Source organism: Mycoplasma sp. 527 (genome assembly GCF_053851595.1).
The window spans coordinates 1-81,941 of record NZ_JBSQAY010000003.1; the positions used below are offsets into that span (position 1 = coordinate 1).

The 81,941-nt window shown below is 27.9% G+C and carries 64 protein-coding genes, 2 tRNA genes and 2 rRNA genes; 41 read left to right on the forward strand and 27 right to left on the reverse strand.

The features are described 5' to 3' along the window. Positions 1–325 precede the first annotated feature (325 nt). Positions 326–664: a hypothetical protein gene (locus ACWXVQ_RS01900; RefSeq protein ID WP_456013406.1), complete on the reverse strand. Its 339-nt coding sequence runs from the start codon at positions 662–664 to the stop codon at positions 326–328. 173 nt (positions 665–837) lie between these two features. After that, entirely contained in the window at positions 838–1,659 is an 822-nt protein-coding gene (locus ACWXVQ_RS01905; protein ID WP_456013408.1) for a hypothetical protein, read from the reverse strand. A gap of 529 nt (positions 1,660–2,188) precedes the next feature. Between ACWXVQ_RS01905 and ACWXVQ_RS01910 the strand changes: the two genes are divergently transcribed. Next, positions 2,189–2,671 (forward strand): hypothetical protein, encoded by a 483-nt coding sequence (locus tag ACWXVQ_RS01910; RefSeq protein ID WP_456013410.1) that lies wholly within the window; start codon positions 2,189–2,191, stop codon positions 2,669–2,671. A gap of 545 nt (positions 2,672–3,216) precedes the next feature. Here ACWXVQ_RS01910 and ACWXVQ_RS01915 read toward each other — a convergent pair. Continuing rightward, on the reverse strand, positions 3,217–3,810 hold the full coding sequence (locus ACWXVQ_RS01915) for a hypothetical protein (RefSeq protein WP_456013411.1): 594 nt from the start codon (positions 3,808–3,810) through the stop codon (positions 3,217–3,219). 81 nt (positions 3,811–3,891) lie between these two features. Continuing rightward, a complete protein-coding gene (locus tag ACWXVQ_RS01920) occupies positions 3,892–5,586 on the reverse strand; it encodes a DUF262 domain-containing protein (RefSeq protein WP_456013412.1) in 1,695 nt (564 codons plus the stop codon). A gap of 605 nt (positions 5,587–6,191) precedes the next feature. Between ACWXVQ_RS01920 and ACWXVQ_RS01925 the strand changes: the two genes are divergently transcribed. Continuing rightward, the gene (locus tag ACWXVQ_RS01925) at positions 6,192–6,629 is read left to right on the forward strand and encodes a hypothetical protein (RefSeq protein ID WP_456013414.1); all 438 of its coding nucleotides are present in this window, start codon (positions 6,192–6,194) and stop codon (positions 6,627–6,629) included. A 206-nt stretch (positions 6,630–6,835) separates the two neighbouring features. Beyond that, on the forward strand, positions 6,836–7,003 hold the full coding sequence (locus ACWXVQ_RS01930) for a hypothetical protein (protein ID WP_456013416.1): 168 nt from the start codon (positions 6,836–6,838) through the stop codon (positions 7,001–7,003). A 246-nt stretch (positions 7,004–7,249) separates the two neighbouring features. Here the strand turns inward: ACWXVQ_RS01930 and gpmI are convergent, their stop codons facing one another. Beyond that, complete coding sequence (gene gpmI, locus ACWXVQ_RS01935) at positions 7,250–8,764, reverse strand: 2,3-bisphosphoglycerate-independent phosphoglycerate mutase (RefSeq protein WP_456013418.1); 1,515 nt, start codon at positions 8,762–8,764, stop codon at positions 7,250–7,252. Between the two features lie 300 nt (positions 8,765–9,064). Between gpmI and ACWXVQ_RS01940 the strand changes: the two genes are divergently transcribed. From ACWXVQ_RS01940 to recO, 6 genes are all read left to right on the forward strand, one after another. Then, positions 9,065–11,815: a DUF885 family protein gene (locus tag ACWXVQ_RS01940; RefSeq protein WP_456013419.1), complete on the forward strand. Its 2,751-nt coding sequence runs from the start codon at positions 9,065–9,067 to the stop codon at positions 11,813–11,815. Positions 11,816–12,036: 221 nt separating this feature from the next. After that, positions 12,037–14,763 carry a DUF885 family protein gene (locus tag ACWXVQ_RS01945; RefSeq protein ID WP_456013420.1) on the forward strand — a complete coding sequence of 909 codons (2,727 nt, stop codon included), beginning with the start codon at positions 12,037–12,039 and terminating at the stop codon, positions 14,761–14,763. A 311-nt stretch (positions 14,764–15,074) separates the two neighbouring features. Then, positions 15,075–15,178, forward strand: a 5S ribosomal RNA gene (rrf, locus tag ACWXVQ_RS01950). Between the two features lie 394 nt (positions 15,179–15,572). Continuing rightward, positions 15,573–18,086: a hypothetical protein gene (locus tag ACWXVQ_RS01955; protein WP_456013422.1), complete on the forward strand. Its 2,514-nt coding sequence runs from the start codon at positions 15,573–15,575 to the stop codon at positions 18,084–18,086. A 135-nt stretch (positions 18,087–18,221) separates the two neighbouring features. After that, positions 18,222–18,325 (forward strand): 5S ribosomal RNA (gene rrf, locus ACWXVQ_RS01960). 42 nt (positions 18,326–18,367) lie between these two features. Further along, positions 18,368–19,033, forward strand: coding sequence for a DNA repair protein RecO (gene recO / locus ACWXVQ_RS01965; protein WP_456013424.1), 666 nt, complete (start codon positions 18,368–18,370; stop codon positions 19,031–19,033). Between the two features lie 6 nt (positions 19,034–19,039). Here the strand turns inward: recO and ACWXVQ_RS01970 are convergent, their stop codons facing one another. Then, complete coding sequence (locus ACWXVQ_RS01970) at positions 19,040–20,887, reverse strand: ribonuclease J (RefSeq protein ID WP_456013425.1); 1,848 nt, start codon at positions 20,885–20,887, stop codon at positions 19,040–19,042. A gap of 115 nt (positions 20,888–21,002) precedes the next feature. Here ACWXVQ_RS01970 and ACWXVQ_RS01975 point away from each other — a divergent pair, with 115 nt between their 5' ends. The 4 genes from ACWXVQ_RS01975 to arcC all read left to right on the forward strand — a co-directional run bounded on the left by ACWXVQ_RS01975 (position 21,003) and on the right by arcC (position 24,149). Continuing rightward, positions 21,003–21,449, forward strand: a complete 447-nt coding sequence (locus tag ACWXVQ_RS01975; RefSeq protein ID WP_456013427.1) for a hypothetical protein — start codon at positions 21,003–21,005, stop codon at positions 21,447–21,449. Beyond that, positions 21,442–21,921, forward strand: coding sequence for a large conductance mechanosensitive channel protein MscL (locus tag ACWXVQ_RS01980; RefSeq protein WP_444704993.1), 480 nt, complete (start codon positions 21,442–21,444; stop codon positions 21,919–21,921). Before ACWXVQ_RS01975 ends, ACWXVQ_RS01980 begins: the two co-directional genes overlap by 8 nt. Positions 21,922–22,167: 246 nt before the next feature. Further along, a complete protein-coding gene (gene argF / locus ACWXVQ_RS01985; RefSeq protein ID WP_456013428.1) occupies positions 22,168–23,211 on the forward strand; it encodes an ornithine carbamoyltransferase in 1,044 nt (347 codons plus the stop codon). 2 nt (positions 23,212–23,213) lie between these two features. After that, positions 23,214–24,149 (forward strand): carbamate kinase, encoded by a 936-nt coding sequence (arcC, locus tag ACWXVQ_RS01990; RefSeq protein ID WP_438340621.1) that lies wholly within the window; start codon positions 23,214–23,216, stop codon positions 24,147–24,149. Between the two features lie 40 nt (positions 24,150–24,189). Here the strand turns inward: arcC and rlmB are convergent, their stop codons facing one another. Beyond that, on the reverse strand, positions 24,190–24,894 hold the full coding sequence (rlmB, locus tag ACWXVQ_RS01995) for a 23S rRNA (guanosine(2251)-2'-O)-methyltransferase RlmB (protein ID WP_438340622.1): 705 nt from the start codon (positions 24,892–24,894) through the stop codon (positions 24,190–24,192). Next, complete coding sequence (locus ACWXVQ_RS02000) at positions 24,894–26,102, reverse strand: class I tRNA ligase family protein (protein ID WP_456013430.1); 1,209 nt, start codon at positions 26,100–26,102, stop codon at positions 24,894–24,896. Before ACWXVQ_RS02000 ends, rlmB begins: the two co-directional genes overlap by 1 nt. A gap of 58 nt (positions 26,103–26,160) precedes the next feature. Here ACWXVQ_RS02000 and argS point away from each other — a divergent pair, with 58 nt between their 5' ends. Then, entirely contained in the window at positions 26,161–27,795 is a 1,635-nt protein-coding gene (argS, locus tag ACWXVQ_RS02005; RefSeq protein ID WP_444704995.1) for an arginine--tRNA ligase, read from the forward strand. An 84-nt stretch (positions 27,796–27,879) separates the two neighbouring features. On the opposite strand, the gene ACWXVQ_RS02010 is transcribed toward argS, so the two are convergent. The 4 genes from ACWXVQ_RS02010 to rpoE form a co-directional block, all read right to left on the reverse strand. After that, positions 27,880–27,973, reverse strand: a tRNA-Ser gene (locus ACWXVQ_RS02010). Between the two features lie 81 nt (positions 27,974–28,054). Continuing rightward, positions 28,055–29,401, reverse strand: a complete 1,347-nt coding sequence (locus tag ACWXVQ_RS02015) for a thermonuclease family protein (RefSeq protein ID WP_456013432.1) — start codon at positions 29,399–29,401, stop codon at positions 28,055–28,057. Next, the gene (locus tag ACWXVQ_RS02020; protein WP_456013433.1) at positions 29,401–30,243 is read right to left on the reverse strand and encodes a class II fructose-bisphosphate aldolase; all 843 of its coding nucleotides are present in this window, start codon (positions 30,241–30,243) and stop codon (positions 29,401–29,403) included. The genes ACWXVQ_RS02015 and ACWXVQ_RS02020 overlap by 1 nt, the downstream gene beginning before the upstream one ends. Positions 30,244–30,273: 30 nt before the next feature. Beyond that, the gene (rpoE, locus tag ACWXVQ_RS02025) at positions 30,274–30,543 is read right to left on the reverse strand and encodes a DNA-directed RNA polymerase subunit delta (RefSeq protein WP_438340627.1); all 270 of its coding nucleotides are present in this window, start codon (positions 30,541–30,543) and stop codon (positions 30,274–30,276) included. A 336-nt stretch (positions 30,544–30,879) separates the two neighbouring features. Here rpoE and arcA point away from each other — a divergent pair, with 336 nt between their 5' ends. Then, a complete protein-coding gene (gene arcA, locus ACWXVQ_RS02030) occupies positions 30,880–32,112 on the forward strand; it encodes an arginine deiminase (RefSeq protein WP_438340628.1) in 1,233 nt (410 codons plus the stop codon). Positions 32,113–32,182: 70 nt separating this feature from the next. Here the strand turns inward: arcA and ACWXVQ_RS02035 are convergent, their stop codons facing one another. Continuing rightward, positions 32,183–36,100 (reverse strand): MAG2960 family serine endopeptidase lipoprotein, encoded by a 3,918-nt coding sequence (locus ACWXVQ_RS02035; RefSeq protein ID WP_456013434.1) that lies wholly within the window; start codon positions 36,098–36,100, stop codon positions 32,183–32,185. Positions 36,101–36,548: 448 nt separating this feature from the next. Between ACWXVQ_RS02035 and rpsB the strand changes: the two genes are divergently transcribed. From rpsB to ACWXVQ_RS02055, 4 genes are all read left to right on the forward strand, one after another. Then, the gene (rpsB, locus tag ACWXVQ_RS02040; protein WP_438340630.1) at positions 36,549–37,436 is read left to right on the forward strand and encodes a 30S ribosomal protein S2; all 888 of its coding nucleotides are present in this window, start codon (positions 36,549–36,551) and stop codon (positions 37,434–37,436) included. A gap of 29 nt (positions 37,437–37,465) precedes the next feature. Next, positions 37,466–38,344: a translation elongation factor Ts gene (tsf, locus tag ACWXVQ_RS02045; protein WP_444705000.1), complete on the forward strand. Its 879-nt coding sequence runs from the start codon at positions 37,466–37,468 to the stop codon at positions 38,342–38,344. 187 nt (positions 38,345–38,531) lie between these two features. Beyond that, a complete protein-coding gene (locus tag ACWXVQ_RS02050; RefSeq protein WP_456013436.1) occupies positions 38,532–39,014 on the forward strand; it encodes a restriction endonuclease subunit S in 483 nt (160 codons plus the stop codon). Beyond that, positions 38,983–39,906, forward strand: a complete 924-nt coding sequence (locus ACWXVQ_RS02055; RefSeq protein WP_456011960.1) for a site-specific integrase — start codon at positions 38,983–38,985, stop codon at positions 39,904–39,906. Before ACWXVQ_RS02050 ends, ACWXVQ_RS02055 begins: the two co-directional genes overlap by 32 nt. Positions 39,907–39,948: 42 nt before the next feature. On the opposite strand, the gene ACWXVQ_RS02060 is transcribed toward ACWXVQ_RS02055, so the two are convergent. The 5 genes from ACWXVQ_RS02060 to ACWXVQ_RS02080 form a co-directional block, all read right to left on the reverse strand. Further along, on the reverse strand, positions 39,949–43,047 hold the full coding sequence (locus ACWXVQ_RS02060) for an HsdR family type I site-specific deoxyribonuclease (RefSeq protein ID WP_456013438.1): 3,099 nt from the start codon (positions 43,045–43,047) through the stop codon (positions 39,949–39,951). A gap of 7 nt (positions 43,048–43,054) precedes the next feature. Further along, positions 43,055–44,173 carry a restriction endonuclease subunit S gene (locus ACWXVQ_RS02065; protein ID WP_456013440.1) on the reverse strand — a complete coding sequence of 373 codons (1,119 nt, stop codon included), beginning with the start codon at positions 44,171–44,173 and terminating at the stop codon, positions 43,055–43,057. Beyond that, positions 44,160–45,290: a hypothetical protein gene (locus ACWXVQ_RS02070; RefSeq protein WP_456013441.1), complete on the reverse strand. Its 1,131-nt coding sequence runs from the start codon at positions 45,288–45,290 to the stop codon at positions 44,160–44,162. Before ACWXVQ_RS02070 ends, ACWXVQ_RS02065 begins: the two co-directional genes overlap by 14 nt. 84 nt (positions 45,291–45,374) lie before the next feature. Continuing rightward, positions 45,375–46,841 carry a type I restriction-modification system subunit M gene (locus ACWXVQ_RS02075; protein WP_456013443.1) on the reverse strand — a complete coding sequence of 489 codons (1,467 nt, stop codon included), beginning with the start codon at positions 46,839–46,841 and terminating at the stop codon, positions 45,375–45,377. Positions 46,842–47,197: 356 nt separating this feature from the next. Then, positions 47,198–47,683 carry a dUTP diphosphatase gene (locus ACWXVQ_RS02080; protein WP_456013445.1) on the reverse strand — a complete coding sequence of 162 codons (486 nt, stop codon included), beginning with the start codon at positions 47,681–47,683 and terminating at the stop codon, positions 47,198–47,200. Between the two features lie 152 nt (positions 47,684–47,835). Between ACWXVQ_RS02080 and ACWXVQ_RS02085 the strand changes: the two genes are divergently transcribed. The 5 genes from ACWXVQ_RS02085 (at position 47,836) to ACWXVQ_RS02105 (ending at position 54,144) form a co-directional block, all read left to right on the forward strand. Beyond that, positions 47,836–47,920 (forward strand) — tRNA-Leu (locus ACWXVQ_RS02085). A gap of 112 nt (positions 47,921–48,032) precedes the next feature. Continuing rightward, positions 48,033–48,869, forward strand: coding sequence for a hypothetical protein (locus ACWXVQ_RS02090; RefSeq protein WP_438340638.1), 837 nt, complete (start codon positions 48,033–48,035; stop codon positions 48,867–48,869). Between the two features lie 193 nt (positions 48,870–49,062). Continuing rightward, positions 49,063–50,241 carry an acetate/propionate family kinase gene (locus tag ACWXVQ_RS02095; RefSeq protein ID WP_456013447.1) on the forward strand — a complete coding sequence of 393 codons (1,179 nt, stop codon included), beginning with the start codon at positions 49,063–49,065 and terminating at the stop codon, positions 50,239–50,241. A gap of 146 nt (positions 50,242–50,387) precedes the next feature. Next, positions 50,388–52,256: an ABC transporter ATP-binding protein gene (locus ACWXVQ_RS02100; RefSeq protein ID WP_455993917.1), complete on the forward strand. Its 1,869-nt coding sequence runs from the start codon at positions 50,388–50,390 to the stop codon at positions 52,254–52,256. Then, positions 52,249–54,144, forward strand: a complete 1,896-nt coding sequence (locus ACWXVQ_RS02105; RefSeq protein WP_456013449.1) for an ABC transporter ATP-binding protein — start codon at positions 52,249–52,251, stop codon at positions 54,142–54,144. The genes ACWXVQ_RS02100 and ACWXVQ_RS02105 overlap by 8 nt, the downstream gene beginning before the upstream one ends. A 122-nt stretch (positions 54,145–54,266) precedes the next feature. Here ACWXVQ_RS02105 and ACWXVQ_RS02110 read toward each other — a convergent pair whose 3' ends face one another. The 9 genes from ACWXVQ_RS02110 to ACWXVQ_RS02150 all read right to left on the reverse strand — a co-directional run bounded on the left by ACWXVQ_RS02110 (position 54,267) and on the right by ACWXVQ_RS02150 (position 65,981). Further along, complete coding sequence (locus ACWXVQ_RS02110) at positions 54,267–54,983, reverse strand: pseudouridine synthase (RefSeq protein ID WP_456013450.1); 717 nt, start codon at positions 54,981–54,983, stop codon at positions 54,267–54,269. Continuing rightward, positions 54,983–56,290 carry a M20/M25/M40 family metallo-hydrolase gene (locus ACWXVQ_RS02115; protein ID WP_456013451.1) on the reverse strand — a complete coding sequence of 436 codons (1,308 nt, stop codon included), beginning with the start codon at positions 56,288–56,290 and terminating at the stop codon, positions 54,983–54,985. The genes ACWXVQ_RS02110 and ACWXVQ_RS02115 overlap by 1 nt, the downstream gene beginning before the upstream one ends. A gap of 21 nt (positions 56,291–56,311) precedes the next feature. Next, the gene (locus ACWXVQ_RS02120; RefSeq protein ID WP_456013453.1) at positions 56,312–57,601 is read right to left on the reverse strand and encodes an endonuclease; all 1,290 of its coding nucleotides are present in this window, start codon (positions 57,599–57,601) and stop codon (positions 56,312–56,314) included. Between the two features lie 202 nt (positions 57,602–57,803). Continuing rightward, the gene (locus tag ACWXVQ_RS02125) at positions 57,804–57,926 is read right to left on the reverse strand and encodes a hypothetical protein (protein ID WP_438340645.1); all 123 of its coding nucleotides are present in this window, start codon (positions 57,924–57,926) and stop codon (positions 57,804–57,806) included. 59 nt (positions 57,927–57,985) lie between these two features. Beyond that, complete coding sequence (locus ACWXVQ_RS02130; protein ID WP_456013455.1) at positions 57,986–60,784, reverse strand: DNA topoisomerase (ATP-hydrolyzing); 2,799 nt, start codon at positions 60,782–60,784, stop codon at positions 57,986–57,988. Between the two features lie 14 nt (positions 60,785–60,798). Further along, the gene (locus tag ACWXVQ_RS02135; protein ID WP_456013457.1) at positions 60,799–62,721 is read right to left on the reverse strand and encodes a DNA gyrase/topoisomerase IV subunit B; all 1,923 of its coding nucleotides are present in this window, start codon (positions 62,719–62,721) and stop codon (positions 60,799–60,801) included. A gap of 69 nt (positions 62,722–62,790) precedes the next feature. Beyond that, a complete protein-coding gene (locus tag ACWXVQ_RS02140) occupies positions 62,791–63,198 on the reverse strand; it encodes a hypothetical protein (protein ID WP_456013459.1) in 408 nt (135 codons plus the stop codon). Continuing rightward, a complete protein-coding gene (thiI, locus tag ACWXVQ_RS02145) occupies positions 63,188–64,354 on the reverse strand; it encodes a tRNA uracil 4-sulfurtransferase ThiI (RefSeq protein ID WP_456013461.1) in 1,167 nt (388 codons plus the stop codon). Before thiI ends, ACWXVQ_RS02140 begins: the two co-directional genes overlap by 11 nt. A 1-nt stretch (position 64,355) precedes the next feature. Continuing rightward, entirely contained in the window at positions 64,356–65,981 is a 1,626-nt protein-coding gene (locus tag ACWXVQ_RS02150) for a hypothetical protein (RefSeq protein WP_456013462.1), read from the reverse strand. Between the two features lie 103 nt (positions 65,982–66,084). Here ACWXVQ_RS02150 and rpmG point away from each other — a divergent pair, with 103 nt between their 5' ends. From rpmG to greA, 17 genes are all read left to right on the forward strand, one after another. Beyond that, a complete protein-coding gene (gene rpmG, locus ACWXVQ_RS02155; protein ID WP_438340651.1) occupies positions 66,085–66,231 on the forward strand; it encodes a 50S ribosomal protein L33 in 147 nt (48 codons plus the stop codon). Between the two features lie 3 nt (positions 66,232–66,234). After that, complete coding sequence (secE, locus tag ACWXVQ_RS02160) at positions 66,235–66,525, forward strand: preprotein translocase subunit SecE (RefSeq protein WP_438340652.1); 291 nt, start codon at positions 66,235–66,237, stop codon at positions 66,523–66,525. A 19-nt stretch (positions 66,526–66,544) separates the two neighbouring features. Further along, positions 66,545–67,123, forward strand: a complete 579-nt coding sequence (gene nusG, locus ACWXVQ_RS02165) for a transcription termination/antitermination protein NusG (protein WP_438340653.1) — start codon at positions 66,545–66,547, stop codon at positions 67,121–67,123. A 30-nt stretch (positions 67,124–67,153) separates the two neighbouring features. Then, positions 67,154–67,729 carry a variable surface lipoprotein gene (locus ACWXVQ_RS02170; RefSeq protein ID WP_456011936.1) on the forward strand — a complete coding sequence of 192 codons (576 nt, stop codon included), beginning with the start codon at positions 67,154–67,156 and terminating at the stop codon, positions 67,727–67,729. A 67-nt stretch (positions 67,730–67,796) separates the two neighbouring features. Then, a complete protein-coding gene (gene tsaE, locus ACWXVQ_RS02175) occupies positions 67,797–68,753 on the forward strand; it encodes a tRNA (adenosine(37)-N6)-threonylcarbamoyltransferase complex ATPase subunit type 1 TsaE (RefSeq protein WP_438340655.1) in 957 nt (318 codons plus the stop codon). Next, a complete protein-coding gene (gene tsaD, locus ACWXVQ_RS02180; RefSeq protein WP_438340656.1) occupies positions 68,753–69,697 on the forward strand; it encodes a tRNA (adenosine(37)-N6)-threonylcarbamoyltransferase complex transferase subunit TsaD in 945 nt (314 codons plus the stop codon). The genes tsaE and tsaD overlap by 1 nt, the downstream gene beginning before the upstream one ends. Before the next feature lies 1 nt (position 69,698). Next, on the forward strand, positions 69,699–70,250 hold the full coding sequence (gene yihA, locus ACWXVQ_RS02185) for a ribosome biogenesis GTP-binding protein YihA/YsxC (protein ID WP_438340657.1): 552 nt from the start codon (positions 69,699–69,701) through the stop codon (positions 70,248–70,250). 112 nt (positions 70,251–70,362) lie between these two features. Next, on the forward strand, positions 70,363–72,333 hold the full coding sequence (locus ACWXVQ_RS02190) for a GGDEF domain-containing protein (protein ID WP_444705021.1): 1,971 nt from the start codon (positions 70,363–70,365) through the stop codon (positions 72,331–72,333). Further along, the gene (gene rplI, locus ACWXVQ_RS02195) at positions 72,314–72,751 is read left to right on the forward strand and encodes a 50S ribosomal protein L9 (protein WP_455966444.1); all 438 of its coding nucleotides are present in this window, start codon (positions 72,314–72,316) and stop codon (positions 72,749–72,751) included. Before ACWXVQ_RS02190 ends, rplI begins: the two co-directional genes overlap by 20 nt. A 39-nt stretch (positions 72,752–72,790) precedes the next feature. After that, entirely contained in the window at positions 72,791–74,209 is a 1,419-nt protein-coding gene (gene dnaB, locus ACWXVQ_RS02200; RefSeq protein WP_456013464.1) for a replicative DNA helicase, read from the forward strand. 3 nt (positions 74,210–74,212) lie between these two features. Then, positions 74,213–75,613 carry a YitT family protein gene (locus tag ACWXVQ_RS02205; protein WP_455993945.1) on the forward strand — a complete coding sequence of 467 codons (1,401 nt, stop codon included), beginning with the start codon at positions 74,213–74,215 and terminating at the stop codon, positions 75,611–75,613. A 107-nt stretch (positions 75,614–75,720) separates the two neighbouring features. Continuing rightward, positions 75,721–76,833 (forward strand): tRNA 2-thiouridine(34) synthase MnmA, encoded by a 1,113-nt coding sequence (gene mnmA, locus ACWXVQ_RS02210; RefSeq protein ID WP_456013466.1) that lies wholly within the window; start codon positions 75,721–75,723, stop codon positions 76,831–76,833. A gap of 32 nt (positions 76,834–76,865) precedes the next feature. Then, entirely contained in the window at positions 76,866–79,529 is a 2,664-nt protein-coding gene (alaS, locus tag ACWXVQ_RS02215; protein ID WP_456013467.1) for an alanine--tRNA ligase, read from the forward strand. Beyond that, positions 79,522–79,947 (forward strand): Holliday junction resolvase RuvX, encoded by a 426-nt coding sequence (ruvX, locus tag ACWXVQ_RS02220; RefSeq protein ID WP_456013469.1) that lies wholly within the window; start codon positions 79,522–79,524, stop codon positions 79,945–79,947. Before alaS ends, ruvX begins: the two co-directional genes overlap by 8 nt. 4 nt (positions 79,948–79,951) lie before the next feature. Continuing rightward, the gene (locus tag ACWXVQ_RS02225; protein ID WP_438340665.1) at positions 79,952–80,299 is read left to right on the forward strand and encodes a hypothetical protein; all 348 of its coding nucleotides are present in this window, start codon (positions 79,952–79,954) and stop codon (positions 80,297–80,299) included. Continuing rightward, positions 80,287–81,039 (forward strand): BC85_0335 family putative methyltransferase, encoded by a 753-nt coding sequence (locus ACWXVQ_RS02230; RefSeq protein ID WP_444705026.1) that lies wholly within the window; start codon positions 80,287–80,289, stop codon positions 81,037–81,039. The genes ACWXVQ_RS02225 and ACWXVQ_RS02230 overlap by 13 nt, the downstream gene beginning before the upstream one ends. Beyond that, on the forward strand, positions 81,029–81,499 hold the full coding sequence (gene greA, locus ACWXVQ_RS02235; RefSeq protein WP_438340667.1) for a transcription elongation factor GreA: 471 nt from the start codon (positions 81,029–81,031) through the stop codon (positions 81,497–81,499). The genes ACWXVQ_RS02230 and greA overlap by 11 nt, the downstream gene beginning before the upstream one ends. Positions 81,500–81,941: the final 442 nt, after the last annotated feature.

Consider the following 81,941-nt stretch of genomic DNA (forward strand, 5'->3'; position numbering starts at 1 on the left):
TTTTCATTAGATACTGATGTTGTTATAAATTCAGTAGCTAATTTTGTGACTGCATCATACAAAATAGCGCTAGATTCAAGACTATTATGAAAATTCATTCTATTATCGTTAATTATTACTTTCGGTATCCCGTATTTACTAATTTTCTTTTTGAGATTATGGTTGGTTTTGCAATCTTTTCTTTAGGCAAAATATTTGGTTTATAAGGTATATATTTTTTGACAAAAGTTTTTTCTTTTTATTGTATTTTTATGAGCAAAAGCACTTAGAAATCCGCTTTGTGTAAGTTTTTTTGTTAATTGGCTATATGATATTTTTACATTAGTTATTCTTTCATAAAATAAACGCTAAGACAAATATGAATTACAAGAACTATTTTTTTGTTCCAGCAATTAATTTTTTGCTTTCATATTTTTTCATAATTGATAATTAAATCATTACTGTAAATCTTTTTTCTATCGCCTCATTGATTGCCATGTGCTAAGTTAACTTCTTTTTTGCATAATTTAGCATTTCTTAATTTTTGTTTTAATCTTTTTATGGTTGATATTGAACATTTTGCCTTTAAGGATAATCGCTTATTTGTTAAATTGGAATATGTAGTTATAACATCTAATTTTTGTTTTCTATTTAATTGAAAATAGTTTAATTCTATTTCATGCATAATAAGACCACCTATAACATTTTACTATATATGTTAGGCGGCTCGTTTTTGTTGCGATTTAACGAAATTTAGCCATTATGAGTAATTATTAAATACTTTAAAAGCAACCTTTTTTAAAATTAACAAGGCTGCTTTTTTATTATTTAATTTACTTTTTTTGTGATTCAATGATTTTATTTTAATTGTTGCAATAATTCATCTGTTAGTGCCAATTCTGTATAAAGTTCTTTGATTTTTGCCTTTCAATATTCTTTTGTCTGTGAATGCGTTATTTTTTCTAGGAGCTCAGTTAGTTTTTTATATAATTCTTCCTGCTTTGCAAGAATATTAGCTAATATTTTTTTTGCTTCAGCTCTTGCTTTTTCTGAAAATTCTTCAATTAACTTATCACCTTTTTCTTTGGAAAATTCCGTTATAAGTTCTTTTATTTTTTTAAGAAGTTCTTCATCAACATCTTTATGCATATTTTTTTCTTCTTCAAGTTTCGAAAATCTGCTATTAATTTTTTCATCAATTTCATGACCCAAAATATCAAAGAAGAAAATTTCTAAGTTATCTTGAATTACTTTTTCTCTAGTTAGTAGATATATTCCTTGATGTCTAGTCATTAAATCATAATATAAAAATTTAATCTTTTCAAGTTTTTCTTGTCTCGTTTCATAATAATAGGTACGTAACTCTTCAAATTTTTTTATAATGGCATTTTTATCATTTGATATATTATCATCTTCTTTCTTTCCTTCACCGAGCTTTTGGGGATTCACTATTGAAGGAGTAGTATTATTTCCTTGATCTGGTGTCTCATGTTTATCGGGTTGTTTTTCTTTTGGCTTATTTTCAGGGTTGCCTTGATCGCCAGGCTTGTCGGGGCCTGGTTCATCAATATGTTCTGGTTTTTTGGGACCAGGGTTAGATGGGTTTGCACATGATAGAGCTATAACTGGTGTTGCCAAAACAGGCAAAAATCCTAAAAAAAGTAAATTGCTTTTTTTCATTTTTTTCCTTTCAATTTAGTATTTTTTTAATTATATAACCAAAAAAAAAAAAAAATAGCGCTTCTTTCATTAATTATGTGGATTCTCAATTATTTTGCAACATCCTATAGTTTAAAATCATTATAGGAGGTAATGTGAAATATAAAAAAATAGAAATCCAGAATTTGACAGATTTTGAGAAAAAAAAGAAAAGATATTTATACCGATATAACTAATGAAAAAAATAAAAATAAACCAAATCGCCATAGAACACGAAGTTAGCAGTTTTATAGTTTCTAAAATTAAAGATCTATAAATTTTGACGGGACATTTAATGTCTCAAACAAAAATAAAGGAAATAAAAATAGACAAAAGTTTAGCGATGATCTTGAAGATTCTAAAATTGAAAAAATTAGAGATTTTAGTTCTTTTATTTTTGATCAACCTAGAGATAGAACTAGAAATGTTACTATGGCAATTTATTATAGAACAAAAGGTTCAATAATGTCTTTAAAAACTCTTTACAGACGCACCTTTAAAAAAAGGAGCTATGCAACAGAGCACTCGCACAAAGGGGCTAGAAAAGAAGCTAAAAGAAACGTTAAAAAATATTTTAAATAACACGGTTTTAGAAACAATATTTTATTATGTAATAAATAGTAGTGTTGAAAAATCTTTTAAAACTGCTCAATCAAATTATCCTATATGCTTTAAAATAAACAATATAAAACATTGAACAGAAATTAGTAAAATTGAAGACCAATTAATAGATTACTTTAATTTTATATCTCCAAAATTAAAAAGAAATAGCAATAAAAACTGTTTTAGAAAAATAACTGAAGGCGATCCTGGTTGGTATGTTGATTATCATTTTAAAAACAAAACTCATTCAGGCGCAGACGAATATTATGCCCCAGTTGATACTAACGGCAATAGAGTTAATTTTTCAAAGAAAATAAGAGTTTTATTTCGTATGAACTCAAGTGGTGAATATTTTTTTCAAAACTCCAGAAAACCGTTACAAAGCAAGTAGTGATTTATCTAACTTTTAACTCACAAGAGATTTTTTTAATAGGTAAAAATCTTGACGTTTGAGACGATTTGGCTTATAAATTGAGTTTGATAGTTGTAACACATAAGTCAGTAGTTTCGACATTTACGGACAAGTTTAATTACCTGATTATAAATTTATAAAAATTTAAATTAAATACATCAGGTTCGAAAGAAGAAACAAATCACTTAAAAACAATGTTTAAAAACACAATTAAACAAGTGGATAATGACCTATCTGAATACTTTAAGTAGATTTTTAATTTTATTTTATTGTCCGCAAAAGCGGGTTTGAAAAAAAATGGTTTGCCAACCAATCTAAAGATGAATAAAGCTTAAAAAATAAATTTAATATCATAAGTTTAATAAACATTTTTAAACTATAAGAATGTTGCAATTTGATTAAGAATTAACAGCAATTTATAGAACTTAAAATTATGATACTTTATGGTTTTGAATTATTCGTAATTTATTAATTATCTAATGAAAAAATTACACCAGTTAAACCAATGTAATTTTTTGACCATACTATCAAACATTATTGTTTTGTCTTCTTAATTCATCATCTACTATTTTTTCGATAACTTTTAATTCTTGCTTCATTTTTGTTTCATTAAATATATTAGACCCATAAGATTTTCCTGCATCGGCTTCTAGTTTTTTTCTTAAAGATTCATCTTTTATTAATCTAATTTTTTCTTGTAACGGTTTTAATTTTTCTTTCGCTAATTTGGTGCGATTTTTGGCTGATAAATATATCGCAAAAATAAAAATACCAAAGAAAGCTATAAGCAATAGAAATAATATTGATAAAAAAGGTGTGGTGAATACAAATATTTTTGAGAGAATATATTTGTTTTTTATCTTCATCGAATCAATTTTCTTTAATTCTAATGTTAATAAAATAGCTAAGATAAATGATCCAATATTAAATAAAATTGCAAATAGTAATATTGTTATTCCTGCTCCGTCTGGATATACTTTTGGTATCAACATTGATAAAAAAGAAAAATCTACATCTTTTACCACATAATAATATCCAGTCGAAACCAAGTACAATATATATGCTAATATGGCAAAGGGTAATGATAAACCAAAATAAAGTTTTATTTTATTATTCATATTTCTCCTATTAATTATGTTTATTTTTCAATGTATTTTTCTATATTTTGTAATGTTCTTTTATAAATATCATCATTCATATTAATCCTTTGTTATTTCTTTAAATTTTTTAACTAATTCGTCATTTCTTTTCTTGATATCATTTATTGTTCAATAATCATTTTCAAGTTGTGAGATTTGTATTGCAGATCTAAATTTTGCCGCCTTTTTATATATCTCTTTTTTAGACTTAAATCAATCATCAGAAGCTCTAATATTACGCCTTTTGTCTAAAGGAATTATGTTTCCAATTTGTTCATATAATTCTTTATTTTCTTTATCGAATTGTGCATGAGATTTAGGTAAAATATGTTCTATTTCTCATTTGGCTGGCAATATATCCATCTCTTCTTGATCGTTTTGTGAATATTCAAACATTTTTATAATCATGCTTATGATTTTTACATTTGGACTTTTGATTTTTTCCATCACATCATCTGAATCTTTTTTTTCTAATTTAGAAAAATCAAACTCATGGCCTTTTATTATGCTTTTATTTAGTAACAAAATGCCGTGTTTAATATCGTTTATTGAAGGAATTACTAAATATCTTGTGACAATTCTATTTCTTAATTTTATTAATAACTCAAGATATTCACTTGTATCATCATTATCAATTTTGTCTTTATTTTTTAAGTAATATATTAAAGCTGGGTATTTACCAAAATCATTAGAGAAAGAAAAAATAATATCTAGTTGTTGTTTAATCTTCGAGTTTAAGTCTTTTTCTTCATTTAAGTTATTCACCATTTTTAGAAATGAAATAATATTTTTAATAGTTTCTATCATTTTGTTAAAAATATCATCAATGTTATTTTGTTCTAGATATTTTAATATGTATTTTCTTATTCCTGGCGTGGTACTGTCGATATCTCCTTCTTCTGCCCTTAAATAGAACATATAGTATGAAAAAATATCATTTAATGTCTTATTCATTGAAACACAATCATATTCTAATTCTTTTCATTGTTCTATGAATTTATCTTTTTCATTTTTATCTTTTAATAGGTTATATATCTTAGCTTTAAAAATATCGGCATCAGAAAGAGGAACCCCTCTATTATTAAGAGTTTCAAAAACCGTCATAGCAGATTGTTGAGATTGCGAAGATACAGTTAAGATAAGGGTTTTTTCTAATATGGTATTAAAAAAGTTAAATATCCCCTCAATTTCATTTTTTGCTTTTTCTTCAATCAACTCTATTAATTTTGCATAGTTTTTCGAATAATTACTTTTACTTTTTTTGTTATATTCACCACTTTTGATGATATTCTCAAAATCTTCTAAATTACTTTGCATTACTGAAACATTTTGAATGGACATTGAATTTCTATCAATTATTTTTTTATAATCATTTGAAATATGTCAAATACATTCTTCAATTTCTTTTGCTAAATTTTTAGTATTTTCACTATTAGTGTTCTCACATTTTTTAAGAATTGCTCTTAAAAGTAGAAAAATGGTCGTTATACGTTGTTGTCCGTCGATAATTTCTCATTTTCCATCTTCGTTTTCAAAGAAAACAATTGAACCTAAAAAATACTGTTCTTTTGAATTTGGCTCTTTAAGTATAATTTTGTAAAATTCTCATAAATCACTGAATAATTTTTCGGTTTGTTCTTCTCCTCATGAATATGGTCTTTGATATTCAGGTATTAAAAAATTATGTTCTTTAGAAGCATTTTGAAATAAATTTCTAATTGTTATACTATCTATATTTATTTTGTTTTGTGTCATATATTTGCCTTCTCCATGAAAATACGCAAAAATACACCTAATAGTTAGGTGTTAATTTATTGTTAAATTATTTATTAAGAGTCTGCTCTCTCTCTCTCTCTCTCTCTCAATCTTATTAAAAGAGGCTTAGGGAAAGAAAATGCATTTAAAGTTCTCTTTGCATTATTCATGGTAATATAATTATAATAAATTTCTTTAGATATTGACATATCTAAAACGCGTTTTGATCATGTAAATTCTCAATTATTTTGCAACATTCTATAGTTTAAAATCACTATAGGAGGTAACGAGAAATATAAAAAAATAGAAATCCAGAATTTAACAGATTTTGAGAAAAAAAGAAAAAGTATTTATATCGATATAACTAATGAAAAAATAAAAATAAACCAAATCGCCATAAAACACGAAGTTAGCCGTTTTACAGTTTCTAAAATTAAAAAATTTATAAATTTTAGTGGGATATTTAATGTCTCACACAAAAATAAAGGAAATAAATATAGACAAAAGTTTAGTGATGATCTTGTAGATTATGAAATTGAAAAAAATCAGAGATTTTAGTTCTTTTATTTTTGAACAACCTACAGATTAGAACTAGAAATGTTACTATGGCAGTTTATTATAGAACAAAAGGTTCAATAATGTCTTTAAAAACGCTTTACAGGCGCACCTTAAAAAAGGGGTTATGAAACAAGAACACTTGCACAAAGCGACTAGAAAAGAAGCTAAAAGAAATGTTAAAAAATATTTTAAATAACACAATTCCAGAAACAATATTTTATTATGCAATAAATAGTAGTGTTGAAAGGTCTTTTAAAACTGCTCAATTAAGTTATCCCATATGCTTTAAAATAAAGAATATAAAACATTGAACAGAAATTAGTAAAATTGAAGACCAATTAATAGATTACTTTAATTCTATATCTCCAAAATTAAAAAGAAATAGCAATAAAAACTGTTTTAGAAAAATAACTGAAGGCGATCCTGGTTGGATGTTGATTATCATTTTAAAAACAAAACTCATTTTGGTGCAGTTAAGTACCTAAACGAATATTATGCTCCAGTTGATACTAACGGCAATAGAGTTAATTTTTCAAAGAAAATAAAAGTTTTATTTTGTATGAACTCAAGTTGTGAATATTGTTTTAAAACTCCGGAAAATCGTTACAAAGCAAACAGTGATTAACTCACAAGAGATTTTTTAATAGGTAAAAATCTTGACATTTGAGACGATTTGGCTTATAAATTGAGTTTGATAGTCGTAACGCATAAGTCAGTAGTTTCGACATTTACGAACAAGTTTAATTACTTGATTAGAAATTTAGAAAAATTTGAATTAAATACATCAGGTTTAAAAGAAGAAATGAGCCACCTAAAATCAATGTTTAAAAGTACAATTAACCAATCCAAATATGAATAAATTTAAAAAATAAGGGCCGTAAGGTTAATTTAAAAATATATTACTATTTAATTTTTTTCAAAATATATAGATTGACAAAAAAAATAATAGCAAAGTGTCACACTTTGCTAATTTTCCTGATTACTAGTTTAAATTTTTAGGTCTTAAAAAATAAATTTGATATCATAAGTTTAATAAAAATTTTTAACTATAAAAATATTGCAATTTGATTAAGAATTAACACTTATATTACTTTTATAAAATTAATTAGAATTTTTTTAGCAATGATTGACCTGTCATTTCCTTTGGTTTCTGAATATTTAAATATTCAAGAATTGTGGGTGCAACATCACAAAGCGCCCCATTTTTTAATTCAATATTTTTATCAGTTGAAACAAATAAAACCGGACTTGTTGTATGTTTTGTTGCAGGTTTATTATTTTCATCCTCAGTTATTTCGGCATTTCCATGATCAGCAGTTATGAATCATGTTACTTTATCACGATTAGCTATCACGAATTTAAGAATTCGTTCAAATTGTTCATCTAGAAACTCAATTGCTTTTATTGTTGCTTGTAAATTTCCAGTATGACCCACCATATCTGGATTAGCATAATTCATGATAACAAAGTCATAATCATTAATTTTTTCAAGCAATTCGTCAGTTATTTCTTTAGCTGACATATGAGGATAATCAGCAAAGCTTGCAGCTTTGATACTATTTACTAAAATTCTATCTTCATTTTTATAAATAACTTCTTTTCCACCATCCATAAAGAAGGTGACATGCGCATATTTTTGAGTCTCTGCTAATCTTAATTGTTTTAGATTATTGGTGGCTAACACTTCTCCAAGCGGGTTATCTACTTGCATTTCTTTAAATGCGACTAAGGAATTAATACCCTCATATTTCATTAAAGAAGCAAAGAGATTTGGTTTTGTTTTGTTTTTAGGTTTATATTCATATAGTTTGCTATCTAAAATTAGATGACTAAGTTGTCTAGCACGATCTGGTCTAAAATTAAAGAAAAAAACATTATCATTTTCTTTTAAAAATAAGCCATTTTGGTTTTGTGCAGGGTAGAAAAACTCATCATAAATTCCTTGATTATATTGTTCGTTTATATACTTATTAATATCTTTATACTTGATGGGTGATTTACCAAGAATTGCTTCAAGTGCCAATTCATTTCTTTCGAATATTTGGTCACGGTCCATAGCATAAAAGCGCCCTGAAATGCTTGAAATCGGATAATTGAAATCTTCTGATAATTTTTTAAGTATTATCAATGAATCATTAATTGATTGTGGCTTGACATCTCGACCATCACCAAAAATATGAATTGAAACTTTTTTAAGTCCCTTGTGGTTGGCAAGTTTTATAATTTCAAATAAATGATTATCTAATGAATGTACACCGCCATTACTTAGCAAGCCCATTAAATGCAAAGTGGTATTGTTTGCTATTGAATTATCAATTAATTTATTTATTACTTCGTTTTTTTTAAAATCACCAGTCTCTATTGCTCTATTAATCAATGATAAACCAGTATATACAATTCTTCCTGCCCCGATGTTTAGATGGCCGACTTCTGAATTCCCAATTTGACCTTTTGGAAGGCCTACATATTCTCCAGATGCTTGCAAAACAGAATTAGGACACATTGCAAACAAATAATCAAATATTGGATGATAAGCCTGTGCAAAAGCATTTCCTTGTCTTACATTTCTAAGACCCAAACCATCAATTACTGTTAATATTACTTTTTTTTGATTTTCCATACATTACCTCTATAATAAAAAAATATATTTTTACTTATATAAATTTTATAATAAAACAAATGATGCTAAATCATTTTGATTGATTGAGGTGTTAAATTATAAAATATCTTAAAAAGATTGAGATTTGACTTTTTTTGGTCCATTTTTTCCTCTAATTATGTAAACTAAAGGCAAATGTAATATAATAAAAAATGTGTATCTATTGTGGACACACAAATCTTTATTTTTTAAACTTTATCAAAAGGTAAAAAATTTTATTAAATGATAAATTAATAAACTAAATTAAGGATAAGTATATATATGACTCCAAAAACAAAAAAAGCCCTAATTATTAGTGGTATTGTAGGCGGTATTGTTTTAGTACCTACAGTAGTTACGATAATTCCATATGGCGCTCAAATTTCATGATTTAAAAGAGAAACTCAAAAGAATCAAAGATATGAGAAAGAATATGTAGAAGCTAAGAAAGCAGCTGTTGAAGATGAAGCAAATAAGGCTTTAAAAGCTAAAATCGATGCTAAGGATGCTCAAATTGCAGACTTAACACAAAAAAGCCAAAAAGCTGATGAAGCAACTAAAGCAAAATTAGAACAAGAAATTAGAAATGCTGAAGCAGAACGTGCTCAACTTGACGATCAATATCAAGAAAATATTGAATCTAAAATTTTACCTATATTAGCAAAAATTGCTGAAGAAGGTGATTTGAGATACTACGAAGGTACCTTAAAAAATACAGCCGAATATGTAGTATTGTCATACAAAAAATTTCAAAGAGATTTAGCAAAACTTGCTTCTAGAGATGATTTAGATATAAATTATCCAAGCAAGGAAAATGCTCAAGAAATTATTAAGTTCTATCAAGATTGAATTAATACATTTTCGAAAATTAATTCAAGAAACCTAAACACTGCCTCAACAGCATGAGTAAGCGGATTAAAATATGAATGAGAAATAGCTAAAACAGTTTATGCATCAGAAAGCCGTTTACTTGGTGTTTGATTAGAATGAGGTCTATCTTCAGCATATCCTATCAATGCTTTTTATGACACAATTAGTTCAATTGATGAAGAGAGAGCTCCAAAGGTTCAAAAGAATCTTAAAGAAGGAATTGAATCTGATGTTGTTTTATCAAAAGTGGTTATCAAAAATAATGTAAGATCAATTTTATCTAATTTTTACCAAGATCAATTGAAAGAATTTTTAAATGGATCTGCTAATGAAATAAAAGTTACTGATCTTATTGCAAAAAATGAAGAATTAGCTAAATCAAGCCCAAAATTAGTGGAATTCCACAAATTCTATGCTAATGAATATTACAAGGCTTCTAAATCAGGTTTGGGTGAAAATCTAGCTGAATTAAAACTATATAAAACAAATGAAATCGACGAAAAAGAAAATCACGTTGAAGTATTTGATGGCAATGATGTTAAGACGGTTTATGGTGTTGGTTTAACTGAAAAAGACCTAAATGCTAAGAATGTTGGTTTAAATTCTATCGTAGGAAAACCAGGTGTAACAAATGGAGATAAGGTTTATAGTGGTATCTTAAAATTCTCTACTACTACAGATGATACAGCCCAAGACGTGTTTAATTCAGGTTATGAAACAACGACAACAGCTGCTAAAAATATGAAATTGACAGCCGCTGCAGTTGCTAAATTAATTACTGGAAAAGACAAAGGTGTATGAGCTCCAACAATTAAGTATGATGCTGATGGTCTTGGACCAAATCCAGTTGAAGAAGTTAAATTAAAAATTAGAGATGCTAATGGTGAAATCAATATTTCTGATTTCTACAAGTGATTAAACCAAGAACAATTCTTCTTTGGTCGTGAAGATGCTTCATATTACACAGAAGCTAAAAAACAAGATTTAGCAAAAGATCCTAAATTAGAGGATGCAAGACAAAATCTAAAAAGATTAGGATATGAGTTCTTAAAGACAAATAAAACCAAATATGGTTCAATTACAAATGAACAATTCTACTATGGAGCACTAGAAGCCTTCAAGGGTTACCATGAATTTAGAGATACTACAATTGATCATGGATATTCATATTTCCCTAAGAGTGTTCCAAGATACGGAATCACTTCATATGAATATAGAAGACGTGCTGAAGAAGGTGTTGGTGCATATAATGGTAATGCACAAGTTGAAAAAGATGGATTTGGTGCATTTACATTTAATGTTGATCCATACTACAGCTTACCAAAATGATCAGTAACTTCTTTTGCTAACCACGAAAGTGTTATGGGACACCACAACCAAATCTATTATGCTAAAAAGTTTTTAAAAACTATTGATGGATTAACTGTTGGAAATATCTTTGATTACACTTCATATGCAGAAGGTTGAGCTTTATTTATGGAATGATTCGGAATTGAATCAGGACTATACGGAACTCCTGACTTTGACAGCGAAGACTATTACGCTTTCCCAGTAAGTTTTAAACATTCAAATGGAATTACAAGCTTTGTTTCTTCAGCAATATCGCAAGATGAATCAGCTGTAACTGCTGCAGAAATTAAAGGAATGAAGGAATTACATGGTGGTGTATATTGAAGTTTAGTTGCATCAGAAGGCAAAAATAACTCAAGCGATGAAGAACACACTCTAAGAGCTGTTGAATTAGCTAATATGTTGCAATATTTTGGTGCTTTAAATGAAGCTCAATTACGTAACATGAGACGTGCTGTTGACCCTGCATACCATGGAAGAATTGAAGGAAAAGAAGATTTACCTGCCGGTGCATCAATTCAAGATGTTAGAAACTTCCTACATGCTAACTCAGCATTAGGAATTGGTGATATTACATCAGAATCAAAACGTTATCTAAACCTACCCGGACAAGCAACATCATATAATGCTGGTAAAGAAGCTATGTTGAAGCTATATGACAGAGTACGTCAATCAAAGGGACTTTCAAGAAAAGATTTTGTTACTGTCGAAGATAAGGCAAACATTAAAGAACTATTAAATCTAATGTTAGAAACAGGTGGATTACCTCTTGAAACTTTAAAGGAAATTGTAGAATTACATTACAAACTATAAGAGATTTAATTATTCTTTTTTAAAAAAACATCTAGCTAGTCTAGATGTTTTTAATTTTTCTTTCTTGTAGTGAAACTAAAACTCTGTATAGTATCAAAGATAAATATTTTTATGCTTTTTCATTTAAAATTAAGGTACCTGCAATTTTTGGCAGGAACTACTAAACATTGGATTTATATTTTTAAATTAGACATATAATAAAAGGATTTTAAATAATATATATGACTCAAAAAAACAAAAAAGCATTAATAATAACTTCGGTTGTTGGCACCTTAGTTGCAGCTCCTGTGATTTTTACTGTAATCCCTTTTGCTGCTCAAAATGCTTTATTTAGAAAAACAATTAATGAAAACAAGAAACTAGAAAGCGAATTAACAAATGCTGAGGCAAAGGCAGTTGAGGCAAATGTTGATACAAAAAATAATATTGAGGAAAAGAATACCAAACTAAAAGATTTAAACACAAAGTATAATGAATTGGATGATAAAAAGAGTGAACAAGCCACAAAAATTGCTAAAGAAATCGAAATGCTTGCTAGCGAAATTAGAAATCTTGAGTTAGAATACAAAGTAAACATTGATAATGCAATATTGCCTTATTTAGCTAAAATCGCCCAACATGGTGATGCTAAGTATTATGATAATAATTACAAACATACAGCTAGATATATTGTTCTTTCATATGATAAGTTTCAGAGAGAATTAGATGATTTGGCGGCAAATATTGATATATTCTATCCTGAAAAAGAAGATGTTGACAAGATTGTTAAATACTATCAAAAATGAATTGATTTATTTTCAAAAATTAACTCTAATAATCTCAATGTAACTACAACAGCCTGAGCAAGTGGATTGAAATATGATTGGGAAATCGCGCAAACCGTCTATGCTTCACAAGGGCGACTAGCAGGTGCATTTTATGAAGGTGGACCAACATCAGCTTACCCAGTTAATTCATTTTATAAAACTATTTTAAGAATAACTGGCGATAGAGCCGAAAAGATGCAAAGAAACTTAAATGAAGGAATGCAAGCTAATATTGTTTTATCAAAAGTTGTTATTAAAAACAATGTTAATATCATTTTATCAAGACATTATTCAAAGGAATTGCTAGAGTTTGCAAAAGGAACACAAGAATCAAAGTCTGTTATTGAGATAATTGATTCTAATAAAACTCTTGATGAAAAAACTAAGGCATTCCATAAATTTTATGCAACTGAATATTACAAAGCATCAACTACTGGTTTAGGCGAAAATTTAGAAGAGCTTAAGGTGTTTAAATCAAATGTAGTTAACGAATTAGAAAATACTATTGAAATTTTTGATAATTTAAGTAAAAAAGTTGTTTCAATTTACGGGCTTGGTTTAACCGAAAAAGATCTTGATGCTAAAAATGTTGGTTTATCAAGTATTCCTGGTGATGAGAAAAATACAACTGGTAAAAAGATATATGATGGTATTTTAAAATTTGCTACAACTTCAAATGATTCTGCACAGGACGTATTTAATTCGGGTTATGAAACAACAAAGACGGCTGTTAAGAACATGGAATTAACTGCAAAAGCAGTCGCTAGATTAATTACCGGAAATGAGAACGAGCCATGAACCCCAACTATTAAGTATGATTCTGATGGTGTTGGCCCACAAGAGGTTAAGGATGTTGTACTTGAAATAAGAGATGCAAATGGGAATATTAATTTGCCTGAGTTTTATAAATGATTAAACCAAGAACAGTTCTTTTTTGGTCGCGAAAATTCCTCATATTACACGCAAGAAAAGAAGAATGAATTAGAAAAAGACCCAAAATTACAAGATGCTATTAAAAATTTAAAGACTTTAGGTTATGAATTCTTAAAAGGTCAAAATTCTAAATATAGTTCAATTACAAATGACCAGTTTTATTACGGAGCTTTAGAAGCTTTTAAAGGTTATAATCAATTTAGAGACACTACTATTAACGAAGGATATTCTTATTTCCCTAAACAAGTGCCGAGATATGGAATTACTACATATGAATATTCAACTCGTTTAAGTTCAGGTGTCGGTGCATATAACGGAAGAGCTAAGGTTGAAAAAGACGGATTTGGTGCATTTACATTTAATGCGGACCCTTATTTTGGCTTGCCAAAATGGTCAGTAACTTCATTTGCTAATCACGAAAGTGTTATGGGACATCACAATCAAATATACTATGCGCAAAAATTTCTAAAAACTGTTGATGGGCTAACGATAGGAGACATTTTTAACTATACTTCATACAAGGAAGGTTGAGCTTTATTTATGGAATGATTTGGAATCGAGGCAGGTTTATATGGAACGCCTGACTTTGAAAATGAAGATTATTACGCTCTACCTGTTAGCTTCAAATCAGCAAAAGGAATTACAAGTTTTGTTAAAGCGACAAGACCACAATATGTAACTAACGAAGAAATTAAAGGAATGAAGGAACTACATGGTGGCGTGTATTGAAATTTAGTTGTTTCAAAAAACAAAATCGACGATGATAAATTGCATACTTTGAAAGCCGTTGAATTAGCTAATATGTTGCAATATTTTGGTGCTTTAAATGAAGCTCAATTGCGTAACATGAGACGTGCTGTTGATACTGCATATCATGGAGATATTAAAGGTACTGATGATTTACCAGCTGGCGCTTCAATTAATGACATAAGAAAATTCCTACATGCTAACTCAGCATTAGGAATTGGTGATATTACATCAGAATCAAAACGTTATTTAAATCTACCCGGACAAGCAACATCGTATAATTCAGGTAAAGAAGCAATGTTGAAACTATATGACAGAGTTCGTAAGTCAAAAGGCCTTTCAAGGGAAGAATTTGTATCAAATAAGGAAAACATTAAGGAATTTTTGAATTTATTATTAGAGACCGGTGCATTACCTCTCGAAACCTTGAAAGAAATTGTCGAATTACATTACAATTTATAATTTTATCTGCAAAATTAAAACTAGCCTTTTTGGCTGGTTTTTTTCTTATTAATTCTCAATCAAATCGTAACACTTTTATAGTTTAAAAATGTTTATTAAGCTTATGATATCAAATTTATTTTTAAGACTTAAAAATTAAACCAGTAATCAGGAAAAATTGGTAGTGTAGTAAATTTTGTGTAAATTTATCTCCTACTTACTTTTTGAGTAAGAGATTTGAGAATTTCAATATAGTAAAATGATTGAGAATTTACATAATGGATTTTTTTTAAAAAAAATGAATATAAAAAAAATTAGTATATAATTATATCCATAGCAACCATAACGAAGGGGCCCACCTGATTCCATTCCGAACTCAGCAGTTAAGACCTTCCGTGCCGAAAATACCATAAGGGAAGATAGGTCGTTGCTTTTTTTATTTCCTTTTTTTACTTTAAAGCATTGTAGGTAACTAAAAACTGATATTTATAAATTTATGAAATAATAATCTTCATGTTTTAAAAAAATATAAAAAAGTTATAACTAATTACTTTGGTAATTTCATTCTATTTACTATATAATATAGTTAATGATTGATTATATAAAATGTTATTTCCACATTTTAATGTAATAAAAAAGTCCTTAAAATAAGATAGATTTGAATATTTGCAATACAAATCAATCAGTTAACATGTAAATTTTAATTTAATTCTAGACTAATTTTAATTCTTAAAATAATAAATTTTTTTATAAAAAAGTTAATATTTTTCAAATTTTGTAATTAGTTATTTTTAAATAAATTTAAACATAAAATAAATGAGGTGTTTTTTATGAGGTTATTTAATTTATTGTTGAATGTGTTTTCGAGCGTTTTAATTCCAACAACCCCTGCCGTAATTAGTCGCCAGAGTGAGGATGTTCAAAATAAACAAGAGATTTTAGAAGCAAAAGATAGGACCACTGATATTCTTGATAATTCAATAATTCATAAGCCAACATCTGATGAAATCGAGAATTTGGCCGATTTAAATATTTTTTATTCTGCAATGACTTTAAAAACACAATATAACTTGTTGCATGCCTATAAAGTTTTGAAGAAATTACTCAAAATTAATGATTCTGCTGAAATTGATGAATTACCATATAAGAAATATAATGATGAATTAAATCTCGTTCCAGATAATGAACTTAATAATCAAACATCACATTATCACCCTGCATATTTAGCATATTATTGAAAAATATTTATTCCATTATTTAAACAGATATCATTTGATTATGAGGAATTTTTAAACAAACAAATAAAAAATAAAAATATTAATAGTGATGAAGCGGCAAGGAATGAACCAAAATTATTATCTATTTTTGATGAAATAGACCCTAAATATGAAGATGTTTATTTTGTTAGAGTTGTTGCTCTTGAATTTGAAGCATTTGAGTTGTTGAATAAACATAAACATAATGAAAAACTTGAAGAGCAAATAGACAAATTATTAAAAGTAGAAGATGGAACAAATCCATCTTCTCCACAGTATGTCAATACCTTAAAAAAAATTATTCCAATTATTGCCGAAATAAGAAACATCGCTGGAGAAAGTATAGCTAATAAGCTTTCAAAAGAAGTAGATAAGGAATTAATTAATGACAAGATTAGACTTGAAGCGTTAACAGCTGCCGTTAGAGCAAAAGGCTCAGATGAATATGAAAAAGATATTAAACAGCGAGCATTAAATGTTACAAAAAATACCTCAATGGAAGAATTAATTAAGCTTAGAGATGATGCTGAAAAAGTGTATGATACATTAAAAAGTAAAGCAGAAGAATCATTCCAAAAACTAAAAGAAAAAATGAAATTTCGTGAGCAAATAGATAATGCATGAAACGTTAAAGTTTTACAAAGAGTATACGGCGAGATTATTAAACAGCAAATTAGTGAGTTTAGAAAAGACGTAAAGGCAGTTGTGGAAAAAACTATTGGTTCAGATATGCATAACGATTTTGAAACGCGTTTATCAAATCAAAATTTAACTTTGGAACAATTGACTGTTATTTTTGAAGAAGCCAATAATGAATTTATTAATGAAAAAGAAAATGCTACTAGAATAGTAAATTCTATTCTTGATGAAGAAGTCAGAAGAGAAAATATTGAAAAAATAGAAAAATCAAACAATATTGCAGAATTGAAAAAAATTGCAGACGAAGCTAAGAAAATTAGAGCAAACGAAGATTTGCTAAACGCAAGAAAAAATGCTAAAGAGGCAGTTGACAAAACAGTTGGTTCATCAAAGCATGATGAATATCAAATGAGATTAGAAAAATCACAAGAGGAAATAGATAAACTTTTAGAATTAATAAAAGAAGCAAATCTTGAATATACTACTAAAAAAACAGAAGTTAACAAGATTTTGGAAAGCCTTGATGATAAAAAAGATTTTGTTGAAAAATTTAATAATGCTAACAATATAGAAAAGTTAGATGAATTGCAAAAGATTTTATTGGTTGAAAAGCAAGAACAGGATTTGATTAATTTAACTAAAAGAGCACAAAAAGCAGTTGACCAACTTGAAGGTTCTAGTCAATATGATGAATTTAAAAAAATGCTCGCTAATGCTATAGGCGATATGGCTAAACTTCTTAGTGTTGCTGAGAAAGCAGAAGCCATTTATAATGCTGAAAAGCAAAAAGTATTAGATATATATAATAAATTATTGGATAAAAAGGATTACCAAGCAAGAATTGACAGCGCAAAAAACATTGAGGCGCTAAAGCTTTTATTAAAAGAAATAACCCAAGAAAAAAAGTCGCAGGATAATGCCAAGATAAAAAAAGATGCTGTGGATGCTGTTAATAAGTTAGAAGGTTCTGATATAAAATCTCAATTTGATAAAGAATTAAAAGAAGGCCTTGATGATCCTGAAAAATTAAGTAATATTATTGAAAGAGCTAATAAAGAATTTAGCAAAGAGTTTGAAACAATTAATAAAGAATTAGATAAATTAAATGACTCAAATGTAAAGAAAAAAGAGCTAGAAAAATTAGCTAAAAAAGCTAAAAATGTAAAAGAATTAAGAAGCATAAAATTACAAATTCAAAAGGCCATTATTGAGCAAGAAAACAACAAGAAGGATGATCCAAAAAAAGATAATTCTAAAATAAATCAACCAAAAGAAGAAGAGAAAAACCCTAGTATTCCTAAAAAACCTGATATTTCTAAAAAAGATAGTAAATCTAAGGTTAATGTAGCCGCAATTGCAACCCCACTTGTGGTAATACCAACGTTGGCAGGAGCAAGCGTTGGCACTTGATATATGGTTAAACGCCATAGAAAGAATAAAAAAATGTAATTTTAATATAAAATAATGTGCAAACTTGTTTTGTAATTTCTAATTCAAAAAGCAAGTTTATCGATATAAAAATAACAATTTTAAAAAAATATTAAAAAATATTATAAAAAAATTTTTTTAATATATAATTATATTTACAGCAACCATAACGAAGGGGCCCACCTGATTCCATTCCGAACTCAGCAGTTAAGACCTTCCGTGCCGAAAATACCATAAGGGAAGATAGGTCGTTGCTTTTTTTATTTTATTTTTTTAAAAAATAGAAAGTAAAATTATATTATATGGTTAATAGAGAATTCGAGACCGAGGGAATAGTTCTAGAAATAATAAATTATGGTGATAATGATGCTATCATCCAAGCTTTGACACAATCGGGTGCTTGCTATTTTTTTGCCAAAGGAATACAAAATGTCGAATCCAAAAATAGAAGAAATTTATTATTATTAGGATTGGTAAATTTTGAATTAATAAGATCGAAATTTGTTGGTAACATGCCTAGACTAAAAAGAGCAACACTAGTTTCGTTTTTTCCATTGCAAGAAACCTTGCAAGATATATTTAATAAAGTTCATTACTTTTTAAAGCGAGCAGGTAAGCAAAACAATAATTTTTTATATGCTAGATATAGGGTTTTTTTAGAAAATGTTGAAAAAAAACCAAACCATAGTTTTATTTATATCTTATTAGCTTTTTTAGATATGTTTGGTTATAGGCAAAATTTAAGCTCATGTGTAGAGTGCGGAGATAAAGAACATATTGTAGATTTTGAATTTTATAAGGGAGGTTTTTTATGCCGAAACCACTCACAAAAAAGTAAGGATATAAATTTATTAAGAGGTTTGTATTGGATTGAAGCTGATTTTGAATATTTTAAGAGTAATATTGATGAAATTGATGTTATACAAATAATAAATATAGTTATTTCTTTTATGAAAACGATGATATAAAAACCCCTATTCTTCAAGGGGTTTTTCAACTTTTTTAGGTTTTTCTTTTTTAATTTGTTTATTTTTTTTATTTGCTGAGTTTTTTCTTATTATTTTTTTTGGTTTTGAATTTTTATTTTCAGTTTCAACTTGATTTGATTTTTTAGTATTGTTTTCTTTCTGCATCTTTTGTTTATTAATTTCAACTTGATCAACAAGAAGAATAGTAGGAATAATAACAACATTTCTTCTTTTGCTTTTATAAAAGAAAGGGTCAAGTCTATCGATAATTAATTGTTTAATTCTAGGTATCGTTCAATCTTTTTCGTTTTTAATTGTGTATAAAACCGCCCCGTGTACAAGTCTTTTTGCGTCTTCCACTAATTGCAATGAGTTTTTAACAAAAAATGCTCCTCTTGATACGATTCTTGGCTTTCCAAGAATTATATTTTTTTCTTTATTAATAGCCATTATTACATGGACAAAACCATTTTGTCCCAATTCCATTCTTTCTTTCATGATTTGTGAATTTGTTTTTGATAGAATGTTTCCATCTATAAATACAGGACCAAAATATACTTTTTCATTTGATAAAGAAATCATATGGTTTTGTAAATAATAAACGTCCCCCAACTTAGCAATAATAATGTTATTTGGTTTGATTCCTGATTCAATTGCTGTATAGCCATGAACCACACTCATTCTAAATTCACCATGATATGGCATGAAATATTTTGGTTTTGTTAATTCAAATATCTTTCGATGTTCATCACGGTATGCATGCCCTGAGGTGTGCAAGTAGCCATCAACACCATTTTCTCTTATAATTGCCCCTAGTTTATATAACCTATTAACTAATAACTCACATTTAGATCTATTTCCTGGTATTGGACTAGATGAAAAAATTATTGTGTCCTTAGGTTTGATTGATATATTTGGGTGTTTATCATATGACATCTTGGCTAGTCCCGCCATTTCTTCACCTTGGGAACCGGTTGTCAAAATTAGTAATTCATTGTCATTATATTTTGAAAGACTTTTTTTATCTATAAAGACTTCATCAGGCGCATTTATATAACCTAATCTTCTACCGATATCAATGTTATCGATCATTGATCTACCAAAAGCAATAACTTTTTTGCCTAATGAAGCACCGAGCTCAATGATTGCTTTTATTCTTGTAAGATTTGATGCAAATGCCGTAATGATGATTTTCTTTTCAGCTTCTAACATATATTTTTTTATGTCTTTTAATATATCGCTTTCTGATGGAGAATGGTTAGGGCGCATGGCGTTAGTTGAATCCGAAAATAAGACATCTAGCCCTTCTTCGCCAATCTTTTTTAGTTTTGAGAAATCGGTTAAATTGCCAATAGGTCGATAATCGAATCTAAAATCACCAGTCATCATTAATGATCCATTTGGAGTTTTGATTCTAACACCAAATGCGTCAGGAATTGAATGTTGAGCAGTTCATCAGTCAACACTACAATCACCAAAATCAGCCACAAGATCCCGGTTTATTTCAATAAACTGGACATTTACCTTAATTTTTATATCAGAAAACTTAAGTTTTAGATATTGAATAGCAATTCTTGGGGCATAAATTCTTTTTACATTTACTTGTTGAACCAAATATGGAACACCACCGATATGGTCTTCATGCCCGTGTGTTATGAAAAGTCCTTCAATTCTATCCTGGTTTTCAGCTAAATAAGTAAAATCTGGAATTGAACCGTTAATCCCGGTAACAAAACTATCGCAAAACTTAATTCCGGTATCAATAATAAAAATATGTTGGTCATATTCAATTATTAGTGTGCTTTTTCCAATTTCTTGCATTCCGCCTAAACCAAATATTTTTGTTGGTTTCATATTTTAACCCTCCAGATGAAATTATCTTGTGTACTTTATAAAAAAAGGAATTATTAAATAATACTTTATATAATTATATACATTATTAATATTTTTTAAAAATGGAGTAAAAAAAATGAAAAGTGAAGCAAAAATAAGTATAAGTTCATTTATTTTTAAGATTCTTGTTTTTATAGGTCTTATTATTTCTGGATACTTTATTTACACATCCGTGTCTAATTTTCTTGGTTCTGTTAATAACAAATTTGAGAGTTCGGATGTTAATCAGGCCTATAAAGGAATAAATGATTTTCTCAATGATATTATTAATCTACTCAAAGAAAATTTAAAATGATTTATTATTCTAGGTTTTTCCTTATTGGGTGCTATCTTAACTTGAATATTAGATGTTATTGTTCTTTCATTTGCTCCATGAAAAACTAATAAATTTGGGAAGACTATTTTGTTTTTATCAACAATTTTTCCTCTTTTTCCTATTTTTTGAATTATATCAATTATAGGGAATTTAGCAATTATGGCCAATAAGAATTCATATAAAAAGAGAGTAAAACAAAATGAATAAAAAAGAATTTGAAGAAAAAAAGAAATATGTAAAAAATGCATTCAAGGATGCTAAAAATGTTGTTAAGCGGGGAAATATGATAATGCTAGCCATAGGGTTATTATTAGGTACCTCGTTTGGCGCTGTAATATCTTCGCTAGCTAAGGATGTTATTCTTGCAGCTATTACATCTGTTTTTAATGTTAACGAGGTAAAGGACATTAAAATCGGCAATATTCTTATTGGTCAATTTCTTGCGGCACTTATTCAGTTTCTTATTGTTACAGTGGTTATATTTGTAAGCTTATTTTTAGTATATTTGATTAGGAATATCATTCAGTATCACAAGGCAAAAAAATTACCAATAGTTGAAGAAGTTGAGGAGCCAAAACCATTAACTACAGAGGAACTAATTTTAGAAGAACTTAAAAAGATTAATGTTGAACTTGCAAAAAATAAGAAGAGTGATGAAGAGAAATTAGTGCAAGAATAAAACCTAAGAATTGAATTGCGATTTACTGATTTATAGAGTATAAGCTTAATAGCTTATATTTTTTATTCTTTTTAAATTTCATTTATTTTTTACTTTAGGCTAAATAAAGCTATAACTATTTAAAAAAATAAAAAAATTGCTATAATTTTAGCGTGTTTTATATAACCAAAAAACACTTAAAAACTATAAAAAGTCTATCTAAAAATATTAAATATATAACCAAATAAACATAGGAGATTTTATAATATGCCAATGAATTTAAAAGGTCGTAGTTTAGATACAGCTCTAAACTTCACAACCGATGAAATCAATTACCTTTTAGATCTTTCTTGAGAATTAAAGAAAGCTAAAATGCAAGGGCTACATACTAACAATCGTCCTTTAACAGGAAAAAACATTGTTATTATGTTCCAAAAAGACTCAACAAGAACACGTTGTGCATTCGAAGTTGCTGCCGCTGATTTAGGGACAAGCTGTACATACATTGGACCTACAGGATCTAATTTTGGTAAAAAAGAATCAGTTGAAGATACAGCTATGGTTTTAGGCCAAATGTATGATGGTATTGAATTCCGTGGTTTTAAACAAACAGATGTTGAAGCACTTGCTAAATATTCAGGTGTTCCAGTTTGAAATGGCTTAACCGATGCTGAACACCCAACACAAATGTTAGCTGACTACTTAACATTTAAGGAATTCGTAGGTGATCTAAGAGGAAAGAAAATTGTTTTCGCAGGTGACATTAAAAACAATGTTGCTCGTTCATTAATGATTGGTGCTGCATTCTTTGGTGTTCATATTGTTTTATGTGGTCCTAAATCACAATGAGAAATTGTTAAAAGCGGACCAAACCATAAAGATGTTTATGAAGCTGTTCAAAAACTTTTTGAACGTAACGGTGGATCAGTTTCATTTTCAGATAACAAGATTGAAGCTGCTATGAATGCTGATGCTATTTATACAGACGTTTGAGTATCATTAGGTGAACCATTTGAACTATTTGAATCACGTATTCAAGAACTTGGTGCATTTCAAGTTGATATGGCTATGATGAAAGCAGCAAAAGAAAGTGTTATTTTCTTGCACTGTTTACCTGCATTCCATGATGATAAAACTTTATTCTCATCAGAAATCAAAGAAAAACTTGGACAAAAATACCCAGTTGTTGCAACCGGAGCTATGGAAGTTACTGACGAAGTATTCCAATCAAAATACAATAAATCAATTCAACAAGCTGGAAACCGTATGCACACAATTAAGGCTGTTATTCTAGCTACAATAGGATATTAATTATGAGTAGAATCGTTATTGCCTTAGGTGGGAATGCGTTAGGAAATAATCCTGCAGAACAAAAAGAATTAGTTAAAATTCCTGCGAAAAAAATTGCTGAATTAGTTAAGGCCGGCCATGAAGTTATTGTTGGCCACGGAAATGGGCCACAAGTTGGCATGATTTTCAATGGTTTTGTTAGTGCTGCATCAGTTAATCCTAAATCACCATTAGTTCCTTTACCAGAAGCTGGCGCTATGTCACAAGGATACATTGGATACCATATGGTTAATGCAATTACCAATGCATTTAAGGAAGAAGGATTAGAAGAAAAAGAAGTATTATATCTATTGACTCAAACTTTAGTAGATCCAATGGATCCTGCATTCAAAAATCCTACAAAACCTATTGGTCCTTTCTTTATGACAAGAGAAGAAGCAGAAATGGCTAATCCTAATAGTGTTATTGTCGAAGATGCTGGACGTGGTTTTAGAAAGGTTGTCGCTTCGCCAAAACCAATTAACTTTGTTGGTATTAACCAAATGAAGAACGCTATTGAAGCTGGAGCTACTGTTATCGTTGGTGGTGGTGGTGGTATCCCTACTGTTAAGGATGAAAATGGTTTTATCAATGGAGTTGATGGAGTTATTGACAAGGATTTTGCTTTAGCAAAAATGGCTGCCTTAACAAATGCAGATTACTTTATTGTTTTAACTGCAGTTGACTACGTTAAAGTAAACTACGGAAAACCAGAACAAAAAGATCTAAAACACGCAACAAAAGCTGATCTTGAAAAATACATCGAAGAAAAACAATTTGCTCCTGGAAGTATGTTACCAAAGGTGCAAGCTGCTATTAAGTTTGTTGAAGAAGGCGGAAAGGCTGCATTCATCGGAGATTTAAAAGATTTAGAAGACATTATTGCCGAAAAAATTGGTACAAAAGTTACTTTAAATTAATTTTAAATTTATATATAAAAAAGTTGGGACGCAATCCCAACTATTTTATTTTGTTATTTTTTTGATTGTACAATTCATACAAACAAATGGCGGTAGCAGCAGAAACATTTAATGACTGAACAGAATCAAAATCTTGTTGTATATAAATCACTTCATCTGCATGTTTTAGTAATGTTTTTGATACTCCGCTTTCTTCATTACCCATAATTAGGGCAACAGGAAAGCTAAAACTTGTATTTGATATTGTTTTGGCTTTTTTATCTAGTGCTGTTGCATATATTCAAAAACCATTATTTTTTAGGTTTTCAATAGCTTCAAACAAGCTAGCAACCTTGATGATTTTGATATTTTTAAATCCACCGGACGAGGTTTTTAAAACAGCCGGAGTTATGTCTACACTTCTGTTTTTAGGTATGATAATATGTCTTATTCCAAAAACATTAGCTGAACGAATTATTGCTCCGAAGTTTTGTGGATCTTGTATATGATCTAAAATTAAAATTGTCTCAGCCTTATCCTTATAAATTGAACCAAGATCATGATAATTAAAACTTTCAATTTCTGCAATATAACCTTGATGATTACCATTGACTATCTTATTCATTTCACTTGCTGGTAGATAGGTTATATTTTTGGCTTTAATTTTATTATTTTGTAATCCCTTTAATAGAAATATCTTTTTAATAGGAAAATCATTTTCAATAGCTTCAAGGACTGAATTTTTTCCATATATAAAGTTTTTCATTATATTAATTTCTTATCCTTTAATATTTTTCTTAGATTATCGGCCTGTATATATTTTTTTTCATCTAATAATTTTTGTCATTGATTATAAAGAGCGAGGTCTTTGCTACTGATTTTTTTATTTGTAAAACTAAAACCAAGAATTTTCATTATTTCTAGGAATGTATTAAAGTTTTCTTCTATTTTTGAAAGTTGTATTATTTCCTTATTTGCTTGCGCAAAATTCAATTTTGCACACAATTTAATTATTTCATCAACTTTATTTTTATTAATTTTATAAGTATTGTTTTTTAATTGGACAGTATTATTAATGACAATAAACTTATTTATAAGTTTCTGCAATGAATCAAATAATTCATCGCTAACATTTATCGGCTTAGCATAATTGGTACTTAATATCATTAGCTTATAAGTATCCGGATGGTATTTTTTTAAAAAATCATGGGGAAAAATAAGATTTCCTATTGACTTAGACATTTTTTGATTCTTATAGTTTAGTGTTCCAAAATGAATTCAGTCGTGTGAAAGAGGCTTATTGTATATCGAATAATGTTGAATATTTTCATTTTCATGGTGCGGAAAAATTAGATCAATACCTCCACCATGGATATCAATAGTTTCGCCTTTGAAATATTTTGATATGAAACAACTACATTCAGTATGCCAACCAGGACGTCCCGGGCCAAAAGGGCTTTCAAATTTTATACCAATATTAGTTTCCTTTCATAAAGCAAAGTCTTGCTTATTTTTTTTATTTAATTCATTATTATCATCATCTGATATTAAATTTTCAATTTTTTGTTTGCTAACAGAACCATAGAATTCCTTAAATTTTAAGACATCAAAAAAAACGTTGCCGCCTACTTTATATGCTGCTTTTTTATCTATCATTTTTTGTATATATTCATACATATCATTTAATGAATCAGTAACTCTAACTATTTTATTTGGCATTTCAAGATTAAACAATTTGAATAAATCAAGATAATATTCTTCATATTTTTTTGCTATTTCTAGTTCGCTTTTGTTTTCATCTATAGCCTTTTTAATAATTTTGTCATCTATATCAGTTATATTATTAAGATAAAATATTTCTTCTCCTAGAAATCTTTGGGCTCTTATAAGGATATCAAATGTAACACATGGTCTTATATTTCCAATATGAGGATAGTTATAAACTGTTGGACCACATAAATAATATTTTTTCATGAAAACATTATATATGATATATCCTTAAAATAAACAATTTATTATATAATAATAAATTATGGAAATTATGGAATCGGCAAAAGAAATTATTATATGTTCAATTAAAGAAGCATTGAACAAATTAAAGATAAATAAACCTGTAGTATTAACGGAGGCTAAAAACTACGGAGATTATTCTACCAATATTGCATTAACATTGCAAAAAGAATTAGGCAAAAAGGCAATTGAAATTGCCCAAGAGATTGTTAAAAATATTGATTTAAATAAATTTAGTCAAATTAGTGAAATTAAAATAGCAGAGCCTGGATTTATTAATTTTTGAGTATCTAATTCAGTTTTTGCAGATACAGTTAATTTAATCAATAAACTTGGAAAAAATTTTGGAAGTCTTTCTAAGGAAGGAAAAGGAAAGATTAATGTAGAATTTGTATCTGCAAATCCTACTGGCTATCTACATATTGGTCATGCTAGAAATGCCGCAATTGGAGCTACACTATGCAACATTTTAGAAAAAGCCGGACACCAAGTTATTAGGGAATATTTGGTAAATGATTATGGTAACCAAATGAATAAATTAGCAGTATCAATTTATTCAAGATATCAACAAATATTTAATCCTTCATATGAACTACCAGAAGATGCTTATCGCGGTGGTGATGTTATAGAATTTGCACAAGCATTTTATGAAATGCATAACGAAGAATATAAGGGTGTAGAATATACACCTGAAATCGAATTATTATTTAGAGATTTTGGTAGAACATTTGCTCTAAAAAATATTGAAGAAGATCTAAAGAAATTTGGTGTGTGATTTGATATATATACTTCAGAAAAAGCGCAATATGAAAATGATTTGGTTTGACCTGCTATAAGAAGATTAAAAACCACCTACGTAAAAGATGGGGCAACATGATTAAAAACCACAAGTGGTGGCAAAGATGATAAGGATAGAGTTATTATTAAAAGAAATGGTGATTCAACCTATCTTTGTGCAGATATTGCTTATCATGAACAAAAATTTAGACAACTTGAAGACTCAGAAAAAGGAATTATTATTGATGTTTGAGGAGCGGATCACTCTGGTTATGTTGAACGTGTCAAGTTTGCGTTTGAAGATCTAGGATACCGTAGAGATCAATTAGAAATTATTTTATTCCAATTAATAAGAGTTATGAAAGACGGCAAAGAAATTAAAATGTCTAAACGTCTGGGAACGTCTTTAACATTAAGAGAATTAATGAATGAAGTTGGCAAGGATGCAATTAGATTTTTCTTGATCGAAAGATCATACAATTCAAAAATTGATTTTGATATTAAAAAAGTTACAAGTACAGATGAATCCAATTCGATGTATATTATTAAATATGCTCATGCTCGTTGTGCTCAATTATTGCAAAAATTTAATTATGTTAACCCTATAGCAACCAATCTAACGGATGAATTTTCACAAAAATTAGTAGCTCAATTGAAGGAATACCCAGACTTAATTAGTACAATGGCTAAAACATACAAGGTTAATTTATTGCCACCATATTTACTAAAATTGGCTAGAGCATTTAATTCATTTTATTCAAATGTTAAGGTTATTGGATCTCAAAACGAGGAAAGCTATGTGGCTTTAGTTAAAGCTATTAAAATAGTTTTATTTGATGCGATGAAGTTAATGGATTTAGAAACTCCTGAAAAAATGTAGCTTTTGTTCTAAAATATAATTATTTAACACCACTTGATTGGTGTTTTTTTATTGCTTCTAGAGGTCAAAAGAATAAATAAAAAATGGCGGGTAAGAGAGGATTTGAACCTCCGCGGGTGCTTTATACACCCCTACAGTCTTAGCAGGACCGCCTCTTCGACCACTTGAGTACTTACCCATACCTATTTTAAGCATTGTTAATTATATACTAATATAAGTTAATTTATGTGAAATAATAAGGAAGACAAGTAAATATTTATTATTTTATTCTTTTTGGAGGATAAATTTCCTTAATATTATCTGACCATATTCCCAATTTTTTGTATCTTGCTTCTTTTTCATTATTCTTTAATCAAAAATAAAAGTTTTCATTTTTTGTGTAATATTTGCTTCTTTTATCAAGAGATATATAAGAAACTTTGCTAAAGCCGTTTTTTATGAGTTCTTTATTGATGCAAATTATTGAACCGTCGTTTTTATAAACTAAAATTATTGCGACAATTCGACCATAAGCATCAAAGAATTTCTTATTTTCATCCTTATTTTGGTCACTAATTGTTGTTTGGGGAATTACTCAAATTTTTTTTGCTTCAAGAAGATTTCTTGTTGTAAAGTTTTTTGCAATCTTACCATATTTAAATTGTAACCCAACTGTTGGTTCAAATTTTTGTCCTACTTTTTTCCATGTTTCTGGTGTATCGATACCAGAAAACCTGAATCTAAAAGTTTTATTATTTTTTATGTTTTTTAATTCAGCAGTATCACCATCATTTATCTTAAAAGCAGATACTTCGGTGGCATTGTTTTCTCTAAAATCATTAGATAGAAGGTATTCTTTGTTATTAACATAAATAGATTTACTAGTTAGGTATATTTCTTTGTCTTTGCTATCTTCTGCACTTATATCTTTTTTATCTTGACTATTCTCGTTGCTATCTATTTTGGAATTGTTATTAAAAATTTCATCAAGGTCACCATTATTTATTTTATTATCATTAATTTGGAAATCTTTAAATAAGAATTTTAATAACGATATTTCTTGTGCGCTTCATTGTGAAAGTTTTTTTGTATAAGTTTTTCTTATTTTTTTAGCTAAAATAATGAATTTTTTAATTATTGAGTCAAAGACTTCTGTATCAATAACCTTCTTAAAGGAAAGCAAAGATCTAATTTTTAAAAACGCTGTAGTTATTTGACTGTGTTCTTTCTTATTTAATAGGCTATGCTTATTGAAGATAGAAATTCAAATTTCATTTATTACTTTTAATTTATTCGCTAATTTATCAATATTTATTGGTAATGCTTGATTATTTATGGGAAATTTTTTTATGTCTTCTAGAATAATTATTAGTTGCTTTAAAAAGGTTTGATCTTTTTTTCTTGAATAGCTTTTTGAATCCTTGTTTGTAATGTCTGCAATTTCATTACATAACTTTAAATCTATGACATTTTTACTAATTGTATTTTTATATTCGGTTATTTTTCTTAATAGTTTCTGTGTATCGTTATTTTTTTCTATTGTGCATTGAACTAGCATATAGCTAGCTATCGGAAGGCTAGGAGCTATTAGACTTGATAATAAAAATCTTTTTATATTTTTTTTCATTAGTATTTGGTTAATATCTCCAATGCTTTATTGTAAATAGCCATATTACTATTTTTATAAAGTTTTCTCGGATTATAGTTTTTGTTTTCCATTATATTATTGTTTTTAAGAAAGTGTTCAAGTGCCTTTGCATTCTCTATTTGTAACTCAGTATTTATATTAATTTTTGCAATGCCATTTTGAATGCATTTTTTGATATCTGCATCACTAATTCCCGAACCGCCATGTAAGACAAGCGGCATTTGAAGAGCTTGATTTAGTTGATTTAGTAATTCGAAGTTTATACCTTTTCAATTTTTTGGATATTCCCCATGAATATTGCCAATACCAATAGCAAGCATATCAATACCCACATTTTTAAACTCAATTGCTTCTTCAATTTTTGTATATACAACGTCACTGACGATACCATCCTCCGTTCCTCCTATTCTTCCAATTTCACACTCAAGTGAAATATTTTTTTTCTGGCATATTTTATAAAGCTTTTTTGTTATATTGAGATTTTCAAGAAATGGTAATTTACTTCCGTCAAACATTATAGATGAAAAATTTGCATCGATTGCTTTAATACAATCGTTATATGTTCCGTGATCTAAATGAAGACAAACGGGAATTGTTATTTTTAAATCCTGTATTAAAGAATTCACGACACTATAGCAAACATTGTAACCGCCAAAATATTTAGCAGCAGATGAACTCACTCCCAAAATAATCGGTTTATTTGCATTGTTAGCAGCAAGTAAAACTTGCTTAGTTCATTCTAAATTGTTAATATTAATATGGAACACAACATCTTTGTTTTTATATGCTTTTTTTAATAATTCTTTTGCATTAACTATCATAAACAAAATAAAAAACCAAACAAAATAAGTTTAGTTTTTATAGTCAGGTCTAATTGTTGTTCATGTTCCATCGGCATTGTGAAAGAATCTTCCATCTACAGTTAGTAAACGGTATAATTCCCCGCGTTTTTTTAGTAAAATTTCTTCATCAGTACTAGTATCAATACTTTCACTTCTTCATCTTTCTAATAGAATTTTTTGTATTGAATTAAATAAATTATAGAAATCTAAATTTTGTTTTTCATTTAGAATTTCTTCAGTAATATCAAGTAATGTTTTATATTCTTTTTCTTCTGTCATATAACCTCTTTATTTACAATAAGTATATATTTTACCTTGTATTAAATATATTATAATTATAAATACTTATTATTTAAATTTATTAGGAATTTTAAAAATATGAAATGTTAAAAAAATTCTATTTTTTCAACTAATAATAAGGTCTAAAAACTTAAAAATTCCGGCATTGTCAAGTCTCAAATCTCTTATTTTATTTTATTATTTTTTATTTTTTAGTTTAAATTAGTATAAAAACCCAAAAAATAAAAGTGTAGTATAATTAATATTGTATAAATAGAGCATTTATTTGCACTTTTTTATACGCTAAATAACATCACTTATTTGAAAGGGAAACAAATGTCTGTATTTGACAGTAAATTTAAAGGAATTCACGTTTATTCAGAAATCGGAGAATTAGAATCGGTTTTAGTTCACGAACCAGGGCGTGAAATTGACTACATTACACCAGCTAGACTAGATGAATTATTATTCTCAGCTATCTTAGAAAGTCATGATGCAAGAAAAGAACACAAACAATTTGTATCAGAATTAAAAGCTAACGACATCAATGTTGTTGAACTAACTGACTTAGTTGCAGAAACATATGATTTAGCATCACAAGAAGCTAAAGACAAATTAATTGAAGAATTTTTAGAAGACTCAGAACCTGTTCTTTCAGAAGAACACAAAATGGTTGTAAGAAACTTCTTAAAATCAAAAATGTCATCAAGAGAATTAGTTGAAATTATGATGGCTGGAATCACCAAGTATGATTTAGGTATTGAAGCAGATCACGAATTAATCGTTGACCCAATGCCAAACCTATACTTTACCCGTGACCCATTTGCATCAGTTGGTAATGGTGTAACAATTCACTACATGCGTTACAAAGTTAGACAACGTGAAACATTATTCTCAAGGTTTGTATTTTCAAATCACCCTAAACTTGTAAACACACCATGATACTACGACCCATCTCTAAAATTATCAATCGAAGGTGGAGACGTATTCATCTACAACAACGAAACCTTAGTAGTTGGTGTTTCAGAAAGAACCGATTTACAAACAATAACCTTGTTAGCTAAGAATATTGTTGCTAATAAAGAATGTGAATTCAAACGTATTGTTGCAATCAATGTTCCTAAATGAACAAACTTGATGCACTTAGACACATGACTAACAATGTTGGACAAGGATAAATTCCTATACTCGCCTATTGCTAATGATGTATTTAAATTCTGAGACTATGATTTAGTAAATGGTGGAGAAGAACCACAACCAATGGAAAATGGTTTACCACTAGAACAATTATTAGAATCAATTATTAACAAAAAACCTATCTTAATTCCAATTGCTGGTGAAGGTGCTTCACAAATGGAAATTGAAAGAGAAACTCACTTTGATGGTACAAACTATCTAGCAATTAGACCAGGTGTTGTTATTGGTTATTCACGTAACGAAAAGACAAACGCTGCCTTAGAAGCTGCTGGAATCAAGGTTCTTCCATTCCATGGTAACCAATTATCATTAGGTATGGGTAATGCACGTTGCATGTCAATGCCTTTATCACGTAAAGATGTTATGTGATAGTAACTATCTAAAATTATTGAATTTTATATATTAAAAATCCTCAGCAATAAGCTGGGGATATTTTTTTGATTTAAATTTTAGGGTTTAGCTTAATAGTTTTAAGCTTATCTACTTCAAGTTTTGTTATGAAATCATGCTTTATATCACCTGAAAATTCTTTTGGATCATATTCACTTTCGCCTCTAAACAAGATAATTTGGTTACCCCTGTTTTCAGAATTGTCACTTTCGACAATATGAATAAAATTAATTCCAATTAAATTAAATCTTGAATCTATTACCATCGAACCGCTTGAACCGCTATCAAGTGATTCGTTCTTTTCATTGTCAAGATATAGTGTTGTCATCTGTTGGAGAATATTTTTAGGCATTCCGTGTTCAGGTGCTTTTCCAAATGGTTTTTCATAGTCCATTCATTTATTGTCTATACTATTTCAATCTTTGTTTTCTTTTTCGTTATATCTTACCCATAAGCTATTAAAGTTATCTTTGTTATTTTTATCATTATCAACAACACGGTTTTTTGTTTCAATATAGCCACCTTGTGATCTGGCAGCATTTAATTTAATTGTTCCATCGACATCTGGAAAACCGAGCACAAAATGAGTTTGGATGGGGCTCTCGTGATTCTTTTGCTTATTTGTTTCATTACCAAAACCAATATATCAATCCTTTTCGGCTGGTGTGTCTAAAATTTCATATAGGGTAGGAAATAGATCTCTTATATTATTTTTAGTGAATCTTAGTTTAAGAATTGCAAAATCAGCTCCGCCATTTTTAACTGTCCCAAGGCGGTTATTGGCATCTGTGAGTTCATCAAAGAAATTTGTGACAGCCCGATTTGCTCTTAATCCTTTCGAGCTAAATCTTGGAGTGTAGTATATCCAATCTAAATACTGACTTTTTGTATCAGTACCCTGATGTGTGTTTAGCGGTTTTTTAAAGTATTTTTGATAATCATTAATAATTTCACCATTATCCGCAGTTTCATAGTTATGCTTATTGAAATTAAAATTAGGGTCTAGTCTTCCAACAAAGTTATTAATATTTTTTTTATCTGTATTTTTGTTGTACACAATACTTTTGTCAAAGATATGAGTTAATGATGCAACGTGGGCATTGGTTGCAACTAAAAATTCATATTCTTCGCCACCATTTTTATTGGTTGTTATTTTATTATCAATTCTATCTACAATTCATGCTGTTCCAGAAGTACTTGTATAGCGCTGCGAAGGATTTCCTCCAAAGGGTGGCCGTACTGTATAAATACCTTTATAATTTAGTGAGAATGACCTATCATAGATGTATTGATAAAAATCATCATTTTTTCTTAGCAATGAATTGCTTGTGTTAAGTGTTAGATGTCTAAATTGTGTAGATTTAGTTTTAAATAATAATGTTATTTCGCCACTTAAATCATTATGTTTAGCCTTTATTTCTTCAATTTCTTGATTAAAGTCTATCATTTTTTTGATTGTATCTAAGTCGATATAATAAAGAAACTGACTTAGATTAGATGGAAGATAGCCAAAAGGGTTATTTCTTATAATTCCCTTAATTTTATTAGCAATATTCTCATCTTGTTTAATTTCGATAGAATTGTTGGGTATAGTATCAAAAGTGTCAAGGAACAAAGCTTTCATCATATGTTCTTTATTGTACCCATTAAAGAATTGACGTCATTTTTGTTCATCATTATCACCATATTCTCCATATATGCCAACTTCCTTAAGATAGTTTAAAAAACCAAGATCTAGGCGATTATTTGATAAATCTAAACCGGTGTTGTTATTCGCTGTTTTTAGATAGTTTTTAAATTCTTGAAGTTTCTTTTTATAATAAGGTGTTTGGGTGACAATAGCATTGGCATCATTGAATTTTTGTGTAGATTTATTGAATATTAAATCAAATCCTAGACTGTGCTTTGGTGAATCGGTTTTAGAATTATTAGTTGTTGAGTTTATATCGGTATTAAGTTTTTGAAGCTCATGGTTTCTAATAACCTTCTTAAATTTTTGGCTTAGATTATATAACTGTGTTTTAAATTCTTTTAGGGCATCATTTAATTCATCGATGTTATTATTGTAATCTCTTTGGCGGTCGCGATATTTTATTAAGTTTGTATATGCTATTGCAAGCTTATGGCGTTCATCGACCAATTCAGGATCATTATCTGTTTTTTCAAAGAATTCATTTACTGTTGATATTTGTTTTTGAGCTTCGGCAAGTAATGCTTGACTATCATTTATTTTTTCATAGTTAGGAGCAGGTACATCTATGCCTGGTGATGGGGTTATATCCGGCACGTTTGGAGATGGTATTTGTGGTGCTTCATTTGGATTATTATTTTGCTTGTTTATTTCATTATCAATTTTTTGTGATAACTCGCCAAAAAGATCGCGATAATCATTATTTGCGAAAGAAATTTTTTCTAGTTCATTTTTTAGTTTTTCTTGTTTATTAATGTTATGAATTGAAGATATATCATTATATAGTTTTGCTTTTGATTTATAAAAATCACTATTTTTTATATTTTTAGAAGTTTTAATTAAGGTTGATAATTTGTTTTTGATTGTTATTTCAATGTTAAGAGCATTTACATACGCAATTGCTTCTTGGTTATATTCACCAAAGATACTATTGGCATCATTGCTAATTTGTTCTAGCTCATCTTCAGTTATATTGCCTTTTTTAATTTCATTTTGGTATTCATTATATTTAGGTGATCCATCAAGCTTTTCTATGTTTTTAGCAGTTTTGTCTAAAATTTTTTGAATTTCATTATCTAACTTTTTAATGATGTTGTCAATTTCTTTTGCATTAATATTTTGTTGGTTTAGTTGGTCTGACAACTCTTTTTTTAATGGATTTTTACTAGAAAGTCTTGAAATTAATTCTAATAATTTTTGCACATCCGGTTTCATTTGATGAGCAAGAATTTTTGCTTTAATATCTAATATTTTTTCTTCATTATCAGCACTACTTAATTCGGTTTTTAATTGCTTTTTTAAATTATCATCTTGAAAGGAATCAAGCAATATTTCTACATCGGATTTTAGTTTATTTAAGTAACTATTAACTTGATTTTTAATATCATTAAAATCGTCGACGTTTGCGTCTTTATTACTAAATTTTTGTTTTAATTCTTTGTATTTTTGCTTTGTTTTAGAAAGTTTATTAAGCAAAATTAACACTTCTTGTTTTAGAGTTGCTTTGTTTATTTCTAAATCTAGCAATTTTGAAACTTCTTCGATATTTTTGTTCGTAGCTAATTTAGCTTTATTTGTTAGTTCTTCTTTATCATTGTTAGAAATATCAGATGCATTAATTTTTTCGATTAGGGCATTTATTTTATTTTTTAATAGTTGATCCTCAGTACTTATTTTTGATAGGAAATCAATAATATTTTTTTTAATTAGATTTATTTCTTCTAGTGTTTTGGCTTCACTTATTTGGATGATAAATTTTTCTTTTTTATCCTTACTTAAATCTTTTATCAAGGCATTTAGTTCTATTTTAGCTAATTCCAAACTTTTTGTTTTTTCTTGCAATATTAATTGTCTGTTAGTTTCTTCTAAAATATTTTTTAGGTTTGCAGCATTATTGTTATTTTGAAAACGATTGAGAAGATTGTTTTTTATTTCGTTGTTTTTTAATTGATTAATTTTTGATAAAACAAATGCTCTATCTTCTTCTATCTGCTTTTTTATGTTTTTTAAAATAATTTGTAGAGTAGCATAATTTTTAGGCGAATATTGTCTAAATTTAGGATCATTAATTTGTTTTAAAAAATCTCTTTTGCTATCCTCATTCACTATGTTTGCAACTAAATTTTTAGCAGCCGTGATTAAGTCTTGTGTTTCTTGCTGCTGTTTGTTGTTTTTTAAAAAAGTAGCATATCCTATTCCTGCAGCAGCCCCTATAATACCTAACATTGAAACAGTGGAAATACTTGCTATTAAAATCTTCTTCTTTTTGCTTTTTTGCATAAAAAACCTCAATATTAAATTTTTATCTTGTGTAAAAGTGTTTTTATTATACCTAATTTTTACTTCTATTAAGCTAAAAAAGAAATGTATTTTTATACAAAAAAATTTTGAATTATCATAACAAAACGCCCTATTGTTGATCAAATTCAAATTTAAATTTCTATTTTTTTATATTTGTCAATCCTTTGGTATGCACTGAATCATTTACATAATTAATCCACCATATAAATTTCAGTCTTCTAACTTATTATTTTTTTACTAAAATTGTGTTAAAATTTGAAAGTACTTTTTATAAAAGTATCGATAGATTATGAAAAAACAAAATTAATTTATCAAACACTATTGTGAATTCAATCGCATGTGCCTTTTTTGGTGTTGATTGTTAGAAACAATAGGGAGAAAAAAACAAACTTATTTTTATTTATATCTTAAAAAGGAGATTAAAAAAATGACAACAGAACAAAAACAAGTTGAACAAAAGCCAGTTGAACAAAAAACTGCAGTATCTAGCGAACCCGTTATTGTTTCAAGAGAAAAATTATTAGAAGCAGGAACATATTTTGGTCATAGAGTAAGCCGTTGAAATCCAAAGATGAAACAATACATTTATGGAAAAAGATCAGGTATACATATTATCGATATTGCTAAAACTCAAAAAACTTTAGAATATGCATACAAACTATTAAATAAAATGGCTCAAAAACCAATCTCATTTATTTGAGTTGGTACTAAAAAACAAGCTAAATCTGCTATTGAAGCAGCAGCAGCAAGAACTAATTCAGTTTATGTTACTGAACGTTGATTGGGCGGAACTTTAACAAATTCGCAAACAATTTTTAAGAGCGTTAAGGAACTTGATAGATTAGAAGCTTTGCAAAAAAATGGATATCAAGGATATACTAAAAAAGAAGGTCTTCTAAACGATAAGAAGATTGCTAAGTTACAAAAGAACCTTGGTGGTATTAGAAAACTAGCTAACAAGGCGCAGATGCCACAAGTTATGATTGTTGCTTCACCTGTTGAAGATGAAATTGCTATTAGAGAAGCAAAGAGAAAAGGTTTAAAAGTTTTTGCAATTCATGATACAAATTCAAATCCAGATTTAGTAGATTTTGTTATTCCAGCAAACGATGACTCGGCAAAATCATTAACTTTAATTATTACAATTTTAGCTGATGCTATTGCTTCTGCTAGAGGTGGTTCTCAATTATTTGCTTATAAAACTAATGAGGAAATTGTTTTACCAGAAGATCCTAGAACAAGCGAAATGAGAGAAATGAGAGAAAGAAGATTTAATAAACCAGTAGAATCTTCGAAAACACCTGAGGAAAAATAAATTATCTCAAAGTATAAGAAAGGGTATATATGTCAATCGATTTAAATAAAATTAAAGAATTAAGAGAAAGAACGAATTTAGGATTTTTAGATGTTAAAAAAGCGCTTGAGGCTAATGACAATGATGTTGAAAAATCAATCGACTGATTACAAGAAAGAGGAATTTTAAAGGCTGCTAAAAAAGCTGGAAGAATCGCAGCCGAAGGTATCGTTAGAGCTGTTGTTAAAGATAACGTTGCAGTTATATTTGAACTTAATTCTGAAACAGATTTTGTTTCTAAAAATGAATTATTTATTGAATTAGCAAATAAAATCGGTGAATCATTGTTGGTAAATGATTTTACCAGTGATGAAGAATTACAGGCAATTAAAATTGATGGTGTTTCAATCGAGGATCAAACTAGTTTATTAACAGCAAAAATTGGTGAAAAAATAACATTAAGAAGAGCGCTAAAATATGTTGCTAAGGAAGGCGAAATTGTGGCCGGTTATACCCATGCTAATAATAGAGTGGCAACGATTATTATGGGTAAGGGTATGAATGCTGAAGCATTAAGAAATGTATCGATGCATATTGCTGCTCTTAACCCATCTTATTTAACAGAACAATGTTTGTGTCCAGTTGAGTTAAAGGGTATTCATGATATGTTGGATGCATCACCTGCTCTAGCAAATAAGCCTGAAAAGATTCAACAATCTATTAAGGAAGGTTTACTAAGAAAACAATTAAACGAAAAAGGTGTTTTATTATATCAACCCTTCGTAATGGAAGATACTAAAACTGTTGGACAGTATCTAAATGATTCTCACTTGACTTTAGTTAGTGCTAAAAGATATGAGGTTGGTGAAGGAATAGAAAAGAAAACAGTTGACTTTGCCGCAGAAGTTGCCGAACAAATGGCTAAATAATAATTAAGATTAACTACCAAATTATGTGGTAGTTTTTTTATGCTAATTTAAAACTAGAAAGACAATCTATGATCAATTCTTTGAGTTCTTTTATAAACTTAGGTTTATTATCTTTAGATAAACACATTTTGGAGAACTTTAACACCTTATTTTTTATCTTTAGCATTACGCTTGAGAACAGGAAAGGTTGGGGAAAATTTCTAATTTTTCAACTGGTAAAGGTATTACTATTTCTCAATCACTAAGCAAAGGTTTTCCAATTGTCTCAGGTGGAATCGATGTTATGGGTTATTATTCTAAATATAATAGAATGGAGAATACTATTACAATAGCAAGAGCTGGCAAATGTGGATATGTATCTTTCATTTCTGAAAAATTTTATCTTAATGATAAGTGTTTTTCATTAGATCTCAAAGAAAATATTAACTCTTATTTTCTATTTAATTTGTTGAAGAAGAATGAAAAAAGAATTATGGAATTAGGCTCAAATTCGTCTATACCAACAATTACTTCAACATCTTTAAAAGCCGTTGATATTTTTCGAACAAGTTACGATGAACAAAAAGCAATCGCTATATTATTTGTTTCTATAAACTCCCTCATCACCCTTCATCAGCGTGGGCATAATTGGGGGAGAGATGAGAAAAAAATCAGAAATTTTATTTTATAAATATTTTCAAAATTGAATTTTTGTATATAAAAAAGGTTCTATAAGAAACGTTAGTTTTAAAAAATACGAGTTATCATTAGATTGAATAATTAAATTGGTGCCTGAGTTAAGATTGTGCGATATAGATAGAATGGAATACCAAAAAATATTGAATGATTATGCTACTTATCATGAAAAACAAACAACAATGGATTTTCACCACCATTTAAAAAGCGCATTATTAGATGCATTTGATGAAGGTTTAATAGATAATGATCCTACTAGAAAGGTTGTTATAAAGGGTAAACCACCTAAAAAGAAAGCGCAGAAGTTTTTAAGTCAATTTGAGCTTCAATTGCTCCTAAAAACCTTGAAATTAAACGAAAAAATTAATTGTGATTGATTGTTGCTTTTAATAGCGAAAACTGGCTTGCGGTTTTCGGAAGCTATAGCAATCACGCCGGAAGACTTTGATTTTTCAAAACAAACATTGAATATAACTAAGACATGAAATTATAAAGAAAATGGTGGTTTTTTACCTACCAAAAATAAAACTTCGGTTAGAAAAATTCCATTAGATTGAATGACTATTTCACAGTTCTCGAGTCTTGTTAAAGACTTGCCCGGTGATAAACCTATATTTATCCTTAAGAAAAAAATTTATAATTCTACTATTAATGATACACTTAGCAGAAGATGCAAAACAGCAAATGTTCCTATCATAACTATTCACGGTTTAAGACATACTCATGCATCATTATTGTTGTACGCCGGGGTATCGATTGCTTCTGTTGCTAAAAGGCTTGGTCATTCTAGTATGAACACAACTGAGAGAATATATTTGCATATTATTAACGAGTTAGAGAATAAAGATATCGATGTTGTTATGCGTTCAATATCGAGTTTAAACTAAAATATATCAATGCCCACACTAAAAAATAGAACCAAATAGGTTCTATTTTTTTTCCTTGTATTGCTTTATAAGATCAATAATTAGGGGTCTTAGCTTATATTTAGGGCCGTCCGCGGATTTAACAAGCGGTCAAATATAAGCTTCAAAATTATTGTTTTTATTAATGTCTTCTTTAATATCTATATAGCAATTATTTACGAATTCTTCAATTTTTTCTTTTTCGAGTCCATATATCGCTAATTCATCAAGATTTTTTTGTAGTTCTTCTTGTTTTTTTTGTTTTCAAAAGTCATTTAAACTAGGTTTATTATTATCGGGAAGATTACATCATTCCTTAATTCATTCGGGATTTTTAATATAATACTTGCTTAAAACATGAGGTATCGATTTGCAAGTTCTTAATTCTAATTCAAGATTTGTGAAAAAATTTTTATCATAAAGTTCTTGCTTTTTATTGTTTTGAATATCTTTTAGAATTTCAGTATTATAAAATCTAAGCTCATCATCCGAATCATTAAAAGTTGCTAATGAATTAAGATTGGTTAAAATAACATCAATTTCATATATTTTCACATCAATTCTTTCGGATATTTCTTTATCAAAGGACATCAATTTTTCATTTTCTTCTCATTTAAAACTCAATAAGTTTAATGAATTTATTAAGCGTTTAATTTCGCACAAATGATTATAAGCCTTTTTAAGATTTTTAACTTTGTTTATATCATCAGTGTCAAATGATTCAATATTTTCAAATCAGTTAATGCCTAATTCTTTGAATAATTTTTCAACTTCTTTATATTCTTCATTTGCATATTTTACTATAGATGATGTATCGGAAACTGTGATTATTGTTAAATCCTCATAAGCATATTTTCTAAATGCATCCTCAACATTTTTCTTCATGTGATATGGAAATTTGTAAAAATGTGCTCTACCAAATTCTTTATGAATATTATATTTTCTATTAGTTCGCGAAACACTTTGGACTAAATTTTGTGATTCTTGTTGTTTATCAAAATATACTGTTTGAATATATTTTGAATCAAAGCCGGTTAACATCTGATTTACTACAATTAACAAGTTTATAGTTTTTGAATCATCATCTTCATCCATATTGATTCTTTTTAGTCTTTGCGAAATGTCTTTTTTGAATAGTTCGTGTTCATCATTTTGGTTAATAATTTTAAAATCGAAGTCTTGTTCGTATTTTTTATATATTTCTTTAAATGCTTCTTCAAGCTTTTCAAGTTTTTGTGGAGACTCATCACTATCTAATGATCTTGTAAATAAAGCGGTGAATTTAAAATTACGTTTTTCATCTTTTATATCAAGATCATTTATATGTTTATTAAATATACGGAAATATTTTATTGCATCTTCAATACTTGAAGTGGCCAAAATTGAAGAAAAATTATATTTAAAACCATTAGATTTCGCCAAATTATTTCAATCGTCTAAAATGCTTTCAACTACAAGATTTTTATATAAATCGCTTTCATAAATATAGTTAATCTCATCTTCTAATTCAATTAGTTTATCCAAATTATCTGATTTTTCATTAAATTCTTCTAATTTTTTAGTAACTTCGTATGGAGCATCATTTTTTAAAGAAAGAAGCTCTTGTTTTAATGTTTCATTTTTAATGGAATTTAATTTTTCAGTACAAAATTTTTTATTATGTTCAATATTGCAATTAAATGCTCACTTATATAAATCTTCAAATATATTATATTTACAACTAAATTTTAGAACCTTTTCTTGTACTATAGCATCCCCTAGAGTATAGCTATGTAATTTTTCGCCAAAAATATCATATGTATTAGGTGTTTCATCAAAAATAGGGGTTCCAGTAAAACCGAAAATTATGGTTTTTTTCTTAAAGGTATTTTTAATTTTGCTCATCATTGAGCCGAATGTACTACGGTGGGCTTCATCAAAGATTAAGACAATTCTTTTTTTATCAAGAATATTTTTATGATCTTCATTTATACGATCTAATTTCTGAATTGAAGTTACAATGATTGGTTGATCTTCGTTTTTTCTTGTCTTATTTTGTAAATCTCTTGTACTAGAAACATCAGTAACCTTTTTATCATGTTTTACAAACTCATTATAGGTTTGATCCACTAATTCAATTCTATCAGCTACAAATATTACTAAATCAGCAAGATTATGCTCAATTATTAATGAACTAGTCTTAAAGCTAGTGAAGGTTTTTCCTGAACCTGTAGCATGTCAAATGAATCCCCCTTTAATAGGTTCATCATTTTCTGCTAAAAAAAGATCCGTTTTTCTAATTTTATCAAGAATTTTCTTAACAGCATAGTATTGGTAACTTCTTAAAATTTTTAGCTCATCGCCGTCCGGAATAGTGTAGTCACAAATTAATTCTAATGACATTGGAATAGATAAAAAGTTTTTAACGACATCAACTCAATTATTAATCTCATTTTTATTAGTCTCATCATACCAATTAATAAATTTTAATTCTCTATTTCTTGGCGAATATTCCATTTTTAGTGGATTCATTGCAACTACTATATGAATGAATTTAAAGATACCATTATAAATGCTTTTTGTTGCTTCATTATAATTTATTAATTGATTTTTTGCATTAATAATACTTTTATCTTTATCTTTTAATTCAATATGAATAAGTGGTATTCCATTTATTAATAAGAAAATATCGCTTCTTTTTTGGTCGTTATTAGCATTATTAATTGTAACTTGTCTTGCAATTTGAAAATAATTTTTACCACCGTCATTATTTAGTTGTTCCTTATGAATTAAGGTTAAAGGGATTATTTTTTGTTCTCTTTTTAATTGCAATCCTTGATTTGGTTTTATAATGTTTCTATTAACTTGAGCAATATTTTGTTGAGATTGTATTTCATTTATTAATAGATCTAATTCTTTTTCAGTGATTGGTTTACCGTCAAGTTTATCCACATTGTTATGGTTTAAGATACGCAATCAATTTAACTTTAAATCATGTTCGCTAACATTATTTAATTCATTATCAATATTTAATTGACCAAAACCTTGATTTTTTCAACCATTATCTAATAAAAGCTTTACAACATTCTCTTCGAATTCGGCTTCATTTTTGAAATTTTCATTGTTAAAATTAAGTTTTGACATATTGCTCCTATACAAACATCTTTTCTAATAAGGTTTTTTTGATATTTTCTAAGGCATTTAACTTACGCTGATGAAGGGTGATGAGGGAGTTTATTAATGAAAAAATATTACCAATCCTTTGTTGTTCATTCAAATTACATAAGAATAATTTAATTTTACAAACATCTTTAACAGATAAGGCGGGGATGCCTGTTGAAGATATCATAGATCTCATTTTAAATTCTAAATTCTTTAATAATATGTATGAGAAAAATAAATTAACCATTTTATCTTTTGTAAAATCTAACACAAATACACTATTTCCGGCTCAAAAGTTTGATTTCACATAATTAATAGTACCCGCCCCAGCACCTCTTGAGCTCATAATAACTTTAGGCCCTAAAAAATTAAATTTATTATAAAACCCTGTGTATGTAGTGCCGCCATTATAAACTGGAAATTTAAAAACTGGGCTTTGTTTCGTCTTTATAACAAAATCTCCAGATTTAATATTAGTTAAATTCTCCAGCCTTTCCTGTTCTCAAGCGTTAGTGAATTCCTTAAATCTTATTGATGGAAAAGCAGATTTTTCATCCGCAAACATCTTTTCTAATAAGGTTTTTTTGATATTTTCTAAGGCATTTAACTTACGCTGATGAAGGGTGATGAGGGTGTTTATGTTGTTAAAAATTTCTCTTATCTTTTTCATTTCATGAAAACCACATAATATAATATTTTTATTTTGAACAAAATTAATGTAGTGTCTAGCATGCCCAAAATTTTCAAGTTTTACACTTAACATAATTAAAAATAAGGAGTAAACATCAAACATTGTATTTTTATTAATTAGTATTTTAATAGCACTCGATTTAACTAAAAAAGGAAAATTAACATATTTAAAATCTTGAGTAAAATCATCAAAAATAATACATTCCTTATCAAAAGTATTTGCTTCATTTGAATAGCCTAAAATAAATGATTTATTAGCTGTTAAAACCGGATTTTTCCCAGATTCTGGTATTTCATCATATTTTGTATAAAAATTATCAGGCCTAATATAATTCAATAAATTCCCCAGCCTTTCCTGTTCTCAAGCGTTAGTAAATTCCTTAAATCTTATTGATGGAACCATATTATTTTTGCTCATTTTTATTACCGCCTAGAATTGCAATTAATTCATTAATAGCCTTTTGATCATAATCATCTGCTTTTAAATCTGCAAGGAGTTCGATTAATTCTGATTCTTTTTTACTAATTTCATTGTTTATTTCATTTAATGTGTTTTGGTATTTATTGAATAATATTTCTATTTTATTGATAAATGAGTCAATTATTTTATCAACAAGTTCAACAATATTTTCACAAATATTATTAGTTCATTTGTAAAACAAGAGATCATAAAATGTATCTTCATCTAATGAATTATATTTTTCAAGAGAATCATGTAATAGTTCGAATTCATTTGATTTTAGCTCGTCTTTTAAATTCTTAAGTTTCATATTTAAATTATGAACATGAAGAAGCTTTTTGGATAATTCGATATTATCTAAGGCATTTTCGTCTTTCTTTAAGATAGCAACTTGTTTTGATAATTCCTTATTATCAAAACCATTTTCTTTAAATACTAATAAATCTTTGTCTTCTTCATCGATTGAATCAAAGGTTTCCTTGATTTCACTTTCTATTAATTCAATGTCATATTTAAGTTTTTCATTTTTATTTAAGCTAGCAGCAAAGAACTTGTTAATGATTGATTCTTTATTTACTAAACGAGCATCCCAATTAACTAAACTACCGTTTTTATTATTTTCGACATTTTTTTCTTGAAGAATAATTTCAGAGATTGGAATATTATCATTTTGATAATTTTGAATTATTTCAATATCTTCCTTAATGATTTCGAATTTTTCTATTGCTATTTGATATATATCGTATTTTTCAATAAAAGCATTATCCTTAATGTTTAATATAAATTTTTCAAAAATGCTTTCAAAGTTATAGACATTAATACCATTGATACTTTGATATGATGGAACATTATTTTTAATAAATTCAATAATTGAAATTGCGATATTCTTATTTTCGTTAATAAATTCTTTTACATAATTATCGTTTTTTATTGTATTTATTAATTCTTCATTTCTTAAATTTAAGAGATTATACCCATCGGATCTTTTTGAAATAAGTTTTTCCTTTAAACCGATAAATTTATTTCAAAACGAATCTAAAGTTGAAATTTCTTGGTCAGATACACCGCCATACATAGTTGAATATAAATCGTGAATTTCTTCCTTATCATAATTATCAATATATCTTGAAATGTTTAAATTATAATCATTATCTTCAATTTATTTTAGTGAGACAATTCTTGAAAATCCTTCTTTTTCAATTCGGTTATTAACAACATCGGATATTTTAATAATATGTGATCTATCTAGTTTATTTTTATTTCCATCTTTTGAAAAAAGTTTAGATCCGTCAACAAACATAAAATCGTCGGTTGCTTTATTTTCTTTAAGAATCATAATTATGGTTGCAATACCTGTACCCATAAACATGTTATTAGGAAGACCAATAATAGTATCAATTTTTTGTTTCTTGATTAAAGATTTTCTGATTTCATATTCGGACCCCCCTCTAAATAAAACGCCATGAGGTAAAACGATTGCCATTATTCCGTCTTTGTCTAAGTGATATAAACTATGCAATAAGAAGGCATAATCTGCTTTTGATTTTGGTGCTATACCATAAGATTGAAATCTTGGATCATTTACCTTATTTTCGGGTTTTCAAAGGTGTGAATAAGGCGGATTAGCTACAATAGCTTTGACTTTTTTGTCACCATTACTTTCTGTTGGCCAGTCATCTTCCAATGTATCAGCTTCTCTAATATTTATTAATTGTGGTGGAATATTATGCATAATTAAGTTCATACTTAATGTTTTGAATGAGGTTGGTAGAATTTCTTGGGCAATATATTTAATTCTAATATCATGATGTAATTCATTCATATGTTTTTGGAATTTTTCAGCAACTCTAATTAATAAGGAACCAGACCCGGCGGTAGGGTCATAAATTCTAATGAGATCATTTTTATTATATGTAAACTTGCTTAGGTGAAATGAAATAATATCGGACATTAAAATTCCTGCTTCAAGTGGAGTATAAAACTCACCAGCTTTTTTACCAGCTGTTGATGCAAATTCGCCAATTAAATATTGATAAATAAAACCTAAAACATCGTAATCTTGTTTTTTGATTGGAATTTCATCAATAATTCTAATTATCTTTTTGATGCTATCTTCATTTTTCACCTTTTGAATTGAAAGATAAAACTCATCAAAGATGTTTTTGTATAATGAATTAGGTTCATTAATAACTTCGATTTCACTATTAAAATGATTGATAGACTCAATAATATAGTTTCTATCAAATTTGTTGCGAAATTCCTTTTTATTCCATGAAGAAAATAAGTATTCATATGGTATATAGTATCCTAAATTGTTTTTTAAACTGTCAACTATTTCGTCAGGATTATTGCCTTTGGTAAGGTCCTCAATATATAAACATGATTCATTGTCGTTGTCTTTCTTTTCACTTTTTTGAGCTAGTTGATAATCACCGTTTTTATCTATTAGTGTTTCAGTTTGTTTCGAAGATAGGAATTTATAAAATATTAGACCTAAAATAATTTTGTCATATTCTGTTACATCTAATTGAGATCTTAGTTCATTAGCAGCAGACCAAATTTTATTAGCAAGCTTTTGCTTGCTCATTTTAATAAAGTCTTGATTATTTTCAATATTTTTTGACATATACAGCTCCTTAAAAATAAGAATAAAATTTATACATTAAATTATAGCCTTATTTGTTAATTTGCCTTCCTCTAAGGTTGAAAAAAGATTAATACTAATTAACTAATTAATTAAATACAGAAGTTAAAGAATTTTTTTGTTGCATGTCTAAGTTAGCTTAATATAATTTAGCCTAAATTTTAGGAATATTTAAATATTGTTTTTGTGATTCAAAAATAAATGAATTAATTAAGTTAGAATCATTTTATAAATTTATATTTAGGTTAACAATGTGATGTAATTTGAGTATTTTTTGTAAAAAAAATATGGCTAGTTATGTAAAACTAACTATATTTTTTAATTGTCACTTTCCTTTATTAATATCTATTTTTGATTCTTTGATAATTCTTTTTATTTTTAGCAAGATATGAATTAACAATATCCTCTTCTTGAATATTAACCAATAAGCCTAAACCTAAATAAGCCTCATATGCCTTTAAGACCTTATTTTTGTCTTTGGTATTTAAAAGTTCGGTAAAAAGTTTGTATGTATATGCCAATTGAAGTGTAAAATTTTTGTGCTTAATGTAGGGTTTGATAATTGGACTTATACCTTTTGGATATGCAATACTAGTTATAAAATGAATTCCATCAGCAAACTCTTCTAGCATCTTTTCGCGATCTATAACTTTATTTTTTTTTCAATATTTGAAGGCCTTAACTTCGTTGGCAAATTCTCCCAATTCAACTAATAGAGCAATAACAATTTTTGTATCAAAAAAACGAAAATCCTTTTTTGAAATGGTTTCAGAAAAAGCCTTATCCAGGTCAATTTGCAACATAAAAATTTCTTTTAAATCCATAGTAATAATTATTATATTACCAATCATAAAAATAAAAACTTTTTATTTGTCAATTAGTTAATTTTACATTTTAAAATTAAAAAGAAATAATTATGATTTTTTATTTTTAACATTATTTTAAAAATATAATTTATAATTATTAATGCTTTTATGCTCCAGTGGCGGAATGGCAGACGCAGTTGACTCAAAATCAACCGGTTAAGAGCCGTGCTGGTTCAAGTCCAGTCTGGAGCACCATATAAATAATTTACCTTTCACAAATGTAGATACAGAATACTTATAATACAAATATAAGTATTTTTTTATTATAATTTATCTTAATAAATAATAAAATACCAAAGGTGGTTTAATGAATAACAGAAAACAAGAATTAAGAAAGTTAAAACGGCTTGATTTACATTCAAGTTGATATTCGATATTAACCATTGCTGTCATTATCATTGTATGAGCCTTAATTATTTATATGGTTACCATATTTGAAAATAAATATTCAAGTGATAGCACTTTTAAAATATTTAACGATATTACTGTTAGCATTATTGCTGGTTTAATTTCGGGAATATTGTCAATATTGCTAGCTTTTATTTTTCTTGATTTAATTAAAAGAGCTAAGATAAAGGATTATTATTCATATTACTGTTATCTAAAGTCGATGGCTAATAAATCAAAATTTGTTTTTTTAAAGGACCCTAGAATTCCCTTTGCCTTGTATTCCAAGAAAGAACAAGAATTGACTAAAAATGATATTATTTTGATTACCGCTGAAATATTGGGATATTCACATGAATCGCCTCATTTTAAGAACTTGGAAAAAGAAATAGAAACAGACTTTGCTATGCATTCATTTATGACTCCTGACTTTATAAAGCAAAAAAAGATTGCAATTTTGAGAATACTTATGTTTGATATTTTGATTCCATTGGCTATAATGAGTATTTTGATTGCTTCTGTTATTATCTTTTATAATAGACATCATGAAGAAAAAAACATCCCATTATCAGCAATATCAAGAATGCTAATTATAATTATTTCTAATGTTTTTTCGCTAGCTATTTCGACAACTATATATGAATTTTATATTTTAAAACAAGTCAAAAATTATCAAACATTTAATGATTTTTATCTGCTATCGTTTAATAATTTTGGGTATAAATTCTTAAATTCATCGATTGTTAGAAATTATTAAATAATCATATATTTTACAAATTGTTATTAAAAAAAGTTTAACTAGCTTTTCAGTTAGTTAAACTTTTTTAAGCTTCTGAAATCTATACTTAAAATCTTTAAAAAAATAATTAGAGCTAAATAATTATAAATAATATAGTTTTATATCTAGTCTTTATAATATAATTTAAAAAACATATTTAGGAGTATATTTTATGAAAAAAATATTAGTTATAAATGCAGGATCTAGTTCTATTAAATGAACATTGTTTAACGAGAAATTGGTTGTTGAGGCTAAGGGAATTGCTCAACGCATTAAGTTGAAACAAGGTATTCTTACATTGAAATATAAGGAAATTAATAAAGATTTTGAAATACCTCTTCCTACGTTTTTAGAAGCTGTCAAACAATTGGTAAAACAGTGAAAAGAATTCAATATCATAAAGGATTTTAATGATATTGAAAAAGTTGCATTTCGTATTGTGAATGGTGGTCCAAAATTGCAAAAAACAACCCTTATCGATGAAGAGAAAATCGAAATTTTAAAGCAATCAATAGATTTGGCACCAGTTCACAACCCTGGCGCAATTGAAGCAATTGAAGCATTTAAAGCTTTATTACCTTCTGCAAAAATGTCAATGCATTTTGATACTACATTTCATCAAACCATGCCTAGGATCTCGTATTCATATCCTATAAATAAGGATTTAGCAAAGGAATTAAATATTAGAAAGTATGGATTTCATGGATTAAATCATAATTATATTACTTTAAAGTGCCAAGAAATTTTAAATAAAAAAGACGTTAACATAGTTAGTTTACATATCGGAAATGGTGCAAGTTTATGCGCTGTGCAAAATAGTCAGTCAATTGATACGAGTATGGGTTTTACACCACTTGCTGGTATTATGATGGGTACTAGATCGGGAGATTTTGATCCATCGATTATTCCATTCATTCTAAAGCACAAAGATATTAGTGTTGAAGAACTATTTAAATTATTCAATGAGCAGTCTGGTATGTTGGGCGTTTCTGGTATTTCATCTGATCTAAGGGATATTCAAAAGGCCAAGGTAACTAATTCAGATGCGCAATTTGCTCTTGATTTATATACTCAAAGAATTGCCGATTATTTAATTACCTATTTAAATAGAATTACAGAAAAAGTTGATGCTATAGTATTTACTGCAGGCGTTGGTGAAAATGACGACTATATAAGAAGTGAAGTTATAAATAAAATAAATATTGTTAATCTTTCACTAGATAATAAGAAGAATCAATGCCGAGAATTTAGTGATTATAAGATTATTTCTGATGCATCAAGCGCTATTCCTATTTATGTAATTCGTGCCGAGGAAGAACAATTCATTGCAAATGAAGCAATAAATTTATAGTTTTAAAGTAGCCTTATAAAGCTACTTTTTTTCTAGGTATTGCAATGATTTTGAAACAATAAGCAATCATGATTAATTAATATATAATTAATAAAGATATTAAATTTTAATTAAAGGAGTTAATGTTGCTTCGATTATTTAGATACATGGACCATAAGTATAAAATTTTATCAATTATAACCATTTTGCTAACATTACTTCAAGTTATCTGTTTTTTATTTGTGCCGATTTTCATTGGAAATTTATCCAATTTAATCGCGCAAAATTCATTTTTACAATTGCATAAAGACCAAACAAGTATATTAGATTATTCTAAAATCAATATTCTTAGGTTGTTTACAATTGAAGGAACACTCTCTTATTCTATAAAGTGGTTTACCTCATATTTTGCTCTTGTGTTATTAATCGGAACAATAGTGACCTTATTAGGGTCTATGCTTGCTTCATATATTTCGACAGGTGCTGCAAAACATATTCGAAAGTCGTTATGACAGCATTTAACAATTCTTTCGGAAAAAGATATTGAGTTTTTTAGTCATTCAAAAATTTTAACAAGGTTTACTATCGATATATCTAGGATACAAATTGGAATTTCCTCTGGTTTAAGATTAAGCATTATCGGCCCTTGCAATTTAATTTTTGGGTTAGTTTTTGCTTTGCTAACTGATCTGAATCTTTCAATTACATTAGGTGCTTTTGTTCCTGCATTATTTGTTATTATGGCAATAGCAGGAATGTCTTCTATGAGATTATTTCCAAAGGAACAAAAAGCATATGATGAAATTAATAATGAAGCAAGAGAAAGTATTTTAGGTGTAAGAGTTATTAAATCATATAATCTTGAAAATGTTCAATTAGATAAGTTTCAAAATAGTAATAAAAACTGGTCGAACGTAGCTAAAAAATCTTGAATTATTTATCATATTACTTTTTCATTTATTAATTTGTTTGCAAATATTGTGACTTCATGTATATTATTAGCCACTGGCTTTATTATTAGATCAAGAATTAACCAAGGTTCTTATGGTGTGATAACTGATCTGAAAGTTTTTAAGGATTTTAGCGATGTATTATCCTTATATAAAACAAAGATATCTAATGCTACAACATTTATAAATTATGTAATGTTTATTACTATTGGGGTAGTTATGTCTTCATTTGCAGTCTTTTTAATTTCTCGTGGAAATGTTTCATCAAAAAGAGTTATTGAAATCTTAAAAAAAGAAGCAGATATAGATTTTATAAAATCTAATAAAGTTATTACTAAAGGTGAAATTGAATTAAAAAATGTTTCATTTAAGTATCATGAAGAATCCGAAAATTTTGTTATAAAAGATATTAATTTAAAAATAAATCCAGGTGAAAAAATCGGAATAATAGGGCCGACCGGATCAGGCAAGACAACGCTCGCTAGATTACTTAGCCATGAATTTAAAACTATCCACGGAAGCATTAGCATTGATGGCAATGATATTAATGAAATTGATACAACTTCTTTGCGAAAAAATATTTCATTTGTTTATCAAAAACCAATTTTGCTTTCTGGAACTATTAAGTCTAATTTATTAATGGCAAATAACAAAGCTACACAAGAAGATTTAGAATATTTTGCAAAATTAGCATTTGCTTATGATTTTATAAATGCATACAATGATGGATTTGAGCATGAGGTTCTTAAAAATGGATCAAATTTGTCGGGAGGACAAAAACAGAGAATTTCAATAGCTCAAGGCCTTTTAAAGCAACCAAAGATTTTGATATTAGATGATGCAACATCTGCTCTTGATACTAAAACTGAGAAAATGGTTAAGGATAATATTGATATGCATTTTTCTTCAAGAAAAATTGTAACTATTATTATTACACAAAAAATATCATCAATTATTGATGCTGACCGAATACTGGTAATGGAAAATGGTTTGATAAGCGATATCGGGACACATAAAGAATTATTAAAAACTTCGAAGCTATACCTAGAAATAGCAAAAACGCAGTTAGGAGGTTTAGATGTATAATTTGGATCCTCTTAAGGTGGATGATAAGCAACAAGGTTTAACAAAAACCCAAAAAAAGAATATTCAAAAGCAAAGAAGAAAAATAAAAAGAGACGCTTTCAAAAGATTAATTTGGTATTTGAATTATAGAAAAGGGAATCTTTTTTGGATAATTATCTTTTCAGTTTTTTCGGCCTTATGTTTAACTACCGGTACTTTCTTTTTAGGATATTTTATTGATAATTTTTTATCTGCTTCATTTCTTGTTGGCGAAATAAAATCTTTAGTACCAGAATATGTTGATAATTTTAATATTTCAAGCTTTGTGTGACATTTTGTTTTACTTATATTAATATTTGTTTTTCAGCAAATTTTTTCGTTAATTTCAAATGTTTTATCAGTTAGAGCCTCAATTTTGTCATGTTTAATTATGCGAGAAGATGCTTATAAGGCGATTATGAAAATGCCTGTTTCATTTTTTGACTCAGTTAAGACTGGCGAATTAATGTCTATACTAACTAGTGATATTGATAATATAAATAATGGTATGACTGGAAGCCTTAATACTATTATTATAACTTTTACAACAATCATTTCATCCTTTGGATTTATGTTTTACTATTCTGCTTATTTAACTCTTATTACTTTATTTTTAATGCCTTTAATGCTTTGTTTTGTTTTTATTGTTTTAAAGAAGGCTAATCCACAATTTAGAAAGCAACAATCACGTGTTGCTTCATTAAATGGGTTCATTGAAGAAAACCTTGCTGCACATCATTTAATTAGATCACTTGATTTTACTAAACAAATTGAAGACGAGTTTATTATTAAAAATAATAAATTATATAGTTCATCTCTTAAGGCTAATCTGTATATTGGTTTAATGTGACCTCTTGGCAATGCCGTTATTAATATATTGCAATTAATTATTGTTGTAATCGCTTCTGCATTTACGGTTGCAAATATTGGTACAGGCTCTAATTCTAATTTTACGCCCGGGGTTATTATTACATTTGTTTTATACATAAGAGTTATGGCTAATAGTATTGTTCGTGTTTTTGAGAATCTTTCGTCTATTCAAATGGCGCTAGTTTCAGCAGTTAGAGTAATGAATTTGGCTACATTCAAACCACTTGTTGATGAAACCAAATTAAGGTCAATTAATTATACAAAGGGAAATGTTTCGTTTATGAATGTTGATTTTTCCTATACAAATGATGTTAATAATCTTCAATTAAAAAATGCTTCATTTATGGCAAAAAAAGGCCAAGTATTTGCTATTGTTGGCCCTACTGGCGCTGGTAAAACTACGATTATAAATCTTTTAAGTAAGTTTTATTTACCGCTATCTGGTAACATTGAAATTGATGGAAATAATTCGCGCGATATTAAAGAACAAAGTTGAAGACAACAAATATCGATTGTTTTGCAAGATACATTTTTATTTAAAACCACAATTATGCAAAATCTTCGTTATGCTAATCCAAATGCTACTGATGATGAAATAAAGGAAGCTGCAAAAATTTCGCACGCAGATGAGTTTATAATGCGATTAGGAAATGGATATGAAGAAATTATTGAAGAAGGTGGTGCTAATTTATCGCAAGGTGAAAGACAATTAATTGCTATAACACGAGCAATCATTGCTAATCGAAATATTTTAATTCTTGATGAGGCAACTTCTAATATTGATACGAGAACCGAAAAAATAATTCAAAAAGCAATGATGAAATTAATGAAGGGTAAAACTTCGTTTATTATTGCTCACAGACTTTCGACTATTTTGAGCGCAGATAAAATTTTGGTTGTTAATAATGGCGAAATTGTTGAATCTGGTACCCATAAGGAATTATTAGCCAAAAAAGGTTTATATGAAAAAATGTATAATTCATCATTTAGGGAAGACTAGCACCTATTTGTTTGCTAACTAATAAAGCCATTTTTTATGGAGTTAAATTAAAAAATCTGGTTTAAATCCAGATTTTTTGTTAAAGCAATAATCTTTGTTATATCTTTTGAAAAAACCTAATTTTACTTTTTAAAAGTTTTACAATTCTCTAAAATTTTGCTAATTTCATCTTGACATATTTCTCTGATTTCGCCCAGATTCAAATTATTATCTAATTTTAGTGTGCCTATTGATATTCTTTTTAGGTAGGTTATTTTATAACCAAAAAAATTTAGCATTTCCTTAACTTGATGAAATTTACCTTCATAAATAGTTATATAGGCAGATTTAGAGTCTATAAAGATAAACTCATATCTTTCTACATGATAATTATTTGCAATGATAATTGGTTTGGGATAGTGATTTTTTATTTTGTCATCAAAAGGTTTATTAGTCTGGAAATAATATGTTTTAGGTATTTCAAATTTTGAGTTCATAATTCGGTGGCCTAAAAAACCATCATTACTTATTATTAATAATCCCTCTGTGTCTTTGTCAAGTCTACCATATGAAAAAAATTTATTGGGATCAAGGTCAATAATTTCGAAAATTGTTTTACTTTTTTTATCAAAATTTGCCGTTATGTATCCTGATGGTTTGTTGAAAACAAAATATTGTTTTTCTTTATATTCAACTAGCTTACCATCAATCATAATTGTATCATTATTAATATCAACACAAATTGGCTTAAGGATTAATTTATTATTTATTAGAACCCTTTTAGCTTTTATTATTTTTTTGCATTCATTTCTTGAAATGTTAAGATATCAAGAAATGATTTTTTCTATTCTTATTTTCATTATATTTCATCTTGTATTCTATTTAGAGCATTAATGTAAATTTCGAGCGATTTTTTTATTTCTTTGAATGTGAAGCATTCGTTTGGTCCATGCATTAAATGCATATATTTTGTTGAACCAAAGGCTACGCAATTATTAACTATACGTGCGTAGGTCCCTCCACCAATTGCTAATGGTAGCTCTTTGGTATTCATTGCTTCATTATATGTTTGCATTAGTAATTTTATTAATTTGCTTTCGGGTGACATAAACATAGAATTTTTAGTTCCAACTACTTCAAAATGTACATCTGAAAAATTGCATGAAAGGTATTTTTTTATAGAATTTGTAACCTCTTCAACAGAATGGGTTGCCGGGACTCGCAAATCAAAAGTTATGATATGTTTGTCAGAGGTTGTTTTGATAATACCAAGATTAGCACTAAGGCTACCCGAGAAATCATCATAGTCTGGAAAAATATTTTTTAATCTAAAATCACGAGTTTCTAAATTTTCACTAATAAATTTTATTAGATTATATCTTAACAATTGGGGATGTTTTTCTTTTAGTTCTAGGATTGATTTGATAATAGCATTATCACCTTTTTCTGGCGTTGAACCATGACCACCCTTCCCTAGTACACTGTGTAGTTCTCCGTTGTATATATATTCAGTTTTGTCTGGTATTTGATTTACAACATTTCCGGCATTTATTTCAAGATTATTAATTTTATTAAAAATAAAACTAACTTGATATATAAGTTTTTCTGCAAAAATAAGTGGCCATTCTCCGTCGGGAGTATATGAAACATATGGATGGCCAAAGTCTGCAAGATAAAATTTCATTGATTTCATAGTTGTCTCTTCGGAAATCCCAAAGATAATTCGAATAGACCATTCATCATTTACTAGACCATTGTCTTTGAGATATTTCATTGCATACATGTTAATGATTGCAGGACCCTTGTCATCAAGACTACCTCTACAAATTATTTCATTATCAGTGATTACTGGAACAAAGGCGCTAGTTTTTCATTGCTTTTCATCGCCCGCAGGAACAACATCTAAGTGAGCTAAAATACCTAGAATTTTTGCCCCATTATCAATTTGTGCATATCCATATCGATTGTGTGGATCTTTATATGTTTCAAAGCCAAAAGAATCAGCTAATTTTAGGGCATAGTTTAAGGCATTATCAGCGTTTATACCAAATGGGTATTTTCCTTCTTGCTCTATACTGATGGAAGGAATTTCGCATAAGTTTGCAATGTTTTTGATCATTTTATCAAACGCTTCTTTTTCTTGCTTAAATTGAATATATTTTTTCATTTTAAATCCTCAAAAATAAGATTAATTTTTAACTAATTTTATAGCAATCCCTTTGTTTTGAAAGACGTAATTATCGTCATGTTCAAAATAGACCTTTATTAATTCAGGATAGTCAGTAAATGGGTTACGATTTCTTTGATGTTTATAAACGCCATTGTTTCTATCGATATCAAATTGTGAAATTCCATCTAATTTATTTCATTTTAAATAAGTTTCTAAATATTTTTGTTTTATTTGATTTATGCCATTTTCTTCAAAAAATACTCTTTGTGCGGAGTGGTTGTTTGTAATATTTTTGTCTCTATAAGTTAACACAAAATAGAAGAAGACTCTTGCTATATCACCTTTAAATTCATCTATTACTTCAAAAACCTGCTCTCCATCTTCTTTTCCAATTCCTAACTTTGAACCATTGCTTGAAACTATTTTGCCATTTTGAGTTTCTCCATATGGTAAATTACCATGGATAGCATTGACTTTTTTATCTGACGGTCAAACATGGTGAGCATCATTTCTCATTGGCCCTTGTTTTGCAAATCAGGATTGTGCAATGATATGTTCACGATTCATACCTTGCCCCTCTTTATTTCCAATGTCACGATATTTGCCAAATTCAAAGTTGTATTTGTCTTTTCCCCCAATTATTTCCGTATATAGATCTAAAACTGTGCCATCTTTTTCATAATACTTATCAACAAATGCATCAACATAAGTATTGTGCAACTTTGCATAAGCAGCTCTACCGACACCTGTTTTATCTCGGTTTTGTAGTTGAATCATAAAAAGTTTGTCTCTTAATTCTTGTCCACTTAACCCATTTAGTGATTCATAAAATTTATTCGAGTTATCATATTGGATGTGAAATCCATTATTTGTGGTTGGGGCAGCGCCATTTCTTGCCAAGGTGTTATTATCTTGTCCTTGTTGTCTATTATCTTTCTCTTTCTTATCGGGAGTAATAGGATTATTCTCGCTTCCTGTTTCTGTTTTTTTATCATTTGGATTTGCTGAAGGACTTATTTCCCTTAGAGCTTCATTATTTAATATTTCAATTTCCTTAATTAATGAATCAAAGTTTTTAGAGTTTTCCTTGCTTTCTATAATCTCTAGCTTGTTTCATAGTTTATTTAATTTTTCATTATCTTTTATTTTAAGGATGTTTTTTAGAAGTTCTTCTTTTTTATTTAGATATTTTTTTTCATTTTCAGAAGTTTGCGTTTGCGTTGAACATGAGGACAAAATCAAAAATGTTGTTGGTAACGTTAGTGTTGTTAAATAAATCATTATGTTTTTTGAATAAGTTTTTTTCATATTAATAATTTCCTTAGAATAAATTGGTTAACATTTTAATTATAATACTATTTAATTTTTAGCGTTTTTATAATACTCTAATATGCCTTAAAAGAAGGTTAATACTTACGACATAGAAGTTGTGTTATTTTATATTAATAGCAATGTTCTTAACATTAAAAAAACACACCACAGTGTGCTTAAAAGGTTACAAAATATATTATTATTGTGATTTTGCTTCAGCTTTTCTTGCTTCTCTTCTTAGGTCGCGGGCTCTTTCTTTAGCTAATTTGTGAGCTCTTTTTTCAGCTTTAACCTTATTTGCTAATCTAACGTCTTTTCTCATCGCATTTCCTTTCAATATTTGCTAATTTTATTACTTTAGAAGGATAGTTAATATTATAACTATTTTTTCTTAATTTGCTCAACTTTTTGCTCGATCAAATCAAAATCAATATCATCCATTGCTTTTATTTTTTCTTCAAGTGATAATGTTTTCTTTAAATGTTCCTTATTTGATATTTTATGATTAAGTTCTTTGAAGTCATTAGCCGCATCAAAAAGGTTAATTTGATCTTCTTCATCAAAGATTTGGTTATTAATCTTTGATGAATTAGTGTAATAATTTTTTTTAAATAGTGTTGTTTCAGTTGTTTCTTCAATGCTGCTATTTTTTGTTAAATTATCTTGAAATTTCAGTTTTAGAATTTCTTTTTGTTTACTATCATCTTCAATAAGTTTGTTTATTTTTATATGCTGAATTAAGTAACCTGAATTATTTAATTCATTGCTAAATTTATTTAATTTTTCGATCTTAATTTTATCACTTTGACTGCACTTAAAATCAAGTTTTTGTGTTTCATTATTTTCATTTGTTATTAGTAATTCAAGGTTTTTAGTATTTACTTCTAGACATTTTGGAATGCAATTGATATTTTTTAAACAGTTGAATAATTTGGTCCCACGGTTTGCGCGCCCTGTATATTTTATGTCCCTCATATTTCATTGTTTATACATTCCGCCTTCAGTTATCATTGTTACTACATTTAAAGGTAAACAAGTTGTAAAAGTAGACACAAAAATTTCTTCATTTGTTTGTAATTTAGGCAATAGTTTTATGCCTTGCGCTTTGAGGGCTAGATCAGTTGAAAAAACATTTTCATTTAATAAGAAATATGAACCATTATTAAGCAGTATAAAAATATCCTTCTCATCATTTCCAATTTTTGCATCGATTAATTCATCATCATTATTTTTAAAATTTATACAAATTCTCTTCTTGTTTAATACTTTTGAATTAAAGCTAGATATTTTTACTTTTTTAGCAAAACCATATTTTGTTATTAGTATAATGTTAGCATATGATTCATATGATGTTATTTCCATTACTCGAATAATTTTTTCATTGCTATCAAGATTCACTAATGAAGATATATGCATACCCAATTCTTTTCATGAATTATCTTTTAAAATATGTGCTTCAATGATGAAAAAATTTCCCTTGTTAGTAAAGAAAATTAATTTTGAAAGAGAATTAATTTCATCATAATATTTAATTGCATCTCCTTCTTTTAGTTTATATGTAGCAAAGTCGTTAGCATTATAAATTTTTGTACTAATTTTTTTGATATAGCCTTCTTGAGAAATAAAGAAATAAAAATTTTCATTTTTAGCAAGAAGTTTATGATCAATATCTTTATTTATGCCTTCTTCTTTAATTATGGTTTTTCTATCCTGTGCATATTCAATTTTTATTTCAGTTAGTTGTTTTATTAAGAAAATATTAAATTCGTAGTTATCACTAAGTAAGGTTTTACATTGTGTAATTAAAGCTTCAAGGTTAGTTTTTTCTTGCTGAAATTCAATTTGATCCATTCTTGAGAGTTTATATAATCTTAGCTCAGCTATGGCTGTTGCCTGAATTTCACTAAAATTAAATGCCTTTATTAGTGAAAGAATTACACCTTTTTTGGAATTATCACTTTCCTTGATTAATTTGATAACTTCATCAGAAATTTCTGCTACTCTAATAAAACCCTCAACGATTTCATGGCGTAATTTATATCTTTGAAGATCGTATTTTATTCCATTGGTATTTATTTGTTTTGAATGCTCAAGAAATGCATATAATGCTTTGTAAAGCGATAATAGGCTAGGTGCATTTTTATATATAGCAAGCATATTGTAATCATAATTAACTCTTAGTTTAGTTTTGTTCATTAGATAGATCATGATTGCCTCGGCATTTGCATTTTCTTCAAGTTCAATGTATATTGACAATCCATTGCGATCAGATTGATCTCTAATTTCTTTAATTCCAGAAATTACTTTTGAAGAAATGATTGTATCAATTTCAAAAACCATTTTCGACTTAACTACACCAAAGGGAATTTCAGTAATTTCTATGCCAATAATGTTTTCTTTTTTGTCATAAACATAATTATATTTTGAGGATAGTGCAATTTTTCCTCTTCCGGTCATAAAAGCATCGTGAATTCCTTTGGTTCCGTTAATTATGCCTCCGGTCGGAAAGTCAGGGCCTTTAACATAATTCATTAATTCGCTAGTGGTGATATTTGGGTTTTTAATCATAGCAATTAAGGCATCAATTAGTTCCCCTAAATTATGGGGTGGAATTTGTGTTGCAAAGCCTGATGCAATCCCCATTGCTCCATTTACTAGCAAATTAGGAAAAAGGGTCGGTAAGACAACAGGTTCATATTCTGAATCATCAAAGTTTGGAATCATTGGTACTACTTTGCGTTCCAAATCTTTTAGCATTAGTTCTGTTATTTTTTCTAATCTTGATTCTGTGTAACGCATAGCAGCAGCAGGGTCATCATCAATGGAACCCTTATTTCCATGCATTTGCACAAGCGGATAATTGCTTTTTCATTCCTGCGCCATTCTAACCATTGCTTCATAAACTGAACTATCACCATGAGGGTGATATTTACCCAACACATCCCCAACAATCCGTGCCGATTTTTTGAATGCCTCCTTGTTTCTAAGTTTTAGATTTCACATTGAATAAAGGATACGACGTTGTACTGGTTTTAAGCCATCTCTGGCATCGGGTATTGCACGCTGTTGAATAACATATTTTGAAAAACGGGCAAAACTATCGCTCATAATGTCGACCATATTCTTATCAATAATATTTTCAATTACTTGGTCATAATTATTTTTATTTTTCTTGTCCATAAGTCGTGCCTCATTTATTTTTTATTAATTTCAAATTCATCAATACTTGAAAAGTCGATGTTATTATTGATTCAATTTTTTCTTGCCTCCGAATCATCACTCATAAAGGTAGTTATATACCTTTCTATTAATGCTTGCTGATCGATGCCTACCTTAATGATTGAACGAGTTGCAGGATTCATCGTTGTTTCTCAAAGTTGGTCAGCATTCATTTCTCCAAGCCCTTTATATCTTTGGATTTCGTAGTTTGTATATTGCGACGTTATTTCTCTTAGTTGTTCTTCGTCTCAAGCGTAGAAATATTTGTTATTTGAGTTTTTAATTGTTATTTTATATAATGGGGGCAAAGCGATATATACCATTCCTAATTCAATTAGTTTTTTCATATATCTTCAGAAAAATGTTAATAAAAGCATTTGGATATGGGCTCCATCAACATCCGCATCAGTCATAATAATAATTTTTCCATATTGTGAATTCTTGGCATCGAATTCGCTACCAATTCCAGCTCCAATCGTGTTAATAATTGTTGCAAGTTCTTCATTTGCAAGGACATCAACTAATTTGGCTTTATCAGTATTCATTACAACCCCACGTAAGGGAAGAATGGCTTGAGTCATTCGATTTCTGCCCATTTTAGCTGACCCTCCGGCTGAATCACCTTCGACTAAAAAAAGCTCTTTGATTGTTTTGTTCTTTGTTTGTGCAGGAGTTAATTTGTTTGAAAGAATTTTTTTTGAATCGAGTTTATTCTTTACCTTTCTAGCTTCATTTCTAGCATTTCTTGCCGCAATTCTTCCGTCATATGTTCGCTTAATTTTCTCGATGATTTTGTCAGCTTCTTGCTTGTTTTCATTTAAAAAAAATGTAAATTTTTCACTAAAGAAATCTTCAACAGATTCCCTTGCTTCAGGCGTTCCTAATTTATCCTTAGTTTGCCCAACAAATTCAAGAATACTTTCAGGAATTTTTAGTGATACTACAGCAATTATTCCCTCTCTAACATCTAATCCATCAAAATTAATTTTTGTTTTAGAACTTGAATTTTTTGTATACCATTCATTAATTGTTTTGGTTAATGCAGATTTAAATGCTGTTTCATGAGTTCCTCCATCCCTAGTTTTAACATTATTGACAAAGGAATATATTGATTCACTATAGTTTTCAGTATACGCTAACGATATTTCAACCTCAATATTGTTTTTTGATTTTCCTGACGCAAAGAAAATTCTACTGATAAATTTTCGGCCCTCACCAACAAAGTTGATATATTCTTTAATTCCTTCATTGGTTTGAAAAACAACATTTTCGTTAGTATTTTCATTGATATAGTTGATTTTCAAATTTGATATTAAGAAACTGGCCTCTCTTAATTTTTCTTTAACTGTTTCAGATGAAAATTTCGCTTTTTTAAATATTGAATAATTAGGTCAAAATTGAACCCTAGTTCCACGTTTTGTAGTTGGTCCTATAATTGTTGTTTTACTTGTAATTTTTTCTTGTTCAAAAGATGTGAAGTATTCTTTTTTGTCACGATAAACGCTAACTTCAACCTTAGAACTAAGAGCATTTACTACTGAGGACCCAACGCCATGAAGTCCTCCACTAGTTTTGTATGCCCCATCGCCAAATTTACCGCCAGCATGTAATTCGGTAAATACTAGTTCAACACCACTTTTTCCTGTCTCATGTTTATTGATTGGAACACCTCTTCCGTTGTCTTCAACAATAACAGACCCATCACTTTTTAATATTACCTTAATATTATTAGCATATCCGGCTAATGATTCATCAATAGCATTATCAAAAATTTCCCAAATTAGATGATGTAATCCGTTTGAATCAGTAGAACCAACATACATTCCAGGTCTTTTAATAACTGCCTCTAAACCCTTTAAAACTTTTAAATCTTTTGCTTCGTAATTAGTTGTACTCATGATAATTAATTATATATTTTTTGAATATTTAAATAAAAATTAAAAAATATAAAGACACAAATGAGTGTTTTATAGACGTTGGTTTTTATTGTTTTCTTCCAGTTCTTGGTTAATCATATGAATATCTGCATTCATAATTTTTTCACCCAAAAAGATAATAGCAATTTTGTTAATTATTTTATTTTTAGTTATTTTATATATTTTTGCAAATGTTATTTTAATAATATATCTAATTAAGAAAAAACAGGTAAGCCAGCTAATAAATAGTATGATAGTGATGGAAATTAAAACTATAAAATTATTTGATTGCATTAGAAAATGTTTTCCATTATTTAAAATAAGATAAACAATTCATGCTGTAATGAGAATGATAGGAATAATAATTGCATAAACACATAAAGCAAGAAAGAAAACGTAATTTCTTTTAAGTTTTGGATATTTTTTTAGTTTATAAAAAAAATTATTTTTATTTGTCATTTCTTAAATTAAATGTTTTTATTTCAACTTCGTTAATTATTTCATTCTCAAGTTTCTCAAGATTTTTAAGTTCTTCTTCTAATCTTTTTGCTTCCTCTCTTGTGGGTTTGGTGACTGGGAATCTTGGGGCAAAAAGTTCACATGTTTCGCAAGCTTTTTGGATCGATATTTCCATTGTGTTAATGGCTTTGGCAATTGTGATTGTTTCATTTTTATCGAAGCTTAATAATGGTCTAAAAATAGGCAAATCACAAACCTCTGATATTGCGTGGATTGATTCTAATGTTTGCGAAGCAACTTGTGCTAAATTTTCACCATTCGAAATTGCTTTTATATTATATTTTTTGGCTATTTTTTGTGCAATACGATAGAAACTGCGACGCATTAGTGTTATTTTATATTTTTGATTTGATACAAGACCTATATAATTCATTAATTTTGTGTAATTAATTTGAAAAAGAGTAGAAGATCCTTGAAATTTGGTTAATGTTTTGATAATTTGTTCGATTTTCATAGTCGTTTTTTCATCGGTATGAGGGGGTGTAATGAAGTTTAAAAATTCAATCTTTAATCCCCTTTTTTGCAATAAATGTGCAGCAACAGGAGAATCGATTCCACCACTTATTAAATGTAAAACACGTCCTGATGAACACACTGGCATTCCACCAAGGGCATAAATGTAGTCGCTAAAAATATATGTAAATTTGTCTCTTATTTCAATATATATGGATAAATCAGGATTGCTAAGGTTTACAACTTTATTTTTAAAATTATTTAATATAAAACCGCCAAAGTGCATATTGATTTCCGATGAAGTTAAATGATAATTTTTATTATGTCTTCTGGCATTTATAGCAAAAGAGTTGAATGATTTTTTCGAGGCTAGTTCAAATACTTTTTTTTCAATATCTTCAATATTGGTTGATGTCTTATGAACTATTGAATAAGATGAAATTCCAAAAATAAATTTTAGGGATTTTAAATTTTGCTCTGAATACTTACAAAAAGCTCTGTCGTATTCCATTCTTAACTCATTTTTAGGTATATATAGTTCAATATTTTTTCTTAATTGATTAATGAAATCCTTTTTATTTTCACCTTTTAGTGTTAATTCTCCGTATCTAATTAATATTTCCATTTCTTGATTAGCACACATTTTATTTCTCCTTTGACTTATTAATTAATTTTAGCGATTTATTAATTATTTCATCATATTTATTCTGATATATTAAGTTAATTAATTCAATATTTTTTTCTTGAAATTTATTTTTTGTTAGCAAGTTAAAATTATCGATTAGATGCCTTGCAACCAAATATTTTATGTTAATCACAATAATTTTTTTTTGAATGACTTGATTTATTAAGTTTAGTTCATATTCGTCATTTATATTTTGCTTTTCTAGTAATGATTCAAATTTATTTTTATAATAAGTTATTTCCTCATTTAATGGTATTTTAAAGTCATGTAATCCAAATGTCTCAATTAACATATTGGTCATTTTATCCTTGAAAGCGGTCTTATCTTTTTTGTTTCAATTATTTTTAAATTGTCTTTGAAAAAACGGGATTTTACACATTTTTTTTAGAATATTATTTAGATTATTTAATCTTTCAAAATATGAAATATTGCTTGAATTTTTTTTATTTTTTGATTTAAAATACGCCAGATTTTGGTAATAAAATTCATAAAAATTATTTATTAATAATTTATATTTTGCGTTTTGACGGTCTGATTTAAGATTTTTTCAATGTTGTATATCAAAAAGATCAATTATTTTGCTTATAAGCTCAGAATTTGATTTTAATATTTCAAAACTATCTATTTCTTTTTTGATTTCAATATATTTGTAAATTATTTTTTTTGAAAGGTTTTCAAGTTTTGTTTTGAATGTTACAATTCAATCAAAAAAATTAGTTTTATGAATTTTAAATTTAATTTCTTCAATCACACTTCTAGTTTCATCAATGAAAGAATTTAGCATTTGCCAATTAAAAAAAAATTGGTGAAAAGATGAATATTTGATGACAATGTCCTCAATAAATTTAAATGGAATTTCAATATTATTTTCAATATATGAGTATAGTGTTAAACCATTTTTTATAAAGAACAAAAAATCATTTAATATTTTTTTGATATTTTTTGAATTGGTTAAAAAATGATTATTCCAACCTTTATATAGTTGAAGCTTACTACTATATTCAACAATATTTTTTATTTCATTGTATTTTTTATTAAATTCAATTGAAAAATCTTGCAAGAAAAGGTTGTTTTTATTGTTATCAATACATTTATTTATATTTAAGAAGACGGATTTTAAATTATTTGAAAAGATGAGAAATTTTGAGATATTTTGACTTTCAAGAAAAATAAAATCTTTATTTTCTTTTATTGTTTCTTTTATTGTTTTTCATTCGACAATTGCTTTATTAAAAATTTTTTTAAATTCAGGACTTTTCGACTTTTTTTCTTGTATGTTTCTTATGTTATTAATCATATGCAATTCATTAAGAAAAAAAGTTATCTTTGTTAGTGAAAATTCAATAATATTTATTACATTAGCAGTTATTTTTTCTTGGTATGTGCATTTATTGTTTTTATCTGTAAATTCATGAAATTGATTATTAATTTTTTTAATTTTTTTTAAATTTTGGTTTATGTATTCAATCTTTTTTTGAAGTTTCTTGATTTTAAATTCCTTTTTTAAAGATCGAATAATGAAGGTGATAATAATAGGTATTATCCAAATTACATTTAACAAAAAATACAAATAATTGTGTACCATAGTAAGTAAAATTATATTTTATATATCTTATTTATTGTTCACAATATATCTAAGTCTAGTTTTATTTGAAAAAAATGTAAAAAAATAATATAATTTTCCTTATATGAGAAAGCAAAAGAAAGTGTCACTATCTTGTCAGGAATGCTTGCATAAAAATTATTCTGTTAATAAAAGTAATGAAAAAAGACTAGAGATTAAGAAATTTTGTAAATATTGCAATATTCAAACAATTCATAAAGAGGAAAAATAAGGTATGCTAGAAAAAACAAAGATGAGTCCTGAAGAAAAAAAAGAGATTAAAGATAGAGTAAGAAGAGAGAAAGCTCTTTTAAAGGAAAGAAAAAAGGATGAAGCTAAGGCAACGAAACTTTACACTTTTAGAAATTTAGTAAGGGAAATTAAGAGAGTTGCGTGGCCAAGTAATTTCAAGTCTTGAAAATGGTTTGGAATTACTATTGCCTTTGTGTTAATCATGGCTATATTTTGCTTTGTTATAACTTTAATTTTTACCGGTTTATGAAATGTAGTGGGTATTAGAACATAATATTTTTTAAGGAGAAAAAATGTATTCAGATTGTAAGTGATATATGATATCAACTGTTTCAGGCAAGGAAGATAACGTTGTTGAAGCATTGAAAAACAAAATTAGTTCTCAAAAAATGGAAGATTTCTTTAAGGATATTAGAATTTTTAAGATGCCCCATTTGTCTAGCAAAGAATTGCAAAAGAAAAGCAGGGGTGAGGAATACAACATTAAGTATGTAAATATTTATAAAGGTTATATTTTTCTTAATATGATAATGACTGATGAATCCTGGTATTTAGTTCGTAATACACAATACGTTACTGGTTTGATTGGATCTTCTGGAAAAGGTGCAAAACCAACGCCAATCAGTGAAAACACCTTTGAAAAAATGGTTGAAAAAGAAAGGATTCTTATTGAGAAATTTGAGGCGGGTGATATTGAAACAGCATTCAAAGAGGGGATTATTGTTAAAATTAAGAGTGGTATATTCAAGGGCGAAGTTGGCGAAATTATTAGAAATGATGACATTGAACAAAAAGCATTTGTAAATATTGAACAATTTGGAAGAAAGGTGCCAACGGAATTCTCACATAATGACCTTGAGATTTGCTCTTAGTTATTTATGGTATTTATTTTAGGAGAATTTATGAATAAAATAACAAAAACGTTAATTAGTATTGGTTCGATTTCTGCTTTGACTCTCCCATTAATTGCCATTTCATGTACTAACTATAAAGCAGAATTAGAAAGAGAAGTTTCCCTTGCTAAGCAACAATTATCTAATATTGAATTTGCTGATGATTATGAGGACAAATTAAGAAAAGAAATTATTGATGCTGAAAATATATTAAAAAATAATAGCAATAAAAATATAGATTATCAGAAGGCACTTAGTGATTTTATTGAAAATACAAATAAAATTCTTAATGATAATAAAACAACAACTGAAAAATATAGTAATAACCAAAGAGATGTATTTATTTTTTTAAATACATTAAAGCAATATGCACATGAACAGTTGTCAGATAAAAAATATGATGAATTGAAAATTGAGTTAGTTAAACAATACAGCGCAAAAGAAGAAGAAATTAAGAAAATAAATTCAGTTTTATTTAATGATAATGCTAAAGCCAAATTAATACAAGAACTAAATAAAATTCTTGATGACATTAAAACGAAAAAAGCTGAAGTTGACAAAAAAGCCAGTGCTAAATTATTTTAAAAAAGAAGAATCATAAAATATTTGAATCTTCTTTTTTGTTTTTATATAAGGAGATTATTTTAAAAAAATGAAGGAATTTTGGTTTAAAGAAGGCGAAAAACTAGATGAATTAGTTAATTATCTTCTGTCATTTAAAAAAATAGAAGCTATATTATTAGACGGGGAATTAGGCGCAGGGAAGACAACATTAACTGGGCAAATAGCCAAAAAATTAGGTGAATCTAAGGCTGTGGTTTCCCCAACATTTAATACTATAATATGCTATGATAAAATGGTACATATTGATGCGTATAAATTAGTTGGTGATTTATTCCCATATGAAGAATATTTTGAAGATAAAATTGTTGTTATTGAATGGTCAAAAAACATTATACATAATTTTAAATATTATTTTAATATTGAGGTCAGTCTTCACGAAAGGGATGGTCAAATTTTTCATTTATTTAAAATAACTAAGCAAACTTGTTATCAAGGCTTATTCATTGAAACTTCTTTGCCAGATTTTTGCATAGCTTTAACTGAAAATGGTAATGTAATTGACCATATATTAATTGAAAAACTAATTAAAAAAACTGATAAATTCTTTGAATCAATAGATGAGTTATTAGGAAGAAATAATACAAAGTTGAATTATCTAGATAATCTTTATATAACAAATGGACCTGGAAGTTTTACCGGAACACGTTTAGCCTTTGTTTTTGCATCTACTAATAAACTTCTTCAAAATGTAATCGCAAAAAATGATATAAAAGTTTTTATTGCGCCAACATATGATTTGTTTTTTAAACAACTAAATTTGGATGTTATTTATATAAAAGCTAATAGGTATAAGGCATATGAAGTAATTAAAACTAATTTAGGAATAACTATAAATTTAGTTGATAGTATAAATTCAGTAATAGATTTTAATTACCAAAATTTCTTTAAAAATTTTAGTAAATATGTTGATTTATTTAGAGAATCAAATGACATCTTAAAAGAGGAATTAATTTATGCTTCTGATCCTCAAATTGGAGGTGTTTAATGAAAATTTTTGCTATCGAGAGCTCTCATGATGATACCTCTTTTGCTATTTTGGAAGATAATAAGCCTGTTTGAATGAAAACTATATCTCAAACAGAAATTCATAAAAAATACGGTGGAACCATTCCAGAAATTGCTTCGAGATTGCATGTTAGAAATATTGCATTATTAATTGAAGAATTTAAGAATATCGTTGTTAATAACAAGGAGATTTGTAAGAATATTGATTATATTGCTTATACTAAGGAACCGGGATTGGTAGGATCGTTGCAAATAGGTTTTATTGTTGCACAAACAATGTCCAGAATATATCAAATACCAGCAATTGGGTTAAATCACTTAGAAGGCCATTTTTATTCAGCTTTTATATCGAAAGAATTAGAATTTCCTGCCTTATGCTTATTAGTTTCAGGTGGACACTCGCAATTGATGTTATATACTGATTCTAATAGTTTTGAGATAGTCGGTGAAACTTTGGACGATGCCGTTGGTGAGGTTTATGATAAGATTGCTAGAAAACTATCATTAGGTTTCCCAGGTGGACCGATTATTGATAATATTTGAATTAATAATAAAGAAAAATATAAAAATAAATTTTCAATTCCACATACATTAAATGAATTAGATTTTTCATTTAGTGGAATCAAAACAGCCGTTATAAATCATTTTAATAGTCTAATAAATAGAAACGAAGAAATTAATATTAATAAGATTGCTTGTGAATTCCAAAATACGATAATTGCCTACCTTAAAATTAATTTAGAAAAGGCAATTAAAAAGTATGGACCAAAATGTATTACTTTAGCAGGAGGAGTAAGCGCTAATAAAGGAATTAGAGAAATGGTGTTAACCCTTCACAACAATGTTTATCTACCATTAATGGAGTATACAACTGATAATGCAATGATGATTGCTAGATTAGCTTATGAAAAGGTAAAAAAATAATATGTGAAAATTTATAAAAAGTTCAACTTCACAGGAAAATTGATTAGATTTTACCAGTTATGAGATTGTTTTTTGAGGGCGCTCAAATGTAGGAAAGTCTTCGTTAATTAATGCTCTAGCTAATAATAAATTAGCAAAAACTTCTTCAAGTCCAGGACGTACAAGATTAATAAATTATTTTGAAACTAATAATAAAAAGATTGTGGTTGATTTGCCTGGTTATGGTTATGCTAGCATGTCTAAAAAAGAACAGCAAAAAGTTAGCGGAATAATAGATTATTATTTTCGCAACAGCCCAAATGATAAGATAGTTTGTTTCTTAATTGATGCCAAGATAGGTTTTATGCCGATAGATTTGGAAATGATTGAGTATATTAATAATTTAAAAATACCATTTAATATTATTATTACTAAAATTGATAAGGCTAACCAATCACAAAGGCATAGAGTAAAAACCCAGGCGCTAACATTTAAAAAAGAAGTAAATATTTTTATAGTCTCATCAGAAAAAAAAGTAGGGTTGCAAGATATTATCAAACATTTTGATTTTTAGTATTTAAATATGTTGCTTTCCAAAAAAATGAAATTACTAAAAATTAAATAATCTAGGTTTAATTTAGTGCGCATTGGTCCATTTTTATATCAATTTTTGTATAATTTTACATATGAAAAACAAAGAAGACAAAAAAAGATTACTCATTTTAATAATTCAAGTATTTACTTTATTTATAGTACCAATGATTCTTTTGTTTGTAGGATTATTTCATTTACCTAATAATTGAAGAGTTCCTATTATTGTTATTTATTCGCTTTTGGTATTGGGCCTTGGAGTTTTTATATTTTTCATCATAAGAAGATATTTAAAAGAATCATCAATTGCAAATCAAACCCTAAATCAGTTCATTCAAAATGAAATAAGTGATCAAGGGATTGGTACTATTATTTTTTTAAATAATGGAAGGATTATATGAGCTTCAAACTTTGTTATTAACAAATTTGGTAAGTCGATAGTCGGAAAAAATATAAAAACTGTTTTTAATATTGAAGAATGAGATGGGAATAATAATAACTTTGTTTTTAAAAAAGATGACTATGAGTACGATGTTCAGGTTATTTTTGAAAAAAATATTGTTCAGATTAAAGATATAACTATCCAAACAGCTTTATTAAATGATTATAAGATGCAACGTGTTGTTTTTGGCGAATTTCATATTGACAATATGAATTTATACCAAGTATCCTTATCACAAGAAGATCTTTATGCTATATATTCAAGTTTCGGGTCCTTGTTTGATGATATTTCTAAAAGTTATAATATTATTTACCGGCAATATGAGAATGGGCGTTTCTTTGTTTTAACTAATCAAGAAACTCTTGAGCAACTAGAAAAAACCAACTTTGAGGCATTTAATCAACTTAAAAATAAGAGTCTGCATAAAGGTATATCCTTGACATTGTCTGGTGGGTTTTCATATGGTTTATTCAAATTGGAAACACTTGACAAATTAGCCAAAGAGGCATTATTACAATCCAAAACCCGTGGTGGAGACCAAATAACTGTTTTAACAAAAAATGAACATCCAAGATATTATGGAACTAGCTCAGAAATAAACATCAATATGTCTCGCACTAATGTTAGCTATATTTCTAAGGTTTTGATTGCAAAATTAAAGTCTAAGAATATTAACAAAGTTATAATTTATGGTCATAAGAACGCCGATCTTGACGCGCTCGGTTCTGCGTGGGGTATTCATAAATTAGCAAGAGCTTATGAAAAAGAAACATTTATTCAAAACAAGACATTTGATGAAACCACGCAACGCGTTTATGATCATATGAGTCCATTAGACAAGCAAATATTTATATCGCCAAAGGAAGCGACATTATTAAATGATAAAAAAACACTTGTAGTAATTTGCGATGTTGCTGATGAAACAAGAATTGAAAATCCCAACGCATTTAAAGGTATTGAAAAGGATAATATAATCATTATTGATCATCATCGAATCGGGGCAAACCCATTATATGCTTTTAGAGAAAATACTTATATTGACTCATCAGCATCATCAGCCTCAGAAATTGTTAGTGAAATAATTGCTATTTCAAATAATGGTGACAAGATGGATGAGATCACAGCACAATATTTGTTAAATGGCATTTATCTTGACACTAATAATTTTCAAAAACAAACAAGTTCCAAGACTTTTTCAGCAGCTGCCTTATTAGAGATATGAGGCGCTAAGATCCAAATTTCAGTTAATACTTTAAAATTAGATATAGAAACCTTCAAACAAGTTTTAGAACTTCTTGAAAACTTGCAGGAGGTTAAACCTGGATATTTCATTGCTTATAAGAACATTTTTGTTTCCCCTGATGTAATTTCAATTGCTGCCGATGAAATCCTAAGAGTTAATGGAAGAAAAGCAGCCTTTGTTATTGGTAAATTAGCTGGGACTAAAAAATGTAAGATGTCAGCCAGAGGAATTGACACTAATGTTCAATTAATTGCAGAAGCAGTTAACGGTGGAGGACATTATGGCACGGCAGCAGCTGAAAGTGATGAAAATATCGAACTTTTTGTTGATAACTTAATACAAGCGATAGTGAGTGTAAAAAATGAAAGTAATAATAATTAAACAATATGATAAATATAAAGCAAATGAAATTATTGAAATCAATGATGGGTTTGCAAAAAATTTCTTAATAAAAAATGGTTATGCTCAACCAGTGAATAAGCAAACTCTAGCTAATTTAGAAAGAGTTAAGCAAAACATTGCCGAAGATCATGCAAGGGAAGTTGAAAAAGCGATTGTTTTAAAAGAGCAAATTGAAAAAATAACTTTAAACTTTTTCTTAAAATCGAACGGAAATATTGTCCACGGTTCAATAACCAACAAGGCTATTGAAAAAGAATTAATAAAACATAATATTAAAATTAGTGCTCATGCCTTAAATAAAGATTCTTATAACACTTTCGGAAAACATTATATTAATGTAAAGCTTCACCCGGAAGTTAATGCAATTTTATTAATTCAAATATTCGAAGAAAAATAATTTTATAACATAAAAAAACAATAAAATGAAGGGAGCAAAATGAGCATGCAAACATTAAACCCAAGAGAAACTGCTATTGCTAATAATGAAGCCTCCTTATTGGGATTAATTTTATCTGAACCTGAAACATATTTGAAAATTGCTGTTTTAATAAGGCCAGAAATGTTTCACTTTAAGAGTCATCAAATATTATATTCTGCTATTGTTGAAGTGCATAACTCTACTGAGCATTTTGACCTTTCTAATTTATTGGTTTACTTAGAGCAAAAAAAGCAGTTTGATTTAGTTGGTTCATTTTATATGAATACTCCTGAATATATTGGCTATTTGGTTCAAAATGCTGGTTTCTTGAGTGAAATTGAAATATATGTAAAAAACATAATCGATCAATATAAAATCGATAAACTTAATGAATTAATAGTTGATATTAAAAATACTATTGATAATAAAACCTTTAATGTGTCGGACCTTTTATCACATATTCAATTATCCTTGATCAATATTGATATATCAGAAATTAATTCCTCATTTGAAAAAATTGGCGATGTTGCAAACAATATAATGCAACAAATTTTGCGCAAGGAGGATAGTGATATTGGAATAGGATTGCAGCTTGGTTTTCCAGAATTAGATGAATGCTTGCTTGGTTTAAATAGTGGGGATTTAACTATTATTGGTGCTAGACCGGCTATGGGTAAAACGGCCTTTGCTTTGAATATTGCTAATAATGTAGCTAAACAAGGGAAAAACGTTTTATTTTTTAGCCTTGAAATGTCCAATCCACAATTAGTCCAGCGGATGATTTCTATAGATTCAACTGTCCCTATTTACAAACTTAAAACCAAAGAATTAAGTATTGATGATCAAAGAAATTTATCTCATACTGTCGAAAACATGTTTGAGTGAAATATTGTATTAAATGATCTTGCTACTTTAAATATTTCGGATATTATTACCTTATCAAAAAGATACTCCCGAAATGCTAAGGTTGATCTTGTTATTATAGATTACCTACAACTTATTGGAGACAATTCAAAAAGGTCGCAAGAAAATAGACAACTTGAAGTGGCCAAGATTTCGCGTTCATTAAAGCAACTTGGTCGCGAACTAGCATGCCCTATTATTGCCTTAAGTCAATTAAGTCGTAGCGTTGAAAAACGTGAAGACAAAACCCCTATAATTTCTGATTTAAGAGAATCTGGAGGTATTGAGCAAGATGCCGATAGAGTTATCTTTTTACATCGCGATGACTATTATCGAAACAAAAAAAATGATCAAAATGCTAATAACGAACAAAAGGAAATGTTTTCGACAACAAACGTTATTGTTGCCAAAAACCGTCACGGATCAACTAAAACTATTCAATTAGGGTTTTATCCTGACTTTAATAAATTTGTCTATGTCTTAAAGGAACACGGCAACAACAAACATCAAATTTTCAAAGAAAAGGAGGATTAAATCATGGATAAGAAACAAAAAAACTTAGATAAAAAAATTCAAAAAACGAAGCTCTCCGTTGAGCAAAAAAAAGCTCTATATGATGAAAAAATGGCTATCTTAAACCCACAACAAGTAACCATTTTTAATATATGAAAAAAATATCCTAAAAAAGTTATTTGAATGTTATTGAGTGCTTTTTTATACAATATAGCAATTACTGTTTTTCTTAGAAAGGCAGCAACTATTGCTTCAGGCACATCATCGCTTTCTCAAATTATTACTTTTACTGCTCCTGCTACTGCACAATTCTATGGTTTATTTTATGTATTAGTTAATTTACCATTAATGTTTGTTTTCTGAAGAATGAATCCGAGAATGTTTATGGTTTTAACATACTATTGAATGCTATTTCAGGTTATTGTTCAATTAATATATATAGAATATGACGGTCGTGGATCAAATCCAATTGTTAACTTTATTAATCAAAAAATTTCATTCTATAATCCGGTTGGCGAGAATAATTTCTATTGAGCTCCTTTCGGAATTGATACGAGAGTAGTTTCAAAACTATATAACAACGGACAAAGTAAAGAAATATTAAAAGTTCTTCAAGGCGAAAATTTAACAATTGAATTTGATAAAGGTGCTAAGGAAGTTATTACTTATTTTCAAAATCAATACGCTCCAAAAGACTTGAATTTGATAGTTAAAAATATTACTGATTCTGCATTAGTTGAACAATTTAAAATAGGAAAAGTATCACTCTTAGGTTCAATACCTTTATTATTAAAAGATACTAAAATTTATGGTGTTTATGATGGCCAAAATTGGCCGGTTCTTGTCTATGCCATTATGGGTGGTGCTTCAGAAGGATTTGCTTCTATAGTTGCGTGAAGACAAAAAGGTTCTATTGGAGGAACATCAGTTATTTCTAACTTTATTGCATATAAAAATAAAAAACCAGTTGGTAATGTATTCTTAATGGTAGCAATTTGCTTTTCATCTTCATCAACGATTATCATTGGTTCGTTAGAATTTAGCGGCAATATTACAGGGCATGTTTGAAATTCGGGCTTATTCTTAGTAAGAATTTTAGGTACTATTTCATATTTATTAGTATTTTCGACACTTGTTAATAAGTTTTATCCTAAATATAAGAAAGTTAAAATTGAGATATATACAAGATATCCTGAAATTGTTGCTGAACAATTTAAAAAGATTGGTTATGCTCACTCATTTAATATCTTTAATGGCGTTGGTGGATTTAGCCATGAGGAATTTGGCAAAATTGAAACTGTTGCTTTATTTTTAGAAAAAGATATTATTATGGAACAAGTTAAGAAAGTAGATAAGTCTGCGTGAATAACTACTTCAAATATTCATAATATATCGGGTGTGTTTGATACATCGTTTGTTGATTAAGAGTCTATATAGAGACTCTTTTTAATTTTTTATAATACTAGTTTCGTATAAAATAAATTTTTATTTCGTTAAAAACTTTATAATTTAATATATTTTATTGGAGCAAAATGAGCAAAAAAGTAATTTTAGGAATGAGTGGCGGAGTTGATTCTAGTGTGTGCGCATACCTACTTTTAAAACAAGGATACGAAGTTGAAGGTTTGTTTATGCGAAATTGAGATTCATTTTTAAACAATGATTTCTTAGGCAATGAAGACATTTCACAAAATATTTGTCCACAAGAACAAGATTATCAAGATGCAAAGGATGTTGCAAATCAACTAAATATTAAGCTACACCGTGTGGATTTTGTTAAGGAATATTGAGACAATGTTTTTAAATACCTAATTAATGAATATGAAATTGGCCGTACACCAAATCCTGATATTTTTTGTAATAAATTTATAAAGTTTAAAGCTTTTTCGGATTATGCATTTAATGAATTAAAAGCCGATTATATTGCTATGGGTCATTATGCATACACTAATGATGGGGAATTATTTCGGGCCTTTGATCAGACTAAGGATCAATCGTATTTCCTGGCTCAATTAAACAACGAACAACTAAAAAAGGTTATTTTTCCTCTAGCTAATATAACAAAAAATGAAGTAAGAACAATCGCTAAGAAGTTAAATTTAAAAACTGCCTTTAAAAAAGATTCAACAGGCATTTGTTTTATTGGCGAAAGAAGATTCACAAAATTTCTTGAAAATTATATTCCTGCTCAACCAGGTGACATAATTGATATTGCCACAAGCAATAAGGTTGGGGAACATAACGGCGCAATGTATTATACAATTGGTCAACGCAAGGGTTTAAATCTCGGTGGATTTAAGAAACCTTATTTTGTTGTTGGACATAATATTAAAAAAAGAATTATTTATGTTGCTAATGAGGACCATAAAGAATATTTGTTATCCGATAAGATTATTGCCAAAGATTGAAATTTAATTGCTAAAACATATAATCAGGAAAACCTGTCGGCCAAATTTAGATATCGTCAAGAAGATATCAAATGTAAGATTCAACTTTTAGACAATAATGAAATTGTGGTCATGTACAATGAAACAGAAGCCATAACCCCAGGACAACAAGTTGTAATTTATGATGGTCAAAAAGTTGTAGGGGCAGCAATCATTGATAGAATTTTTTATAAACAAAAACAAAAGAATTTTTTATAAATCAAATAATGATATAAAACAAGGAGAAAAAAATGCTTTCATCAAAACAAATTAGACAAATGTGACTTGATTTTTTTGCTTCAAAACAACATCTTGTTGTAGAATCTAAATCTTTAATACCTCAAAATGACCCTTCATTATTATGAATTAATTCGGGTGTGGCAACATTAAAAGATTATTTTAGCGGTAAAAAAGTTCCGCCCGCAAAGAGAATAACAAATTCGCAAAAATCAATTCGTACTAATGATATTGAAAATGTTGGTATAACCGCAAGACATCACACCTTTTTTGAAATGCTAGGAAATTTTTCTATTGGTGATTATTTTAAAAAAGAAGCTATTGCATTTGGATATGAGTTTATTTTTAATGTATTGAAACTCGAAAAAGAAAAAATATATATAACATACTATGAAGAAGATTTGGATACATATAATAGATGAATTGAGTTAGGTATAAACAAGGACCATCTTATAAGTGGAACAAGAGATACTAATTTTTGAGATGTTGGTCAAGGACCTTGTGGCCCTGATACTGAAATTTTTTATGACCGAGGTGAAAAATATGATAAGCGCGGCATTGAATTGTTAAAAGAAGATATTGAGAATGACAGATATATTGAAATATGAAATATTGTATTTTCGCAATTCAATAATGATGGCGAAAATAACTACTCTGAATTAGCTACTAAAAATATTGATACTGGTGCAGGGTTAGAAAGAATAACCTCTATTATTCAGGATGCGCCTACTAATTTTGATACTGACCTATTTTTGCCTATTATTAGAAAAGTAGAAGAATGAACAAAATATCACTACGATATAAATAACTATTTTACAAAAGAGCCAGAACAGTTAAAAATTAATACTTGATTTAAGATTATTGCGGATCATATTAGAGCAAGTGTGAATGCTATTAATGATGGCGTTAGCCCTTCAAATGTTGGTAGAGGATACATTATTAGACGTTTAATAAGAAGAGCTTACCGCGCTGGTTTATCATTAGGAATACAACAAAAAACTTTTTTATATAAATTAGTTCAAGTTGTTAAGGACTCATTGATATATGAAATCGATGTTAAAACTGTTTCAAGAGTAATTTCGGATGAGGAAAATTTATTTGCTAAAACCATTAAAGATGGCGAAAAACTTCTTGAACACGAACTAAATAAAAAAGGTTTTATTGATGCTAAAATTGCCTTTAAAATGTTTGATACCTATGGCTTCCCTATTGAATTAACGGCTGAAATATTAAAAGAAAAGAATATCGAAATTAATTTGCAAGAATTTTATGATTTTCAAAAGGAACATCAAGAACGTTCGAAAGGCAGCTTAAAGGCTGCGATGCAAAAGGTTATTAATTCGCTTTCACTGGTTGACAGGAAAATTTCTGAATTTATTGGTTATGAATTTCTTGAGTCTAGATCAAAAATTATCTATTTGCTAAATGAGGAACAGGAAATTGATAAGGTAGATGGCGATGATGATTTTTCATATGTTATTCTTGACAATACTCCTTTTTATGCAACTAGTGGTGGACAAAATCATGACTTTGGCTATATGATACAAGGAAATAATAAAATTGAAATAATTGATGTATTTAAAGATAAATACCAAAATCATGTTCATTATGTTAAAGGAAAGATTGATAAAAATTTACCTATTGAATGTTATGTGGACAAAGAAAAAAGAATTAATTATGCTAGAAATCATAGTTCAACACATATTATGTTCCATGCTTTAAGAAGAACTTACACAAATGATATTATTGAACAACTTGGTTCAAACATTCATCCTGAATATTTTACATTTGACTTCGGATTAGATCATCGGCCAACTAAGGATGAAATTAAAAAAATTGAGCATATTATGCATGAATATATTGCAATGCAGGCTAAGAGAAATTATATTATTACTTCAGTCAAAAAAGCACAAGAAATAGGGGCATATATGACAATTGATGAATCTGAATATTATGATGCTAATAATGTCAGAGTTGTTGAATTTGAAAATATTACTAAGGATTTATGCGGTGGGACACACGTTGAAAATTCTGGCATAATCGAGAACTTTAAAATTGTTTCTGTTGATTCAAAGGGAACTGGAATTTATCGTTTGAAGGTTATTACCTCTGAAGAGTATGTTAATAAACATTTATACAATGAAATTTTAGAAAAGCAAAAATTATTGTCTTCCTTGGTAAAGAATAATAAAGCATTAGAATCTAATTATAATTTATCTTATTTGGTAGATATTCCTAGCCTTTCATCGCAGAAAGAAAAAATGTTGGATTATTATGATGAAGTCGAAAGTAAATTAAGAGAAGATTATAAGAAATTATTAAAAGAAAAGAATAATGAATCAGTAAATTTAAATGCTTATAATCCTGAAATAATTGGCAATAATGTTAAGTTATTCATAATTAATGAAAATGATGCAAGCTTACTAAGAAAAATTGCTGTGCAAATTCGTGAAGCAAATGCCGATGCATTGATAATCGGTCTTTCTAGAATTAATGATGATAATTATTTTCTAATTGTTGCTTCAAAACAATATGACTCAACAAAGATTTTTAAAAGGATAATTTCTAACCTTAATGGTAAAGGTGGCGGTAATCAAATAGTATCGCAAGGATCAATCAATTCAACTAAACAGATTAAAATAATTATGGATGAAATTAAGGAATTAATAAATGCGTAAACTAGCTATGGATTTAGGCTCAAAAACATGCGGTTTTGCTATCAGTGATATTAATAATATAATTGCTTCTGGATTAGAAACACTCTATTTTGAGGAATGACATTTTATCGACGTTATTAGGAGAGTGAAATATTGACTATATGAAAGTCAATATAAGAATGAAATTGATACAATTATCTTAGGTTATCCAACAAGAATGGATTTTTCAAGAAGTCCAAGGACAATCATGGTGGAAAAATTTAAGCAAAGACTTCAAGACAATGTTGAAATAAATGTTGTTTTACAAGACGAGAGAGAAAGTACAATATTTGCTGAAAATATTTTATATAATGCCGGATACAATGGCAAAAAAAGAAAAAATAAAAAAGATTCATTAGCTGCCCAAATCATACTAGAGGATTATTTAAAAAAAGGTTAGATTTATGGAAGAAATCAATAAAAACAACAATAAAAACATACGACAAAAATTATTTATCTTCTCACAAGAAAGAGAAATCATTTTGGAAAACAATGTTAAAATGTGAGTTTTGTTTTCGATTGAAGAAAATGGTGAAAAATACATATTTTTAACTAATAAAAAAGGTATTTTTCTATTTAGACAAACAAAATCTCATATTTTAGAAGAGGTAGAAGATGAAGGAATTGTTTCAATCTTAAGTGATTTATTAGAAGAGTTTGCTAATGAATTTGAATTAGTAGATGAAAATGGCGAATCTATTGAACACATTTTGTTTGAAGCTGAGACGGTAGATAATTTATGCGCAAATTAATATATATATCATCTATTTCTAACGGGACAAGCAAAATACCTCCCAACGTAAGAACGGGATTAATTATTTCTATTGCTATAGCTTTATTAATTGCCATTATCGCTCTTGTTCTTAGCCTTTATTATAAGAAGAAGGCTATTAAAAAATATTTATCCCCTAATGAAGAACGCGAAAAAGAAAAACTTATTAAAATTAATCCTAATTATGGTGTGGTTCTAAGCGGTATTAAGAAGTTTTATAATAATGATTTAAGTGATTTTTTTGTATGTTTTGTTGTTAATACCATTTATTTAAATGATTACCATAATATTTATATAGAAGATGATGATAATTATCTTGCTTTATCAGTATCAAATTTAGCTAATAAGAAAGTATTTTTTAATGGAACAATAGATTTAGGTATTAATGAAAAAATTTTATATGAATTTCCAGATCTAAAATTTGAAAATATCCAAAGTGTTGCTAAGCTTCCAAATGACAATGAATTAATAATAATTTTAAATAATAAGGATCAATTATTGGAGTCAACCATAAGTTCTAAAATAAACTTTTTAAACCCAAAAGGAATAATGATTATTGAAAATAATAAAAACATTAATTTAGATTTGTTAAAGAAGATATCAGCAAATCTTGGTTTGCGTTATGAAACTTTAAAATTCAAAAATAAAAGTGTTATACTTTTAGCTAAAAATAACATAAAAGACATTGTTGAAAGAGGAGAAAAAGAAGATGGAAGATAAAAAAATATATTTAACAAAGGAGAGCCTTGAACAATATGAAAAAAGATTAGCATATTTGCAAGAAGAAGCTAGACCGTTAGTCATCGAAGAAATCAAGGAAGCTAGAAATCAAGGTGATTTATCAGAAAATGCTGAGTATGATTCGGCCCGTGATAAGCAAGCCGCCATTGAAAACGAAATTCTAGAAATTCAACATATTTTAGAAAACGCCCATATTATTGTTGAAGACACAACCGGTTCTCATATTGTTAAAATTGGTTCAACAGTTAAGGCTTTAAATTTAAAAAATAATGCTGTTTTAACTATTATTATTGTTGGCGCACTAGATGCAGATCCATTTAGTGGGAAAATATCTAATTCTTCTCCGTTAGCCAAAGCAATTCTTAATCATAAGGTCGGCGATATTGTAGAGGTTGAGGCCGCTCCTAAATATAAGGTAAAAATTGAATCAATAATGTAGCTAAATATCCAGATTGTAGATAATTAAAATATATATTGTAAGATATAATAATAAGTTATAGAACTTCCGTATTTTTTAAAAATATAAGGAGGTTTTTTATTTTAAATCTTGAACTTTTTTCAATATTTGCTTTTAGCAAAAATATTTAAAAAAATTTTGTTAAATTTATTTTATTTTTTTTAACTTAATCATGTATAATGATATGGTACTTATTTTAAAAACGTTCTTATTTAATGTAAAAAATTAAAAAATTTTCATAATAAAAAGTTTAAAATAATGTATACTTATAAAAGTGCACTTTTTTGTGCCTAATATGTAGTTCTTTGAAAACTGGATACGAATACCATAACGTCAATTTTAATTTTTTAAAAATATAATAAAACCAAAATCAAATTTTAAGAGTTTGATCCTGGCTCAGGATGAACGCTGGCTGTGTGCCTAA